This window comes from Peribacillus sp. P4_B1 (assembly GCF_056402395.1).
Window position 1 is genome coordinate 1 of sequence record NZ_JBFUHM010000003.1, and the last position, 115343, is coordinate 115343.

At 41.7% G+C, this 115343-nt stretch carries 103 protein-coding genes, 1 tRNA gene, 1 other RNA gene, 3 pseudogenes and 1 riboswitch; of the genes and pseudogenes, 17 read left to right on the top strand and 91 right to left on the bottom strand.

The genetic code is table 11. The features are described 5' to 3' along the window. The 11 genes and pseudogenes from AC1DVK_RS02375 to AC1DVK_RS02425 form a co-directional block, all read right to left on the bottom strand. A pseudogene (locus tag AC1DVK_RS02375) lies at positions 1–781 on the bottom strand (transposase); the annotation flags it as partial. 299 nt (positions 782–1080) lie between these two features. Further along, positions 1081–1785, bottom strand: coding sequence for a response regulator (locus tag AC1DVK_RS02380; protein WP_089361924.1), 705 nt, complete (start codon positions 1783–1785; stop codon positions 1081–1083). Continuing rightward, positions 1782–3374: an ATP-binding protein gene (locus tag AC1DVK_RS02385; RefSeq protein WP_477625751.1), complete on the bottom strand. Its 1593-nt coding sequence runs from the start codon at positions 3372–3374 to the stop codon at positions 1782–1784. The genes AC1DVK_RS02380 and AC1DVK_RS02385 overlap by 4 nt, the downstream gene beginning before the upstream one ends. 77 nt (positions 3375–3451) lie before the next feature. After that, positions 3452–4978, bottom strand: coding sequence for a tripartite tricarboxylate transporter permease (locus AC1DVK_RS02390; protein ID WP_477625752.1), 1527 nt, complete (start codon positions 4976–4978; stop codon positions 3452–3454). Positions 4979–4996: 18 nt separating this feature from the next. Beyond that, on the bottom strand, positions 4997–5452 hold the full coding sequence (locus AC1DVK_RS02395) for a tripartite tricarboxylate transporter TctB family protein (protein WP_410860530.1): 456 nt from the start codon (positions 5450–5452) through the stop codon (positions 4997–4999). Positions 5453–5509: 57 nt separating this feature from the next. Continuing rightward, positions 5510–6532: a tripartite tricarboxylate transporter substrate binding protein gene (locus tag AC1DVK_RS02400; protein WP_410860531.1), complete on the bottom strand. Its 1023-nt coding sequence runs from the start codon at positions 6530–6532 to the stop codon at positions 5510–5512. Positions 6533–6691: 159 nt separating this feature from the next. After that, complete coding sequence (locus tag AC1DVK_RS02405; RefSeq protein WP_089361927.1) at positions 6692–7618, bottom strand: AEC family transporter; 927 nt, start codon at positions 7616–7618, stop codon at positions 6692–6694. Between the two features lie 154 nt (positions 7619–7772). After that, positions 7773–8645 (bottom strand): LysR family transcriptional regulator, encoded by an 873-nt coding sequence (locus tag AC1DVK_RS02410; RefSeq protein WP_410860533.1) that lies wholly within the window; start codon positions 8643–8645, stop codon positions 7773–7775. Positions 8646–8757: 112 nt separating this feature from the next. After that, positions 8758–8916 (bottom strand): hypothetical protein, encoded by a 159-nt coding sequence (locus AC1DVK_RS02415; RefSeq protein WP_477625753.1) that lies wholly within the window; start codon positions 8914–8916, stop codon positions 8758–8760. A gap of 95 nt (positions 8917–9011) precedes the next feature. Further along, on the bottom strand, positions 9012–9809 hold the full coding sequence (gene fdhD / locus AC1DVK_RS02420) for a formate dehydrogenase accessory sulfurtransferase FdhD (protein WP_089361929.1): 798 nt from the start codon (positions 9807–9809) through the stop codon (positions 9012–9014). A 55-nt stretch (positions 9810–9864) separates the two neighbouring features. Further along, the gene (locus AC1DVK_RS02425) at positions 9865–10227 is read right to left on the bottom strand and encodes a Na-translocating system protein MpsC family protein (protein ID WP_477625754.1); all 363 of its coding nucleotides are present in this window, start codon (positions 10225–10227) and stop codon (positions 9865–9867) included. Between the two features lie 335 nt (positions 10228–10562). On the opposite strand from AC1DVK_RS02425, the gene fdhF reads away from it, so the two are divergent. Continuing rightward, positions 10563–13502 carry a formate dehydrogenase subunit alpha gene (fdhF, locus tag AC1DVK_RS02430; protein ID WP_089361931.1) on the top strand — a complete coding sequence of 980 codons (2940 nt, stop codon included), beginning with the start codon at positions 10563–10565 and terminating at the stop codon, positions 13500–13502. Positions 13503–13521: 19 nt separating this feature from the next. After that, entirely contained in the window at positions 13522–13998 is a 477-nt protein-coding gene (locus AC1DVK_RS02435) for a helical membrane plugin domain-containing protein (protein WP_477625755.1), read from the top strand. Between the two features lie 125 nt (positions 13999–14123). Here AC1DVK_RS02435 and AC1DVK_RS02440 read toward each other — a convergent pair whose 3' ends face one another. From AC1DVK_RS02440 to secG, 6 genes are all read right to left on the bottom strand, one after another. Next, positions 14124–14996 (bottom strand): nuclease-related domain-containing protein, encoded by an 873-nt coding sequence (locus AC1DVK_RS02440; protein ID WP_477625756.1) that lies wholly within the window; start codon positions 14994–14996, stop codon positions 14124–14126. Between the two features lie 322 nt (positions 14997–15318). Then, positions 15319–15680: a transfer-messenger RNA gene (gene ssrA / locus AC1DVK_RS02445) on the bottom strand. 123 nt (positions 15681–15803) lie between these two features. Further along, positions 15804–16271: an SsrA-binding protein SmpB gene (gene smpB / locus AC1DVK_RS02450; RefSeq protein ID WP_057912049.1), complete on the bottom strand. Its 468-nt coding sequence runs from the start codon at positions 16269–16271 to the stop codon at positions 15804–15806. A gap of 67 nt (positions 16272–16338) precedes the next feature. Beyond that, positions 16339–18708: a ribonuclease R gene (gene rnr, locus AC1DVK_RS02455; protein WP_061465543.1), complete on the bottom strand. Its 2370-nt coding sequence runs from the start codon at positions 18706–18708 to the stop codon at positions 16339–16341. A gap of 33 nt (positions 18709–18741) precedes the next feature. Continuing rightward, positions 18742–19488, bottom strand: a complete 747-nt coding sequence (locus AC1DVK_RS02460) for an alpha/beta hydrolase (protein WP_089361933.1) — start codon at positions 19486–19488, stop codon at positions 18742–18744. A gap of 132 nt (positions 19489–19620) precedes the next feature. Continuing rightward, positions 19621–19854 carry a preprotein translocase subunit SecG gene (gene secG, locus AC1DVK_RS02465; protein ID WP_061465545.1) on the bottom strand — a complete coding sequence of 78 codons (234 nt, stop codon included), beginning with the start codon at positions 19852–19854 and terminating at the stop codon, positions 19621–19623. 173 nt (positions 19855–20027) lie between these two features. On the opposite strand from secG, the gene AC1DVK_RS02470 reads away from it, so the two are divergent. Further along, the gene (locus tag AC1DVK_RS02470) at positions 20028–20570 is read left to right on the top strand and encodes a hypothetical protein (RefSeq protein ID WP_089361934.1); all 543 of its coding nucleotides are present in this window, start codon (positions 20028–20030) and stop codon (positions 20568–20570) included. A gap of 55 nt (positions 20571–20625) precedes the next feature. Beyond that, positions 20626–21450, top strand: a complete 825-nt coding sequence (locus tag AC1DVK_RS02475; protein ID WP_061465547.1) for a M15 family metallopeptidase — start codon at positions 20626–20628, stop codon at positions 21448–21450. A 60-nt stretch (positions 21451–21510) separates the two neighbouring features. On the opposite strand, the gene AC1DVK_RS02480 is transcribed toward AC1DVK_RS02475, so the two are convergent. The 10 genes from AC1DVK_RS02480 to AC1DVK_RS02525 all read right to left on the bottom strand — a co-directional run bounded on the left by AC1DVK_RS02480 (position 21511) and on the right by AC1DVK_RS02525 (position 31129). Continuing rightward, entirely contained in the window at positions 21511–21717 is a 207-nt protein-coding gene (locus tag AC1DVK_RS02480) for a hypothetical protein (protein WP_477625757.1), read from the bottom strand. Between the two features lie 105 nt (positions 21718–21822). Continuing rightward, positions 21823–23118 (bottom strand): phosphopyruvate hydratase, encoded by a 1296-nt coding sequence (gene eno / locus AC1DVK_RS02485; RefSeq protein WP_089361936.1) that lies wholly within the window; start codon positions 23116–23118, stop codon positions 21823–21825. A 31-nt stretch (positions 23119–23149) separates the two neighbouring features. Beyond that, complete coding sequence (gpmI, locus tag AC1DVK_RS02490) at positions 23150–24685, bottom strand: 2,3-bisphosphoglycerate-independent phosphoglycerate mutase (protein ID WP_061465549.1); 1536 nt, start codon at positions 24683–24685, stop codon at positions 23150–23152. Continuing rightward, complete coding sequence (gene tpiA, locus AC1DVK_RS02495; RefSeq protein WP_061465550.1) at positions 24678–25439, bottom strand: triose-phosphate isomerase; 762 nt, start codon at positions 25437–25439, stop codon at positions 24678–24680. The genes gpmI and tpiA overlap by 8 nt, the downstream gene beginning before the upstream one ends. A gap of 45 nt (positions 25440–25484) precedes the next feature. After that, entirely contained in the window at positions 25485–26669 is a 1185-nt protein-coding gene (locus tag AC1DVK_RS02500) for a phosphoglycerate kinase (protein WP_477625758.1), read from the bottom strand. A 248-nt stretch (positions 26670–26917) separates the two neighbouring features. Then, positions 26918–27925 (bottom strand): type I glyceraldehyde-3-phosphate dehydrogenase, encoded by a 1008-nt coding sequence (gap, locus tag AC1DVK_RS02505; protein ID WP_061465552.1) that lies wholly within the window; start codon positions 27923–27925, stop codon positions 26918–26920. 32 nt (positions 27926–27957) lie between these two features. Then, entirely contained in the window at positions 27958–28992 is a 1035-nt protein-coding gene (locus AC1DVK_RS02510; protein WP_477625759.1) for a sugar-binding transcriptional regulator, read from the bottom strand. A 140-nt stretch (positions 28993–29132) separates the two neighbouring features. Then, positions 29133–29384, bottom strand: coding sequence for a glutaredoxin family protein (locus AC1DVK_RS02515; protein ID WP_477625760.1), 252 nt, complete (start codon positions 29382–29384; stop codon positions 29133–29135). 5 nt (positions 29385–29389) lie between these two features. Next, positions 29390–30727, bottom strand: coding sequence for an RNA polymerase factor sigma-54 (gene rpoN / locus AC1DVK_RS02520; RefSeq protein ID WP_250211725.1), 1338 nt, complete (start codon positions 30725–30727; stop codon positions 29390–29392). A 330-nt stretch (positions 30728–31057) separates the two neighbouring features. Then, positions 31058–31129 (bottom strand) — tRNA-Arg (locus tag AC1DVK_RS02525). 289 nt (positions 31130–31418) lie between these two features. On the opposite strand from AC1DVK_RS02525, the gene clpP reads away from it, so the two are divergent. Next, the gene (clpP, locus tag AC1DVK_RS02530; protein ID WP_089361941.1) at positions 31419–32027 is read left to right on the top strand and encodes an ATP-dependent Clp endopeptidase proteolytic subunit ClpP; all 609 of its coding nucleotides are present in this window, start codon (positions 31419–31421) and stop codon (positions 32025–32027) included. Positions 32028–32138: 111 nt separating this feature from the next. Here clpP and AC1DVK_RS02535 read toward each other — a convergent pair whose 3' ends face one another. The 15 genes from AC1DVK_RS02535 to AC1DVK_RS02605 all read right to left on the bottom strand — a co-directional run bounded on the left by AC1DVK_RS02535 (position 32139) and on the right by AC1DVK_RS02605 (position 46017). Further along, on the bottom strand, positions 32139–32396 hold the full coding sequence (locus AC1DVK_RS02535) for an HPr family phosphocarrier protein (RefSeq protein WP_061465555.1): 258 nt from the start codon (positions 32394–32396) through the stop codon (positions 32139–32141). Positions 32397–32416: 20 nt separating this feature from the next. Next, positions 32417–33370, bottom strand: coding sequence for a DNA-binding protein WhiA (whiA, locus tag AC1DVK_RS02540; protein WP_061465556.1), 954 nt, complete (start codon positions 33368–33370; stop codon positions 32417–32419). A gap of 66 nt (positions 33371–33436) precedes the next feature. Beyond that, positions 33437–34423, bottom strand: coding sequence for a gluconeogenesis factor YvcK family protein (locus tag AC1DVK_RS02545; protein WP_061465557.1), 987 nt, complete (start codon positions 34421–34423; stop codon positions 33437–33439). Then, positions 34413–35312, bottom strand: coding sequence for an RNase adapter RapZ (gene rapZ, locus AC1DVK_RS02550; RefSeq protein ID WP_061465558.1), 900 nt, complete (start codon positions 35310–35312; stop codon positions 34413–34415). Before rapZ ends, AC1DVK_RS02545 begins: the two co-directional genes overlap by 11 nt. Before the next feature lie 43 nt (positions 35313–35355). Next, complete coding sequence (locus AC1DVK_RS02555; RefSeq protein WP_061465559.1) at positions 35356–35814, bottom strand: NUDIX hydrolase; 459 nt, start codon at positions 35812–35814, stop codon at positions 35356–35358. Between the two features lie 555 nt (positions 35815–36369). Next, positions 36370–37317 (bottom strand): thioredoxin-disulfide reductase, encoded by a 948-nt coding sequence (trxB, locus tag AC1DVK_RS02560; RefSeq protein WP_089361942.1) that lies wholly within the window; start codon positions 37315–37317, stop codon positions 36370–36372. A 102-nt stretch (positions 37318–37419) separates the two neighbouring features. Continuing rightward, the gene (locus tag AC1DVK_RS02565; RefSeq protein WP_061465561.1) at positions 37420–38922 is read right to left on the bottom strand and encodes a tetratricopeptide repeat protein; all 1503 of its coding nucleotides are present in this window, start codon (positions 38920–38922) and stop codon (positions 37420–37422) included. Positions 38923–39446: 524 nt separating this feature from the next. Continuing rightward, on the bottom strand, positions 39447–40103 hold the full coding sequence (hisIE, locus tag AC1DVK_RS02570; protein WP_284469275.1) for a bifunctional phosphoribosyl-AMP cyclohydrolase/phosphoribosyl-ATP diphosphatase HisIE: 657 nt from the start codon (positions 40101–40103) through the stop codon (positions 39447–39449). After that, a complete protein-coding gene (gene hisF, locus AC1DVK_RS02575; protein WP_410860543.1) occupies positions 40100–40858 on the bottom strand; it encodes an imidazole glycerol phosphate synthase subunit HisF in 759 nt (252 codons plus the stop codon). Before hisF ends, hisIE begins: the two co-directional genes overlap by 4 nt. Next, entirely contained in the window at positions 40859–41593 is a 735-nt protein-coding gene (gene hisA, locus AC1DVK_RS02580; RefSeq protein ID WP_089361944.1) for a 1-(5-phosphoribosyl)-5-[(5-phosphoribosylamino)methylideneamino]imidazole-4-carboxamide isomerase, read from the bottom strand. Further along, positions 41590–42222 (bottom strand): imidazole glycerol phosphate synthase subunit HisH, encoded by a 633-nt coding sequence (hisH, locus tag AC1DVK_RS02585; protein ID WP_089361945.1) that lies wholly within the window; start codon positions 42220–42222, stop codon positions 41590–41592. The genes hisA and hisH overlap by 4 nt, the downstream gene beginning before the upstream one ends. Further along, on the bottom strand, positions 42223–42810 hold the full coding sequence (gene hisB / locus AC1DVK_RS02590; RefSeq protein ID WP_089361946.1) for an imidazoleglycerol-phosphate dehydratase HisB: 588 nt from the start codon (positions 42808–42810) through the stop codon (positions 42223–42225). Positions 42811–42913: 103 nt separating this feature from the next. Further along, a complete protein-coding gene (hisD, locus tag AC1DVK_RS02595; RefSeq protein WP_410860545.1) occupies positions 42914–44194 on the bottom strand; it encodes a histidinol dehydrogenase in 1281 nt (426 codons plus the stop codon). Positions 44195–44210: 16 nt separating this feature from the next. Continuing rightward, positions 44211–44840 carry an ATP phosphoribosyltransferase gene (gene hisG, locus AC1DVK_RS02600; RefSeq protein ID WP_061466290.1) on the bottom strand — a complete coding sequence of 210 codons (630 nt, stop codon included), beginning with the start codon at positions 44838–44840 and terminating at the stop codon, positions 44211–44213. Continuing rightward, positions 44830–46017 (bottom strand): ATP phosphoribosyltransferase regulatory subunit, encoded by a 1188-nt coding sequence (locus tag AC1DVK_RS02605; RefSeq protein WP_477625761.1) that lies wholly within the window; start codon positions 46015–46017, stop codon positions 44830–44832. Before AC1DVK_RS02605 ends, hisG begins: the two co-directional genes overlap by 11 nt. 487 nt (positions 46018–46504) lie before the next feature. Here AC1DVK_RS02605 and AC1DVK_RS02610 point away from each other — a divergent pair, with 487 nt between their 5' ends. From AC1DVK_RS02610 to AC1DVK_RS02620, 3 genes are all read left to right on the top strand, one after another. After that, complete coding sequence (locus tag AC1DVK_RS02610; protein ID WP_477625762.1) at positions 46505–47575, top strand: processed acidic surface protein; 1071 nt, start codon at positions 46505–46507, stop codon at positions 47573–47575. Position 47576: 1 nt separating this feature from the next. After that, positions 47577–48236, top strand: a complete 660-nt coding sequence (locus AC1DVK_RS02615) for a class D sortase (RefSeq protein ID WP_477625763.1) — start codon at positions 47577–47579, stop codon at positions 48234–48236. 71 nt (positions 48237–48307) lie between these two features. After that, on the top strand, positions 48308–48451 hold the full coding sequence (locus AC1DVK_RS02620) for a YwzD family small protein (protein ID WP_155727474.1): 144 nt from the start codon (positions 48308–48310) through the stop codon (positions 48449–48451). A gap of 33 nt (positions 48452–48484) precedes the next feature. On the opposite strand, the gene AC1DVK_RS02625 is transcribed toward AC1DVK_RS02620, so the two are convergent. The 10 genes from AC1DVK_RS02625 to AC1DVK_RS02670 form a co-directional block, all read right to left on the bottom strand. Then, on the bottom strand, positions 48485–49003 hold the full coding sequence (locus tag AC1DVK_RS02625) for an acyltransferase (RefSeq protein WP_089361951.1): 519 nt from the start codon (positions 49001–49003) through the stop codon (positions 48485–48487). Further along, a complete protein-coding gene (gene ppaX, locus AC1DVK_RS02630; RefSeq protein WP_089361952.1) occupies positions 49000–49668 on the bottom strand; it encodes a pyrophosphatase PpaX in 669 nt (222 codons plus the stop codon). Before ppaX ends, AC1DVK_RS02625 begins: the two co-directional genes overlap by 4 nt. Beyond that, positions 49658–50602 (bottom strand): nucleoside recognition domain-containing protein, encoded by a 945-nt coding sequence (locus AC1DVK_RS02635; protein ID WP_410860554.1) that lies wholly within the window; start codon positions 50600–50602, stop codon positions 49658–49660. Before AC1DVK_RS02635 ends, ppaX begins: the two co-directional genes overlap by 11 nt. A gap of 27 nt (positions 50603–50629) precedes the next feature. Beyond that, the gene (gene lgt / locus AC1DVK_RS02640; RefSeq protein ID WP_410860556.1) at positions 50630–51442 is read right to left on the bottom strand and encodes a prolipoprotein diacylglyceryl transferase; all 813 of its coding nucleotides are present in this window, start codon (positions 51440–51442) and stop codon (positions 50630–50632) included. 26 nt (positions 51443–51468) lie between these two features. Then, positions 51469–52404 (bottom strand): HPr(Ser) kinase/phosphatase, encoded by a 936-nt coding sequence (gene hprK / locus AC1DVK_RS02645; protein WP_061465574.1) that lies wholly within the window; start codon positions 52402–52404, stop codon positions 51469–51471. Positions 52405–52963: 559 nt separating this feature from the next. After that, a complete protein-coding gene (locus tag AC1DVK_RS02650) occupies positions 52964–54070 on the bottom strand; it encodes a DUF4097 family beta strand repeat-containing protein (protein WP_286140755.1) in 1107 nt (368 codons plus the stop codon). Positions 54071–54295: 225 nt separating this feature from the next. Then, positions 54296–57175: an excinuclease ABC subunit UvrA gene (gene uvrA / locus AC1DVK_RS02655; protein ID WP_477625764.1), complete on the bottom strand. Its 2880-nt coding sequence runs from the start codon at positions 57173–57175 to the stop codon at positions 54296–54298. 6 nt (positions 57176–57181) lie between these two features. Beyond that, positions 57182–59167, bottom strand: a complete 1986-nt coding sequence (gene uvrB / locus AC1DVK_RS02660) for an excinuclease ABC subunit UvrB (protein ID WP_061466296.1) — start codon at positions 59165–59167, stop codon at positions 57182–57184. A 220-nt stretch (positions 59168–59387) separates the two neighbouring features. Next, positions 59388–59618 carry a CsbA family protein gene (locus AC1DVK_RS02665; RefSeq protein WP_061465576.1) on the bottom strand — a complete coding sequence of 77 codons (231 nt, stop codon included), beginning with the start codon at positions 59616–59618 and terminating at the stop codon, positions 59388–59390. Positions 59619–59813: 195 nt separating this feature from the next. Beyond that, entirely contained in the window at positions 59814–61397 is a 1584-nt protein-coding gene (locus tag AC1DVK_RS02670) for a catalase (RefSeq protein ID WP_410860686.1), read from the bottom strand. A gap of 470 nt (positions 61398–61867) precedes the next feature. On the opposite strand from AC1DVK_RS02670, the gene AC1DVK_RS02675 reads away from it, so the two are divergent. After that, positions 61868–64063 (top strand): MMPL family transporter, encoded by a 2196-nt coding sequence (locus tag AC1DVK_RS02675; RefSeq protein ID WP_477625814.1) that lies wholly within the window; start codon positions 61868–61870, stop codon positions 64061–64063. Between the two features lie 188 nt (positions 64064–64251). Beyond that, on the top strand, positions 64252–64785 hold the full coding sequence (locus AC1DVK_RS02680) for a YceI family protein (protein ID WP_477625765.1): 534 nt from the start codon (positions 64252–64254) through the stop codon (positions 64783–64785). 56 nt (positions 64786–64841) lie between these two features. On the opposite strand, the gene AC1DVK_RS02685 is transcribed toward AC1DVK_RS02680, so the two are convergent. Both AC1DVK_RS02685 and AC1DVK_RS02690 read right to left on the bottom strand, forming a co-directional pair. Further along, a complete protein-coding gene (locus AC1DVK_RS02685; RefSeq protein WP_477625766.1) occupies positions 64842–65897 on the bottom strand; it encodes a FecCD family ABC transporter permease in 1056 nt (351 codons plus the stop codon). Then, a complete protein-coding gene (locus tag AC1DVK_RS02690) occupies positions 65894–66898 on the bottom strand; it encodes a FecCD family ABC transporter permease (RefSeq protein WP_061465580.1) in 1005 nt (334 codons plus the stop codon). The genes AC1DVK_RS02685 and AC1DVK_RS02690 overlap by 4 nt, the downstream gene beginning before the upstream one ends. A gap of 190 nt (positions 66899–67088) precedes the next feature. Between AC1DVK_RS02690 and AC1DVK_RS02695 the strand changes: the two genes are divergently transcribed. Further along, on the top strand, positions 67089–68078 hold the full coding sequence (locus AC1DVK_RS02695; protein WP_061465581.1) for an ABC transporter substrate-binding protein: 990 nt from the start codon (positions 67089–67091) through the stop codon (positions 68076–68078). Positions 68079–68174: 96 nt separating this feature from the next. Here the strand turns inward: AC1DVK_RS02695 and AC1DVK_RS02700 are convergent, their stop codons facing one another. The 9 genes and pseudogenes from AC1DVK_RS02700 to secA form a co-directional block, all read right to left on the bottom strand. Then, a complete protein-coding gene (locus AC1DVK_RS02700) occupies positions 68175–69368 on the bottom strand; it encodes a PDZ domain-containing protein (RefSeq protein ID WP_477625767.1) in 1194 nt (397 codons plus the stop codon). Between the two features lie 215 nt (positions 69369–69583). After that, the gene (locus tag AC1DVK_RS02705; RefSeq protein ID WP_061465583.1) at positions 69584–71008 is read right to left on the bottom strand and encodes a S41 family peptidase; all 1425 of its coding nucleotides are present in this window, start codon (positions 71006–71008) and stop codon (positions 69584–69586) included. Positions 71009–71147: 139 nt separating this feature from the next. Further along, a complete protein-coding gene (locus AC1DVK_RS02710; protein ID WP_477625768.1) occupies positions 71148–72533 on the bottom strand; it encodes a murein hydrolase activator EnvC family protein in 1386 nt (461 codons plus the stop codon). A gap of 97 nt (positions 72534–72630) precedes the next feature. Beyond that, entirely contained in the window at positions 72631–73524 is an 894-nt protein-coding gene (ftsX, locus tag AC1DVK_RS02715; protein ID WP_061465585.1) for a permease-like cell division protein FtsX, read from the bottom strand. Then, entirely contained in the window at positions 73514–74200 is a 687-nt protein-coding gene (gene ftsE / locus AC1DVK_RS02720) for a cell division ATP-binding protein FtsE (protein ID WP_089361962.1), read from the bottom strand. Before ftsE ends, ftsX begins: the two co-directional genes overlap by 11 nt. Before the next feature lie 297 nt (positions 74201–74497). Then, a complete protein-coding gene (cccB, locus tag AC1DVK_RS02725; protein ID WP_477625769.1) occupies positions 74498–74836 on the bottom strand; it encodes a cytochrome c551 in 339 nt (112 codons plus the stop codon). Between the two features lie 49 nt (positions 74837–74885). After that, positions 74886–75070, bottom strand: a pseudogene (locus tag AC1DVK_RS02730) (YitT family protein); the annotation flags it as partial. A gap of 235 nt (positions 75071–75305) precedes the next feature. Beyond that, positions 75306–76404, bottom strand: a protein-coding gene (gene prfB, locus AC1DVK_RS02735; RefSeq protein ID WP_477625770.1) for a peptide chain release factor 2 whose coding sequence is annotated in 2 segments (ribosomal slippage) — positions 75306–76340 and positions 76342–76404 — 1098 coding nt in all. Because the reading frame shifts where the segments join, the coding sequence is not laid out codon by codon here. A 170-nt stretch (positions 76405–76574) separates the two neighbouring features. Further along, positions 76575–79088 carry a preprotein translocase subunit SecA gene (gene secA, locus AC1DVK_RS02740; RefSeq protein ID WP_317777121.1) on the bottom strand — a complete coding sequence of 838 codons (2514 nt, stop codon included), beginning with the start codon at positions 79086–79088 and terminating at the stop codon, positions 76575–76577. A gap of 419 nt (positions 79089–79507) precedes the next feature. On the opposite strand from secA, the gene AC1DVK_RS02745 reads away from it, so the two are divergent. After that, a complete protein-coding gene (locus tag AC1DVK_RS02745) occupies positions 79508–79831 on the top strand; it encodes a helix-turn-helix domain-containing protein (RefSeq protein WP_061465590.1) in 324 nt (107 codons plus the stop codon). A 143-nt stretch (positions 79832–79974) separates the two neighbouring features. Here the strand turns inward: AC1DVK_RS02745 and AC1DVK_RS02750 are convergent, their stop codons facing one another. From AC1DVK_RS02750 to AC1DVK_RS02845, 20 genes are all read right to left on the bottom strand, one after another. Further along, positions 79975–80115, bottom strand: coding sequence for an anti-repressor SinI family protein (locus tag AC1DVK_RS02750; protein ID WP_081108949.1), 141 nt, complete (start codon positions 80113–80115; stop codon positions 79975–79977). 31 nt (positions 80116–80146) lie between these two features. Continuing rightward, positions 80147–80231, bottom strand: a riboswitch (cyclic di-GMP riboswitch). 670 nt (positions 80232–80901) lie between these two features. Then, positions 80902–81459 (bottom strand): ribosome hibernation-promoting factor, HPF/YfiA family, encoded by a 558-nt coding sequence (hpf, locus tag AC1DVK_RS02755; RefSeq protein ID WP_061465591.1) that lies wholly within the window; start codon positions 81457–81459, stop codon positions 80902–80904. 253 nt (positions 81460–81712) lie between these two features. Beyond that, entirely contained in the window at positions 81713–82057 is a 345-nt protein-coding gene (gene fliT, locus AC1DVK_RS02760; RefSeq protein ID WP_477625771.1) for a flagellar protein FliT, read from the bottom strand. Next, entirely contained in the window at positions 82057–82458 is a 402-nt protein-coding gene (gene fliS, locus AC1DVK_RS02765) for a flagellar export chaperone FliS (RefSeq protein ID WP_410860562.1), read from the bottom strand. The genes fliT and fliS overlap by 1 nt, the downstream gene beginning before the upstream one ends. Positions 82459–82482: 24 nt before the next feature. Next, positions 82483–83994 carry a flagellar hook-associated protein 2 gene (locus AC1DVK_RS02770; RefSeq protein ID WP_477625772.1) on the bottom strand — a complete coding sequence of 504 codons (1512 nt, stop codon included), beginning with the start codon at positions 83992–83994 and terminating at the stop codon, positions 82483–82485. Between the two features lie 14 nt (positions 83995–84008). Continuing rightward, positions 84009–84371, bottom strand: a complete 363-nt coding sequence (flaG, locus tag AC1DVK_RS02775; protein ID WP_410860564.1) for a flagellar protein FlaG — start codon at positions 84369–84371, stop codon at positions 84009–84011. Between the two features lie 355 nt (positions 84372–84726). Further along, the gene (locus tag AC1DVK_RS02780) at positions 84727–84876 is read right to left on the bottom strand and encodes a hypothetical protein (RefSeq protein WP_477625773.1); all 150 of its coding nucleotides are present in this window, start codon (positions 84874–84876) and stop codon (positions 84727–84729) included. A gap of 158 nt (positions 84877–85034) precedes the next feature. Beyond that, positions 85035–86282 (bottom strand): flagellin N-terminal helical domain-containing protein, encoded by a 1248-nt coding sequence (locus AC1DVK_RS02785; protein ID WP_477625774.1) that lies wholly within the window; start codon positions 86280–86282, stop codon positions 85035–85037. A gap of 132 nt (positions 86283–86414) precedes the next feature. Next, positions 86415–86648 carry a carbon storage regulator CsrA gene (gene csrA, locus AC1DVK_RS02790; RefSeq protein ID WP_410860565.1) on the bottom strand — a complete coding sequence of 78 codons (234 nt, stop codon included), beginning with the start codon at positions 86646–86648 and terminating at the stop codon, positions 86415–86417. Further along, a complete protein-coding gene (gene fliW, locus AC1DVK_RS02795; protein WP_089362103.1) occupies positions 86648–87091 on the bottom strand; it encodes a flagellar assembly protein FliW in 444 nt (147 codons plus the stop codon). Before fliW ends, csrA begins: the two co-directional genes overlap by 1 nt. A gap of 7 nt (positions 87092–87098) precedes the next feature. Continuing rightward, positions 87099–87677: a DUF6470 family protein gene (locus AC1DVK_RS02800; RefSeq protein WP_410860567.1), complete on the bottom strand. Its 579-nt coding sequence runs from the start codon at positions 87675–87677 to the stop codon at positions 87099–87101. A gap of 45 nt (positions 87678–87722) precedes the next feature. Continuing rightward, complete coding sequence (gene flgL, locus AC1DVK_RS02805) at positions 87723–88601, bottom strand: flagellar hook-associated protein FlgL (protein WP_477625775.1); 879 nt, start codon at positions 88599–88601, stop codon at positions 87723–87725. A gap of 15 nt (positions 88602–88616) precedes the next feature. Next, the gene (gene flgK / locus AC1DVK_RS02810) at positions 88617–90176 is read right to left on the bottom strand and encodes a flagellar hook-associated protein FlgK (RefSeq protein WP_377380896.1); all 1560 of its coding nucleotides are present in this window, start codon (positions 90174–90176) and stop codon (positions 88617–88619) included. 30 nt (positions 90177–90206) lie between these two features. Then, positions 90207–90695, bottom strand: a complete 489-nt coding sequence (locus AC1DVK_RS02815; RefSeq protein WP_410860569.1) for a flagellar protein FlgN — start codon at positions 90693–90695, stop codon at positions 90207–90209. 68 nt (positions 90696–90763) lie between these two features. Next, positions 90764–91027, bottom strand: coding sequence for a flagellar biosynthesis anti-sigma factor FlgM (flgM, locus tag AC1DVK_RS02820; RefSeq protein WP_477625776.1), 264 nt, complete (start codon positions 91025–91027; stop codon positions 90764–90766). 389 nt (positions 91028–91416) lie between these two features. Further along, a complete protein-coding gene (locus AC1DVK_RS02825) occupies positions 91417–92109 on the bottom strand; it encodes a ComF family protein (RefSeq protein ID WP_410860572.1) in 693 nt (230 codons plus the stop codon). Then, a complete protein-coding gene (locus AC1DVK_RS02830) occupies positions 92087–93157 on the bottom strand; it encodes an ATP-dependent helicase ComFA (RefSeq protein WP_477625777.1) in 1071 nt (356 codons plus the stop codon). The genes AC1DVK_RS02825 and AC1DVK_RS02830 overlap by 23 nt, the downstream gene beginning before the upstream one ends. Before the next feature lie 464 nt (positions 93158–93621). Continuing rightward, positions 93622–94464, bottom strand: coding sequence for a DegV family protein (locus AC1DVK_RS02835; RefSeq protein ID WP_477625778.1), 843 nt, complete (start codon positions 94462–94464; stop codon positions 93622–93624). A gap of 194 nt (positions 94465–94658) precedes the next feature. Beyond that, positions 94659–95342, bottom strand: a complete 684-nt coding sequence (locus AC1DVK_RS02840) for a response regulator (protein WP_061465606.1) — start codon at positions 95340–95342, stop codon at positions 94659–94661. Between the two features lie 32 nt (positions 95343–95374). Further along, complete coding sequence (locus tag AC1DVK_RS02845; protein WP_410860575.1) at positions 95375–96517, bottom strand: sensor histidine kinase; 1143 nt, start codon at positions 96515–96517, stop codon at positions 95375–95377. Between the two features lie 629 nt (positions 96518–97146). On the opposite strand from AC1DVK_RS02845, the gene AC1DVK_RS02850 reads away from it, so the two are divergent. Beyond that, complete coding sequence (locus tag AC1DVK_RS02850) at positions 97147–97782, top strand: YigZ family protein (protein WP_061465608.1); 636 nt, start codon at positions 97147–97149, stop codon at positions 97780–97782. A gap of 176 nt (positions 97783–97958) precedes the next feature. Beyond that, the gene (locus AC1DVK_RS02855) at positions 97959–98981 is read left to right on the top strand and encodes an LCP family protein (RefSeq protein ID WP_318684146.1); all 1023 of its coding nucleotides are present in this window, start codon (positions 97959–97961) and stop codon (positions 98979–98981) included. Between the two features lie 185 nt (positions 98982–99166). Here the strand turns inward: AC1DVK_RS02855 and AC1DVK_RS02860 are convergent, their stop codons facing one another. The 3 genes from AC1DVK_RS02860 to AC1DVK_RS02870 all read right to left on the bottom strand — a co-directional run bounded on the left by AC1DVK_RS02860 (position 99167) and on the right by AC1DVK_RS02870 (position 102158). Continuing rightward, positions 99167–100216: a glycosyltransferase family 4 protein gene (locus tag AC1DVK_RS02860; RefSeq protein ID WP_089361979.1), complete on the bottom strand. Its 1050-nt coding sequence runs from the start codon at positions 100214–100216 to the stop codon at positions 99167–99169. 76 nt (positions 100217–100292) lie between these two features. Continuing rightward, positions 100293–101396 carry a glycosyltransferase family 4 protein gene (locus AC1DVK_RS02865; RefSeq protein ID WP_410860576.1) on the bottom strand — a complete coding sequence of 368 codons (1104 nt, stop codon included), beginning with the start codon at positions 101394–101396 and terminating at the stop codon, positions 100293–100295. Between the two features lie 18 nt (positions 101397–101414). Next, positions 101415–102158, bottom strand: a complete 744-nt coding sequence (locus tag AC1DVK_RS02870) for a WecB/TagA/CpsF family glycosyltransferase (RefSeq protein ID WP_477625779.1) — start codon at positions 102156–102158, stop codon at positions 101415–101417. 111 nt (positions 102159–102269) lie between these two features. On the opposite strand from AC1DVK_RS02870, the gene AC1DVK_RS02875 reads away from it, so the two are divergent. From AC1DVK_RS02875 to AC1DVK_RS02885, 3 genes are read left to right on the top strand one after another with little or no spacing between them, the layout of a single operon-like run. Further along, positions 102270–103700, top strand: a complete 1431-nt coding sequence (locus tag AC1DVK_RS02875) for an O-antigen ligase family protein (RefSeq protein WP_477625780.1) — start codon at positions 102270–102272, stop codon at positions 103698–103700. A 4-nt stretch (positions 103701–103704) separates the two neighbouring features. Next, the gene (gene murJ, locus AC1DVK_RS02880) at positions 103705–105228 is read left to right on the top strand and encodes a murein biosynthesis integral membrane protein MurJ (RefSeq protein WP_477625781.1); all 1524 of its coding nucleotides are present in this window, start codon (positions 103705–103707) and stop codon (positions 105226–105228) included. 24 nt (positions 105229–105252) lie between these two features. Continuing rightward, complete coding sequence (locus tag AC1DVK_RS02885; RefSeq protein WP_089361984.1) at positions 105253–106419, top strand: glycosyltransferase family 4 protein; 1167 nt, start codon at positions 105253–105255, stop codon at positions 106417–106419. A 37-nt stretch (positions 106420–106456) separates the two neighbouring features. On the opposite strand, the gene tagH is transcribed toward AC1DVK_RS02885, so the two are convergent. The 5 genes and pseudogenes from tagH to AC1DVK_RS02910 form a co-directional block, all read right to left on the bottom strand. Then, the gene (gene tagH, locus AC1DVK_RS02890) at positions 106457–107254 is read right to left on the bottom strand and encodes a teichoic acids export ABC transporter ATP-binding subunit TagH (RefSeq protein ID WP_061465616.1); all 798 of its coding nucleotides are present in this window, start codon (positions 107252–107254) and stop codon (positions 106457–106459) included. A 17-nt stretch (positions 107255–107271) separates the two neighbouring features. Beyond that, on the bottom strand, positions 107272–108069 hold the full coding sequence (locus AC1DVK_RS02895; RefSeq protein ID WP_061465617.1) for an ABC transporter permease: 798 nt from the start codon (positions 108067–108069) through the stop codon (positions 107272–107274). A gap of 3 nt (positions 108070–108072) precedes the next feature. Beyond that, positions 108073–109278 (bottom strand): annotated as a pseudogene (locus AC1DVK_RS02900) (CDP-glycerol glycerophosphotransferase family protein); the annotation flags it as partial. 237 nt (positions 109279–109515) lie between these two features. Beyond that, on the bottom strand, positions 109516–111054 hold the full coding sequence (locus AC1DVK_RS02905) for a glycosyltransferase family 2 protein (protein ID WP_477625782.1): 1539 nt from the start codon (positions 111052–111054) through the stop codon (positions 109516–109518). 90 nt (positions 111055–111144) lie between these two features. Beyond that, positions 111145–114474, bottom strand: coding sequence for a CDP-glycerol glycerophosphotransferase family protein (locus AC1DVK_RS02910; protein ID WP_477625783.1), 3330 nt, complete (start codon positions 114472–114474; stop codon positions 111145–111147). Between the last annotated feature and the right edge of the window lie 869 nt (positions 114475–115343).

The window sequence follows — 115343 nt, forward strand, 5'->3', positions numbered from 1 at the left end:
TGTTCAACTAGTGGCTCTAAGATCTGACTGTCATGTATATTTCCAGGTGTTACAATCGTTCCCAATACAAAACCGTTGCGGTCTGCGGCCGCGTGGAATGAATAGGCAAACTGTTTTGTTCGTTCATCTTTCACATAGTAGCCACTCTCAGAATCCGTTGTACTTTCTTTAATCTCTTTGGTCTCTTCTTTATCAAATTTTATCTGATGGAAAAGGCTTCTTTCCATGGTTTTCACAATCTTGATTGATTTCTTCTTGAAGACGCCCTTGATACGCTCGTGTTTCTTTACGAACGATTTTCTTTTCAAATTTCCTTTTATTCGCACTGGCTTTCACATGTGTGGAATCCACGAAAACGTGTTCAGCACTTATTAACTTTTTATTAGCAGCTGTCATTAAAATGCGATAGAAAATCTGTTCAAACAGGTCTGTATCTTAAAGCGTCGCTCATAATTTTTCCCGAACGTGGAGTAGGAGGTACTTTATCATGGAAACCATAGCCTAAGAACCAACGGTAAGCCATATTGGTTTCAACTTCTTCAATCGTTTTACGCATGGAACGAATACCGAAGGTATATTGAATGAATGTCAGTTTAACTAAAATAACTGGATCAATACTTGGGCGTCCTACCTCTGAATACATCTCTTTCACCAAGTCATAAATGAAAGTGAAGTCAATGGCAGCCTCCATTTTACGAACCAAATGGTTCRGTGGCACCAGTTGATCTAACGTAATCATTTCAAGTTGATCTCGCTGAATAGAMTCATGTTTAGAAAGCATCCTCATCACCTCAAGTTTTAATMCTTCTATTTTAAAACAAAAATGACTCCWGGCAAAAGTGTTTATCTAAAAGGTAAGACAAAGTTGATTGGAGCGGGTGTACGAGACTCCTGCGGGAAAAGCGCGTCTAGGGGAGACCCCGCAGGCGAAAGCCGAGGAGGCTCCCCTACCGCCCGCGGAAAGCGAGTGCCCTACGTTCCAATCAACGGCCAAATTGTACAACTCATAAAAAATAGACAAACTCGATTTTCATCGAGTTTGTCTACAGTCTGAGATCCGCCATCTGGCGAATCCATTTATTACTTTATTGCATAAACCCGTTCAGGCCGGCCTACCGTGCCATATGTTAGATCGGCTTCGATTTTTTCCTCGGACATCAAGTGTTCAAGATAGCGCCTTGCCGTTGTCCTGCTCACCCCGATTTCCTTTGCCACTATTTCGGCAGTTAACCCCGGGGAGGCTTTCCCCAAAACAACCATCACCTTCTCCAAAGTCATCCTATCGATTCCTTTTGGCAGTGAAGTCTGGGCCCTATCCTTGTCATTCATTTCCTTTCGCAATAGCTTATCCACCTGTTGCTGCGTCACGGGAAAATTGCCCTTTTCCAATTCAGACAATTTAATGTAATACTCTTTATATCTGCGTAAGGACTGCTTGAAACGCTCAAATGCGACAGGCTTGATAATATAATCAAATATGCCGATCTTGATGGCCTCCTGGACCTTTTCGATCTCTTTTGCCGCCGTTATCATAATGACATCCATTTGTTTGCTTTGCTGCTTAATATCTTTCAAGATATCGAGCCCATTCATATCCGGAAAATACATATCGAGCAATAATAAATCCGGCTGCATGATTTCAATGAAGCTTTTAGCCTCGACATAACTTGATGCGATCCCGATTGCTTTAAACCCCTCAATCTTTTCGATGAATAGCCTCTGTATCTCGGCAATCCGTAAGTCATCTTCTACGATTAAAACTTCTATATCGCGAATGGCTTTCATTTAATCACCCCTCTGTTTTTTGGTATGGCTATAGTAAAGATCGTATATTCCCCTTCTCTCGTCGAAAAAGTGATATATCCCCCTAATCCATCAATCGCTTCCTGAACAAGGCCCAAACCTATACCTGAATTGGTTTGATGGCTTTTCGTCGTAAAACCGTCCTGGAAAATACGTTCGGTAACCTCTGAATTCATTCCTTTCCCATTATCTTCAACTTCAATGATCAACTCTTTACCCAGATCCGTCACGAACAACGATACCCTTTTTTCCTCCCTTTGATTTTCCCGTACAGCTTCGAAGGCGTTATTGATAAGGTTGCCGATGATCGTCACTAATAAATCCCGATCTATTTCGGGCGGAATATCTTTAAAACTGCTTTCTCTATCAATAGTAAAATCAATTTTCAGCTCGCTGGCTAAACTTACTTTCCCTAAAATGAACCCGGCAATAATCGGATCAGGCACTTCCTTCATCAGAAAGTGAATGAAGCCTTGAGTGACATCCACTTCCTTCGATATGAAATCAATCGCTTCTTTATAGGATCCCAGTTGGATCAGGCCTAATAGAGTATAGAGCCGATTGGAATATTCATGTGTCTGGGCCCTGAGCCCTTCTGCATACGCCTTTACATGTGATAGTTCTTGAAGGAGATTGGATAGTTCCGACTTATTCCGCAAACTTGCAACAGCGCCGATGACTTCACCCTGTCCATTCAAAATGGGAATCCGGCTTGCCAAAAAAATTTCACCGTCAATCATGAATTCCTGGTCATACTCGGCCTGTGCCGTGCTGACCACATCCAGCAAATGTGTATGCCTGATGACTTCTTCAATTTTTTCCCCGCGAAGCATGACGTCTTTAGGGATATCCAGGATTTTATGTGCCGTTTCATTGACGACGGTGATTTTCCCATGAACATCAATGGCGATGATGCCTTCATGAATCGTTTCCAAAATGGCATGCTTTTCTTGAAACATCCAGGCAATCTCTTTCGGCTCAAGACCCAATATCGCCTTTTTTATATTTAATGAAATTAAAAAGGCTATTAATAAACCGCCGATTAAGATAATAGAGATGGTCCATACTATCTTTCGTTGTATTCTGGACACTTCTTTTTCAATATCATCCTGTAGGTAGCCAACAGAGACTACACCAATGACTTTTCCATTTGCCATTATCGGGGATTTCCCCCTTATGGAAGGACCCAATGTCCCAGTCGACTCCGTGATGATGGATTTCCCATTCCAAACCTCGCCGTTATCCCCCCCTACCATTTTCTTCCCGATCAAGTTTGGATCCGGATGGGACAGCCGTGTTTCATTCTCATCTCCTATTACTATGAATTCCGCATCGATCTGCCTGCGAATCTTTTCCGCGATGGGCTGAATGATTACAGAAGGATTTTCCGTCCGAAAAGCTTGTTTAATCTCAGGCAGCAAAGAAATGGTCTGGGCAACCGACAATGCTTTTTCCCCTGTTTCCTGTTTCAGGTTATTTTCTAAGATATTTATAAAAATAACTTCAAAGATTCCCCCCATTAAGATGATTAACGTACAGATGCCCAGCATCAACTTGGTGTGTAAACGCATTCAATCACCTCTTCATACATCATATAAAAAAAAACCCCTTTAAAAAAGGGGTTTTCATAACATTCAGAAAATATCAGTTAACCTTCAATATTAATGACAACATCCTTCCCCCTCTTCTTAAGTAAAACCGGAATGAGCAGCCATAATGCCGTTACAATCAGGAAGGTTAGGGAAAGCGGCCGAGTGAAAAACAAACTGTAATCCCCATCGGATATCGTCAAGGCCCTGCGCATATTATTTTCTATCATCGGTCCTAAGACCAGCCCTAATACCAATGGGGCGATAGGATAATCATTTTTACTTAAGAAATATCCCAAGACCCCGCATCCTAATAATAGCAATAAATCATAAGTCGATACTTGTACCGCATAAACGCCAAAAATGGAAATGGCGATAATGATCGGAATCAAATATTGCTTTGGCGTTTCAATGATTTTCGCAAAAACCTTAACGAGCGGTAGATTAAGGATGAGGAGCATCAGATTCCCTATGAACATGCTTGCGATAAGTCCCCAAGCCACCTGAGGATGATCTTCGAATAATAATGGACCAGGCTGGACATTGTACATCATGAGTGCACCCATTAAAATGGCCGTTGTACCAGAACCTGGAATTCCCAGCGTCAATAATGGAATCATCGCTCCCCCAGACGCGGCGTTATTGGCCGTTTCAGGTCCAGCCACTCCAGCAATCGCCCCCGTGCCAAATTTCTCGGGTTTTTTTGAAATCCGTTTTTCCATAAGGTATGAGAAGAACGAAGCAAGAGTGGCCCCTGCACCCGGCAGGATTCCTACAAAGAAACCCAAGAGCGATCCCCGGGCAATGGGACCCGCAGATTCCTTGAACTCTTCTCTGGAAGGAATCAAATTACTAATCTTCGCGATTTCCCCGTCATCCTCTTCTTTTTCTAAGATCGTCTTGAACACTTCTCCAAGGGCGAATAATCCTACTGCAATTGTCAGGAATTCAATCCCCTGATATAACCAGGGAACATCGAAAGTAAAACGGGCTATTCCTGATACATTATCAATGCCTATCGTCCCAATCAGCAAGCCGCAAACAGTCATAATTAACGCCTTTGTTACGGATTTTCCCGCGAGACCACTGACAGCCGCCAAACCTAGAATCATAAGCGAAAAATACTCAGCCGGACCGAATTTAATGGCAATCGTCGATAATGGCTGAGCTAAGGCAATCATGGCAATAAGTGTGACTATCCCTCCAACGAAGGAACCGATGGCCGAAATGGATAACGCACTCCCGGCTCTGCCCTTCTTCGCCATTTGGTAGCCATCCAATGTCGTGACGACAGAGGAAGATTCGCCCGGTGTATTCAATAGGATGGAGGTCGTCGACCCTCCATACATCGCTCCATAATAAACACCTGCAAGTAAAATGATGGCACTTGTCGCCGCCTGCTCTGGTGGAAGTCCACCTGTAATCGAGGCGGTTACCGGAATTAAAAGAGCCACACCGCTCATCGGTCCAATCCCAGGCAAAACGCCGACAGCGGTTCCGATCAATACCCCGACAAATGCAAAAAGTATGTTATACCAAATAAGTGCCGTTTCAAATCCCTGCAATAAATAAACAAAAGTGTCCACTTCCCATCCTCCTTTCTTTTATGAAAACCAGATTGGCCAACCCGGCAATGTTCCCTTTAAAACGTTCACGAATAAAAAATAGACGATTCCGGAAAATCCTGCGGAAATGATGAGCGATGTCACCCACTTATTCCGTTCCATCGTTTGAAAGCAAACAAATAAAAAGAGAAAGGTCGTAATGACATATCCTATCGTTTCCAGTGTCAAAATATAAATCAAGGTTGAAATAAAAATGATGATAAAGGGCTTATACTCCAGCTTTTCCTTACTCGACTCTTGTCTCCTGCTACGATACGCCTCATAGAACAGGCGAATGCTTAAAGCGGCAAGGACCAATCCCAATACAAAAGGAAAAATGTCCGGTCCTACCGAACTTCCATAAGAAGAACTGGATAGCTTCCTGCTAGCTATCATAAACAGCACTCCGACAGCCAGAAAAGCTACGGATGCAAAGCGATCGAATTTCACGTCCATCCTTATCCCTCCATTTCAGAAAATAAGAAGAAGGTGAAAGCACCTCCTTCTTCTCCATTATTTTTCCATGCCTAAAGCTTCTAATAATTTCTGCACCTGTTTCTCCTGCTCTTCTAAAAACTTACTGAATTCTTCACTATTTTTATATTCTTGTTCCCATCCTTGAACTTCCACTTCCTTTTTCCATTCAGAGGTTTCAACTAACTTTGCAATGGATCCGTCCCAAAAGGTTTTCGCTTCCTCAGACATATTCTGAGGTCCAAAAACGCCTCTCCAAATCGTGAATTCCGCATCGACACCCTGTTCCTTTGCCGTCGGTATGTCTTTAAGATCTCCACCCAAGCGTTCAGTCGAGGTTACGGCCAACACTCTAATCTTTCCTGCTTTTAAAAATTCCCTGACACTGGATGCATCCGTTCCGATCACATCCGCATTTCCACCAAGCAACGCCGTAATCGCTTCCCCGCCACCGTCGTACGAGACGTATTTAAGTTCAGTTGGATTCAAGCCATATTCATAGGCTGGAAGAATGGAAATCAAATGATCCATGGATCCCGGAGCCGATCCTCCCGCAAAGGTTAACTTACGAGGATCTTTCTTCACCACTTCCAGCATTGATTTCAAATCCTTGAATTCAGAATCCGCCTTTACCACTATCGCTCCATAATCTTTTGTCAGCTGCGCCAATGGAGTCGTATTTTTATATCCATAAGGACTGTTTCCCTCTTTTTTAAGGTTATTGATGATGACAGGCGGTGAATTCACGAAAAGCATGTCATTATTATCTGCTTGCTGTGTCGCATAATCCGCCATGAAGACAGCACCCCCGCCACCGGGTTTGTTTTCGACGGTTAATGGCTGGTTCACCAGTTTTGTCTCCCCCAAGACCTTTGTAAATGAACGGGCCGTCAAATCCCATCCCCCACCTGCACCCGAAGGAGCAACGATCGTAATGGCCTTTTTCGGATAACCTGTACTTTCTTTCTTCTCTCCTGATGTATCCGAACTGCTGCATGCACCTAAACTTAAAGCTAGAGAACTTGCCAATATGACCGCATAAATCTTTTTACGAGAAAACATATGAATCCCCCTTTTGAAAGCGTTTTCTTAATTCTACAAAATTATCTACCTTTTCTTTAATTATTCACCTAAAATACATAAATTTCATAATATCCATATTGTTCATAAAGTTTTATGGGTGGACATGTGGAAAAAGACTGCCCATTGCGAGCAGCCCTGCTAGAATAGTATTTTTGATAGATATACGACCATTGTTACCGTTATACTGCTGAATAAAGTCGACATCAAGACCGCCTGTGCCGCATACTCCGGATGGTTGTCATATTCCAAAGCGAATAATGCGCTGTTTCTAGATGTTGGAAATGAACTTGCGATAAATAACCCCTGAGCGACAGTCCCTTCCAAGCCCAGCATGAGAATGATCAGGAATGCGATGGATGGCGAGAGTATTAAACGTCCAATCAAGCTAAGGATAAGCGGAAGAGGGAAATGCGTCATTTTCAAGTAGGCACTCTGTGCACCCAATGTAATCAAGGCTATGGCTATGAAAGCACTCGCGATATTATTAATCGGGGTCCATAGGAACAGAGGAATTTCAAAAGAAGTGGCCTGTAATAGTAGACCGAGTAAAAGAGCATAAATGACGGGGTTCTTCAGGAACTCGCGAATGGCACCCTTGGCACTTTTTGTATGGACGGAAACGGAATTCATCAATCCATAGGTATAGGTCAACAGGTTTTGAAAAATGATCACGATGACTTGGATCGACAGGCCAAGAGGATTGGCATGAAAAACCATCTGACTGACGGGTAACCCGAAATTGGCTGAGTTATTCAAGACCACACTATTTTTAAACGTGGCAGAGAGACTTTGATCGAACCTGGCAAGTTTAGCAATCACTGAGCTCACGATGATGAGGCTTACTGCTTGAAGAGCAAGGAAGCTGAATATCTGGACAATCATCCCCCCGCCCATATTGCTTTGATATATATTGACAAAACTAATGGCCGGCATGAGCAGGAAGTTATTCAATTTAGACAGCGTATTCAGATCCAGCTTGAATTTACGATGCATAATGGCCCCCGCCCCTATAAGGAAAAAGACCGGCACAATGACATTCAATACGATTAGAAACAGGACACTCACTTGACTTCCTCTCCATTCCTTAGGCTAATTCCTGTTGATTTACATCTCCCATCTATCATAATGCCGTGAAAGCCATAATTAAAATACCAATAAATTATCGTTAACCATTCAAAAACGGAATGGCAAAAAAGCACAGAGGTTTCTGCGCTTCTATTTAAATATCACTCATGAAATCGACATCTTTGACAAATTCGACAAACGCTTTGACCAGTTTTAATTCCAGCGACTTTTCATGATATAACATCCATGTATTCCTGATAAGAGGATTTCCTTGCTTATCCTTAAGGTCCATTTGCCGGAGGCTTTGGTCTTTCTCCAATAAAACACTAGGAAGGATCCCATATCCCAGTCCATTCCTGACCATTTCTTTGCATGTATCGCCTTTATCCACTTCCATACCCACCAAAGGAGGTCCTGAAAAATTGTCCCTCCACCAATTTTCGATCATTGTTTTTAAAAGGGCGTCGGTCCTATAATCGATCCTCGGCAATGAGGGCAGGTCCCGAACTTCGATTTTTTCCTTAGAAGCAATACAAATCGTTTCCTCAAAAAGATGATGCCTTGATCCTGACCATTGATAGTCCCCCCGTACAATCCCGACATGCACTTCTTCCTTGTAAATGAGATTCAGTACTTCTTTACTCCATCCAGTAGTCACATGGAAATCCACTTTAGGATATCGTTCACGAAATAATCTCAACAGGCCAGGCAATTTATGCAGCGTAATATAGTTGGAAACACCCAGCCGTAATGTTCCACTGATCTCCTGACCCATATTGAATGCTGTCTCTTTTATCTGCCGGAGCCTGATCAGCATCTCATCTGCACAGATGGCCAAATATTCCCCTTGAGGGGTGAACTGCACTCCTCTTGTTCCCCGCTCCACAATCTTTAGATTGAATTCCTTCTCTATTTGTTGAATCCGTTTCGTTAAAGAAGGTTGTGAAATATATAAACTTTGCGCCGCTTTAGTAATATTCTTATGTTCATGCAACACCTTTAAAATATGCCAATCCCTTTCGTTCATAACCCTTCCTCCGATACGCTTTTCCTTGAATGTTTTATTAAAAATGTACCATAAATGGCCTTTTGGAGATATCATTTAACAAGGCTGTTTTCACAAACTTTGTTGCTATTTACTAGGTAGTGAGTTGTGGTTGATTTCCCTCCAGATGCTCGCTTTCCTTGGTGCGGGCGGTGAGCCTCCTCGGCGTAAACGCCTCACCTGTCCCGCTGCTCCCGCAGGAGTCTCGCACTTCCGCTCCAATCAACCTTAAATAGTTTCGTTTTAAAAACAACAATCTTTACGAAAAGAGCCTTTGACAAAGACAAAAAAAAGCCCAAGCCATGCCGGCAAGGACTTTCCCGTAAGCATCTTTCAAGCGGAAGATGCTCAGTCATTCAATTGAATTCTTTCAGGGCATGTATAGATATTCAGTGAATCATTACGAATGAACCCGACCGTGGTGATTCCCAATCCTTCAGCAAGCTCCAAAGCCAATTCGGTTGGAGCGGATTTCGAGAGGATCAGTTCACAGCCGATTTTCGCCACTTTCAAGAGAATTTCCGATGAAATCCGGCCGCTGAACACGATGGCTTTCCCTTCTATCGAAATACCATTTTTCAAGCAATGGCCGTATATTTTGTCCAAGGCATTATGCCGGCCGATGTCCATCCTGCTTAATACGAGGCCATCGACATCACATAAAGCCGCATTGTGGACTCCGCCTGTGTTCTGGAAGGTGACAGCGGAATTTTGTAAATCCTTCATCAAGCGGAAGCAGTCACCGGGAGTCAGTCTCACCGAAACATTATCCATTTTCTTGGCAGTCAATGCATCATTCACAAAGACGAACCCTTGTCTGCTCATTCCGCAGCATGATGTAATATACCGCTTATTTTGAAAGTCCTGGAAGTAGGGATTCACTTTATCTATCTTCACATGAACAAAGCCTTCTTTTTCCTGGACCCAAATTTCTTTTATCTCATCATATTTTTTGATGATGCCTTCCGAAGCCAAATAACCAATCACCATATCCTCGATGTATTCAGGAGTACAAACCATCGTGACGAATTCCTGGCCATTTATTTTGACAGTAACGGGATACTCCGTTACGATCGTATCTTCCGTCCGCTCGATGTTGCCTTTGGTTATCCGGATGATCTTCCTCTTCATTTCAATCGCCTTCATGTTCCCACTCCTTTTACTATCCAGGAGCCAATTGACCAATATGTAAGGAACATGGTCAATGCCCGTTGTGTTTGGCCGCTATATCCTTATCAAATACGAATACGGAAATCGCTATGTTCTCTTTAATTTTGATGTCTGAAAACAAATGGACCAGTTTAGCTCCAACCAGATCTTCCATTCCATCTGGAGGACTCTCCGAATACACATCCTGAACCATTTTGGTTCGTGCTGAATGGACCATTTCCCTTCCTTCCTCCGATCTTGATATGAACATTTCCGTAGGAGTCAAATTCCCATATAACGTAGAAACGGCCATATTTTCCACGAAAACCGTGTGTATCCGTTCTGGTCCTTTACCGAATAGTTCCTTGCGCAGCTTACGAATCATATCATTGAATTCATGGATAACTTTTGACACCGTTACGTCACTCCAATTTTAAGAAAATTAAGTTCTCAATTTTCTTATCATAAATCAACGCGACAAAAAACGAAAGGAATTTGGGAATGATACCCTCTTTACAGGATTGTTTCTTTTTATAATTAAAGGTATAATATCAATGATGAAAGTTGGGAGCATAATAGTGTACTGTTGTGTCCCTATCTTTTTTAAAATTATCCATTATGGTATGGATTGGTATATTGGCAAGCTTTGCTATTAAACTATTCCACCATGACCTACACCACCGTTTTAGAGCCGAAGGTGTAATCATGGTGGTTTTTTGCGTCTTTTTGGCTATAAAAGGGGGAAATATAATGAGCGATTCAAACATTTCTATCAAAATCAATGGGAAGGATTATACAGCAAATGAAGGAACGACAATACTGGAGGTCATCAATCAAAATGAGATAGCTCATCCACAGATTTGTTATGTTCCCGAAGTGGATCCGATCCAAACATGCGACACATGCATCGTCGAGGTCAATGGGAAACTCGTCAGATCATGTTCGACAAAAGCAATGAGAGGCATGGATATAGCCTTGGACTCAAGCAAGGCAAAAGAAGCCCAAACCGAGGCCATGGACCGGATCCTGGAAAACCATTCTTTATACTGTACTGTATGTGATAATAATAACGGAAATTGCAAACTACATAACACAGCAGAATTAATGGAAATTGAACACCAAAAATATCCTTACACACCGAAAGTGGAATTGGGTGCCGTCGATATGTCCCATCCATTTTACCGTTATGATGCCAATCAATGCATCGCATGCGGGCAATGTGTCGAAGTTTGCCAAAACCTTCAGGTCAATGAGACGCTCTCCATCGACTGGGAAGCAGAACGCCCTCGGGTAATTTGGGATGAAGGAACGGAAATCAATAACTCATCTTGTGTAGGTTGCGGACAGTGTGTAACCATTTGTCCATGTAATGCATTAATGGAAAAATCGATGCTGGGTGAGGCGGGTTTCATGTCTGGTTTAAAAAGCGATATGCTTGAACCAATGATTGACCTTGTCAAAGAAGTGGAACCTGGATACAGCGGGATTTTTGCCATTTCGGAGATTGAAGCGGCAATGCGTGATACACGGACGAAGAAGACAAAAACAGTCTGTACGTTCTGTGGGGTAGGATGCACTTTCGAAGTCTGGACAAAAGGCCGTAAAATCCTTAAAGTCCAACCTACTCATGAAGCACCCGTCAATGCGATATCCACATGTGTCAAAGGGAAATTCGGCTGGGACTTCGTAAACTCGGAAAAACGTTTGACAAAGCCCCTGATTCGGAAAAATGGAAGATTCGTTGAATCAAGCTGGGATGAAGCACTTGATTTGGTTGCATCCAGACTGGGTTCGATCAAACAGCAATACGGCGAAAATTCTGTAGGCTTCATTTCCTCATCCAAGATCACGAATGAAGAAAACTATGTGATTCAAAAACTGGCACGGCAAATGTTCGAAACGAACAATGTCGACAATTGCTCTCGTTACTGTCAATCCCCAGCAACTGACGGACTGTTCCGTACAGTCGGCATGGGCGGTGATGCTGGTACGATTAAAGATATCGCCGCAGCAGGTCTTGTCATCATCGTTGGGGCTAACCCGGCAGAAGGCCATCCCGTACTGGCGACACGCGTTAAACGGGCACACAAGCTTCACGGACAAAAACTGATCGTAGCTGACATCCGCAAAAATGAAATGGCCGAGCGTTCCGACATCCATATCAGTCCAAAACAAGGAACAGACCAGGTTTGGTTGATGGCGGTTACAAAATATATGATCGATCAAGGCTGGCATGATCAAGAATTCATCAATGAAAATGTTAACTTCTTCGACGATTATAAAGAAGTACTTGAAAAATACACCTTGGAATACGCAGAAACACACACAGGTATTTCAAAAGAAACATTGATCCAAATAGCCGAGACAATTCGCGATGCAGACGGAACATGCATTCTCTGGGGAATGGGCGTTACACAAAACACTGGTGCTTCCGACACTTCGGCTGCAATTTCCAACCTGCTATTAGCTACAGGCAACTACCGTCGCCCAGGAGCGGGAGCTTATCCGCTTCGCGGCCATAACAATGTACAGGGAGCTTGCGATATGGGCACTCTTCCAACATGGCTTCCAGGATATCAGCATGTTACCGATGACGTGGCACGTGCTAAATTCGAAAAAGCTTATGGAGTGAAAATTGATGGCAAACCAGGCATGAACAATATTGAAATGCTTAAAGCGATAGAAAAAGGCGATATGAAGGCCATGTATCTTGTAGGTGAAGATATGGCACTTGTCGATGCGGATGCAAACCATGTTGATAAAGTGTTATCCGGGTTGGATTTCTTTGTTGTCCAGGATATTTTCCTTTCAAGGACAGCCCAATATGCTGACGTGGTATTACCCGGAGCTCCATCTCTTGAAAAAGACGGAACATTCACCAATACAGAGCGCCGTGTACAGCGTTTATATAAAGCCCTTCCCACTATGGGTGATTCTAAAGCGGACTGGGAGATCACTCAAGAGATCGCCAACCGCTTAGGTGCGAATTGGAACTACACCCATCCTAGTGAAATTTATGATGAAATGGCCAGCCTGTCACCGATATTCAGCCAAGCGAATTACGATGTGCTGGAAGGCTGGAACAGCTTCCTATGGGGAAGCCATGATGGATCAAACACGCCGCTTCTTTATGTGGATGGCTTCAACTTCCCTGATAAGAAAGCACGCTTTGCACTGGCTGACTGGGTAGAACCTCATAAATTCCCAGCAGAATATGACCTTCATATCAATAATGGACGCATCCTGGAGCATTTCCATGAAGGCAATATGACGAACAAATCCAACGGAATCCAATCAAAGGTACCTGATATTTTCGTTGAGGTTTCACCAGAACTTGCAAAAGAACGTAAAGTCAGTGATGGCGGACTCGTTCGCTTAGTGTCACCATTCGGGGCCGTTAAATTAAAAGTCCTGATCACAGACCGAGTAAAAAATAATGAGCTATTTTTACCGATGAACTCAGTCGATAAAGATTCAGCCATTAACTTCCTGACTGGTCCTATCTATGATCAACGCACAAGCACACCCGCATACAAACAGACGATGGTCCGCATGGAAGTATTAAGCGCAAGCGGTGACATCCCATTACCGGGCACCAATCCACGGAACAAAAAACGCCATCCTCAAAATGGTGTCGAGGTTGAACGTAAGTGGGCCCGTCCAGGGTATGTTCACTTAACGGATAAATAAAACAAGGAGGGTGAAGATCATGGCAGCTCCTATAACGGAAATCCATAATCCCATTACTGAGGAAGAAATAAAGCTACAAAAACTGGAAGAACTGAAAACGCTGATTACCGATAATGAAGATGCCTTGAACAATATGTTTAAAATCGTCAATGAACTGAATGACTCGGGCGTATTCGAAGCCGCGACCTCCATGCTTCAAGGAAAAGAACAAATTGCTAAAATCGCACTTCAACAAGTCACAAGACAACCTGTCACTAACCTGATCAATACCCTTATGGGGGCAACTGGAGCCTTGATGAACGCCGATGCCGCACAATCCACGAAACTGCTGAATAGTGCACTTTCAGGAATTGATGAAGGAAACAAATTCCTTCAGGCCGAAAAGAAGATCGGCGTTCTGAAATTAATGAAAACATTGAATGATCCAGACATAAACAGGGCGATCGGCTTTGGCGTCCACTTCCTCAAGGGAATGGGCAAGGAATTAAAAGAATAGAAACGGAACAAAGACTCAAGAGAAGCTTCTTTTGAGTCTTTTTTTATCATGTAGGACGATATGAATAACGCAAAATCAAGTATAGTTTAGACAATCAGCCTCCTGAGGGACTGATCACCTAGATATCACTCATCAAAAAAAAGGCTGTATACCCTCCCCTTATTCGCACCGCGGCTTGTCAGATTCAATGATTGCAAAATCCGTGTTGCACTGGATGAAGAGGAAATATTTAAAAAGTCCCTCAACTGCCGATTCGTTATCGTCGAGCCTACTAGATAAAAATAATCTCGTAAAGCCGGAATATGTGCTTTTTTACTGGATAATTGGCATTGAGGGCAAATCCACATGCCATGCCTTCTTAATACCTGATTGCCCTTGCAACTCTCACATATCACTCCTTTTATTAGGTCCTTTTCGGTAAGGTTGTATCGTTCCAGAATGGAAAAGTCCACATCGATATGGTGTTTATTCATTACGCGAACTGCTTTTTTCAAATCTTTTTCACTAAAACGGGAGTCTGTTATGGAATGGTCCATTCGATTTATTTTAGCGGGAAGCGCATCGCGATGGATAACTTTATAGTGGAGTTTATGGTTTCCAGGAGCTGTACGGATGATTGTTTTGGGATTACTGATGACAATTAAAGAAAGGATGGGAAGTGAGGGAAAACCATTTTTCAAGAACCAATTGGTTAACTGTGATTCTTGACGGCTGACTTGTATGATGGGATCTGGAAATGCCGTCTCTTTGCCTTCTATCGTTCGAATGAGCTGGTTGAAATGCGGATCAAAATAGATTGCCCCTGAAATGTTCTTCACTTCAATAATAAGCGCATATTTCTTGGAGATTAATAAGGTATCAAGTTGAAAAAATCGGGATTGATCCTGCAGCCTTAAATCGTGGAAGATGTAATAGCTTTTCGGTTCAAGAAAGCCTAATGGAAAATCAATGGAACATTCTCCTTTATGGCCGGCTTCCCTTTTTTTGAGATCGTTCATTATTATAGGGAGTTTAGGGTGATTCGGAGGAAGCCTGTACACTAATGCACGTAATTTGCGGATGGCAAGAGGAACTTTTCGCTTTTTTACAATCAATTTCATCACTCCAATCTTGGTTTCTCCCAAAGGATTCTATAACAGTAGGAAATATTCCTTTAAATGATAGCGATTGTACAATTTATCTGCGAAATCGGGAATATATCTGCGAAAATGGAGATATATCTGCGAAAACTCCTGATTTATCTGCGAATTATACGATTTATCGATTTTTCGACAAAAACAACTAAAAAGAAGACAAATAAAAAACCACCAATATATGTATTGGTGGAGACGGTGGGAGTCGAACCCACGTCCAGACATAACGGCACTTAAGCTTCTACGAGTGTAGTCGATATATTCGCATTTCGCGAACTCATTAGCCTATCGACAGGCGGCAGAGCAGCTAGTCTGATTGGTCTCTTCCTTCATCCTCAGACGGTGGATTCCGGCGTATCCCACTTAGAGTGAGTCCCTTACCCTACCACGTGGGCCATGGAGGGAGGAACAGCTATCGACTGTTATTAAGCAGCGAAAGCTAGGTTGTTGTTTTGTTTGCCAGTTATAGGCGTTGACGTTTTAACGAGGCCGATCCCCTCGACTCGCAACTTAAGCTCGAACTATCCCTGTCGAATCCGTAACGTCCCCATGATAGAAATGGAGCGTACGAGAGAAGAATAGTCAGCAAGTTGGCTGATATTCAATTGTCATCGGTACAGGATTAATTATAACAGATTGGTTCAAAAAAGCAATTGTAAGGTCTTGGCAGTTCTACATCTTCTGCCGATCACGGAAAGCACGTTCAATATCGCGTTTCGCTTCCTTCTTCTTCAGGTCATCACGCTTGTCATATTGCTTCTTCCCTTTTCCAAGTCCGATTAAAACTTTGGCAAAGCCATTCTTTAAATACATTTTCAACGGGACGATTGTGTAACCTGTTTCCTTTGTTTCACCGATCAATTTACTGATTTCTTTCTTATGCAAAAGAAGCTTTCGTGTCCGCAACGGGTCATGGTTAAACTGGTTTCCCTGCTCATATGGACTGACATGCATATTATGAAGATAGATTTCACCATTTTCTATTTTAGCAAAGGCATCCTTCAAATTCACTCGGGCCGCACGGATTGCCTTGATTTCCGTCCCTTTCAAAACGATACCTGCTTCAAACGTTTGTTCAATAAAGAAATCATGATAAGCTTTTTTATTTTGTGCTAGTTGTTTACCTGAGCCTTTTGGCATCTAACTCTCCCCTTTTTTACATCCAATCGCGGCGAGAGGATGAAATGATCATCCCCCCCCTCAATCTTTATCTCTTTTTTGGTTTTCTCTTGCGCTTGGCAGCTGGCGCATTTTCAAAGAATTTTTTCTTCTTTTTCGGTTTTCTCTCGGAAGAAGGCGAATCTCCATTACGGCTGCCTCCGCGGCCGCCGCCTTTACCTTCGTTACGTCCCCCATTGCCACCGCGGCCCCGTTTGCGTTCACCTGAATTGGCTTTGAATATTTTCTTCTCGCCAGATGGACGCGGGCGGCTTACCTTCATGCCGATAATTTCAAAATCGATGGCGCGTTCCTCTTTATTGACGTTGGAAACACGTACGTCGATCTCATCGCCAATCCGGAACACATTACCGGTACGTTCCCCGATCATTGCAAGCTGACGCTCATCGAAGCGGTAATAATCATCCGTCATAAAGCTGACATGGACAAGTCCTTCAATGGTGTTCGGCAACTCGACGAACATCCCGAAATTCGTAACCGAACCAATGATACCGGTATATTCTTCGCCGATTTTATCAAGCATATATTCTGCTTTCTTCAAATCATCCGTTTCCCGTTCAGCATCGACTGAGCGACGTTCACGTTTCGATGTATGATCGGCAATTTCAGGTAAAATGGCATTCCATTTCTCCTTCGTAGCTTCATCGAGTTTACCTTCCACCAAGTAGGTCCTGATCAACCTGTGCACGATCAAATCCGGGTAACGGCGAATCGGTGATGTGAAATGTGTATAAAACTCAGCTGATAAACCAAAGTGACCTAAGCTCTCCGGGTCATATTTGGCTTGTTGCATGGAACGAAGCATGACGGTGGATATGACCGTTTCTTCCGGTTTACCTGCAACCGCCTCAATGATTTCCTGTAACGCTTTAGGATGAACGTCATTGGCTGACCCCCGTACAATATATCCGAAGTTCGTAATGAATTCAAAGAAACGCTGCAGTTTTTCCGGCTTGGGATCTTCATGAATACGGTAAATGAACGGAACGTCAAGACGGTTGAAATGCTCAGCAACGGTTTCGTTGGCCGCAAGCATGAACTCTTCAATCAGCTTTTCCGCAACCGACCTTTCACGTAAAACCACATCAGTCGGATGTCCCTCTTCATCAACGATAACTCTCGCTTCATTGAAATCAAAGTCGATTGCACCGCGGTTCATCCGATTTTTACGAAGGATGGCCGCCAACTTCTCCATGTCCTGGAACATCGGAACCAAAGCCTCATAGCGTTCGAGTTGTTCTTCATCCTTATCCACAAGGATTTTGTTCACATTGCCATATGTCATACGTTCAGTCGTCTTAATGACACTTTCGAAAATCTCATGGTTGACAACTTCACCATTTGGCGTGATTTCCATTTCACAAGAAAGTGTAAAACGGTCGACTTGTGGGTTCAAGGAACAAATGCCATTCGATAAACGATGCGGGATCATCGGAATGACCCTGTCAACTAAATAAACGCTTGTCCCCCTTTCTAAGGCTTCCTTATCGATTGGCGAACCTTCCGTCACATAATGGCTGACATCCGCAATATGGACACCAAGCTTATAATTGCCATTTTCAAGTTTAGAAACAGTGACGGCATCATCCAGGTCCTTTGCATCCGCTCCATCAATCGTGACCAAAACATCATTCCGCAAATCCCTGCGACTGCCAATTTCACTTTCTTGAATGGTATCCGAAACGGCATTGGCTTGCTCCATGACGTCATCCGGGAACTCCATCGGCAAACCATATTTATGGATCACGGAAAGAATATCCACACCAGGGTCATTCTTATGCCCAAGAATCTCAATGACTTCGCCTTCTGCACTTACACGTCCTTCAGGATAAGAAGTCAGCTTGACGACAACCTTATGTCCCTCTACCGCTCCATGGGAAGCATGCTGTGGAATGAAGATATCGTTTGCAATCTTTTTATCATCAGGGATGACGAAACCAAAACTTTTACTTTCCGAGTATGTACCGACCACTTGTGTAATTCCGCGTTCAAGTATTCTGATGACCGTGCCTTCTTGTCTTGAGCCGGATGTTTCCGAAGATACTCGTACCATGACGACATCTCCATGCATCGCTGTACCCGTTTCATTTGGCGGAATGAAAATATCATCCATACCTGGGTTATCTTCAGGTGTAACAAAAGCGAATCCCTTTGCATGTCCCGTTAATTTACCGCGGAACAAATTCATTTTTTGCGGCAGGCCGTAACGATTGCTTCTCGTTCTGACCACCAATCCCTTTTCTTCCATCTTAACTAAAGCCTTAACGAAATTCTTGAAATCTGCCGAGTCTTCGATTTTCAAAGCCTCTTCCAGTTCTTGTACGGTTAACGGCTTATATGCTTCATCCGTCATGTACGTCAGCAGCTTATTAATATGTTCTTGAATGTTATCTTCCATAAAAACCCTCCTATTCAGGGTATGATAATTTTGTTATTCGGACCAATCCAGGCTTTCTAAAAATTCAAATACATCTTCATGCAATTGGTTTCGTTCTTTATCAAGAGTTATGACATGACCGGATTCTTCATACCACTTGATTTGTTTGACAGGTGATTCAATGGCATCAATAATAATATCGGCACTTTTGGGATTGATAACATCATCATGCCGGCCCTGCACGACAAATGTCGGCGCGTAAATAAGGTCGACGTGCTCTCGTACATCCGTTATCAATTCCTGAAGGGCTTTCAATGTATTCATGGGCTTTTCGGCAAGAAGGTCCATTTCAAGCTCTATTTGCTCTTGAGTTTTCCCTTCGTACTTCTTAAATTCTCTAGCGTACTCCAATACTCCTTTATACATCATTTCTTCACTTTTGATATACATAGGCGCACACATTGTTACGATACCCTTTATAGGTACAGTGTAACCTAATTTCAGAGAAAATACGCCTCCTAATGAGAGTCCGGCAACAGCAATTTCTTCATGGCCTTCGCTTTTAAGAAAATCGTAGGCCATCATGACATCTTTCCACCAATCTGTTGGACCCGTTTTCACTAACTCCTCTGGCGGAACGCCATGTCCTTTATAATGCGGGGCATGGCAGGTGTATCCCTGTTTCTCCAAGTAACGGCCAAGCATCCGCACATCTGCGGAATTCCCCGTAAATCCATGTAAAAGTAAAACAGCTCTTTTTCCGCCTTTAAAAGTAAAGGGCTGCTGCAGCTTGATTTTCATGATTTTAAACTCCTTTATCGGTAAATAGAATTCCCTATCCTATAATTAAGTACTAAAATCACTATATCTATTCATGCGACTATTGTGCAAAGAAAAAAGCCTAGCTATTTAGCTAGACTCATTTTTGATCCATTACACATCAAAGAATGCAACAAGTAAAGTTAAAGCAAAGAATAAAATGGCCAATACTACCGTTGCCCGATGTAAAACTAGGTCCAAACCGCGTGCCTTTTGCTTTCCGAATAGCTGCTCGGCACCGCCGGCAATCGCACCTGATAAACCTGCACTTTTACCTGATTGAAGCAATACCGTCACAATGAGGGCGATACTGACAATCACTAAAAGCGTTATGAGAAATGCATGCATGCAATTACACCTCCTGAAGAACCAATAAACAATTACTTTAACTTTACCACACCCACTAAATATCCACAATCTTTGTTATACTATAATGGTAAGAATTCCTAAATCCATAGTCGTTTATTTTMTTTTTGAAACAAAGTTTGAGATAATTTGCATAAAGAGAAAGAGGTGTCACCATGTTTAAGTCCATACTTCGGATTCTTGATCTCCTGACCATCCTATTCTCGGCGTTTGCCGGTTATTCTTTATGGACAGGCGGAAGCAATCTTATAAGTGTCCTATTAATCATCCTATCACCGCTTCTATTGCTGCTGGCAAAGTATCATGGAAATCGATACTTATTATTTGCTGCATATATCACGACAACCGTTTATTTTACTGCTATTATTTATAATGGACTTTCCAATAGCGGTATCGACTTTTTCCAATCAAGCTTCCATGTCCTCCTGATTGGGGCAGCAGCCGTCTTGCTGAGCATCATAGCAGCGGTGATCGGGTTTGGGACCAATACCCTTACGATTCTTTGGTTATCGCTGCACGCCCTTGTCACATTTGAGACAATCAGGATGTCATCTGGTTTCCTTTCGCACTTTTGGTCTGATCCTGTCTTGGAAACCGCAATCCGTAATGATTATCCTTTTTTGTTGATGGTGGTCTGGATTGGCTTATTTCTTGATAAATATCAAAGTGAATTAACAAGGGATTACTTATCACGATAATCTTTCAAAACTATTTCTATTGGAAATCTTATATTAAAAGCAAGGGGCCTTTCATATGTTAAAACCTATATTTGCAGCAACCGCTCTATCATCTTTCATTCTGATGGCTGGCTGTTCATTCGACCTGACCAGCGATGATAAAAAAGAGCCAAAAGAAGAACAACCGAGCTCCCAGGATAAGGAGACAGAAACTGATAAGAATAATGATTCAAATGAATCGGCCCAACGCCAGGTGGAAGTTGATGAAACGGTTAAACCCGCACAGGCTGGCCTTCAGACATTAGCCAACCCGGAAAGCATACCTGTACTTGTCAATAAACAATACAGCCTGCCGGAAGATTACAAACCTGAGGACCTTATCTACCCAAAAGTGGATTTCATCTTTCAAGATAAAATTGAAAAAAGAATGATGCGCAAAGAAGCGGGAAAGGCTCTTGAAAAATTGTTCCAGGCTGCCGAAAAAGAAAACATGCACTTTGCCGGTGTTTCCGCATACCGTTCACATCAAACACAAATCGCGGTCTTTAATAACTATGTGGCTAAGGACGGGGAAGAAAAAGCGAGAACCTACAGTGCAATGCCTGGGACAAGCGAGCATGAAACGGGTCTCGCGATTGATGTTACGACCCACGACGGCGCATGTGCTGCCCAAGACTGCTTCGGTGACACGAATGAAGCAACCTGGCTTGCCGAGCATGCCCATGAATACGGATTTATCATCCGCTATCCAGAAGGCAAGGAAAACATCACAGGCTATAAATACGAACCATGGCACATCCGCTATGTTGGTGTCGAAGCCGCAACTGAAATTTCCGAAACGAAGAGTACATTGGAAGAATACTATAATGCCGTGCCAGTGAAAGCTGTATCGAATAAATAAGAAAAGGTGCCCATATGCGGCACCTTTTTTTGTCTTGGATTTTATTAATCAAACGTTTGATTAAATGGGCTTGAATCCACCTGGAATCATGTCTAAGCTGTAACAAGCCCATCTTAATGAAGCATTGACTTTAAGGTTTGAGATAACCGTTCGAAATGAACCGGAAGCGACTGTACTTTCATAGTCACTTTCGCTGACTTCATAAGGTTCTGGTAACAAATAGGACTGTCCCATATTGAATGCACACTTCCCCCCCCTCATAAACATAAAAAACCTCCTATTCAAATGTGGATTGCCACATTGAATAGGAGGTTAAAAGAAATTATTATAATGAATCCATCCGCTTCTCGTCAGAAACGGAATTCAAGATAATTACTTCTTCAAGTTATAGAAAGATTTCAAGCCGCCATATACAGCCAAGTCACCAAGCTGGTCTTCGATGCGAAGAAGTTGGTTGTATTTAGCGATACGGTCTGTACGGGACATGGAACCCGTTTTGATTTGGCCTGCGTTTGTTGCAACGGCGATGTCAGCGATTGTTGCATCTTCCGTTTCACCTGAACGGTGGGAAACGACTGCAGTGTAGCCTGCGCGCTTCGCCATTTCGATTGCATCAAACGTTTCAGTAAGTGTACCAATTTGGTTCACTTTGATCAGGATCGAGTTGCCGATGCCTTTTTCGATGCCTTCAGCCAATTTTTTCGTGTTCGTTACGAATAAATCGTCACCCACTAATTGAACTTTAGAACCAATGCGTTCAGTTAGAAGTTTGTGGCCATCCCAGTCATTTTCATCCAAGCCGTCTTCGATGGAAAGAATCGGGAACTCATTCACTAGCTCTTCATAGAAAGCGACCATTTCTTCGGATGTAACGCCATTGCGGCCTTCGCCTGCAAGATCATATTTGCCTGTTTCTTTGTTATAGAATTCAGATGAAGCTACGTCCATACCAAGGTAGATATCTTCGCCTGCTTTATAGCCTGCTTTTTCAATTGCCTCGATGATGACTTGTAGCGCTTCACGGTTTGATCCAAGGTTTGGAGCAAAGCCGCCTTCATCGCCAACAGCCGTATTCAAGCCTTTAGCAGAAAGGACTGACTTCAATGCATGGAATACTTCAGCACCCATACGAACGGCTTCTTTGAAGCTAGGGGCACCTACAGGAAGGATCATGAATTCCTGGAAGTCAACATTGTTATCGGCATGTGATCCGCCGTTAATGATGTTCATCATTGGAGTCGGAAGTTGTTTCGCATTGAATCCTCCAAGATAACGATACAATGGTAAACCTGAAAATTCAGCAGCGGCATGGGCAGCAGCCATTGATACACCAAGAATTGCATTAGCTCCCAAGTTTCCTTTGTTTTCAGTACCATCCAATTCAATCATAGTAAGGTCAAGGCCTGCTTGGTTCGTTACATCCAAACCAATGACAGCGTCAGCAATGATTTCATTTACATTATCAACTGCTTTTTGTACCCCTTTACCCAGGTAACGAGATTTATCTCCGTCACGAAGCTCAACCGCTTCGTGTTCTCCTGTGGAAGCACCTGATGGTACGATTGCACGTCCGAAATATCCAGACTCTGTTTGGATTTCTACTTCTACTGTTGGATTACCACGGGAATCAAGCACTTCGCGTGCATATACATGTTCGATGTACGGCATTATAAATCTCTCCTTTTCCAATTCACAATTTTTATTTAGATAATAGGGATTTCCCTGTCATTTCAACAGGTTTTTCGACTCCAAGCAAATCAAGCATCGTTGGAGCTAAATCGCCTAGGATACCACCTGTTCTTAATGTTACCTGATTTTTAGTGATAATGACAGGCACGGGATTCGTTGTATGGGCTGTCATGGGGTCGCCTTCAAGCGTTACGACTTCATCAGCATTGCCATGATCAGCTGTAATGATTGCTGTACCGCCTTTTGAGACGATTAAATCGACGATCCTGCCTAGGCATTCATCCACGGTTTCAATCGCTTTAATGGTAGGCTCAAGCATCCCTGAATGACCAACCATGTCCGGGTTGGCGAAATTCAGAAGGATCGCATCGAAACGGTCAGCCTCAATTTGTTCCACTAATGCATCCGTCACTTCATAAGCACTCATTTCCGGTTGTAAATCATATGTAGCGACTTTCGGAGAATTAATTAAAATCCTCTCTTCACCAGGAAACTTCTCTTCACGTCCGCCGCTCATGAAAAACGTCACATGCGGGTATTTTTCAGTTTCAGCGATACGAAGCTGGGTAAGCTGGTTTTGGGAAAGTACTTCCCCTAATGTATTATCAAGATTTGTCGGCTTAAAAGCAACATATCCGTCAACTGTTTCTGAAAAATGTGTCAAGCATACAAAATGGAGGTGCAACGGATGTCCAGGACCGCGGTCAAATGAGCGAAAGTCCTCATTCGTGAACGTATTGGAAATCTGGATCGCCCGGTCTGGACGGAAGTTATAAAAGATAACGGCATCATCATCTTTAATCGTTGCCACCGGTTTACCGTCTTCCGCCGTTATGACTGAAGGTATCACGAACTCGTCAAAAATGCCATGTTCGTAGGAGTCCTCGACACATTCCATAGCTGAAGAGTAAGCAGGTCCATCACCATACACCATCGAACGGTAGGATTTCTCCACACGTTCCCACCGTTTATCACGGTCCATCGAATAATATCTTCCGGAAATGGTCGCAAACTGACCGACACCGATTTCCTTCATTTTCGCTTCCGCTTCCTTAATATAACCTTGCGCCGTTTTCGGTCCGACATCACGTCCATCTAAAAATGCATGTACATATACATTTTTAACTCCTTCTTTTGCGGCCAATTTCAGCAGGGCATACATATGTTCAATATGACTGTGTACGCCGCCATCTGAAAGAAGGCCAAAAAGGTGAAGGTCCGTGCCTTTTTTCTTGGTATGGCTCATGGCATCGACCAAAGTTGGATTTTCTGCAAACTCACCTTCACGGATTGCCAGGTTCACACGGGTAAGACTTTGATAAACGATCCGTCCTGCCCCAATATTCAAATGCCCCACTTCGGAGTTCCCCATTTGACCGGCAGGCAAGCCGACAGCTTCCCCGCTTGCAGTTAAATGGGAATGCGGATACTGTTCCCAATAACGGTCAAAGTTCGGTTTTTTCGCATGAAAAACAGCATTTCCTTTTTCTTCGCTACGGCAGCCAAAACCGTCTAAGATGATAAGTGCCACAGGCGACTTACTCATAGTGACCAGCCTCCAGCAATTGTAAAAAGGAATCGGTTTTCAAGCTTGCCCCGCCTACCAACGCACCGTCAATATCAGGCTGTGCCATGTACTCTTTAATATTCTCAGGTTTTACACTGCCACCGTACTGAATGCGGATGGCTGCAGCCGCTTCATTTGAAAACTTGTCAGCCACAACTGAGCGAATATGTGCACAAACTTCATTTGCATCTTGAGCAGAAGACGATTTCCCTGTTCCAATCGCCCAAATAGGCTCATAGGCAATGACGGTTTGTTTTAATTGATCTTCAGATAATCCCGCCAAGCCATTTTCAATCTGGCTTCCAACGAAATCATTCGTTTCGCCCGCTTCCCTTTGCTCAAGTGTTTCACCGCAACAAACGATAGGGGTTAACTGATGTGCAAAAGCGGCATGCGCTTTTTTATTAACGCCTTCATCCGTTTCGTTGAACATTTCCCGGCGTTCGGAATGGCCAAGAATTACATAGGATACACCCAGATCAGCTAAAGCGATTGGACTGATTTCTCCTGTGAAAGCACCACTTTCTTCAAAGTGCATGTTCTGCGCCCCGATTTTCACATCGGTTCCTTTTGCTGCTTTAACCAGTTGATCCAGAAACAAAGCTGGAGCACATACAACCGTATCGATTAAATCTTGCTTCGGAATCAGATTGCTCACTTCTTCTAAAAAGGCAGTCGCTTCAGATAGTGTTTTATTCATTTTCCAGTTTCCTGCAATAATCGGTTTACGCATTTGTTTCTCATCCCTTCTAAAGTTGAATTATGTAACGGTTAACGCTTATTTATCGTTCAAGGCCATAACGCCAGGCAATTCTTTGCCTTCCATGAACTCAAGAGATGCACCGCCGCCAGTTGAAATATGGGACATCTTTTCTGCTAAACCAAACTTTTCAGCAGCTGCGGCTGAATCGCCTCCGCCTACAATACTGTACGTACCTTTTGCTTCCGCCAATGCTTCAGCAACCGTTCTCGTTCCATTCGCAAACTTATCGAACTCGAATACACCCATCGGTCCATTCCATATGACAAGCTTGGAACCTTTAATTACATCCGCAAATAATTCACTAGTTTTTGGACCGATATCCAAAGCCATTTTATCATTTGGAATAGCATCGATATCAACATTTTCTGATTCTGCATCAGGTGAGAATTCAGCTGCTACAACTGCATCAATAGGCAAATGCAATTTTACGCCTTTTTCCTTTGCACTTTCGATGAAAGATTTGGCCAATTCTATTTTGTCTTCTTCCAATAAAGAATTACCGATTTCATGACCTTGTGCTTTAATAAATGTATAACCTAGTCCACCACCAATAATCAAGTGATCGACATTTTCCAAAAGGTTTTCGATGACGCCTATCTTATCCTTTACTTTTGCTCCGCCAATTATAGCTGTAAAAGGGCGTTCTGGGTTGGATAGGGCTTTTCCCAGCACAGAAAGTTCCTTTTCCATCAGTAATCCGGCAACAGCTGGAAGATGGTGTGCTATCCCTTCAGTTGACGCATGTGCACGGTGTGCAGCTCCGAATGCATCATTTACATAAACATCCGCCAGTGCAGCAAATGACTTCGCCAATTCTTGATCGTTCTTCTCTTCCCCCGGGTAGAAACGAACGTTCTCCAACAACAAGATCTCACCATTTTCCATGTTATCAATGATTGATTGAACGGACTCACCATAAGCTTCTTGAGCATTTCGCACATCTTTGCCACTAAGTTCACTTAGTCTTTCCGCAACAGGAGCTAAACGTAATTCTTCAACGACTTGTCCTTTAGGACGGCCAAGGTGGCTGGCTAAAATGACTTTAGCGCCTTGTTCCGTCAGATAGGAAATCGTCGGCAGTGCAGCTTTGATTCTCGTATCATCCGAAATCTTTCCGTCCTGCATCGGCACGTTGAAATCAACACGGCAAAATACGCGTTTCCCCTTTAACTCAATATCTCTAATCGACTTTTTATTCATAATCCAAGAACCTCCTTAGATATTGTTTTCATATTTTTGATTCTTTTAATCAAAAAGGGAGAGGGTAAATATCCCAACTCCCCTTTTCTCTTTTTCATTATAGTCGGTTTAAAGGAAATTATCCAAAAACAAGAAATGTAAACGCTTGACTGATTAATGACTAACTTATAATATCATCTTCTGCCAAGTTTTTTTAGAGGTGTGATAAAAAAAACCTCACTTTGGTGAGGTTTTTTTTATTATTCTAATTACAATCCTTTTTTAGCCAAATAGTTGATTAAATCAACAACACGGCTAGAATATCCTGTTTCATTATCATACCAAGATAATACTTTAACCATGTTTCCTTCCATTACCATTGTGGAAAGGGCATCAATTGTAGATGATGCTGGGTTACCGTTATAGTCACCTGATACTAGCGGAAGTTCGCTGTACTCAAGAATTCCTTTTAGTTCGCCTTCTGAAGCCTTTTTAAATGCTGCATTCACTTCTTCAGCCGTTACGTCTTTTTCAAGCTCTGCAACAAGGTCGACAACAGATACGTTTGGAGTAGGTACACGCATTGCCATACCATTCAATTTCCCTTTAAGTTCAGGAAGGACAAGTGCAACAGCTTTTGCTGCCCCAGTAGTTGTAGGAATGATATTCTCAGCCGCTGCCCGAGCACGGCGATAATCTTTATGAGGCAAATCAAGGATTTGCTGATCATTTGTATATGAGTGAACAGTCGTCATCATACCGCGTTTAATTCCGAATTGTTCTTGAAGCACTTTAGCAAATGGTGCTAAGCAGTTCGTTGTACAAGAAGCATTAGAGATTACATGGTGGTTTGCTGCATCATATTTTTCTTCATTTACACCCATGACGATTGTGATGTCTTCATCTGATGCAGGAGCCGAAATGATTACTTTTTTCGCGCCAGCTTCTAAATGTTTAGCAGCATCCGCACGTTTTGTGAAACGTCCTGTAGATTCAACTACTACTTCTACTCCCAGTTCACCCCATGCTAATTGTGCAGGATCACGTTCAGCCAATACTTTGACTTTATGACCATCAACAACAAGGTAATCCCCATCAACCGTTACTTTTTCATTAAGAGATCCATGAATTGAATCATATTGAAGAAGGTGTGCTAACATATTAGCATCCGTTAAGTCGTTAATAGCTACAATCTCTACCTCAGGATTACTCAATGCTGCACGAAATACATTACGTCCAATACGTCCAAAACCATTAATTCCAACTTTTACTGCCATGAAAAATTCCTCCTTTTAAGTTCGCAAATATATTAAGGGGTGTAATTCCCCTGAATTAACTCTTGGGCTGCCGCTTCATCCGTTATCAAAACGGTCGATGAAGGCGCGCCTTTCATGTAAGAACGGATAGCCTTAGCTTTAGTTTTTCCACCTGCCACAGTTATCACTCGCTTTTCAGGGCTAAGATCATCTAACTGGATTCCGACTGTCAAAACCTTGTGAACAACTTTTCCGTTTTCATCGTAGTAATAACCGAATGCTTCTCCTACAGCATTTCCATCTAACAGCTTCTTTAACATTTCTGGCGAAGAATTTCTTCTCTCTGCCATCGCCATGGCATCACCAATTCCATGAATGATCATATCGGCAGATTTGATTTGGGAAATCACTTCTTTAATTGCAGGTTCCTTCATGAAGGAAGCATAAACCTCACCGCTTAATTGATCGGGTACATATAACACTCTGTAAGAGGCATGCGCCTTCTGTGCCATTCTTTCGACAATCGTATTAGCCTGGTTCTGCACTGCTTCACCAATTCCCCCGCGGGCTGGGACAAATGTCAATTTCTTGGAAGCCTCATCAGGTGACAACGAATTAGCCACTTCGGCCATTGTCGATCCACCAGTAACCGCAATGATATTTTTTGAGTTCCATTCTCGTTTCATACGGTTTGCACAAGCTTTACCCAATTCTTTTTTCACCCATGGGGTTTCGTCACAATTTCCTGAGACAATAATGACCTCATCCACTTGTAACAAATCCTGCAATTGCCGCTCCATTATGTCTATACCCATTACTTCACGCATTATTCCTTCTAACTTATCCAGGATTTCAACCCCTTCATCAGTCAGCGTCATACCAGAACTGAATATGTTAATCAGGTTCTGACTTTTCAGAAAATCAACCTCGCTTCTAAGCGTCCGCTCAGTCAAATTAAGGCTCACGGCCAGACTTCGCCTTCCAACTGGCTGCATCATTTTGATATAACGCAGGATATCATATCTTTTTTGCATAGCCATAAGGAAATCAGGTAATAATTTTCTTTGTACCTCGAGTAATGTACGCATATTTAAAACTCCTAAATAGTTAAGTTGGACACATAATGTCCCGCGTAGTCGTTTTCTGTCCCACTTACACCAAAAAAAATATTCCTGCTACATATTTTATTCTAGCAGGAACGGAATGTTTCTTCAAATGATTTGAAAAATTATTTTTCGAAAAGCCTATTTAGAGCTAATTTATCAACATTTCCAAATTGAACGATATCATCTTTCCATTCTACAACAGGGATCATCAATCCGAATTTCTCAACCAAATCATCATCGGTATGGATATCAATTTCCTTATACCCTATGCCTGACTCGAATTTCACTTCTTCAAGTACCTGCTTGGCTTTATCACATAATGGACATTTTTCCCTACTATATAAAACAAATGCATTTGATTCCAAACCACTCATCCTTTTCAATCATATCTTTTTCGTTTAGATGAAGAAGGGATCCCTAATTGTTCCCGGTATTTGGCGACCGTTCGGCGCGCCAGTATAATTCCATGCTCCACTTTCAATCGTTCTGCCAAATCTTGATCCGAAAGCGGCTTTTGTTTATTTTCACCATTGATGGCTGCCTGCAGGCCCTTTTTTGCTTGCATGCCCGACATATCCTCATCAAGGCCGACTGACTGTAAAGAAGTAGTGAAAAATATCCGCATCTCTATTGTGCCAAATGGTGTCTGTACGTATTTTCCTTTAACGGCCCGGCTAACTGTGGATTCATGAATACCAATCTCGTCGGCGACTTCTTTCATCGTCATCGGCTTCAAATGGTTAAGGCCATGACGAAAGCACGCCGGCTGTTTTTCGACGATGCACTGAATAACCTTCAATATCGTTTCTTTTCTCTGTTGTATCCCTCTAGAGATCCATTGATATTCCTGCCACTTATCCTGGATGAACTTTTGCACTCCCTGGTCCTTATGGCTCTTCATTCGGTTCAAATACCCTTTATCCACATTAAGATTTGGTGAGTTGCCATCATAATTCCCCACAAGCAGTACCCCATCACGAACTTCCACGACGACATCCGGCACTATATAAGAAGGTTTTTCCTGAAAAAAGAGTGAAGCTGGACGCGGGTTCAACGTCTGGACATAATCAAAGACTTCTTGAATCTCCTTCATTGTAACACCGATTTTCTTACTTAAGTCCTTCCAACGCTTTTCAGCAAAATCGAGGAAATGATTTTCTATGATCGATTCTGCCAGCAAATTCACCCCTTCTGCTTTTACCTGAAGTAAAAGGCACTCTTGAAGATTCCTAGCTGCAATTCCATGCGGCTCAAGCTGCTGTAAAATCGAAAGGCTCTCTTCCAAAACGACTGAAGATATGCCTGGAACACATATATCCTCCAGCTGAGTCCTTAAGTAACCGTTTTCATCAAGATTATGAATTAATAGTAGCATCGCCTTCTGCTGCTCACCGGAAAGTTGCTGGTGATTCACCTGGGACATGACATGCTGTTCAAGCGATAGTGTATCTTCACTGATCTGTTCAATCCAATAGTTGGCATCATACGTATTTTTAAGAGTCCGTTTTCCCTTTTTTCGGTCAAAGGTTGGCTGAAATAAAGAAGATGTTGGCTGATCTAGGGACAGTAATGGATTTTCCACCATTTTATCTTCTAAGAATGCCGATAGCTCCTGTGAGGAGTATTGCAGCAATGTAATTGCTTGCATAAGCTCCTGGGTCATTGCCATCTTTAATGTTTGCTGTTGAAAAAGTCCTGCTTTCATATTCATACTCATCGATTCATCCCTCCCCCACTCCATTTTACATTATCAGGAGAAAATTCTACACAAAAACCCATGAAAACGCTTACGTTTTTTTCTGAATAGTGTATTTGTTTTAAATACTATATGTCAGAAATGCGATTTTCACAACTACTTTTACTGGAAAATCACCATTTTTCAATGGTAGGGGCGAATATTCTGAGGCAAGGGAGTGAAATACCATGATTCGACGGAATTTTACGGAAATCGAGTAAATCCATCAAAAATCGCAAGGAACCATTTGATGCCTTCTAATTGAATTGACCAATAAAAAATCCCCCACTTTATTAAGCAGGAGATTGGTAATGCCCTCGGCAGGAATCGAACCTGCATTTCAAGCTTCGGAGGCTTGCGTTCTATCCGTTGCACTACGAGGGCGAAATAGAAAAATCTTTTTTCGACAGACTTCATTATATGATAGAATCCCATCCTTTGCAAGGGTTATCAGGTTTAAAACTTCACCTTTTGGGTATTATGGGTAATGTGGAAATTCATCCCTGTGCGGCATAATTATAAATAAATCTATTCGGGAAGGGGACTTGCCAGAAAATTGTCGAACAAATTATCCATTATAGGGTTTGTTTTGTTTGACCTAAATTGACCAAAAAGTGTATCATACATACATAAAGAATTTAAATGATTCTCTTAATCGAAGGAGGAAATGAACATGAATTTAATTCCTACAGTTATCGAACAAACAAGTCGTGGGGAGCGTGCCTACGATATTTACTCCCGTTTATTAAAAGACCGGATCATTATGCTAGGAAGTGGAATTGACGATAATGTTTCCAACTCAATTGTTGCTCAATTACTATTTTTAGAAGCGGAAAATCCTGAAAAAGATATCACTTTATACATCAACAGCCCTGGTGGAAGCATCACTTCCGGTATGGCCATTTACGATACTATGCAGTATATCAAACCTGATGTATCCACTGTATGCATCGGTATGGCCGCTTCCATGGGTGCATTCCTATTGGCCGCTGGTGAAAAGGGCAAACGTTATGCGTTGCCAAACAGTGAAGTCATGATTCACCAACCACTTGGAGGAGCCCAAGGTCAAGCAACGGAAATTGAAATTGCTGCCCGCCGTATCCTTCACTTGAAAGATAAGCTGAACCAAATCTTGGCAGAACGTACTGGTCAACCTATTGAAGTCCTTCAAAGAGATACGGAACGTGATAACTTCATGACTTCCGAAAGAGCTCTTGAATATGGCTTGATTGACAAAGTCATCACGCGCAGCATTCTTGATGCCAAAAAAGACTCTAAATAAAAAAATGATACAAAAGGCTCCGAAAGTCGTCTTAAGCGACTTTCGGAGCCTTTTTTCACATAATGTGAAAAATCATAAAAAAAAAGGATGCACTTTTGGCATCCTCTTATTTTACCCCTCTTGCTGAATGAACTCTTCCAATGCCTCTATTGCTTCCTTTTCATCGCGTCCTTCGACGATTAACTTAACGGACACGCCAGAACTGATGGCAAGGCTCATTAATCCCATGATACTTTTTGCATTCACTTTTTTTCCTTCTTTTTCAAGGAAAACATCCGAATGAAAGCGGTTAGCTTCTTGTACAAAAAGAGCGGCCGGCCGGGCTTGCAAACCTGTTTTCAGTTTTACTTCAACTTGTTTTTCCACCATCTTGATCTCCCCTGTTAGCTTTATTTTTTCGCAGCAATAGCCTCTCCCCCACGGAGCCTGTCAGCTATTTCATCAATCTTGCGTAATCGGTGATTAATCCCTGACTTACTGATGTTTCCTCCTGATACCATTTCTCCAAGTTCCTTTAAGGTTATATCCTGAAATGCTATCCTAAGCTCCGCAATTTCCCGAAGCTTATCCGGTAAAATGCTTAGTCCTACCGTATCCTCAATGTAATGGATATTTTCAACCTGGCGCAATGAGGCACCAATCGTTTTGTTCAAATTGGCTGTTTCACAATTCACAAGTCGATTTACTGAATTACGCATATCACGGACAATCCGTACATCCTCGAATCTTAATAACGCTGAATGGGCACCGACTATGCTTAAAAACTCAGCGATCTTTTCGGCTTCTTTCAAATAAATGATGTACCCTTTTTTGCGTTCAAGCGTCTTGGCCTTCAAGCCAAACTTATTCATTAGCTCACAAAGGGCATCATTGTGCTCTTTATAAAGTGAGAAAATCTCAAGGTGATAGGAAGACGTTTCCGGATTATTCACCGATCCCCCCGCAAGGAATGCACCTCTTAGGTATGAACGCTTACAGCATTTCTTCCCAACAATAGTGTCGGATATAGCATGGAGAATTTCAAAGCCGTCTCCTAAAATTTCCAAATCGGTTAAAACCCGCTGCCCTCCAGATGACATCCTGACAATATAAACATTATTTTTTTTAAGCTTCATCTTTTTACGGACCAAAAGCTCGACCTGGACCTCATAACTTTTTTTCAGCAGCGTATAAATCCTTCTGGCAATCGCAGCATTCTCAGTTTGAATATCCACGACAAGCTTCCGATTAGAAAATGAAAGGGATCCGTTCATCCGGATAAGCGCACACAATTCCGCTTTTCCGCAGCAATCCTTTCCCTCTAATGTAGTAAGCTCTTTTTTCGTTTCTGAAGCAAAAGACATCCATTTCACCCCCAATCGAACGCAGGTAATCTATTTTATCAATCAAAAAACCGTCCCCGCTTATATCTACGGAACAATGTGGCTTTTTGTTTCATTTACAAGCATATTATAAAGCAAATCCGCCACTTTTTTCGTGTCATGGCGTATTACATTCCCTTCATAGCTGAAAATGCGTTCTTGTATGATTTCAAGACCCATCCGTTTTAAACTTTCCACATCATACATGACCGGTTTGGCATATTCAGCTTGATAACGTTGCTGAATCTCAGTCGGTATTTCCTCATTATTAACCAGTATCCTGTCAATATATGCATTTCCCATATGGTCATATATAGCTTTTATATGATCGCTCGCGCTATAATCCAACGTCTCGCCGGCTTGTGTCATTAAATTGCAAATGTACACCTTCTTAGCCTTGGAGCGGCCAACTTCTTCCCCTAGGCCCGGGACAAGTAAGTTAGGCAGAATGCTAGTATATAAGCTTCCTGGACCAATGACAATAAGATCTGCATGCTTAATTTCCTGAAGAGTTTCACTGAGCGGCCTTATATGCTGAGGAGACAGGAATACTTTTTTTATTTTCTTTCCTGAAAAGGGGATCTTGGATTCTCCTGTAACAATCGTTCCGTCATCCATCTCCGCATGGAGAACCACACTTTGGTTGGCAGCCGGAAGCACTTTACCACGGACATTAAGGAATTTACTCATTTCCTGGATAGCATGGACAAAATCTCCGGTCAACGAGGTCATTGCCGCCAGGATCAAATTCCCCAGCGAATGCCCGGATAGCTCATTTTTACTCTGAAAGCGATGTTGAAACATTTGTTCAACAAGAGGCTCTACATCCGATAACGCTGCTAGAACGTTACGAATATCACCTGGCGCGGGGATATCCATGTCCTCGCGAAGGCGACCCGAACTTCCGCCATCATCTGCTACAGTGACGATCGCCGTTATATCCACTGGATGCTTCTTTAAACCTCTTAACAAAACGGGAAGGCCGGTTCCCCCTCCGATGATCACAACCTTAGGTTGTTTCTTATTATCTAACATCTGCTTTCCCCTTACTTTTTTCGATATCGCGATGAGATATTTGAACGCTGTAATCCTTTTTGAAGTGGTTTGAAATATACTCCGTCAATGCTACAGAACGATGCTGACCGCCTGTACACCCAATCGCAACTACAAGCTGTGCTTTCCCTTCACGTTTATAATGTGGAAGCATGAAGGCAAGCAGATCGGTCACCTTTTCCAAGAACTTTTGAGTCTCACTCCATTTTAAAACGTAACTCGACACTTCCTGTTCCAAACCAGTCTTTGGCCTCATATGGTCAATATAATATGGATTTGGCAGGAAACGTACATCAAACACAAGGTCGGCATCTATTGGCAGACCATGCTTGAACCCGAAGGACATGACATTGACTGTGAAACCTACACATTTATCCGCAGAAAATTCCGAAGCGATTTTCTCCCTCAATTCGCGCGGTTTCAGTTGTGAAGTATTAAAGATCAGCTGAGCTCTTCCCTTTAGTTCGTCCAATAGTTCCCGTTCCATTTTAATGCCTTCCAATGGCCTGCCTAATGGAGCAAGGGGATGGGTCCTTCTCGTTTCCTTATACCTGCGTACCAAGGAATCATCATCAGCTTCAAGAAAAAGGATTCTTGGTGATACTGCCGCTGATTCCGTTAATTTATCCAGTGCAAGAAATAAGGAATCAAAAAACTCCCTCCCCCTCAAGTCCATGACAAGAGCCACTTTATTCATCTTATTCCCGGAGTCCTTCATTAACTCCAAAAACTTTGGCAATAGCGTGGGCGGCAAATTATCGACGCAAAAAAAGCCGAGGTCTTCAAAACTTTGAACCGCCACTGTCTTACCTGCTCCTGACATTCCGGTTATGATGACCAATTGCGTTTCATTAATCTCCCCTGTACTCATAGTTCTCCGCCCCCATATATAGCAATCTTTTTTATATTGAATATTAACCTGGATCCAATCGATAAGAGAGTAACTTAAACTCAGGCGTATAGGTAAACGTTCCATAAATGATTCCACTTCCATGGACCATATAGTCCAGAATATGAAAATCACCCTCAGCCATTTTCAGCTTTTTAACATCATCAACCGGATGCCAGCTAAGTTCCCCTTCTTCACAAACATCCACATTGACACCATCTGAATCCGTCGCAAAGAAAGTGAACATCATCCACTCTGACAAAACTTTATCCCCGTCCTTCATAATGAAGGTAAAAATACCTTTTATGGAAGGGTTTTTCAAATAAACTCCTGTTTCTTCTCGATATTCTCTAATACAAGCATCACGTACAGACTCCCCAGGCTCCATCTTGCCGCCTGGAGCTACCCACCATCCGCGTCTAGGTTTTTTCAATAAGAGGATTTGATCATCCTTAATCAATACACAGTTTGTGACACGTTGCACGTTCTTCACCTCAATTGGCCTCTGCTCGACTATAGAAACCTTCCCCCTTCTGCTTGAAGAGATTCAGTTTATATCATTAAACCGCCGTTAGATATCCATTTGGCGATTCTCAAATGCTAATAGTTCAAACAAGTTGTATTTTACATCTTATTACCTTTTGACAGATATGTTTAGTATATCTTATCATTATACTATTTTTGAAATGAGCTAACAATAAAGGAAACTTCCTGCATTGGGGGAATATTCATTCTCAAGGAATCACTGAGTAAGTCTTTATCTCCTGCTTAACCCCTATTCTTCTCCACTTTCCCTGCCTAAATTCAAAGAGATGCCTAACTTCACATTCCAAGCAATTAAAATTTACCTAAAAATCGGCACTAAAGATATAGTCTTAAAGCAGGACACACAAAAAAAGGACACAGATACTTAATCTGTGTCCTCAAACGTTTATAATTAAAGGGGGTCAACTTTCTACCCATACTATACACAATCATTATTTCACACGTGTTACAACATCGTTAAAACCGAATTACGAAGTGTGAAACTTTTGTGCACTCAAGCCTTTGGTTGCAATTTTTCTTGAAGTTCCTCAATATAATGCTGAGCGGATTGAGCGGCAATGCTTCCATCACCTGTAGCTGTAACGATTTGGCGCAATGTTTTTTCACGAACGTCACCAGCTGCAAAAATACCCGGGACGTGTGTCTCCATCCGATCATTCGTTTCAACATAGCCTGCAGCATTCAAGATGCCCAAGTTCTCAAATGGTTTAGTTAGAGGAAGCATTCCGATATAAATGAATACACCGTCTGCATCCATCACTGTCTCTTCTCCATTTACAGTGGAAACTAAAGTGACACCGCCGACTTTACCGCCTTTTTCATTGATTTCCTTCAAAGTATGATTCCAGATGAAGTTAATTTTCTCATTGGCAAATGCACGATCTTGAAGTATCTTTTGAGCACGAAGTTCTTCACGTCTGTGGACGATCGTCACTTTTGAGGCAAAACGGGTCAAGTACACTCCCTCTTCAACAGCAGAGTCTCCGCCGCCGATAACGAACAGTTCCTTTTGCTTGAAAAATGCACCATCACAAACAGCACAATACGATACACCGCGGCCGCCCAATTCCTTTTCGCCAGGAACACCGATTTTCTTGTATTCGGCACCCGATGAAATAATGATTGAACGTGCTTTAAATTCCTTGGAACCGGCTTTGATCGTTTTATACTCTTCACCGTCAATGATTTCCTTAACGTCCCCATAAGCATATTCCGCACCGAATTTCTTTGCATGGTCAAACATTTTCGTTGAAAGTTCAGGTCCGAGAATTGTGTCAAAACCAGGATAATTTTCAACTTCCTCTGTATTGGCCATTTGCCCGCCAGGTACTCCGCGTTCTAACATCAATGTTGAAAGGTTCGCACGTGATGTATAGACAGCCGCCGTCATCCCTGCAGGACCAGCACCAATAATAACAACGTCATAAATTTTTTCAGACATGTTCTCACTCCTCCATATTCCATTACAATGGAACCTTCACTACGGTTAGTGTTCCCTACCCATTATCCTATATAACAAATAATTTTTCGTCCAAATATATGCTCACCCCAGAAGGGTTTGAACCAATTTTACGTACTTCGATAAGGTGGACACAGATATGAAATGTTTGTCCGCGATTGCCTGTTTGCTTGCCTTCTCATTTTTAAGCTGATTCCACACGTACTCCACCGCAGATGCCCAGCCTGCTGGATTGTTTAGCTTCTGCTCGGATTTCACCGCCTCGATAAAGACGGAAAACCACATTAAATAGAGTCCGGCTTCATCTAATTGTATCGGTTGGAAATGCTGATATAATAACTCAGCTGTGCGATCGGCAAAATCAATCGGTGTTAATTGGCGATCTTTAGCAGGAGCTTGCACAAGATCTGCATAATCACGTTCCAAATCAGTGAAATTCTGATTTAGGTTTAGGACCTGGTTTTTCAGTAGCTTCTGTTTATGGACGGAATGCTTCAGAAGGAAAATGGCAAACAGCCTTTCCTCAATGAATTCGCTTTCCAGCCTTTTTAAAATAGAAGGAAAATGATGTTCAAAACCATCTGAAGTCGCATTCATATCTCCCCATGGCTCCATGCCTTCCTTTTCAGGGTTCATTTCCACGACCTTTTTCCATGCCTTTCTGGCAGCCTGTTCATGACCCAAGTGGAAAGCGGAAATAGTAAGCCAATAATAGAAGGTCCCATCTCCCTCGAATCCCTGCTTTTGCAATACTTTCAGCCATTTATATGCAGATGCGTAATTTCCGATCAATGCGAAGGTCGCTCCAAGCTTGAAACGATGTTCGGATAGCATCGGCCGAATTTTCTCCAGCATCTGTATGAGCTCTTCAACCTTCTCTTCATCCTGTTGATAATGATGAAAAACAACAAGGTTACAAAGCGCATGCAGGTTTCCCGGACTTTTTTCCAGTACCCCATCCAGTGTTTCAAAGGCTTCATTTACTTGGCCGAGATAGAAATAGGCAAGTGCCAGGTTATTATAAGCGGACCAGTAATCCTCGTATTCGGCAATCGTTTCTTTCAGTACTTCGATAGCCTTCGGGAAATTCCCTGACTCCAGATACTCGCGGGCTTTTTCCTGTTTGGTAATGAGCCCATCATGCTTAAAGGGATTTTCTTCTGACTCATCCGACTCAAAAGTTATCAGTTCAAGCAGATCTTCTGCGTCATCGCTGAACTCCCCGTCTTCTTCTTTATCAAGATAAGCACTGGCGTGACGGTATGCCTCCTTGAACATGCCTAAGTGGGCATAATTATTTGCCAGGAAGTAATGACATTCCGACATATAGGGATCCATCACATCCAAGATGTTTTCCAAGAGGTTATTTGAATAATTATATTCACCGATTTCCGAGCATGTAATTGCCAATTGACAGGCTATCATCGGTTCTGCAGGTTCAAGTTCCAGCGCACGTTCCAGGTATTTTTTTGATTTAGGTAGTTCACGTCTATGATAAGCTTTTAAACCCTTGGTGAAATAATACTCACCTGTTGGGTGAAAAGTTAGAATTTTTGCCTGTTGTCCAAATTTAGAGTCTTTACTCATGTAATCCTCCATCTACAAGTTGATTAACCATAGTATTATAACATATTGGACTAAATTTGCCGAACAATTCAAGAAAATGGAAAACAGAAATTCCCATGCTTTCTTTAAGAAAAAATTTAAGTATCTTCCTAGTCAAATGGGGAGTCAAGATTAGTCGTTAATACAAATAAAGCCCTCCTATTGACGGAGGGCACAGTTAGTAGACAAAAGGGGTTGGAAAATATCTCTTTCATCAATTATGTTCCCGAACAAAGCAACACCTTCAAATCTCAGATATGGTTCCTACCAAAGTTATGTAGAAAAAGTTAATTGGAGAGGAAGGTGCGACACTCCTGCGGGGAAAGCACCGTCTAGGGGAGACCCTGCAGGCGCAATGGCGCCGAGGGCGGACCGCCCGCGGAAAGCGAGTTTCTTGAGCGGAAATCAACGTCCAAATAACAAGCAAAAAAAACTGAAGACAAAGTTGATTTTCATCGAGTTTGTCTTCAGTCTGAGCCCTCCTAATGACGGAGGGCCATCACCATTCATTCGGTTTCTTTTGGTTCGTCCTTATCGGAATGTCTAGCCTTCAATACATCAAGCACCGCTTGGAAAGGCAGTTCTTGTTCCTGAAGAAGAACGAATAAGTGATAAAGGAGATCGGCACTTTCCATGGAAAGTTCCTCTGCATCGCGGTTTTTGGCAGCAATGATGACTTCCGCGGCTTCTTCACCGACTTTTTTCAGGATTTTATCAACGCCTTTTTCGAATAAGTAAGTTGTATATGAACCTTCAGGCATTTCCGATTTTCTTTTTTTAATCAATGTTTCCAATTCCGCCAAGAAAGTCACATTCGCCTGCATGGCTTGTCCAGCTTCATTGTTTTGGTAAATCGATTCGCTAAAACAGCTTGTTGCCCCTGTATGGCACGCTGGACCTGCAGGAACGACTCGAACCACCAATGCATCTTGATCGCAATCATACTTCATTTCGATGATTTTCTGTATATTACCGCTGGTTGCTCCTTTATGCCACAATTCATTGCGCGAACGGCTGAAGAAAATCGTTTCGCCTTTTTCGATGGACAATTTTAGAGATTCTTCATTCATGTAAGCAAGTGTCAGCACTTCACCGGTTCCGGCATCTTGAATGATTGCCGGTATTAGACCTTTATCGTCGTATTTAATAGTTTCAAGATTCATCGTACAACCACTCCTTGTTGTTTGAGAAACGCTTTGACTTCTTTGACGGATGTTTCTTTATAATGAAAAATCGATGCGGCTAATGCTGCATCCGCTTTACCTTCTTCAAAAGCTTCCTGGAAATGCCCCGCGTTACCTGCCCCGCCCGAGGCGATGACCGGCACCGAAACAGCTTCAGATACCGCTTTTGTTAAAGCGATATTAAACCCTTGTTTCTCCCCATCACAATCCATGCTAGTCAATAAAATTTCACCTGCACCGCGGCTGACGGCTTCCTTCGCCCACGCGATCACTTCCCATTCAGTCGGTTTTCGACCGCCGTGGGTGTATACGCGCCATGATCCAAGCTCTTCGTCATATCTGGCGTCTATAGCGACAACGATACATTGTTCCCCAAAATAATCAGAACCCTCATTAATTAAATCAGGCCGCAGAATGGCTGCTGTATTTAAGGAAACCTTATCTGCGCCAGCGCGTAAGATTTTCTTCATATCCGCTAGAGAATTAATACCGCCTCCCACTGTAAACGGAATTGCCAAGCTGCCAGCTACCGCTTGAACGACGTCGACAATCGTTTCCCTGCCTTCATGTGAAGCGGAAATATCAAGGAAGACAAGCTCATCGGCACCTTCCTGATCATAAAAGGCTGCAAGCTCGACCGGATCTCCAGCATCCCTAAGGGATACAAATTGTATGCCTTTAACTACGCGTCCATCTTTTACATCGAGACAAGGAATTATTCGTTTTGTGAGCATTTAACCACGCACCTTTTCTAGTGCTTCTTCCACAGTAAAGCGATTCGTATAAAGCGCCTTGCCAATGATTGCCCCTGCAATTCCTTGAGCTTCATATTCTTTGAGGGTGATAAGGTCTTCCAGGGAACTAATGCCCCCCGAAGCAATCACCTTTTTCCCAGTTTCCTCCGCCATCGCCAATATACCTTTCACATTCGGACCCGAAAGCATACCATCTGTCGCGATATCAGTCACGATAAAGATCTCTGCACCAGCATCGGCCAGTAATTTGCCAAGATCTATTGCAAGGGTTCCAGACGTTTGAAGCCAACCATGAGTGGCAACCCTGCCATCCTTCGCATCGATCCCTATTGCGATATGGCTTCCATATTTCCTAATCATATCTTTAGTGAAATCAGGGTCTGAAACGGCCGTGCTGCCTAGAATGACACGTTCCACTCCATTATCCAGGTAATGGGCTATATCCCGTTCAGTACGGATGCCTCCGCCGATTTGAATGCGGGCCCCTAACTCACTTGCAGCTTTAATTACGTACGAATCATTGATGCGCACTCCCTCTTTAGCTCCGTCAAGGTCGACCATATGTATCCAATCGGCTCCTTGGTCCGCAAAGCTTTTAGCCATATCGAAGGGGGAATCGCCATAAACGGTTTCCTGATTGTAATCTCCCTGGATTAAGCGGACGCATTTGCCTCCGCGCATATCAATCGCCGGGTAAATAGTAAAGTTGCTCATGCTTCTTCCTTCCCTTCTACTAATGACAGATAATTTCTCAAGAGTGACATGCCCATCTTCCCGCTTTTTTCCGGATGAAACTGCATTCCGAATACATTCCCTTTACCGACGATCGCCGGCACTTCCACATCATACGTCGCCGAAGCGGTAACGAATGATTCATCCGTATCGGCGTAATAAGAATGGACGAAATAAACATGTTCCTCTTCCAGCCCCTCATTCACTGGTGATGCGTGTTTAAATTCAAGACGATTCCAGCCCATGTGCGGCACTTTATAAACCTGGTCATTCGCATCCACTCCCTTAAAACGAACCACTTTACCCGGGATGAGCGATAATCCTTTTGCCGGTCCATTTTCCTCACTTTCATCAAAGAGAAGCTGCATACCAAGGCAGATGCCTAATAGGTACCCTCCACCTGCTACATATTCCTTCAGGAATTCATCTAGCTTTTGTTTTTCCAAAAGACCCATGGCATCCCTGAAAGAGCCAACGCCAGGGAGAATGATCCCTTTCGACTTTGAAAGTTCTTCAGGGTCATCGGAAATGAATGAATCGGCACCAAGACGCTCCAGCCCTTTACTTACAGAAAATAAATTCCCCATGCCGTAATCGACGATCCCGATCATTTACAACATTCCTTTCGTTGAAGGGATGCCTTTGACCCGTGGATCGATGGTAGTAGCTTCATCCAATGCCCGTCCTAGCGCTTTGAATATTGCTTCGATCATATGATGTGTGTTGTGACCGTAATGAACGATTACATGCAGGTTCATCCTGGCTTCAAGAGCGAGTTTCCAAAGAAACTCGTGCACCAGTTCAGTATCGAAAGTACCAACCTTTTGTGAAGGAAACTCAGCCCGGAACTCTAGATGCGGACGATTACTTAAATCGATGACAACCTGGGCGAGTGCTTCATCCATAGGTACGAAAGCATTTCCGTAACGTTTTATCCCGCGCTTGTCTCCAAGGGCCTCCACTAACGTTTGACCCAAGCAAATGCCAATATCTTCAGTTGTATGGTGATCATCCACGTCTGTATCTCCGTTTGCATCTACAGTCAAATCAAACTTCCCATGTTTCGTGAACAAATCCAGCATATGCGTCATAAACGGAACGCCCGTTTTAATGGAGGAATTACCTTCACCATCCACACCAAACTTCAAACTGATTTCCGTTTCATTCGTCTTTCGCTCCACACTAGCAAAACGTTCCATTACAAGTCCTCCTATCGGGGTAAGACCCCTTTTCCCAAGATGTCAAAAGCATATCAAAAGTCGTTATTTCAGTTTTTTTATTTATTTCGTAAGGATTCAGGCACTATTTCCCGGATTTTTTCACACCCCGTGATTCGATGGCACGGGCGTGGGCCTCAAGTCCTTCCATGCGGGCAAATGCAGCAATTTTTTCTGCATTTTTGCGGAAGGCCGTTTCACTATACATGATGATGCTCGATTTCTTTTGGAAATCATCCACATTCAGCGGGCTGGAAAAACGGGCGGTTCCGTTAGTAGGCAACACATGATTGGGACCTGCAAAGTAATCCCCTACAGGCTCCGAGCTAAAGCGGCCAATGAAGATTGCCCCGGCATGCCGGATTTTAGCCATAACTTCAAGTGCATCATCGGTCACAATTTCCAAATGTTCAGGTGCAAGTTCATTTATGGCATCAATAGCGTCTGCCATATTCCCGCATACAACAATTCTTCCATAGTCCCTTATGGCTGCTGCAGCAATATCATGGCGCGGTAGTAACGCTACCTGCTTGGTCACTTCTGCGGCCACTTCTTCTGCAAGGGACGTGGACGTCGTCACCAAAACACTGCAAGCACGGGGATCGTGCTCTGCCTGTGATAGCAAGTCAGCCGCAACTTCTGCGGCGATGGCGGATTCGTCCGCCAATACCGCTATTTCACTTGGTCCTGCAATCATATCAATGGCGACATCTCCGAATACTTCCCGCTTCGCTAGTGCCACATAAATATTTCCCGGACCCACTATTTTATCCACTTTTTTTATTGTTTCCGTCCCATAAGCGAGAGCCGCTATTGCCTGAGCCCCGCCAACTTTATAGATTTCCGTAACTCCGGCAATTTTGGCAGCTGCCAACACCGCCGGCGATAATTTCCCATCTTTCCCTGGAGGAGATACCATGACGATCCGTTCCACCCCCGCTGCTTTAGCTGGCATCGTATTCATCAGTACAGACGAAGGATACGCCGCTGTGCCTCCAGGTACATAAACACCCACAGCATCAAGAGGTGTTAATTTTTGTCCTAGCATCGTTCCCGTATCATCAGTCATAAACCATGAATTTCGAATTTGTTTCTCGTGAAACAATTGAATATTATTTGCCGCTTCTTGAATAATATCAAGCTGCTCCGGAGTCATGGCCGCTGCCGCTTCTTCCATTTCCTGTTCCGATACAAGTAATTCCCCTAGACTGACACCATCGAAACTTTCGGTATAGCTATTTAAAGCGGCGTTTCCGCTTCTCCTGACTTCATAAATAATATCCTGAACCGCTTTTCTTTGATCGGCAGTACCTGCATCAACTGAACGTTTCAGTGAAATCCCTTCCGCAAACCGTTCTATTTTCATACGTTCACCTCATTTACTATTCAATAATTCCTGCTAGCCGATCGACAATTTCAGTAATCCTTGCTTCTTTAATTCGATAGCTGACAGGGTTTGCCACCAGCCTAGAAGTCACATCGGCAATTTTTGCATATTCTACGAGACCGTTTTCCTTCAATGTCCGTCCCGTTGAAACGATATCCACGATTCGTTCAGCTAAACCAATTAACGGTGCTAACTCAATAGACCCATTCAACTTAATGATCTCAACTTGCTCTCCCTGCTCGCGAAAGTAGCTGGAGGCAACATTCGGATATTTACTGGCTATTTTGGGGGCGATGTCACTTATTTTCGTACCAGGCAGACCAGCCACGGCTAAGTAGCAGGCACTGATTTTCAAATCAAGTAACTCATATACATCACGTTCTTCCTCCAACATGACATCCTTCCCTGCAATTCCAATGTCAGCAACGCCGTGTTCCACATAGGTTACGACATCCATCGGTTTAGCTAAAATGAAACGGAGATTCTCCTCTTCCACTTCAAGGATCAATTTCCGGGAATCATCAAACTCAGGAGGGAGACGAAAACCGGCCCTTCTTAATAGCTCTGCCGCTTCTTCAAATATTCTCCCTTTTGGCATCGCAATCGTTAAAAAGCTACTTTTCATCTTTTCCATTCCCTCCATTCCCTACAAATAAATGCACTTCAGAAAATGTTCTTGTAAAAGCATCGACATTTTGAACAACTGTAATATCTTGAATCGTTACCAATTTCCCTTCGGATCGTTTTGTTCTTGCAAATTCAATTGCTTCCAATCTCCGTTCGGGACTGAATAAAATACATTCCGGTGCGACAGGCTGCATCGGCTCCCCAAGAGCTTCGGCAAGGCGATCCACCCGGATTGCAAAACCTGTGGCAGGAGCATTCCAGCCGAACTTTCCAAGCAGATTATCATACCGGCCGCCATTGCCGATTGGCGAACCCACATGTCCCGCATACACTTCAAATAAAGTTCCCGTGTAATAACTCATATGACTGACCAATGTTAAGTCGAAGCTAACATATTGATCGACGCCAAATTCTTTCAACTGCTCAGACAATTCCTTCAGTTCAGCCAAAGAATCTTGCCCTTTATTATTTTCAACCAACCCTTGCGCCATTTTAAGGGTGCCTTCACTGCCTCTTAAGGAGGTAAATTCGATAAGCCGCTGTTTATCAATGGATGAAAGCGGCAGCGATTTTACATGCTCCCGAAAACCAACATAATTCTTTTCATATAAAAACTTCCTTAATATAGAGGCTCTTTCCTCCGTACCTAGAATGCTCAAGAAAAGTTCTTGTAAAAATCCGATATGTCCAATGGAAATCTTAAATTCCTGAAGACCGGCAGCCTTTAGAACATCCGCAAGCAGGGCAATCATTTCAGCATCTGCACTAATGGACTTATTTCCGATACACTCAATACCAATCTGTTCGAATTCTGCCGGCCGGCCTCCTTCACGCTGCTGTGCCCGATATACATTCGCAGAATAGGCCAGGCGAAGCGGAATTTGCTGTTTTAATAATTTGGATGCTGCGACTCGTGCAATGGGGGCTGTCATCTCGGGACGAAGTACGAGCGTATGTCCCTGGGAATCAAGAAGTTTAAACAATTGTTGATCTAAAATTGCCGAAGCCTCACCAATTGTTTCATAATATTCCAAAGCAGGCGTTTCAATAAATTGATAACCCCACTTCTTGATTTCATCACTCATTTTATTTCTGGCCGATACTTTCGTTTCATACAGCACCGGCAATGTATCTCTCATGCCTAATGGTTTCTCAAACATAAATGGCTTCGTCACGACTGCACTTCCTTATGAAATATTGATTGCTATATATATCCAATCAGTCCGCCTAAAGGCAAAAACCAATGTCATTGCCATAATTCCTTTTTGTTTATCTTTCCAAAATTGCAGGCTTAAATCCAAATTTCAGATAACATATAAAAATATTATCAAATAAAATGACATAATCATATAAATACTCACAATAATCTATCAAATCGCTTTAGTTCACTAATATGGTAGCAAGGTGAAGCTACTAATAGTTTACCCCTGCCCCAACCTAACGTCAAGAAAAAGGTGAGTAATCCCATGACTCCAATCCCATGACGGTCTTTGATATTTCTTCATGACCTTTTTAAGGTCAATTGGAAGGAGCCATGCCCTTTTCCCCGGATAAATATTCCTATCTTTAGCCATTCATTGTTATAAATGTATACCTTTTGGTTTAGCTGCTTTATAATATTAGGAGTTTGGTATTATTATAAATTTTTAGGGGGAAATGGAATTGAAGAAATATTTTTCTTTTTTTGTGGCGCTTATCGTACTTTTTTCGCTCGGTTTTAGCGGAACAAAGAGTTTCGCCGCCACTAAGATCGACCAGGATGAGCTTAATGCATACCTATCTGAAATCAGAATGACTCAAGAAGAATTGGAAGAGTATTTAGGCTTTTACGACTTAACATTGAATGAATTGGAATCTGTAGAAGAGTTGCGTGATACATTAGGACCGGCCGTCACTCCTAAGACTTTACAGGATCTACTGAAAGAATATGAAATGACCGAAGCTGAACTTACGGAATTATTAATAGATTACGGTGAATTGGAAGAAGGAGATTCAATCATCGATACCTTCCACTTCATTTACGACATAGAAGATATCATCGATTTGGAAATGGGTTATGATGATGAAGAGACGGAATATGATGATGAAGAGATCCTCGATTTAATGGATGGGCTCTTTTCTGAGATCGATCTTACAGACGAAGAGCTGGATAGATTCATGAACCACCTTTTACCTATCGTCGAGGATCCTTCTTTTGAAGATCGTTTAATGGCAATTTCCGATAGGATGAACCAACTCGATTATTTTGAAACAATTGATGAATTGTCTGCAGAGCAAGTGGCGGAATTGCTTTCTATATATAATGATCTGCAAAACTTGCTGCAAATTCAATTCAAATTCGCCTTAATTCAGGATGGCGTCACTACAAACCTATCCCTTGAGGCTTTATTCCAGCTTAAGGAATTGACGAATGCTAGTTTACTAGTTTCCATTTATGATTTAAACGGCAATCTATTGCTCGATTTTAAATTGACAGGTGAAATGATTGGTTCCGATTTAGTGAAAGAAACCGGGAATGACATCAAACAGTCCACTGAGGTCATTTCGAAAGTGGTTGAAGTAAAAAAAGAAAAGAAGAAGAAACCCGAGAAACACGCAAAACCCGTACATAAAACGGAAAAAGGCGGAGTGCTTCCTAAAACTGCTGGTAATTACCTATTCGGTGCTTTAATCGGTTTAGTGATGATGGGCATTGCTTTCGGATTAATTAGAAAAGCGAGACTTGCAAATTAAGATGAGCAAAAATAGGCAATCCAGGCATAAGAGAAAATGGTTACTCATCACGGCTGTTTGCTTTTTAAGCCTTGGTTTTTATTTTACAACGACAAACGCCTATACACTATTAAAAGGCTATGCCATATATAAATGGAATAAATCTGAAACACCCGAGACGACGGAGCTGGTCGAGGCGACGGCTAAGCTCCCAGGACCGAAGACGAAAGCAGATATTCCCGATGGGCCTGAACTATATGATGAACGGCCAAAGACAGGTGATTTGATGGGTGAGCTTTATATTCCAAAAATCGAGGCAACACTCCCAATTTACCATGGAACGGATGAAGATGAACTCGAAAAGGGTGTCGGCCATTATGCAGGGTCTGTCCTCCCCGGTGAAAAGGATAATTCCGTTTTATCCGGGCATCGAGATACCATTTTTAGAGATCTGGGTGAAGTCGGTAAAGGTGACTTGCTGATAGCCAAGACAATAGCTGGTACGTTTACATATAAAGTGAGGAAGGTTCGTATCGTCGATGCAGATGACCGTACCGTGATCGTTCCCAAGCCTAAAGCAACACTTACAGTAACAACCTGCTATCCTTTTTCATATATTGGTAGTGCACCGGAACGATACGTATTGGTTGCCGATTTATTGAAAACGGAAATAGATAAATGAGATATGGGGGCTGAAGTTGTTCAGCCCTCTCTTCATAAATCCTAAAAAGATTGTAGGTGGACAAGCTGAGTATGGATAAACAAGCGCAGGAAAAGTTTTTTCGAATCTTGAAAGACACTTATGAAACGACAGTGAACAAGGAAAATATATCGATTAACGAAGTCATAGATCATCTAAAGAATGAACTGACTCCGCTATACCCAAAATGCCATTAAAAAGACCTGCCGCATATTTGGGCAAGTCTTTTTTCATAAAGAAGTTTGCTGATCCCTCTCAAGCATTTCCTCTTTCGTATATATGATTTTCATTGGATTTCCCCCGACGAAAGCTCCCTCTGGAACATCCTTATGGACTAGCGTCCCTGCAGAAACAATCGCTCCATTACCAATTGAAAGCCCTGGAAGAATGGTCGAATTGGCTCCAATCAATACCTCATCCCCAATGACTACATCTCCTAAACGATATTCATGAATCAAATATTCATGAGCGAGAATCGTCGTATTATAGCCAATGACTGTATTAATTCCCACGGATATTTTTTCAGGAAACATCACATCCGGCATGACCATCAAAGCAAACGAAGTATGCTTTCCGACTTTCATATGTAAAAAATTCCTGTAAAGCCAATTCTTCATACCCAGAAAAGGCGTATAACGCGCTAGCTGTATCACCACAAAATTCTTTACGACTTTCCAGAATGGAACGGTCTTATACACATGCCATAGTGAATTTGCCCCTTCAACTGGATAGCGGAACGTGCGTCTCATTTTCTATCCTCCATGAGCTTTTCAACCTCAACGATATTCAATAAATCTGCCATCTGCTCAAGCATATAGTCAGGATGGTAACTTTCCAAAAATTCACGGCCTTTAATGGACCATGAGACCCCTGCCGTTTTTGTCCCTGTGTTTTTCCCGCCCAAAATATCATGATAACTGTCACCAATCATGATCGCTTCCTCAGGAACCGAACCGAGTTGATTTAAAGCTTTTTCCAAAGGCTCTGGGTCCGGCTTTGCTTTTTCAACCTCATCCAGCGTGACCACCACTTCAAAGAACTGATCCAGTTTGCTTAATCTCAGGCCCTTTTCGACGACATCACGTTTCTTTGTCGTAACGACCGCCAATTTATAGCCGCTCTGCTTCAATGTTTGAACGGTTTCGAATACCCCGTCAAATTGTGTGACAAGCAAATCATGGTTCTTCCAATTATGCTCCCGATAGAAAGCGATCATTTCATCCACTCGTTTTGGATCAATGGACGAAAAAGTATCAACCAAAGTCGGGCCGATGAATGTAATGATATCTTCCCGATTGAACTTTCCAGGACAAAAATGATTTAAAGTTTCTGTAAAAGAGGCGATGATCAATTCATTTGTATTGATCAACGTCCCATCAAGATCGAATAATAATGTAGTTATTTTACCGTTCATATACAGCTCCCTTTCTCTGTACTCTGTCAGTCCGATTCCAAATATACGCAACGGCCATCGTTAGAACAATAGCCGTGAGTAAGCGAATAAATAACAACGGCAAGACCGGAATCCCCAGTGGAATGAAAATCAGTGTGTCTTCTACAACTGCATGACAGGCAACTAAAAAGATGAATGCAATCGTCATATCCTTCTTCGAGACATTATCTTCTTTCGCTGCTTGAATCATTACGCCTGCCCCATATGCCAAACCAAGAGTCAAACCTGTCACGAAAGGCATCGAAGCATTCGGCTTCATCCCCAAAACCTTCATAAATGGAGCAAGGGCTTTTGAGAAGGCTTCCAGCCATTTCAAATCTTTCATGATTTGAACCACTACCATTAGCGGAATAACGATGACCGCCAGCTGGGCGATTCCGGAAAGGGCCTTGATGACCCCATGTAAAAGGATTGCACCCGCTCCGGTAATCTCAACAGTCTCCCCGATAGCCACTCCATGGGCCATTTCAGATCCGCCCTGCCAAACAAAATTGATGACGATTGCTGACAACAGCGCGAGCCCGATCCTTACTGTTAATATAATCCACAGCTTGACACCGGTTTTCATCGCCACACCTGACTCGATCAATAAATTATGTGAAAAAGATAGCATCATAGCGATAATGAAAACTTCTTTAACAGTCAAATCAAGCGTTAATATGCCCGCTATCGCTGCATACAAATTCAGGAAGTTCCCTAACACGAGCGGAATGGCCGCTTCCCCTGGAAGACCGATGAGATTCATTAAAGGAGCTATCAAGTTGATGATAAATGGTAATACAGGCGTATATTGAAGCACAGTGACGATCAGAGTAACTGGAAATATGACTTTTCCTAAAGACCAAGTTGTATTCAAGCCAGATAGAAGTCCCTTTTTAACCGAATCCACTATCACTATGCCCTCTCCCTTTACACATATTCCCTATTCATCTAAATATCTTTTGACTGCTTGCCCACTGACCCTTCTATAGACCACTAAAACAATGGCAACAACTACTAACACAATCGAGATAACTTGTGCGATCCGCAGTGATTCCGTCAGCATCAAACTATCCGTCCGGAATCCTTCAATGTAACAACGGCCGATGGAATACCATATCACATAGGTTAAAAATAGTTCACCCCTGCGCAGGTTCACTTTCCGTAAACTTAAGAGAATGATTACACCGACGATATTCCAAATCGATTCGTACAAAAAGGTTGGGTGATAGTACGTACCGTTTATGTACATTTGATTTATGATAAATTCAGGCAAATGCATATTTTCAAGGAATGACCTTGTTACTTCTCCCCCATGTGCTTCCTGATTCATGAAATTACCCCAACGGCCAATCGCCTGCCCCAACAATAAGCTCGGTGCAGCAATATCCACCAGCTTCCAAAATGAGACCTTCTTGACCTTGGCAAAAATTATGGCAGTTAACACCGCTCCAATCAATGCACCGTGTATGGCGATTCCGCCATTCCATATTTTTATGATATCCCCTGGGTTTTGTGAATAGTACTCCCATTGGAAGATGACATAATATATACGGGCACAAATGATCGCGATTGGGACGGCAAACAAAATTAAATCAGTAAATATCTCTTTATCAAGACCTCTTCGCTCCGACTCCCTTAATGCGATAATAAGACCCAATAACACACCGAAACCGATGATTAGCCCATACCAATGTACCTGAATGGGACCTAGATCAATCGCTATCGGATTCAGCGGCTGTATTCCTTGTTCCATTTTGTCTCCTCTTTTCCTATAACCTTTTAAAATTCATCATGTTCCGGATCTGCAATTGCATGGTTCAAGCGATCTGAAAACTGTTCTGCAGCATTTACTCCCATTCGTTTCAGGCGGTAATTCATGGCTGCCACTTCAATGATAACAGATAAATTTCGGCCTGGACGTACAGGTACGGTTATTTTCGTCACTTCTGTATCGATGATTTTCATTTTTTCTTCATCTAGACCAACCCGGTCATACTGCTTGTTTTTTTCCCATAGTTCCAGATTGATGACGATTGAGATCTTTTTATTGCTCCGGACTGCACCAGCTCCAAAAAGTGTCATTACATTAATGATTCCCAACCCTCTTATTTCAAGAAGATGTTCGATTAAATCCGGCGCATTCCCGACTAGCGTATCCTGGTCTTCCTGTCGGATTTCTACACAATCATCCGCTACGAGACGATGACCCCGTTTCACTAATTCCAAGGCTGTCTCACTTTTACCGACGCCGCTTTTACCGGTGATCAGCACACCTAGCCCATAGATATCCACCAATACACCATGAACAGCAGTAGTTGGTGCCAATCTACTTTCAAGGAAATTGGTCAAACGGCTGTATAATCGTGTTGTCTTCATACTAGACCTCATCACAGGAACGGATTCCCGCTCAGAAGCTTCAATTAACTCTATCGGCACTTCCTGACCACGCGTAATGATGATGCCTGGAGTAAAGTCCCTGCATAACTCTTCCATCCTTTGTATTCGCTCCGGTTCATTCAACCGATTAAAAAAGGACATCTCCGTCATACCTAAAAGCTGTACTCTATCCGCGGGATAGTAATCAAAAAAACCGGCTATTTCAAGTCCTGGACGAGATAGATCACTCGTCACAATTGGTCGGTTAATTCCTTCTTCCCCACTGATAAGTTCTAGGCCAAACGCTTCAACTATATCCTTTGTACGGACTTTTGCCATATATCTTTCCTCCTTTTGGAGCGATGCTATTTCTAGAGATACTTTTACTATTTTAGCATTTTTCTGTTAATAACCAAACAAAGCATTATCGATTTATTGATTTTTTATTCACTTCCTTCGGCTGATGGCAGCGGGAAGGTCCCTGTGAATAGGAAAAAGATGAGCTGAACATACATGAATCCTTACACTCGTTTCATGCCAATATAAGAAAGCCCGCCAGTTTATATCGGCGGGCTCACTTTGTAGACAAAAGTAGTCGGAAAACGTATCTTTCAACAAATGATGTTCCCGAACCAACTCCAAAGCATTCAACTACTTAGGTATGGTTTCTATCTAAATTCAATAAAAAAGTTGATTGGAGAGGAGCGTGCGGGACTCCTGCAGGAAAAGTGCGTCCAGGGGAGAACCCCGCAGGCGCAAGCCAGGAAAAGCGATTGTCTGGAGCGGAAATCAACATCCAAATTGTACAAGCCATAAAAAAAATGTAGGCAAACTCGATTTTCATCGGATTTGCCTACATTCTGAGCCCGCCAGTTATATCAGCGTGCTTTATTTTTCTTCAGGAAACCGTTATCGCAGCAGTCTTGGTTTCTGCAAAAACATGAAGAACAGGGACCTCTTCTTTAACCGTTTTAAACTTAAGGACCTTTTGAACGACATCACTTTTCTCTTCGATGATGGTCATTCCTTCCAAGCTTACATTAAAGCTTCCTAAGTTGGATTTTAACTCTCCTTCAATCGCCTTACCTTGTGGCAGGATCAGCTGGACTTTTCCTGTAACTGACTTAGCATGTATTGAATCGCAATCCATCCCTGAATTTGTACAGACGATTTCCCCATTGAAAGTTTGAACATCCACTTTCTTGAAGTACCCATCGGCATTAATCGCTCCATTCAGGGTCTCAGCTTCCAAGTAATTAAAGTTGGTATCTGAAATGGTGATCATTCCATTACCCGTTTCAAGCTCACACGAATCACCTGTACCCTGCATGATATGAATGGCACCATTCGCTGTTTTTGCTTTAAGGTTCTCTGATTTCAATGACTCTGTCGTGATTGCACCATTGAACATCCTCACATGAATGTCATCATATTCCTTCCTTGGAATGTACATGATCGTATCGACCTTTATGGATTTTTCACGAACCTTGAACTTCATCTTTCCATCCTCGATCGAAAAATCGACTTCCTCCAAAAGGTTTTTCCTAGCTTCTTCCATGTCCTCCACCCGGTATACCTTAGCTTGGCATTCAACCCGGACATCATTCTGATTCCATGTAGCGATTCTTATTTTCCCATTTGCTATATCTACATCAACTTCATTTAGAAAATCATAATCATGCTGAAAAATATGACTGACCTCCACAGATTTCCCGAAATTGAAATCAAGGTCTGTTTCTTTGATTTTCTTAAAAGCAGTTTCAACGAAATCAATAATCTTTTCCTTCGATGACTGGATATTCTTCTTAAACGTATCCTGAGTGCTTCCTTCGCTTTGCTTATCCACGACAACCGTCGATAATTCATTTTGTAATTTCTGCTCTTTTGCTTCACTTTCCTGACTAGCTTTTTCTAATTCTTCTAAAAGGCCCATAGCTTCTTCCGCTGATAGCTTGCCATCTTGAATCATTTCTAAAATTTTCTTTCTTTCCTCCTGCATGAACATTCCTCGCTTTCTCCTATCATTTTATTTATACATACGCCCAGATATCTAAAAAGTTTCATAAATACCATTTTTCCCATCATTCGACAAAGGAAAATGACAATTTCCGAAAAGGGAAATGTACGATTTCCCCGGAAATATCATGTTTACCTATTGTTTAATCAAATGATTGATTAAATGCACATTGTCATTTTTCTACAAAAAGAACAAGCCGGCCGGCTTGTTCTTTTAAGCATGTTCATGCTCTTGTTCTTTTTCTTCAATCCAATTTTCCATGCGAATTTGATCACGAGTCAGTACTGGTTTTAAGTATTTCCCCGTATATGATTCGGACACTTCACATATTTTTTCAGGTGTACCATAAGTGACGATCGTTCCGCCCTTGTCTCCGCCTTCCGGACCTAGATCAATAATATGGTCCGCCGTCTTGATGACATCCAGATTATGCTCAATCACCAAAACTGTATCCCCATTGTCAACCAGCCGCTGCAAGACCTCAAGCAACCTCGCTATATCGTGGACATGAAGTCCTGTAGTTGGTTCATCCAAGATATAAAAGGAGCGCCCAGTGGAACGGCGATGCAATTCAGAAGCAAGTTTCACCCTTTGCGCTTCTCCCCCTGATAAAGTGGTCGCAGGCTGTCCAAGCTTGATATAACCCAAGCCAACGTCAAAAATCGTTTGTAGCTTACGTTTGATTTTCGGGATATTTTCAAAGAAACTAACGCCTTCCTCAACTGTCATATCGAGAATGTCAGAGATGTTTTTCCCTTTATATTTCACTTCAAGCGTTTCCCTGTTATAACGTTTCCCATGACAGATTTCACATGGGACATAGACATCAGGGAGAAAATGCATTTCGATCTTGATAATGCCATCACCACGGCAAGCTTCACAGCGGCCGCCCTTCACATTGAAACTGAACCGTCCTTTTTTATAACCGCGGATCTTCGCTTCATTAGTCGAGGCAAAAACGTCACGAACATCATCAAATACACCTGTATAGGTAGCTGGATTTGATCGTGGCGTTCTACCGATCGGTGATTGGTCAATATCAATGACTTTGTCTAAATGCTCAATGCCCTTGATCTCACGGAAATCTCCTGGTCTAGCTTTGGCCCGATTCAGCTTTTGAGCCAAAGACTTATGGAGGATCTCATTCACCAATGTACTTTTCCCTGATCCCGAGACTCCTGTAACGGCTGTAAAGACTCCAAGGGGGAATTTTACATTAACGTTTTTCAAATTATTTTCCTTGGCACCCTTTATTTCAATGACACGGCCATCATTCTTCCGGCGTTCCAATGGCAAAGGAATGAATTTCTTCCCTGCTAAATATTGGCCCGTTAACGATTTAGGATTATTCATGACCTCTTCCGGAGTCCCAGCGGCCACTATTTCTCCCCCATGGGCTCCAGCTCCAGGACCAACATCGATCAAATAATCCGCTGCAAGCATCGTATCTTCATCGTGCTCAACAACAATCAGGGTGTTCCCGATTTCGCGCATATTCTTTAACGTTTCAATTAATCGATCATTATCCCTCTGATGCAGCCCTATTGAAGGTTCATCTAAGATGTACAGGACTCCTGTCAATCGGGAACCGATCTGCGTCGCCAATCGTATACGTTGCGCTTCGCCGCCTGATAATGTTCCTGCCGCCCTGCTCAACGTCAGATATTCCAAACCTACATTGGCTAGAAAACCGAGCCGCTCATGAATTTCACGTAAAATCAATCTCGCAATTGCCGCTTCCTTTTCAGTCAGATCAAGCTTATCGAAAAATACTAACGCATCTTCCACTGATAAAGCTGTTGTTTCACTTATATGGGCCCCTTGTATGAGCACAGAAAGACTCTCTTTTTTCAATCGGTGACCCTTACAGGTTGGACAGTGGTGTTCTGACATATATTTCTGCATTTGCTCACGAATAAAGTCTGAACTCGTCTCCTTGAAGCGCCTTTCAATGTTTCTTAAAACTCCTTCAAAAGGAATATATCCTTCTTGCACTCTTCCAAAATCATTTTTATAACGGAAATAAATCTTATCTTTACCTGAACCAAGCAAGACCTTCTCCAATTTATCTTCCGGTAAATCTTTAACGGGCATATCCATATCTATCGCATAATGGCTGGCTACCGCTTCAAGAAGCTGGGGATAATATTGAGAACTCGTCGGCTCCCATGGCGCAATAGCATGCTGACGGAGGCTTAATTCCTTATTCGGGATGACCAGATCACGGTCCACCTCAAGCCTCGCCCCCAAACCATCACAATCCGGGCAGGCTCCAAAAGGGCTATTGAAGGAGAACATCCTCGGCTCTAACTCTTCAATCGAAAATCCGCAGTATGGACAAGCATGATGTTCACTGAACAGCAGCTCTTCTTCACCCATAACGTCAATGATGACCTTGCCTTCACCAAGCTTCAAAGCACTTTCCAGTGAATCTGCCAGCCGCGCCATGACACCCTCTTTAATGACGATCCGGTCTATTATGACTTCAATCGAATGTTTTTTATTTTTTTCGAGAGTGATCTCATCACTAAGATCATGCATTTCCCCGTTCACACGAACTCGGACATATCCTTGTTTCTTAACTTCCTCCAAAACCTTTGCATGTGTCCCTTTTCTGCCTGAGACAAGCGGTGCCAATACCTGGAGCTTGGTTCGCTCAGGGTAATCAAGGATGCGGTCCACCATTTGCTCAATCGTTTGTGAGGTGATTTCAATATTATGGATCGGACAGGTCGGCCTGCCCACCCGTGCATATAACAGCCTTAAATAATCATAGATTTCCGTAACAGTCCCCACGGTTGAACGAGGATTTCGACTGGTCGTTTTCTGGTCTATGGAAATGGCTGGTGACAAACCTTCAATCGCATCGACATCCGGTTTATCCACTTGGCCCAAAAATTGACGCGCATAAGCGGACAGTGATTCCACATAACGCCTTTGCCCTTCTGCATAAATCGTGTCAAAGGCCAAGGAAGACTTTCCAGATCCGGATAATCCGGTTAGCACAACAAGTTTGTCTCTCGGTATCGTGATATCAATATTCTTTAAATTGTTGGCCCTGGCGCCTTTTATCACAATTTTATCCATTGCCATGTTTCGTCACCCTTCCGCTTTTAGCTCTAGTAATAAATCACGTAGCTCGGCAGCTCGCTCGAAGTCCAGTGCCTTAGCAGCTTCCTTCATTTCTTTTTCCATGCTTGCCATCACTTTAACACGCTCTTTTTTAGGGAGCTTCGCGAGGCTTGGTGCAAGATCTTCTTTATACGCTTCTCCTTCTTCGGCTACATGTGTGGCCCTGATGGAGTCTCGGATATCCTTTTGAATGGTTTGAGGCATTATTCCATGCTCTTTATTATAATTTTCCTGTATTTCACGGCGCCGCCTCGTTTCATTGATGGCAAGTTCCATCGAATTCGTGATGCGGTCTGCATACATGATAACGTGGCCGTTTGCATTACGGGCTGCACGGCCCATCGTTTGAATAAGCGAACGTTCCGAGCGAAGGAACCCTTCTTTATCGGCATCCAGAATGGTCACTAATGACACTTCCGGAATATCCAGGCCTTCCCTTAATAGATTGATTCCGACAAGTACATCATATTTGCCCATTCGCAGTTCCCGGATGATTTCTATCCTGTCTAAGGTCTTCACTTCCGAATGAAGGTATTGGACCTTGATGCCAATTTCCTTTAAATAATCAGTTAAATCTTCAGACATCTTTTTCGTTAAGGTCGTAATGAGGACACGTTCGTTCTTTTTGACCCGCTCCTGTATTTCACCGATCAAGTCATCTATCTGTCCTTCAATTGGCCGCACTTCAATCGTTGGATCCAGCAATCCGGTTGGACGGATGATCTGCTGAACCATTTCTGGCGTATGTTCGAGTTCATATGGTCCCGGAGTTGCCGAAACGAATATGGATTGATGGACCTTTTTTTCGAATTCTTCAAATCTTAGAGGGCGGTTATCTTTTGCAGACGGCAGACGGAAGCCATGATCGACAAGCACTTGCTTTCGTGCCTGATCTCCATTGAACATGCCCCGGATTTGCGAAAGGGTAACGTGTGATTCATCCACGACCAATAGGAAGTCCTCTGGAAAATAATCCATTAAAGTGTAAGGTGTCGCACCTGATGGGCGAAGCGTTAGATGGCGGGAATAGTTCTCTATCCCTGAACAAAAGCCCATTTCCCGCATCATTTCCAAATCATAACGGGTCCGCTGCTCCAAGCGCTGTGCTTCAAGAAGTTTTTCATCTTCCCTTAATTCCTTTAATCTCTCTTCCAGTTCCATGTCGATATTCTGAATGGCTATCCTCATTTTCTCTTCTCGGGTTACGAAATGGGAAGCTGGGAAAATAGCGATATGTTCGCGTTCGCCTGTGATTTCACCAGTCAGGGCATCGACTTCACGGATACGGTCTATCTCATCTCCGAAAAACTCGACCCGTACACAATGTTCATCGCGTGATGCCGGGAAAATTTCAACCACGTCACCGCGAACGCGGAAAGTTCCCCGTTGAAAAGCAATATCATTCCGCTCATATTGAATATCCACGAGCCTGTGGAGCAAGGCATTTCGGTCTATTTCCATGCCTGTACGGAGGGAAACAACCATCTCCCTGTACTCTTCCGGAGAACCCAGCCCATATATGCACGAAACACTGGCAATGATGATGACATCTTTCCTTTCGAACAATGACGAGGTTGCCGAGTGACGCAGTTTATCGATTTCATCATTGATGCTTGCATCTTTTTCGATGAATGTATCAGTTGAGGGAACATAAGCTTCTGGCTGGTAGTAATCATAATAGCTGACGAAGTATTCAACGGCATTATTAGGGAAAAACTCTTTGAACTCACTGTAAAGCTGCCCTGCCAACGTTTTATTGTGGGCAATGACAAGTGTCGGTTTATTGATTTGTTGAATAACATTCGAAACGGTAAACGTTTTCCCTGTCCCCGTTGCCCCCAATAATGTCTGCATTTCCTTTCCCTCTTTAATGCCTTCGACAAGCATTTCAATTGCTGCAGGTTGATCTCCTTGAGGAGAGTATTTTGAGACTAACTCAAACTTATCCTTCACCAAGCATAGCCTCCTATTGAAATATTTTTATATGAAAACGGGACATGAGCATATCCCTTCTATTTATTCCGGTTTAAGAAAGTATATATACTCATTCTACCACAATAGCCTCAAAACAAACCAGCAATAAGCGAACATCCATTCTACTTTTTTAGTTTTATGGACTCATGGTTTGTTGAGGGAAATGGAAAGTTTTTAGAAAAAAAAAGCACCTTTGATGTCAGGCGCTCTTGGATGTTCGTTTCATCATTCTTTTTGATAACCAAAATCCCACTGTAAGGGATAAGGCATCAACGATGATCAATAAGTTTGTATGCGTATAACCTTTATATGCAGAAGCTGTAATCAAGGCAACAGTTAAAACAAGGCCCACGACATTGTTATAGGTGACTCTTGAAAATAGCATGACAAGTAGACAAGGAAAGAAAAGGGCAGAAAGAATTTTAATCATTTTTTCATCTCCTTTATAAGAGAAAAATAGAGTAGTTTCAGTTTAAATGATTATGAAGTTTTTTGCCAATTAATTTCCCACTAGTTTTCAAAAGCATCCTTAGAAGATAAGTTCCACCCACCCATCCATCAATTATGCCCATAAAAAAAAGAGGCAAACCCCTTTTAAAGGGATGTTTGCTTCTTTTCAGACCAATCAATATGGATCGGCTTCATGTCCTTTTCTAACTGCGGCCTCCGGGTTATCCGTTCCACCCAGAGGTTTTGAAGATTCCGTATGTTTAGAAGCCGAGGCTAATCCCTCTTTCAATCTGCGGCCATACTCTTCATCAGCCTCTTCAGCGAGGGCAATCATTTTTACCTGAATGCGCTTGTCGGCAGGAGCCAATGCCGACACTAAATTGGAGATTAAATCATCTTTTTCCCAATCTTCGAATTCACGGAATGTTTCACCGGCCTGCTTCGTATTGCTTTGGCGATCGATTGTCTCACGGACAAGTTTCCCTTCTACCATAGGTGTATACTCCTTGCCCGTCTGTTCAGCTTCTTTCAAACCGCCAACTGTTGATGGTTCGTAGTTGATGTGGGGGCTTTGGTTCCCCCTGCCAACTTCATATTGCATCTGTCCGCCAGTCTGATTCGTGGCTGTCCGTTTCTTTGGAGCATTAATCGGCAATTGCAGGTAATTCGCGCCAACACGGTGACGCTGTGTATCGGAATAAGAAAAAGTACGTCCCTGTAACATCTTGTCATCCGAGAAGTCCAATCCATCCACTAGGACACCCGTGCCGAATGCAGCCTGTTCCACTTCAGTGAAATAGTCTTCCGGATTCTTATCCAATACCATCGTACCGACATGCAGCCATGGGAATTCATCTTTCGGCCAGATCTTTGTATCGTCCAGCGGGTCAAAATCCAATTCAGGATGATCGTCATCACTCATGATCTGTACGTTTAGATCCCATTCCGGGTAGTCCCCACGTTCGATCGCTTCATATAAATCCTGTGTGGCATGATTGAAATTCGTGGCTTGTATTTCATTAGCCTCTTTCTGTGTCAGGTTCTTGATCCCTTGTTTCGGTTCCCAGTGATACTTGACAAGTACGGCTTTGCCTTCCTCATTCACCCATTTATAAGTATTGACCCCTGACCCTTGCATCATGCGGTAATTGGCAGGAATGCCCCAAGGGGAAAAAACAAACGTAATCATATGAAATGTTTCTGGGGAGCTGGAGCAAAAATCGAAAATCCTTCTTCCGTCCTGGATATTCGTAACCGGATCAGGTTTGAATGCATGGATCAGATCAGGGAATTTCATGGCATCTCGGATAAAGAATATCTTCAGATTATTCCCTACAAGATCCCAGTTCCCATCTTCCGTATAAAATTTTACGGCAAACCCCCTGGGATCACGTAGCGTTTCCGGTGACGTCCCTCCATGAATAACAGATGAAAATCTCACGAATACCGGTGTTTTTTTACCTTTTTCCTGAAAAACCTTCGCTCTCGTATATTTTGAAATCGGCTCTTCCCCTGCTTTACCAGTCGGAACAAAATAACCATGTGCACCTGCACCACGGGCATGCACGACACGTTCAGGAATCCGCTCCCTATCGAAGTGGCTGATCTTTTCCAGGAAATCGTAGTTCTCAAGTGTACTTGGACCTCTGTTCCCTACAGTTCTAAGACTCTGGTTATTCGTTACGGGGTGCCCTTGCCTGTTCGTTAATGTTTCTTGCGCTTCATCATTGGTTTTTTTGGATTTATCAGACAAAAAAATCCCTCCTTTGTTAATAAAAGCCAACACACTATACTTTCCCCTATTCCCTTTATTTCACTCTTCAATCTTCAAATTTAATAGAAATCAGATAAATAATTGCTTTTCTCCTATATGTGAATAAGTATATTTTCACTCCATTAATAACGCCGCTTCATAAAATCGAAAAAACATATAAGGAATCGAGGTACAAAAACGCGTAATTTGCAGGATATTAGAGCTAATAAACAATTGCCATTTTAGTTGGATCAGGATTTATCCCCAATCCTACGGAAGAAAAACTGTTAGCACCCAGTAACTATCAAGATACGCTGCAAACGGGATTCATGATGGATTGAAGCTTTAGAAACATGAAGGGAGCATACCCATTTTTGTATAAGCTAGCAAAACCCAAATATAATGAATTAAGGACAAAACATTCAAAAAGCGGGGTGCCTTCATTGGACGAATCAATATTAGGAAGACTTGGCAGGATGATGACTGGAAAAACCGGTCGTTGGATTGTCATTGCTGTATGGATAATTACAGCAATTCTATTAACCTTCACATTGCCTGCAGTAAATGATCGAACAGCGAATAATGCCGCTGACTTGCCTGCAGACTCTGCTTCAGTCGTGGCCGATGAACTTATTAACGAAGAGTTTCCGAATTCTTCAGGATTACCGGCCCTGCTGACATGGCATCGGGAAGGCGGACTGACAGCAGCCGACTTGGCCGAAATCCAGTACATCTCCAAAGAACTTACAGATAACCCACTTACACAGCAATCTTTTTTACCACCGCTTCATGACATCCCATTGCCTGCTCTGCAAGAATCAGTTTCAGAGGATGGAACGACTTTCGTACAGCCGCTTTTCTTTAAGGAAAAGACCGGGACTGCCATTCTGGAAAAAAATCTTGGAACCATTAATGAAATAGTATCGGAACGCATTGGATCGGACCCATTCAAGGTCCCGACGGATTCAGATGAATTATCCCTTCGAGTGACGGGCCCTGTAGGGATATCCGTCGATGCAACGGGATTATTTTCAGGTGCTGATTTCCAATTGCTTTTAGCGACTGTAATACTTGTACTTGTTGTCTTATTGCTCATTTACCGTTCCCCGCTTTTAGCCATCATCCCGCTAATCGGAGTAGGCTTCGCCTATCTTGTCACAAGTCCGATCCTTGGATTCATGGCAGACCATGGTTGGATTACAGTCGATTCACAGGCCATTTCAATCATGACCGTATTATTATTCGGTGCCGGAACGGATTATTGTCTATTTTTAATCTCTCACTATAGAAGTGAATTAAGGACTCATGAAAGTAAACGGGATGCCATGATCGCGGCATTCAAAGATTCATCAGGCGCCATTGCGATGAGCGGCCTTACGATCGTCATTTCCCTACTAACATTGCTTGTAGCCAAATACGGAGCCTATCACCGTTTTGCTGTACCATTCAGCTTGTCCATTTTAATCATGATGGTAGCGGCTTTAACACTTGTACCGGCATTGCTTTCTGTATTCGGTAGGGCTTCCTTCTTCCCAATCGTTCCTCGCACACCAGAAATGGAAGAAGCACGTGCTAAGAAAAAGGGAAAAGCCGTCAAAAAACTTAAAGAATCAGGCCGAATCGGTAATTGGATTGGTAATATCGTCACAACCAAACCATGGACCGTCATTCTTACATGCCTGATCATCTTCAGTGTTTTAGCTGGATATTCTTCGCAAATAAAATATTCATATGATATTCTCTCTTCTTTCCCTAAAGATATGAACTCCCGGGAAGGCTATACTGTCATATCCAACTCTTACTCACCAGGCGAACTGGCACCAGCCACAGTGGTTGTCGATACGGATGGTAAGGATATCGATTTGTCGGATGCATTAAAAGGGATGAGCATCGTTGAAAGTGTTGCTGATCCAGTTACAAGTAAATCAAATAAAAATCTGCAATCCTATGAAGTCACATTCAACATAAACCCATATGATATCGAGGCCATTGATTCAATTCCAGAAATCCGCAACATGGCGGAGAAAGAATTGAAGGCGGCCAATGTCTCTTCAGGTGATGAAAAAGTTTGGGTTGGCGGGCAAACTGCGACACAATTTGATAAAAGGGATATCGTAAAAGCCGATGAATTCATGATCATCCCGATTATCATCGTCCTGATTTCCTTGCTCCTTTTAGCCTACTTGCGATCTATGACAGCCATGGTGTATTTAATGGGAACAGTCATACTCTCCTTCTTTGCGGCTATGGGCTTAGGCTGGATAATCTTGCACCATTTCATGGGTGTGGATGCCATAGAGGGGACAATTCCACTTTATTCATTCGTATTCCTGGTCGCACTTGGAGAAGATTATAACATTTTCATGGTTTCAAGCATTTGGCGCAAGAAAAAAACGAGGCCAATCAAGCAGTCCATAAGAGAAGGCGTTACAGAAACTAGCGGTGTGATCACTTCCGCCGGAATAATCTTGGCAGCCACTTTTTCCGTTCTTGCCACACTTCCCATTCAAGTATTGGTTCAATTCGGGCTCATTACCGCCCTGGGTGTGTTAATGGACACATTCATCGTACGCCCTTTCCTGGTTCCTGCGATAACCGCCCTACTTGGCCGACGTGCCTTTTGGCCGAGTAAAGTGACTAATCAACAAGTGAAACAACATGACAATTTATAAAGAAAGGTAATCACACCTCTTCTTAAAAGGCCCTGTGCCCCTTAAATGCACAGGGTTTTTACACGTTTTCTAAATAAAGGAAAACTTTCAGTTGACACTATTACTTTCACCTCTTATAATTACATTAAGTTCAAGTATCTCAAATTAAAGATATATAAGTTCAAGATTAATATTCAGGAGGAATAACCATGACCAATACAAAATGGACAGTCGACCCGACTCACAGTTCTATTGAATTTTCTGTAAAACATATGATGATCGCTAAAGTAAAAGGAAGTTTTAGCAAATTCGACGCAATCATTTCAGCAAATCCATCGGATCTAACAACTGCGGATATCGAGTTTACCGTTGATGTGGCCAGTATTGACACACGCAATGCAGATCGGGATAATCACTTGCGTTCTGCTGACTTTTTTGATGTAGAAAAAAATCCTACATTATCATTCAAATCAAAAAAAATAGTAAACACTGATGATGATGAATACGATGTAACAGGTAATGTAACCCTTAACGGAATCACACAAGAAGAAACTTTCGCCATCACCTTCGAAGGCCAAGGAAAGGATCCATGGGGTAATGAAAAAGCAGGCTTTAGCGGAAAAGGGAAAATTAAACGCAGTGATTATGGTTTAACCTATAACGCAGCATTAGAAACAGGCGGCGTACTAATCGGGGATCAAATCACTCTAACCATCGAAATCGAAGCAGCTAAAGAAGCTTAATGAAATAAAGAAGCAGCCATCGCTAGGATGACTGCTTCTTTCTACATTTACCGGATTTACGAATTCCTCGTTTTATACAGTAAATAAATGAAGTATGGAGCCCCGATGCTCGCTGTAAAGACACCAGCCGGTATTTCCAAAGGTGAGAATAAGGTCCGTCCAACCAAATCCGCCACCATAACCAGGATGCCACCTAGCAAAGCTGAAGTCGGCAATAACACTCCAAAACTCGAACCAACCAGCCTTCTAGCCATGTGGGGTGCCATTAATCCCACAAAGCCTATTCCTCCAGCAAAAGCTGTAGAACCACCAATCAATGCTGTACTGATCATCAATAATGTAAATCGCTGTTTTTGGATATGCCCCCCAAGCCCCGTTGCAAGGTCATCGCCTAGCTCCTGTAAATTAATATTTCTAGCATACAGAAAGGCAAGTAAAAGGAATAGAATCGTCCACGGAGCAAGCACAGCAATATTACTCCAGCTGGAGTTTGACACTGATCCCGTGATCCAAAGGTTTGCCTGGCTCGCTAGAAAGACTGGGCCAAGAATCATCATCATTGTTGTGAGTGCCTTCATTAAAGCCATCACCCCAATCCCGATCAACACAAGCCTTATCGGGGGAACCCCATTTTTCCAGGCTAAGGAATAAACAAGTAAAGCTACGACTGTCGCCCCAATGAATGCAGCTATCGGCAGCCAATTGATGCTCACCGTTAACGAATGATTCTTGTCGCTAAAAATGGCCATGAAGCCAACGACCGCTACAGTCGCTCCTCCTGTTATCCCCAAGATGTCAGGGGAGGCAAGTGGATTTCGAATCATCCCTTGCAGGATTCCTCCAGCTACAGCAAGACCCATCCCTACCAAGAGAGCAACGATTATTCTAGGCAGCCGGAAAGATTGGATGATAAGCCGATCGCCCTCAGTTCCCCCTCCGATAAAGACCTGGAGGACACTCAAAGGATGTATATTCATTTCACCCACTCCAGTACTGATCACAAATACTAATGAAGTGACCAAAAATAATATAAAGATCACGATCATGGCTTTTTTATCCATTAAGAATGATATTTTTTCATTAAAAAAACGAAAGCTCTTAAACGATTTCATCGACCGCTGAACCCCTTTCTAGCTATATAAATAAAGAATGGGGTTCCGATTATGGCTGTCATGACTCCAACCGGAACTTCTCGAGGCATCAGGATATACCTGGATATGATATCTGCTGTGATCAAAAGCACCGCTCCGAAAAGTCCAGAGAACGGAATCAACCAGCGATGATCAATGCCTACTATTGAACGGGTAAGATGCGGAACGACAATTCCTATAAAACCAATCGGGCCTGCAACCGCCACTGATCCTCCAGCGAGCAGAATGATTGCCAGTCCCAGAACAATTTTAAGGAAAACTATATTCAGTCCAAGACCTTTTGCAACATCTTCACCCATGGATAACACATTCATTTTACCGGAGACGACCAAGGCAATGCCCCAGCCAACAGTAAGATAAGGGAGGACGGCTATTAAATTGTCTAAACTTCTTCCGGAAACTGATCCAGCAAGCCAGAATAGGACTTGCTCTAAAAGGGCCTCGTTGGAAACGAGAAGACCTTGTGTCAGTGAAGATACCATGGCAGTCATGGCTGCACCGGCCAATGTCAGCTTCATCGGTGTCAAGCCGCCCCGCCCCATGCTTCCTATCATATATATGCTTATCGCGGCTATGGCTGCCCCTATAAAAGACAACCAAGTGAATACTTGAAGATTGCTTATCCCAAAAACGGTGACCCCAGTGACAACCGCCAATCCCGCGCCTGCGTTGACCCCGAATATATCTGGAGATGCGAGGGGATTTTTAGTCAGCGTTTGCATCAAAACCCCCGAGATGGCTAAACTTGCACCAATTGCCGATGCGATCAGGGCCCGTGGAAGTCTGACTGATTGAATGACAATGTGTTCATTCGTCCCATTGAAATGGGTAAAAGCATCAATGGCCATTTGCCATGTTGTATTTGTATATCCGTATACAATGCTTGAGCATAGTAAAAAAAGCAACAAAAGAATGGTAATGAATAGCCCCATCCATTTCTGCCATGAATTTTTTAATAACATAACCAGTTACCTTTCCAATCACGTTTGTAAATCCTTATTTTATTCAATTGTACTGGCGTTAACAGGATTATGTCAATGATTTTGAGAATCATTTTCAATTATATATTGACAGAAAAGTATATTCATTTTATGATGATGCTGGTAAGTGCGAATGATTATCATTTGCTTTAAAATTGGGAGGGATACATAGATGTTTAGATTAAAGTCACTTTTAACGATTTTTACAATATTTGCAGTCTTCCTTTTAGCAGCTTGCGGGAATTCGAAGGATCAAGCCGAAGGAAATAAAGCTGAAGACAAGAAAAAAGACACAAGCTACACAATAGAGCATGCCATGGGCACTACCGAATTGAAAAAAACGCCTAAAAGAGTGGTCGTTCTAACAAATGAAGGCACTGAAGCATTACTTGCTTTAGGAATCAAACCTGTTGGTGCCGTTAAATCATGGCTTGGTGACCCTTGGTACGACCATATTAAAGATGATATGGATGGGGTCGAAGTTGTTGGTGTTGAACATGAAGTTAACTTAGAGAAAATCGCATCACTGAAGCCTGATTTGATTATCGGAAGCAAGATACGCCAAGAAGCTGTTTATGATAAGTTAAATGCAATCGCCCCTACCGTTTTTTCTGAAACGCTAAGAGGAGATTGGAAAGAAAACTTTAAACTATATGCGAAAGCCTTGAACCTTGAAGAAAAAGGAAACGACGTAATTGCTAAATTCGATAAACGCACAGAAGATCTTAAAGCTAAATTGGGTGATAAGGTAAATCAAAAAGTTTCCATTGTTCGTTTCATGGCTGGAACAACTCGTATTTATTATACAGATTCATTCTCTGGAGTGATTTTCGATCAATTAGGATTTAAACGTCCAGAACAACAGAAGGAACTGTTCACTCCAAATAATAAATTAGGCAACCTTGCCATCGAGGTTGGGAAAGAAGCCATCCCTAAAATGGATGGAGATATTCTCTTTTACTTCACCTACGCTCCTGAAGGCGACAAACAAGCACTAAGCTCTGCAAAAGAATGGACTAATGATCCACTTTGGAAAAACCTTGATGCAGTCAAAAAAGGAAATGCTTATGAGGTTAGTGACGCAACATGGAATACGGCCGGCGGAGTAATAGCAGCTAATAAAATGCTGGACGATATAGAAAAAATCATGCTTAAAAAGTAAAAATACGGATCGCGATCCTACTGAAAACGGCCTTTCTCGATATAAGATTCGAGAAAGGCCGTTTTACTTTACATTCATGCGCTTCGCTTAAATGACTTACCCCGCTTGTCCACTTTCCTTTAATTGATCGTCAACGAACAAGATGCCCAATTCGTAATGCTCCCCGTCAAATAGGGCTCTTTGCACAAAACGAATCTGTTCATTATTATCGATGACCTCAAGCTTGCAATGCGCCCGGTTTATTTGTAGCGCCCTGTATAACTCTTCTTCTTCCCTGACGACGACACCATTTATTTTCGAAATGACCTCCCCTTTAAGCAACCCCATCTTATCTGCCGGAGATTGAGGGATTATGCCTAAGATCTGGACACCAAGCTTACTTTTTGAAAAATAAAAAGGGAGCTTTTCATCCATTGCCTTTTGGGAATAATGCAGGAATTCTCGACCCAGGATTGCTAAAATGGCCGTAATGATTGCCAATGGCGGGTACCAGTAACCAACTGCCGCTAATAGCGTAATCACAAATCCCAATGCTCCTATCTTTTTGCCTTGCGCCCTAATGGCCTGTTCCGGGAGCGTCCCATGAACTTTTTGCTTGAAGCCGATTAAAATGGGAAGCACGATTGGCGACAGATTTATGTCCCCGATTGAAAAAACCGGATACCATTCGAAAGGCGCTGGAAGCTGTCCTCCTGGAATCATAACGAACATTGGAATTAGCCAGATTCGCTGTGAAACATACACACCTATCGGCTGCCCCCTCTTGGATACCTCCAACTGTGGGGATACCCTTTTACTTCCATTGCCTACAATCAAAAACCCTTCAGCAATCAGCAATAACCCTATCAAAATAACAAGTGTCGGATATACGGACCGATCCAGCTGATTAAACGCATCCTGAAATACCGTCAGCTTGATATCTCTATCATATAAAAAGAAAAGGATAAAGAAAGTGAGTCCCACCGTATAAACGGGGGAAACGAACCTCCTTTTCATGGATAACATGGACAAGATCGTAACCCCTGCCATGATGAACAGCGCCGCCAAGGGAATGGTGAGTCCCAAAGCCAACGTGAGGACAGAAAGGATTAATCCCCATATCAACCCTTGAGGTAACATGGAACGCAGCTCCATGGAAATACTGTAGATCTTCGTATTAAAATCATGGCGTTCCCGTTTAACGCGAAGATAGCCGATGAATAAACAATATGCAATCGAAACATAAAGCAAAGGATGAAGGAAGAGTTTTCCTAATCCCATTAAGCATGCTATCAGCCAATCCGTTGTCAATTTCTATCCACCATCCTCAAAAGTAATCAAAATTTTGTTGAATTTCGTTCTGGTCATATACCTCCTATTCTATCAAAAATGTAACCTCCCTGCCTATTAAGATGCAGAAAAAGTAGCTTTATCTTTTGTTTCCCCTACACTGCCTTCATGTTTCCAAACGGAAGCTTGATCAAGCGCAAAAAAAGCACCGCTCCTTAAGCTGCGGTGCCTTCGCATTATTTCACTAAATAATTCAAAGCCGTGCGTAATTGAATATCATTATCTTCATCCTGGATCTTTTCCAGTATGGCGGATTCAAGATGTGCCGCGGTTTTAGCGTCCAGCTTGCCAGTCACTTTCAGTCCAAACTGTTTTTGGAATGCTTTTACAGCCACTTCCGTACCCCAATCAAAATAACCATCCTCACGACCCGGTTCAAATCCAATTCCTTTCAGAATGCTTTGTGCATACTGGATTTGTTCATCGTTCATATCCCGCTGCAGGACCTTCTCAACGGCCAGCTGATGGGCATTAAAGTAATCTGGCTGTTTTACTTTGATTGTCGGTTTGATCCCCTTTTTATGGATCCAGTTGCCTGAAGGCGTCAGCCACTTATATAATGTAAGTTTAATCTTACTGCCATCACCCATCGGTACAGCTTGCTGTACTGTGCCTTTCCCGAAGGTCTTCTCGCCGACCAATGGATAGCCTCCCGCCTCCTGCATGGCGCCAGCCAGGATTTCCGAGGCTGATGCGCTGCCTTTATCCGTCAAAACGGCAATGGGATAATCTTTCGCTTTCTTAAGGCTTGTAAAAAACGATTGGGTTTCTCCCGTTCTTTCTGCAATTTGCAAATAGGGCTTTTCTTTTGTGATGAACTCGCCAAGAATCGTTTCCACACTAGAAAGAAGGCCACCTGGATTGCCTCGTACATCTATGACCAAGCCTTCGATTCCCTTCTTTTCCAGCTCCTTCATCTGTTTTTTGAAATCAGTGGCAGTATTCTCCGAAAATGTAGTCAACTCGATGTAACCTATTTGTTCTCCGGCGACTTCCTTAATTGATGAAAATACGGTATCCAATGGAATTTCAGCACGAACCATATTGAATTCAAGTGGATTGGCAACCCCTGCCCGCTTTATTTCCATTTTTACGGGTGACCCTTTTTCGCCACGGATTTTCAGGCGTGTTTCATATAGATCTAAACTTTCTACACTTACACCATTCACCTTAAGGATTTGATCTTTCGGCTTTAATCCAGCTTTTTCGGCAGGCGAGTCTTTGTAAGGAGATACAATTATAACCTTACCATCTTCCATGCCAATTTCAGTCCCTATCCCTTCAAAAGAGGAGTCCAAGGTTTCATTGAATTGCTTAGCGGTCTCCTTGTCCATATATACGGAATAAGGATCTTTCAACGCTGACAGCATCCCTTGGATGGCACCTTCCACCAGATTAGAACCGTCCACCTGTTCTACATACTGGCTTACGATCAAACCGTAAGCTTGTTCCACTTTTGCCCATTCCTTATCCTTCGGGATTGTTTGACTTTCTTCCTTTGCTTCATTCTTATCCGGGAAGCTTGTCCAATATATGCCCCCCACTGCTCCAATGGCTAGTGACATGATGATTGCTAGAGGAAGTACCCATTTTTTGACCATATTTATCCCCATTTCTGACCCTGATATGTATTTCACTATATGTGGGGATTGGAATGAATATGCTTGAAGAAAATGATACACCACAAAAAAACAGATTAGGAATTTATCCTAATCTGTTTTTTCGATGATATATTGGGTATTAAATATTTATATAGTTTAATGGATTAACAGCATTTGACTTGCTATAATTCCATGGCCCTTTATGTAACTCAAAGTGTAAATGCTGACCGGTTGAATGTCCTGTACTACCCATGATTCCAATTTGTTCGCCTTTAGCAACAACAGAACCTTCGCTTACTTGTCTAGATCTTAAATGTGCATACACAGTAGTCCATTGCTGACCGCCGATTGAATGGGTAACAAAGATGACGTTACCGTATGTACTTGATAAGTAAGAACGGCTTACGACTCCGTCGGCTGCCGCTACAACTGGAACCGTTCCGCTAGCAGCAATATCAATGCCGGCATGCTGTTTATTCCAGCGTTCACCCATTCTTGATGATACATATCCTGCACTTGGTCTAGTGAAAGTACCCGATGATACAGCTGGCACTTGACTTACATTAGACGAAGAGAGTGAAGGTGATGGTGATGAACTGTTGCTTTTTGCACTGGATTCTGAAGAAGTAGATTGTTTTTTAGATTCGGATGCTCGAGATGCTGCTTGTGCTGCCGCTTGAGCCGCTTCTTGCTCTGCACGTTTTTTCGCTTCGGCTGCTGCTTTTTTACGAGCTGCTTCCAATTCGGCAAGACGTTGATGCTCTAAGTTGATGGCTGACTTGATAGCCTTTTCTTGAGCAGCAAGATTCTCTTTTTCTTCCTCTAAGCCCATCTTCACATCTTCATGTTCTTTAGTTTGTTGCCTTAATTTCTTAACCAATGCATCCTTTTCTTGCTTCTGCTGCTTTTGTTGCATTTGAATTTCCAATAGTTCAGCTTTTGCCACTTGTAAACTGGCAAGCTTCGTTTCAACGGCATTTTGCTTTTCTTCCAGATCCTTTTTATCCAGCTCATGCTGTTTTAAAATATCCCTGTCGGCTTCAGCAATTGTCGCTACAGCTCCGACACGGTCAACTAAATCCCCAAAACTGGATGATCCGAATAATACTTCAAGATAGTTCACGTCCCCACCAGTCTCCTGGAAAGAAAGTGCCCTTTCCTTCAATACTTCATTACGTTTTGCGATCCGCTCTTTTAATACTTTAATCTCTTCTTTCAATGCCTCTATTTCTTTTTTCGTTTCTGTAATTTCAGCATTTTTAGCATCGATTTTTTTTGAGGACTCTGCAATTTTCGCTTCAATGGCCTCGATTTGTTCTTCTGCAGTCATTTGCTTATCTTGCAGGTTATCGATTTTCTTCTCCGTGTCAGAAATATTCGATTCAACGCCCGAACGTTTTTCCTGAATGGATTGTTTCTGTTTTTGCAGATCCGAAATCGACTCAGCATGAACCGAAGGTGCCGCTAAAATGCTTCCCAACCCAATCATAATGGAGGCATTCATGGCAATGATATTTTTTTTCACGTTTCATTTCCCCTTTCAATCCCGTTACATCCAGTGCCTTGTAACGTCTCTCTATCTGTATCTGGCTTCTTTTAATATTCGAGTGTAAAGTTGTTTTTTATACTTTCAAGAACTTCCTAACGGACATCAAGCTACCCCATATCCCGATAACGGCGCCAATTACAATGAGGATGGCCGAAACTTGATAAATAAATGGGTTTGCAGGTAGAAAATCTATGAATTTGAACGTAATCTGTGGTGCAGCATATTTATAAATATTGTAGTAGAGTGCAGCAATCAGACCGATTGGAATGATGGAACCGAGGATTCCCAACCATAGTCCTTCCAAGAAGAATGGCCAACGGATGAATGTATTCGTTGCTCCCACTAATCTCATGATCTCAATTTCTTTTCTTCTAGCTACAATGGTAATTTTAATCGTATTCGAAATCAGGAACATTGCAGTAAATAGTAATCCTACAATAAGAACGATCCCTATGTTTCTCGCGATATTCACGAATTTGAATAGTTTCTCGACGTAGCCTTGTCCATATTTAACACTTTGGATATAATCAAGACCTTCGATTTCCTTTGCCACCTTGATGACATCTTGCGGAGATTTCGTCTTGATGATATAAACGTCCCTTAATGGGTTGTCCTGTTCAAATGGTTTAAATGCATCACCATTATCGCCTAAATCATCTATTAAATTCGTAAGCTCTTCATCTTTTGGAGAGAAGATGACTGATTCAATGCCCTTCATCTTCGTAATCTTCCTACCAATATCTTTTATATCGTCATCATTCGCCGCATTATCAATATGTGCACGAACTTCGACATCTTTCTCCACATTTCCCGCGATATGATTTAAATTCATCATGAGCACTAAAAAGACGCCAACCAATGTTAGTGTGACCGTTACTGCACTGACTGAAGCAAACGTCATCCATCCATTACGGCCAATATTTTTAAAACTTTCACGGAAGTGACGGAGCAATGTTCTAAATTTCATATCCGTAATCACCTCGATGTTCATCGCGAACTATTTTTCCACTTTCAATGGCAATGACACGTCGTTTGATATTGTTGACGATGTCCCTATTATGTGTGGCCATGACAAGAGTAGTTCCGCGTTTATTAATTTCTTCAAATATGTTCATGATTTCCCACGATGTTTCAGGATCAAGATTCCCTGTAGGCTCGTCGGCTATGACTACCTTAGGATCATTGACGATCGAACGGGCTATCGCAACCCTTTGCTGTTCCCCACCAGATAACTCGGAAGGCAGCATCCTTGCTTTATGTTTAATGCCAACCAGATCAAGAACTTCCATGACTCTCTTTTTGATTTCTTCTGGTTCCTTTTCGATAACTTCCATGGCAAATGCTACATTTTCATATGCAGTGAATGTTTGAAGGAGTTTAAAATCTTGGAATACCATACCGATATTACGGCGGAATAGAGGAACTTTCGAATTGCGGATACTTGGCAGGCTAATGCCATTGACCAAGATATTACCGCTTGTCGGCTTTTCTTCCCTATACATCATTTTGATGAAGGTCGATTTTCCGGCACCACTGGGACCTACTACATAAACGAACTCGCCTGGCTTTATTTTCACATTGATACCATTAATGGCAATTACGCCATTTGGATATGTCTTTTTCACATCTATCATTTCTATCATTCTAAAACCACCTAATTTGCTTGTATTATCACTATGTATCTACAGCTTTTTCGACAATTTTCACTGAAATCTGACAGGAATCTCTCTTACTTGAGCACAGAAACATTATAACATCAAATTTTGTCAAATTAAGCATAAAAAATATTACAGTTTCATTTCAGTTAGACATATATCAACATCTATGTAATATTCCTAGGATTTGATTGCTTGATAAGGGATTAAATGTGGTTATTCGAGGATTTTAAAGGAGACTATACGAAATGAAACGTCCTGCTAAGCAGAACGTTTCATTGATCATTACTTATGGTCGGCAAGCCATTCCGCGACCATACTCGCTTCCTTGCCTTGGATTATAGCTTTTGGCATTGCACCTTGGCCATTCGCAATGACCTTTTCGATGTCCGCTTTTGATAGCCTCGAGCCGACCTTCGTTAAATTCGGTCCCACACCGCCTTCGAGATTTACTGCATGGCAGCTTGAACATTTGTTTTCGTAAATTTTCGCGGCATCACCAGCACCAGCCGTTGTCGTTTCGCTATTTTTAGCAGGCTCTTTATCTGCAGCATCATCATTTCCACCGCATGCTGCCAAGGCCAAAGAAGTACCCAGAACTAAGGCTAACCATTTCATTTTCATTGAATTTACCCCCTCTGATTTATACCAGTACAAGAACATTATACCAATTTCATTCCAGTTTAAAACCCTCCACAAGTACCTCCGGTGCGTCGATTACAATTACAATTGCTTTAGGGTCAACTTGTTTCACCATTTGTTTCAATTTGGTGAATTCCGACTGATCTGTTACGCACATCAATATATAGGACGAGTATCATCCGTATAGCCGCCATATCCCGATATCCCTGTAACACCACCCCCATCATGGCAATTATGGCCGAACCAACAATCACCCATCAATACTCCATTAGGATGCTTCGCCTCCCGGTTTCTTTTCCTCTATATATAGTATTGGCCGAAAGAAGCAGAACATCCCTTTTCATATCCTGTTAATGTCAGCCAGAGGACGTGTTTAATAGGTCATTCAAGGATCTTTCATTCATAAGAAACCATAAAAAAGCCGGACCGCGAAACGGTCCGACTTAATATCTTATAATTTTGAACGTAAGTACGCATCAATGAACATATCAATATCCCCATCCATGACAGCTCCCAAGTTTCCGGTCTCCGCACTAGTACGGTGATCTTTAACCATGGAATACGGGTGGAAAACATAAGAACGAATTTGGCTTCCCCAGCCAATTTCCTTTTGCTCACCGCGGATTTCATCCAAATCCGCTTGTTGCTGTTCGATTTCACGTTGATACAATTTGGCTTTCAGCATATTCATGGCTTGGGCCTTGTTTTTGATTTGCGATCTCTCGTTTTGGCACGTTACCACAGTATTGGTAGGTAAATGGGTGATCCGGACTGCCGAGTCAGTTGTATTGATATGCTGACCACCTGCACCACTTGCCCGGTACGTGTCGACTTTCAAATCTTCCGTGCGTATTTCTATATTGATCGTCTCATCGAATTCCGGCATAACTTCACACGAAACGAATGAAGTATGGCGCCGTCCCGATGAATCGAAAGGAGAAATACGGACTAGACGGTGCACGCCCTTTTCCGCTTTCAAATAGCCATAGGCGTTATGGCCTTTGAAAATTAAAGTGACACTCTTGATTCCAGCTTCATCACCTGGAAGGTAATCAAGGGTTTCCACTTTAAAGCCTCTTTTTTCACCCCATCTTGTATACATACGAAGTAGCATGGAACCCCAATCCTGGGACTCCGTTCCGCCTGCACCTGGATGAAGTTCAAGAATGGCATTTTTCGAATCATATTCTTCACTTAGTAAAAGTTGAAGTTCAAAGTCATTCATCTTTTGTGAAAGAATCGTGATTTCTTCTTCCAGCTCAGCCAAAAGTTCTTCATCATTCTCTTCTTTCACTAGTTCATATGTCAAATCCAGATTTTCATATGATTCATTAAGGTCGGACAATTGATTCACTTGTTCTTTCAAAGCATTCGTTTCATTGATGACAGTCTGTGCTTTTTGCTGATCATTCCAAAAATCAGGATGTGTCATCTCATTTTCAAGCTGTGCGATTCGTGCCTCTTTTTCACCTAAGTCAAAGAGACCCCCTAAAGTCCGTTAATCGTTGCGCTGTCCGTTCGAGTTCGTTTCTAATTTCTGCCAATTCCATTTCTCTTCACCTCATTAAGTATGTTAAAAAAAATCCCTGTAGAGGGATTCGCTTCATTACAAATTAACCTCTTCAAACTATATGCAAATATATTGCTTTATGCAAACTAAACATGAAAAGAGGCGGCAAGCGTTAAACTTTACCGTCTCATAATCATTATACACCTAACTTTAGCCTAAATTACCATGGCAATTCTTATATTTTTTACCGCTGCCGCATGGACATAACGCATTCCGGCCAACGTCTTCCTTTTTACGGGCAGGGGCCTTTTTCACTTTTCCCCCGTCTTCTTCCTTCGGGTTGACCGCTTGTCCTTTTATGACTTCCTTCCGCTCTAAATTGTTGCGGATTTCAGCCTTCATGATATATTTAGCGACTTCATCTTCCATAGAAGCAATCATGGCTTCAAACATTGCGAAACCTTCAGATTGATATTCACGTAACGGATCGATCTGGCCATAAGCACGAAGGTGGATCCCTTGGCGCAATTGCTCCATTGCATCAATATGGTCCATCCACTTACTATCGACTGCACGAAGAACGATTACTTTTTCGAACTCACGCATTTGTTCTTCGGATAGCTCTTCTTCTTTTTGGTCATAGCCTTCTTTCACTTTTGCTAAAATGAATTCAACCAATTCCAATTCATCTTTTCCATCTAAATCATTTACAGTGATTGAGCCTTCATTGAATAGGTTACCATTCAGGTAATCGACTAGACCTTGTAAATTCCAGCCTTCCTCATCGCCCATTGGTGCAAATGCGGCAACATTGCGCTGGATGGATGCAGTAATCATCTTTTCGACGATTTCACGTAGGTTCTCACTTTCCATTACATCGAAACGCTGCTTATAAATAATTTCCCGTTGTTGACGGAGAACATCATCATATTGCAGTAACTGCTTACGTGAATCGAAGTTATTGCCTTCGACCCGTTTCTGTGCGGATTCAACGGCCCTGGTCACCATTTTACTTTGAATTGGCTGGGAATCATCCATACCAAGACGTGCCATCATGCTTTTCATGTTATCCGAACCGAAGCGGCGCATCAATTCATCTTCCATTGATAAATAGAATTGAGTGACCCCTGGGTCTCCTTGACGGCCGGAACGACCACGCAACTGGTTATCTATACGCCTGCTCTCATGGCGCTCCGTACCGATGACAGCAAGTCCACCAAGCTCCTTGACACCTTCACCAAGCTTGATATCCGTACCACGTCCTGCCATGTTGGTAGCGATTGTGACTGAGCCTTGATTACCTGCATTCGCAATGATTTCCGCTTCACGTTCATGGTTCTTTGCATTCAAAACATCGTGAGGGATCCCTTTTTTAGATAAATAGGCAGAAATGACTTCAGATGTTTCGATGGCAACCGTACCGACAAGCACAGGCTGACCCTTTGTATAACGTTCGGCGATGTCTTCCACGACAGCCTTGAATTTTCCATCAGTTGACGCGTATATAAGATCTGCCCGGTCATCCCTAACGATATTCCTGTTTGTCGGGATCGCGATGACATTCATATTATAGATATTGCGGAATTCCTCTTCTTCCGTTTTGGCTGTACCAGTCATACCAGAAAGTTTTTCGTACATCCTGAAATAGTTCTGGAACGTAATCGTCGCAAGAGTCATGCTTTCATTTTGAATCTCAAGGCCTTCTTTCGCTTCAATCGCCTGGTGGAGACCTTCACTATAACGGCGGCCCTTCATCAAACGGCCAGTGAATTGGTCAACGATGACAATCTCGCCTTCCTGGACCACATAATCCACATCCAAATGCATGGAAACATGCGCCTTCAACGCCTGATTAATATGATGATTCAAAGTAACGTGACTAATATCGAACAAATTATCGATGTTAAACGCTTTTTCAGCTCGGTTCATCCCATCTTCGGTCAGCTGAACACCTTTTGTCTTTTCATCATACGTGTAATCCGTATCTTTTTGTAACGTTCTGACAAACGCATTGGCTTGAATATAAAGCTGGGCCGATTTTTGTGCGGAACCGGAAATGATCAAAGGCGTTCTCGCCTCATCGATCAATATCGAATCGACTTCATCAATGACAGCAAAGTGCAATGGGCGCTGTACCATTTGTTCTTTATATAACACCATATTGTCACGTAGGTAATCAAAACCTAGCTCATTATTCGTGCTATACGTAATGTCAGCATTGTACGCCTCTTGTTTTTCTTCTTTAGAATGACTGTTCAAATTCAATCCGACGGTCAAGCCAAGGAAATCATACAATACACCCATCTCAGTAGCATCACGGTGTGCCAGATATTCGTTGACAGTAACGACATGTACACCTTTACCAGTAAGCGCGTTTAAATAAACCGGCATGGTGGAGGTTAATGTTTTACCTTCCCCCGTTTTCATCTCGGAGATATTTCCATCATGAAGCGATGCCCCACCCATGATTTGAACACGGTAAGGATATAAGCCCAGAGCACGCTTTGCCCCTTCACGCGCAACCGCAAAAGCCTCAACTAGCAGATCATCCACTGTTTCCCCGTTTTGATAACGCTCTTTAAACTCACCCGTTTTGGCACGCAGCTGTTCATCCGATAACGCAGCCGTCTTATCAGCCAGCGCTTCGACCTGATCAGCGATTTTTTCCAAACGCTTTATTTCCCGCTTATTCGGATCAAAAACTTTATTTAATATATTAAGCATTCAATAACGCTCCTCTATTATGGTAATGATCGTTCAATAACAAAATTCATATAAGTAAGAAGAAACACACCTTCTATTATTACAATCCACGCTTAATTTTACCACTTCTACCCTAGAGGTACAACTTCATGTCACTTACCTGGTATAGACCTGAATACAATTCTTGCGAAAAACAATGGATAAATGAAGAGTAAAACTGTTAAAATAAAAGGAAGTATAAAAAATATATTGCAAACTCCCCACTATTCCAAATGAACTGAGAACTATCCATAACCTTCCATCACTAGATCTGTGTCCTTCTCTAGCGATAGCATGTCAAGGTAATCAAACCTTACAGGCTCCATGCTTTGAATGATTTAATGTGGGCTACTCAAACTTATAAGCAGAAGATAAATAGAACATGTTTCGAGGTGGTATTGATGATTGGTAAACGTGTAAAAAAACTGCGAGAAGAAAAGAAAATGTCCATGACTGAACTCGCCGATAAAGCGGGGGTGGCAAAGTCTTACTTAAGTTCGCTCGAGCGAAACTTACAAACGAATCCTTCTATTCAATTTCTTGAAAAAATCTCCGCCGTGCTTAACATTCCTGTTGATGCCCTTCTTTACGATGCACCAAATAAGGAAAACTTGGACACTGACTGGATGAAAATCGTTGAGGAGGCTATGAATTCGGGTGTATCAAAACAACAATTCAGGGAATTCATCGAGTTTAATAAATGGAGGAAAGATAAAGAAGAATAGTAGTTTAATAATCTACCTACATAATCCGGAAGAATACAGCTTGAATGAACCAGACTTGCTAGAATCTCATGGAAGAACAACCCTATAAACAGCTAATGAATTGAACCACTGTTTATAGGGATGTTCTCGCTCCTTTTCAGTACTCAACTTCCATCGTTCTCCTCTAATGTAACCTCAAGGCTTTCCCGTTCAAAAAAAGCACTAATTTCCTCTTTTTTGAAACCCAAGCTCCTTGCTTCTGAAATCAACTTTACCCATTCTTGATCTATTTCCACATTAGCCACCTCTTCTACCTCCTAAAATACTCTTTGTATTTCAGGCAGACCAGCCATCGTAGTCGCTAAACCTTAGACCTGTGCCTTTGCGCCCTAATCTTCCAATAAGTTTGCCTTTGTCGTGTTACTATTACCGAATACATTACTTTTAAACATATTATAACGGATGCACACTCCATATATTGCTATTTTATGTCGGTAATCCATCTAAAAGCAAACCTTTTATCCGACAAAATATTACAATATTAGGAATATTTAATATTAATTCAATCATTATCAAAGTCCTATTCATATTCGCTTTTTTATAAAATGGGGGATACTGCCTTCATTAACCATCGATGGGGCGTATTAATTCTCTCTTTAGGTGCAACCAATTTTTTGCACAGTTAAGTCCTCACCGCAAATCGGGCAAAGCCACTTTCCATATTCGGCACTGCTAAAGGAAGCCCTATAGTATTTATGGCAATTGTTTTGATATAAAAAACGCCCCCTCTGCACCTTGATCAAATGTTTTTTATTAAGAAACCACTCGTTCTCTTTAAAGAATTAACAACTTGAGCATAGTACAAAAGTTGGAGGTATTTGAATAAGGTAAAAAAACGTCTATCTCGTTAAAGAACAAGAATTTTTCGTTAATTACAGTCATTTTTTATACCTTTTGATTATATCCATTTAACTTTAGTAAAATAGTAATGAAATAATCATCGGCTATTAATGTAATGGGAAACTACCAAAATGTATAAAAAAAGCACAACCCAGAGGCTGGGTTGTGCTTTCGATCTAAGATTAATATATTTAACTAGGTTCAATTAATCCGTAGCGTCCATCTTTACGTCGGTACACCACGTTCGTTGTATTAGTATCCGCATTCGTATATACGAAGAAACTGTGACCAAGCATATTCATTTGTAAAATGGCTTCTTCACTGTCCATCGGCTTCAAATCAAAGCGCTTATTGCGGACCACTTCAATATCAGTATCCTCTTCAAATTCATCCACCACTTCGTCAACTTCCGTATTGAAGGCGAATGCCTCAGGAGTCGTAGATAGGTTGTTCCGGAACTTACGATTGACCTTCGTTTTATGTTTACGAATTTGGCGTTCAAGCTTATCATTGATCAAGTCAATGGCAGCGTACATATCCGCATTTTCCTCTTCAGCGCGAAGAACCAAATTCTGCATAGGGATCGTCACTTCGACTTTGGATGTATTATTGTTCACTTTCAAATTCACTAACACATTTGCATCTGGTGTATTGTTAAAATATCGTTCTAACTTGCCAATTTTCTTTTCGACGTATTCTCGAATTGCTGGAGTTACCTCAATGTTTTCACCGCGTACGTTGTAATTCATAAAGTGAGTCCTCCTTAAATTAAGACTATACAGTTAGATTCTACAATACCCCTCCGGTTCCCTTTAGAAACACATCATGAAATATGTCGAAATTATGAAGCAATTGTCGGAAGGTTTTGGAAAGGGTTGATGTCTGCCCTAGCTTCATTATAACAAATGCCTAGCAATAAAGAAAAAATTAAGCCCGAATTATTTACAGAAAATTTAAAAATATTTAACATAAAAACCGTTTGGAATCCAAACGGCTGGGTAATCAATTTCTTTTATCGTAGAACATGCCATCGATTGATAGACTTTCATAGGGGTTCGTGTATTTATTAGATGATTTTTTCTTCTTATTTATTTCCTGGATGTCCCCCTTTATCTCCAGCTTTTGGAGATAAAGCATGCGATCGACCTGTTCGTTAAGTAACATTGTTGCACGGCCAAGCTGTTGCTCTTCACCAGTAAAAGGCGGTTTGATTTGAGAAAGAAGTTCATCCCGCTGGTCAATCAGCTGTGTGAACCTTTCTATTTTATCTTCACGTTCTGCAATCGTCCGATCTTCCAAAACGGCAAGTAATTCAACAGTCAAATCATGAAACGTTTGAATGGTCATTACACTTGACCGCTTTGTGTAAACTGTTTTTTCCGGTTCATCTGAATAACTTCCTTCCAGGTATTACGGAAGTCAGTAACGAGTCCCTCGACCTCTTCCAAGGCTGCAACATCATTTTTCATATTCGCCTCTATCAGACGTCGGTTCATGAAATCATACAGACTCATCATTTCCTTGGACACTTCGACATCCATATTCAGCGTCACCATCAATTCATGGACAATGTTTTGCGCCTTTATGATGTTGGTATTTTTCACTTCGATATTTCCTTCTTCAATTGCTTTTTTCCCAAGCATGATGAACTTTATGCAGCCATTATAGAGCATTAATGTAAGCTCTCCCGGGGATGCTGTATTGACTGAACTTTGTTGATATGATTGATATGGATTATTTATCGCCATATTTATCTTCCTTTCCGACTTGCCTTAACTAAAATAAGAAGCTAACGATGAACTTTGGCTGTTTGCCTTTTGAATCACTTTTTCCATGGCCGTGAACTGATTGTAGTAGCGCGATTCCAATTTCATTAACTTTGCTTCAAATGTTGATATCCTCTTATCCAACCCATCAACCAATTTTCCAATTGTAAAATTGTTATTAACATATCCGGCCTTTCCGGCCTTTTCAGTAATCACTTTCATGGATGATTCTATATCATCCCGTAACCGGCGCGCGAGGCCTTTATCGCTTTTCTCCGTTCCATTGGCCATGAACATATCATAAATCGCATTGGGATCTTCACTAATGGCTGCCCGGAGCTTGTCCTCATCAATCGTTAATTTACCGCCCTCCAAATAATTCTTGGTCGTAGTGATACCCAAACTGCTGAGATTGTTTTTTCCTGTGATTCCATCCACCGAGGTGTATAGGGACGTTCTCATCGTAGTTAGGAGACTTTTTAGTGTTGAGTCACTTTTTAACGTTCCGCTCTTCGCTTTCTCATCCCACATCTTCACTTCATCTTCTGTCATTGCCTTCTTTTGCTCAGTAGTAAGCGGGGTAAAGGAGCGATATTTCGCTTCACCTGTTTTATCCTGAACCTTTTTAATGATTTCATTGTATTTATTCACAAACTGAGTGATTGTGTCCAAGATGGAATCCACATCAGCCGTTGATGAGAATGTGATGGTATCCGTCGTTTTCTGCTTAACCGTCATTTCCACTCCATTGATTTGAAACGTATTCGAAGGCCGGGAAATGTCCAGTCCATTATAAGTAATCGATGCATTTTCCCCTTTTGCGCCGCCAGCCCCTTCATTATTACTGCTCATTTTTAACACTGCAAAAAAATCTCCGCTACCCCCTAATTCAATTTCAGGACGATCATTTACATCACCGGTATTTTTAGCAGTGATGGAAAACTTCTGGGAGGTTTCATCAAAAAATAGAGTCACTCCCGAGTTAGCATTAATTTTATTAATAACACTCTCTAGCGTATCGTTTTCATTAAGAGTAAGCGTATACGGTTTGTCCATTGTTACTCCATCTTTTACTTCCGTATCAAAACCGCCATCTTTATTGATAGCCAGTATCGTAATATCTTGAGGAGTCGTGATACCCAATTCCGATAGTTTCTTTTTGGAATCAGTAACTGCTGATTTATCTGTACTGGTCATGGTTGCTGCTTTGGCAAGCCCATTCACCTTGATATTTCCAGTAAAATCACTGGTCGATCCCACATTTCTCACCGATACTGCATCTGGATTCGATACCGATATTTTCTTTTTAATAAAGGAAGACTGCTTCCCAACCCCATCACGAATGAGTCTATCCAATTCTGATAAAGATGTATTTATCGAGCGGTAATCATCCCGCTGCCACTCGGAATACTGCTTTTTCTGTGTTAATTTATCCAAAGGCACCCGTTCCGCCTGCATCATACTCTTAACTAATTCATCAATGTCCATTCCACTCGCAAAACCACTGATTCTTACCACAATCAATCACCCGCCTATATTTTTTCATCCACCATAATCCCGACAAACTCTGTCATTGCCGCATAGAAATCCAGTAACTTCTTAGGAGGGATCTCCCTGATCGTCCCATCCGTAACGTCATCCACAACCTTGACATAATACTCATTCAGCTCCTCATGATACTCAAAATGGATGGCCGTTTGTGTTGGATCCAGGAAGGTGTTCAAACTTTCCACTACTTCATTCACCTTTTCTTTAGCAGGCTCATTAATAGATTCCACACTTTGTTCTGAATAGGCAAGCGTATTCATTTCACGTTGATAATATGAACTAATTCCGTCTGAGATTGCTGTTCTAAGCTGTGAGGAAAGAATATTCGTGGACAAACTCTCCAGCATCTAAATAGCCCCCAATTTGATCTGTTTACTTTTTATATCGGTAATTAAGGTTTTATTTTTAGTCACTCATAGATTTTGGTTGCACCTGCAAATACTCATTAATGATCCTTTGCTATAAAAGAGATTCTACTAAAAAAACTCCAGAAAAATATTTGGGGTCTAGTTGATTTCCACTCCAGGCACTCGCTTTCCGCGGGCGGTCCGGGAGACTCCTCGGCGCTTTTTCGCCTGCGGGGTCTCCCTTTGACACGTATCTCCCGCAGGAGTCTCGTACCTTCCGTTCCAATCAACTTTGTTCTAATATTTAGATAGAAAGCCCTTTACCTACAATCTTGTTTAGGACTTCCCTTTTTATTCAAATAATCAGCGAACATACTAAAAATTGATATATCCCATCCAGCTTGTGATTGATAGCTGTGTTCACAGTCATTTCACCATACACATTACTGACATCTTCAGCTGTGTATTTTGCAGTGCCATCATACTCTATTAGGATTATAGCCATAAGGTTCCTTGGTGACATGAACGAATGGTCCCTTCCTTTTTAAGGGGCAGTAATCTCTTTTTTTCTACATCACAGTGTTCCTTACACCCTTCAATCAGTACAAATAAAAGAGCCTGACACAAAGTGTCAGACCCTTTATTGTTAAGCTAACTATTCAATTACCGAAGTAACTGAAGAACGCCTTGCGGTTGCTGGTTAGCTTGAGCTAGCATTGCTTGTGATGCTTGCGCCAAGATAGAGTTTTTAGTTTGCTCCATCATTGTTTTTGCCATATCTGTATCACGTATACGTGATTCAGCAGCAGTCAGGTTTTCAGAAGAAGTACCTAAATTGTTGATAGTGTGCTCTAAACGGTTTTGGTTTGCACCTAGTTTAGAACGCTCTGCTGATACCGTATTAATTGCGTCATTAATTTTTGTAATCGCTGCAGCAGCACTAGCATGGGTCCCTACATTTAATGCTTGTTCAGTTGTTTCGTTATTAGTTCCGTCTGTTACTGCTAATCCTGCATTATCTGCTCCTTTAGTAGAAATGCCTAAAGCTTCTGCACTCATATTTCCAATATCAAGAGTCAAACTTTGTTTTTCATTAGCCCCAATTTGGAATTTAAGGCTCTTATCCGGGTCAGCAGGAACTGCGTCGACCTTTTCTGCACCCTTAGTAATTTCTGTTACAGTTCCAACGCCGTTACCAATCAAGGCAGCAGAAGATTCTTTGTCAGCTTTTTGAGTTAAAGTAATTTTTCCTGTTCCAGCATCAACAGCTACAGAATAGTTATCTTTAAGTGCGGCATTACCTTCGATGGCAGCTTTTAATGTATCTGCATCACTGAATTTACCTGTAGCTGGATCCTCATCCCCGGCAGCTACAACTGTGAATGTTTGACCACCAATTTCAATTGTATCGTCTACAGTGGTGGAAATTGATCCAAAATCAAATGAATATTCTCCTGCAACTGCTGGTTTCCCTGCCACTGCTGCTCCATCTTTGTCGCCGTTTAATAGTTTTTGATTATTGAACTCAGTTGTGTTAGCGATACGGTTAATTTCAGATGTTAGGGAATTGATTTCTTTTTGGATTTCATTACGGTCTGTACCAGTATTGGTGTCTGTTGCTGCTTGTGTAGCAAGCTCACGCATACGTTGCAGAATATCAGTCGTTTCGTTTAATGCACCTTCTGCAGTTTGAATCAAAGAGATAGCATCTTGTGAGTTACGGGAAGCTTGGTCCAAACCGCGGATTTGTCCACGCATTTTTTCAGAGATTGCAAGACCGGCAGCGTCATCGCCTGCACGGTTGATACGCATACCTGATGCAAGTTTCTCCATTGATTTAGATTGAGCATTCGTTGCACTTGATAATTGACGGTGCGTGTTTAAAGCTGAGATATTGTGATTGATAATCATTTTATGTTTCCTCCTTGAGTTTTAAGTTCCCACGTCCATGTGGTTGTTTACGAAAGCAATGGTTAAGTCTATTTCACTGCTCATCGTTGTATATTTAATATCGGCCTGCTTGGAAACATATTTAGCGGGTTTTCAAGGTTTTTTCTTGAAATACTCATTTATATTTTCCAGAAGATTGGTTTTTATTTCAGAAGCTTCGCTATTTTCTTGCTGGATGGACAGGTAGATTTCCTTCCTATGGATATCGACGCTTTTAGGAGCATTGATACCCAGTTTAATTTGTTCTCCCTCAACAGCCAAAATCGTAATTTCGATATCATCGCCAATCATGATCGCTTCGTTTAGCTTTCTGGTCAATACGAGCATCATTCCTCCCCCTGTTCTGCTGGAGGTTCAATCAATCTGTGCTTTGTACGGTATTCACTGCCGTTCATGATAAATTGCTTTCCCGTTTTTTTAGAGGCATTTATGATGATGGGAGCCTGAAGATTCGCCGTCGTTTCACTGAAAGGGTCTTGAATCGTTAATATGACGAAAGTAATGACTTCCAGTTCCGTTTCTATTTGTAAAGAAGATAATACCTCATCCGGAAGCTCCACTTCGTAATCACGAAACACTTCAAAAGGATTTGTCACAATGAAGGCAACCTCTTTTGTTTTTACAGATTGCAGGACGAAAAAGGGCGTGTCATCCAGAGTTAGCAAACAAAACTGTTTTTCTTCTAGAAATCCTGGTATCCCGCTATCAAATCGATAAATCTCTTCTTCCACTAATTCGATTTCGCCATGAAATTTTGTTTGTAGAATCATCATTGTTTCACTCACCTATCTCATCCGGAAATAAATTGATGAAATCTATATCCAGCGCATTTTTTTGTAGAATTTCCACATCTGCACTCCCTGGTGTGTATGTATGGTTCGGTCTATTGATTCGAGCATCAATGATCGGTCTTTGAGCGGTTGCTTCAATCTCCACCTGGGCCGGCTGATAGTCAAGCTTCATGCTGAAATGAGAGGGAATCCACCCAAGATTGAATTGCTTCTCCGGCCCTTTGCTGTTTCGCCTGGCCTGTTCAGCGAGTGCATTACCGCCTTTTTCAATATGCCTTAGCTCCGTCCCCTGCTGAGCACGTCTTGCCATACCAGCCAGCCAATCTTGATATCCCTGCCGGGCAAATTCCTCCACTCGCTTTGAAAGGCTTTTTAAATCCATATCTCCCCTGGCTTGTGACTGGTCGATCGTCAGCTTGCCTGGGGCCGTTCGGATTTCCAGGATTGCTTGCGGCTGTTCGATAGATTGGTCCGCTGCCTTCTGTTCGATTTGCTGTACAGGCTGTTCTATATTCAATCCAATCTTCATTGAGGTGGATTGCAATCTAATTTGTGGAATCTGCATCATCAACACTCCTTAAGAGAAAAAAGCTATCCTTTTAAGAATAGCTTAGCGAAGAAAATCCAATAAACTCGGTTGCATGATTTTTGCACCGATACTTAATGCAGCACTATGGATACTTTCCTGGGTCGTCAAATCCATGATTGCTTTTTCGATATCGACATCCTCATTTTTCGAAAGGATTTCAGTAGCAAAGACCTCCTGCTGTTTGAGGCGGTCCGTCATCAGCTCAATCCGATTCTGCCTTGCGCCAACCTGTGCTTGCATGCCTAAGAAAGTATTTATGGTTGCGTCAAGTCCTGCCAGCGTGCCACTCACGTCACCACCGTTTTCAAGTGCGTCGATTGTTTGGTCAATGCTTCCCCCAGCGGCAAGCGCATCACCAAAAATCTTCGAACCGTCCGTATTGATTTTCAGGGAAATCCCGGAAAACACTTCAAGGTTTATGTCTCCTGTGCCATACACCGTATTCCCATTCCCATCTTTAACGGAAGACGGTCTCACATTTGTATCCTGGCCGTTGAAAATATACTTACCGCCTATCTGTGTGTCGCCAAGAGTTATGAGATGTTCTTTTAATTGCTTTATTTCCTCAGCAACATTTTTCAGTTGTTCGCCTTCATACGTACCATTGCTGGCCTGAACCGTCAGCTCACGTATCCGCTGCATGGCGGAAACAGCTTCAGAAATGGCATCATCCGTGCTGTCGATCCAATTTGTCGCCTCGGCGATGTTGCTCTGATACTGCCCTATTTGATTGAGGTTTGTCCGGTACCCCATTCCCATCATGGCAGCGACAGGGTTATCGGATGGTTTGGAGAATTTCTTTTGAGAGGAAACCTGCTCTTGCAGCTTGGCCATCTTCTCGTAATTGCTGCTTAAATTGCTTAACATATTATTGGTTAGCATCGATTGCGTTACCCGCATGTTCGTTCACTCCCATTATCGGCCTACAGTGCCCATTCCGTTTATGATTTTATCGAGCATTTCGTCCATCATCGTCATCATTCTTGCAGAAGCATTGTATGCTTGCTGGAATCTGATCATATCGGTCATCTCTTCATCCAAGGATACAGAACTGACAGAGTCTCTATTTTGGTTAACGGATGTAGCAAGCACGACAGAATTGGAAAGGTTCTTTTGGGCGCTTTGAGAATCCACACCCAGTTTTCCGATGATTCCGGAATAATATGTGTCGAAACTTCCCGTCAATTCCTTTGAATTTTGGTCTTTAGTCGAGTACTCACTAAACGCTTTCTTCTTCAGGTCAGCCAGGAGTTTGGCATTTTCATTATCCCCGGATGCCCCTCCGCTTTTAGCGCCTGCGGCAATTTTCGAGGGATCCTTTACGATTTCACTATTCACCTTGATGCTTTGGGCAGCGCTCTTACCTGGTTCTATTTCAAAGAAGTCCAATGTTGAAGCATCGCTATCACCTAGCGCATATCCTTGTTTGTGGATGGCATTAAACTCGTTCACAAAAGCCGTCGTCATATTATCCAGTTTTTTTAGCATATCAGGATACGCTCCCCCGATCGTACCATCATCCTTTTTATAACCAAAATTGTTGATCAAACCGGATAGTTCTCCCGAGAATTTGTAATCCGTCATTGTTTTTGAACCGAACTTCACTCCGTCTACCATACCTGTCGTTTTATCATAGCTAACTTCAACTTTCGAAGTTCCCACCATCCCAGTTTGGTTAACACTTACTAGATTGATAGGCGGCACATAAGACGAACCGTCTTCTTGCATCAATTCGATGTTGTATAGCCCTGCAGCTACATCGCTGGATCTTCCGTAATCCGTCGGAATGACGTTATTCACTTTTATGCTGACAAGCTGCGAAAGTTGGTCTACAAGTACATCACGTTTATCATAAAGGTCATTTGGAATATATCCATGCGGCTCCACTTTACTGATTTGTTGATTGAGTTGATCAATGCTGCTAATGAGCGTATTGATTTCGTTCGCTTTGACGTTTATCTGATTACCGATATCCGTTTGAACGCTCGTTAGCGATTTGTAGTAGTAGTTAAGGGTATCCGCGACCATGACGCCCGTTGAGGCAACGACTTCACGGGCCCCGGAGTTTTCCGTATTGGCCGTCAGCCCTTGCAGCGAATTCCAGAACTTCTCCATCGTGGCAGCTAATCCGCTGTCGGTTGGTTCATTCATGATCCCTTCCATTTTAGACAATGATTCGCTCATGGCCCCATAAAAGCCGATTTTATTACTTTGTGTCCTGAATTGTGCGTCCAGGAAACTATCCCGGATCCGCTGAACCGTTTCTGCCGCCACCCCTGTCCCGATTTGTCCAGCTACGCGCGGGCTGTTCAATCCGACAGTTGGAAAGCCAGACGTCTGTACCAGGTTGACCCGCTGCCTTGAATATCCTAATGTATTGGCATTGGCCACATTATTCCCTGTCGTGTACAAGGCTCCTTGAGAGGTGGATAATCCGCGCTTTGCCGTCTCAAGACCCATAAAGGTTGAAATCATTTGCTCAAACCTCCATCTTTTTTCTGTTTCTTAAGCTTTTGAATCAAACATTGCCATGACGCTTTTTACCGGCTTTTTAACCGAATCCCCATAATTCAAGTTCTGATTCTGCGGCCTCAGCATATCCAAAGAGACATTGATGAATTGAAGGGATTGATAGATTAATTGCTGATTTAAACCGTTCCGCTCTTTCAGCTTAGTCACTTCATCAATCAATTCCGCTTTTAGCCGCTCAATGATTTCCGTTTCAACTGGTCCTGTCAGTTCCGTTACGGCATGGATGGAGGCCCTCTTTCCCACGGTTCCATTTACTGCAAGAAATTCCTTCACTGCCCCCTCTCTCTCCATATCGGTTTGGCTGATTGCTTTAATATGCTTTTGTTCCTGAATCAGCAGGGCAGTAATTGCCTCGGTATCACTTGCTTTCAAAATGGCCGTTTTTCTTATCGCTAATTGATTGAAGCTTTTATGAAGCTTGTTCAATTTTTCAAGCGATTCGATGATGTTCCGTGCAGACATTTTGCTGCCTCCTCTGCTCATAAATGAAGGACGGAAACTGGTCCCGTCCACTTCATTCAAACTTTAGTTCATTTCCGGTAAAAATCGATGAGACCTTTAGCCGTTGCCTGCGCATTCAATTTATAATTTCCGTTTTCAACTTGGATTTTCAGTTCGTCCACCTTTGCTTGTCTAGCAGCAGGAATTGGAGATGATTGCTGCATTTCTTTTGCCGCTGAAGAAATTTCAACTTTATCCGAGGCATTGACCTTAGACCCTTTGATATTCCCCGTTTTATTGGCTTGAAGATTATACGGGTTAACACCTGTCATACCGATGTTATTGATTTTCATATTCCAGATCCTCTCCTTCGGACGATTTTTTTAATCCCATAACAATATGATCCTTCAGCAGACCATGAGAATGCTCTGGACTGTGTTATTCACCCTATTGTTATTATCGACAAAGAATCGATTTCTTTTATTATTTCCTGTAATCTTTCCTTCGACAACCATTGTCGAATATTGTTCTCAATATCGGATATTTTAACAAATCATACATGCTTTCGCCATGATATCTACCCTTTTTGTTCACCCTTCATGTAGTACGTATTTTTTTTATCATTTCCTTGAATTTCAGTTTGGCGCCTTTCCTCACCTCACCATCACAACGATTATTCTTATTACTGTATATATCGAATAATACCAGCGATACTTTAGGACGTTTATTAAAATTAGCTGTTTCACCTAGCCAGGGTGATGGATGATACCTCTCTGGCCCCAGCCGTTTTTAATGCCTTGGCTGCATGCCTGAGCGTTGTGCCTGTAGTGTAAATGTCATCGATGATCAAAATTGATTTATGCTCCAGCAAATCCGTTTGTATGACCTGAAAAACCTGGGGTAATGACATTCTCTCTTGACGTGACTTTTTTGACTGTTTTTCCGTATGGATCCTTGTTAAGATCTCGGCAGTGTGAAGTCCAAGAAGTACCGCCAAAGCCTGTCCTTGGTTGAATCCCCGCTCCCTAAGCCGTTCATCACTAAGCGGGATGGCCGTTACCAGGTCAAACTCCATGTCCTTTAACCTGTCTTTCAAAAAAGGGACGAATACCTCAGCTAATGCATAATCCCCTCGGTATTTATATTTAGCAATAATATCTTTTAAGTCTTCATTATAATGAAATAGCGATATGTTCTTCGACAAATAGCCGGACCATTCCCTATTCCTTTCCCATCTTAAACAATCAATACAGATGTCACCAGTACTGTAATTCCTGCCCAGCTCCCTTGAGCACATTGTACATGTTTCCCCGGTTATCCTATTAAGTTTCCCCTCACACTTTTCGCAAATTACCTTTGCCTCAGCCCTCACCAATAGGCTCCTCCATGTCAATGCTTCCTTCATTCCTTCATCACAAACTAGGCATCTCTTCATCCAGCAGCCCCCTTTTCATGGCATCCTTATTCATCATTTGTATATGGTGAACCGTCTCAACCATCGCTTTACTTTTACCGTAATGAAAAAAACTGATCGTCCCGGCAGGGTTAGCAAAGCTTCTCCCTACCCGGCCGGCAATCTGGACGAGGGCACTATCTGAAAACACTTTATGTTCAGCACCAATCACGGCTACTTCCAACCGTTCAATTGTCACGCCGCGTTCCAGGATGGTCGTGGTCAATAATCCAGGAACCATTCCATTCCTTAATGCCATTACTCTTTCTTTTCGGTCAGGGTGCCGTGAGTGGACAATCGATAATTTAGGGGACAGCATTTGAAACAGCGGAAGTGCCTGCTCCATCACTTGAATGCTTGGGAAAAACAATAGGAAGGGGATATTCTGCTCAAGTCGTTCACATACCCACCCTTTGATTGCGGGAGGAATCTTTTTTTGATGAAATTGTTTTTGCCAGTTACCGCTCCATTTCATTTCAGGGACAGGGATTGGCTGACGATGATAGCGGGCTGGGATTATAACGGCTTTCAATTTGCCGCTTCGATATAGTCGCTGCATTCGTTTCGAAGGTGTGGCGGTCAAGTAGATGGTTGCGGCAGAAAACTTTTTTGATTTATTAACTGCATAATGCAGCGAATCATCAATTGAGTAGGGAAACGCATCGACTTCATCAACAATGATGACATCGAAGGCTTCAATAAAACGGAATAGCTGATGGGTCGTAGAAACAGTTAGTGGCGAAAACGCATGTCGATTTGTACTGCCGGCGTAGAGCGCCGTGACTTCAATGGCAGGAAAGGCTTTTTTTAACCTTGGTGAGAGTTCGAGAACGACATCGGTCCGCGGTGTTGCCAAACAAATTCGTTTCCCAGCAAGCAAGGCTGCCTCAATCGCTGCAAATAGGACCTCCGTCTTACCGGCACCACATACAGCCCAAACAAGGAATTCACCTTTTCCGTTTACCGCCTCGACGACACAGTCAGAAGCATATTGTTGACCTGCAGATAAAGTGCCTTCCCAACTCAGCACATTGTCAGGTATCTCAAACTGAAAACCCGGACCGGTCCACCTATATAACTTTGTACATTCACTGACTCTTCCCATCATGATGCATGAGCGGCAGTAAGTACAATCCTGATTGCAAATCTTGCATGGGAACGTATAAAACAAAGCTTGATCTTTGTTACCGCAGCGCAAACAGTTAAACAGGCCATTGCTTGACTGCACTCCGTAAGTTTCCGAGACATACCCATTCTTGAGATGCCCTGCGATGAGTTCCTGGGAGAAGGGGATTTCGAAGGCCAAAAGGTGCCTTCCCGTGAGATGGTGCTGAAGTTCCGGAGAAAAAAAGGGGGGAATGACCATATTTTCCAAACTGTAACCTTCTTTCTTAATAAACTATACTCCTCCATATCATTCGCCTTTTACTCTCAGATCCCTTTTTGCTCATAAAAAAAACGCCTTCCTCCTTTTCGAAGGAAAGACGTCCCAGCTTATATTTTATACCAGCCCATCCCCATCGAGCCTTCGCCCAGATGCGTTCCGATTACTGGACCGAAGTAGCCGATATCGAACTCGACATTAGGGAATCGTGCTTCGAGTTCGGTTTTCCAGTCTTTAGCTTCACTTTCACGCTTTGCATGAATAATGACAGCTTTATACTTCTCTCCACTTGCCGCGTCTTCTCCAAGTAAATCGGCAATTCGTTTCATCGCTTTTTTTCTAGTACGGATTTTTTCAAATGGGACGATGATTTTATCAACAAAATGGAGGACCGGCTTTACTTGAAGCAGACTGCCAATCAATGCTTGGGCACTGCTTAAGCGTCCGCCGCGCTGTAGGTGGGATAGGTCATCTGCCATGAAGTATGCCCTGACCGATGGTTTCATTTCTTCGAGCCTGGCCATGATCTCTCCTGCAGCTTTACCATCAAGTGCCATCTTAGCCGCCTCGATCACGTAAAACCCCTGGACCATGCAGCTGACTTCCGAATCAAAGGCATGTACCCTAACCCCCTCGACCATTTCACCTGCCGATATCGCTCCTTGATACGTACCACTGATACCACTCGACAAATGAATCGAAATAACATCATCATATTCCCGTTGCAGCTCCTCGAACTTTTCGACAAACTGCCCGATTGGGGGCTGAGAAGTGGTCGGCAATTTCTCCTGCCTCTTTACTTCCTCATAAAACTCATCCGCAGCAATGTCCACTTCTTCCCGGTAAGCTTCATTGGAAAAAATGACATTAAGCGGCATCATATGTATATGTAAACGTTCACGAATTTCCTTAGGTATATATGCAGTGCTGTCTGTTACGACTGCGGTTTTCATAAATAATACCATCCTTATAAAAATTTGCTCTGTATCTTATTCACCATTCTATCTGAAATTGCCTTTATTTGCATTAAATAGCTTTCTTCATTACCGGAAATATGTAAAATTAGTCAAATCGAGCCATCAAAAAAAGCCCGGACCTTCAGCACGCATTGCGGAAACTGAAGAGCCGGACTTATCGAATACTTTAATTACTTCACTTCTACCCAGCCATTTTTAATGGCAAGGACAACCGCTTGTGTACGGTCATTCACATTCATCTTTTGAAGAATGTTACTCACATGGTTCTTGACTGTCTTTTCACTGATATATAGGGTTTCACCGATGGCACGGTTGCTTTTTCCGTCAGCTAGAAGTTGAAGTACTTCACATTCGCGTCGAGTCAATAGGTGCAGCGGCCTCCTGATTTCTATTGCATGTACGGAATCACGATCAGCACCCTCTTCGGCTGCCAAGCGGCGATATTCTTTAACTAAATTATGGGTAACCTTCGGATGAAGGTATGAGCCGCCTTCAGCGACTACACGAACAGCATCAATCAACGCATCTGCGTCCATTTCCTTCAACAGGTAACCTTGTGCTCCCGTTTTCAATGCGTGCTGTACGTAGTTTTCATCATCATGAATGGAAAGGATGATTACTTTTGTTTCAGGGTAACGGTTCACGAGCATTTTTGTTGCTTCGACCCCATTCATATTCGGCATGTTGATATCCATGATAACAACATCCGGTTTATGTGTTTCAACGAGATCCATAGCTTCGCTTCCGTCATCGCCCTCGGCAACAACATCAAAGGATGATTCAAAATCTAATATACGCTTTACGCCTTCGCGGAAAAGCTGATGGTCATCGATAATGATGATACTAGTCTTCAACGGCTTCTTCCTCCTAGTTTCTATTCTAAAATTTATAAATGATAGGGAATCTGTATAAACACCAAAGTGCCCGCCCCTGGTTGTGAATCGATCGTCATTTCACCTTCGAGCAGCTCGACTCTCTCCCTCATGCCTACCAAGCCAAATGAACCTTCCTTTTGGATCGAAGAGTCAAACCCTTTTCCATCATCCTTGACGACGACGGTCACCATCTCTTTGGAAATGGACAGTTTAACTTGAACCTGTTTTGGCTCCGCGTGCTTCAATGAATTTTGTACAGCCTCCTGAACCAGCCTGAATAAAGCGACCTCCATATCGGAAGGAAGCCTTTTGACCTGCCCAAGGTTGACGAAATTCAAATGCACGCCAGTATTATAGTCTTCGGTCGTTTGCAGGTACTTTCTGAGGGTAGGTACAAGGCCTAGATCATCAAGTGCCATAGGGCGAAGATCATAGATGATTCTGCGCACTTCATATAAAGCATTCCTTACCATGACCTTTAAACTGCGGATTTCAACCAGCGCTTCATCAGGACCTCTCTCGCGTTGCACTCGTTCTATCAGATCAGAACGCATCATGACGTTCGCCAGCATTTGAGCCGGACCATCATGAATTTCACGTGAGAGCTTTTTACGTTCCTGCTCCTGGGCTTCGATTATTTTCAAGCCGAAGTCCTGTTTGCGTTTCGCTTCTTGGAGGGCTTCCCCTACAAATTTAAGATCCTGCATCAAATAATTCTGTACAACCGATATTTGCGAGACGAGATGCACCGCTTTATCGATCGTCTGCTGTAAACCTCTTAACCTTAATTCAAGTTCATCCCGGCGATTACGGAGCTCTTTCTCCAATTGCCTGTTTATTTGCAAATCGACTTGCAGCTTATGTGCCCTTTCATAAGCATCGCGTACCTGTTCTTCAGAAAAATGGTTGAAGTGCATACTGACTTCGGAAAGCCTTTTTCGAGCAAACCTGGCCTTTGAGTCCAGTGCATCGCTGTCGGTTATCACAATGGCGACCCTAATTTTCACATCTTCGAGCTCTTTTGTTAATGATTCAAAGTCGTTTCGGCATTGTTCGCCGATATCAAAGACTTCATCCTTACTTTCACTAACAGTGCTCACCATTGTTTCTAAGATCTTGTCCAATGCTTTAGCATCAACCTTTTTTATGGACATTAAGATCCCCTCCACTTAAATCAAAAGACTTAAACAATTTCTTGTCTTAAAGACTATGTATATGGAAAAAAGTTCTTTTTCCTTTTTCATGAATGGCTAATTTTCAGGAAACTTTTGTATAAAGTAACCTTCATGAACATATTGTACCAAAAAAATAATAATAATACGTTATTTTCCTTATTTGATTTTCACAAAATGTGCAATAACTTTCCATCTCATATTATCGGCTATTAGGGATCATGCAATAGTCACCCATCAAAGGCAGAAAGCCATTTCTATTATCCCAATACAAATTATTCTTTTCTATCAAATGGGATATTCCGCTCCATTGATTATCATATGAAACAGATGCATTTAGTAAATGGCAAAATCCTTGAAATGAGAGGACATGTTAAGGACAAGGCAAGATAATGGCACAGAACTCATGTTTTTCCTACATTGTTATTCTTTTAAGCATATATGATCAGCTAATAATAATAGCAGGCAATAGAATTAATTATAACACGTACAGCTTTTTCTTATATTAAAGTTTCTTTACACATGACGGCATGAAATAGAATCGTCATTGCCACTTTTTCCGCAAAGCCTTATAATGAATCAACTAATAGGAAGTACGAAGGTGGAATAATATGCTCACTCAATATTTAACGGTGACAGGACGCGGCGAACATGAAATCGTCATTGAAAAATCCCGTTTTATTTCCCACATCGCCAGGGTCGAAACCGAAGAAGCCGCACAGGCCTTTATCCAGGAAATCAAGAAAAAGCATAAAGATGCAACACATAATTGTTCAGCCTATATGATAGGGGAACAAAATCAAATCCAAAAAGCCCTTGACGATGGAGAACCTAGCGGTACAGCAGGCGTCCCTATCCTTGAAGTTCTAAAGAAAAAAGAACTGAAAGACACCGCCGTTGTCGTCACACGGTATTTTGGTGGCATCAAACTTGGTGCAGGAGGTCTCATTCGCGCTTACAGTAAAGCGACTTCAGAAGGAATAAATGCCACTGGTGTAGTCATTAGAAACTTAATGCGGGTCATTTCGACAACCGTCGACTATACCTGGCTTGGAAAATTGGAAAATGAACTGCGATCTTCGATTTATCAAATAAAGGAAATCAAGTACCTTGAACAGGTCGATATCCAAGTATATGTTGAAGAAAAACAAAAAGAGGCATATACCGCCTGGATGACAGAGCTGACAAATGGTCAAGGCCAAATCACAGAAGGCGAAATGCTTTATTTGGAACAGGAATTCGCTTGATTTTCTCCTGCATATTTTTCCTTTTTTTTGCTGTAATATAATTGAAAAGAAATATATATTTTACGAAGTTATTAAATCATTGTAAAATTAAAATTAATATATGACGAAATATATTGTAGGATTCGAAAAATGGCGATTTATGTCTGATGTTCGCTATTTAAAAGGAGAAGAAAAAGATGTCTACTACTAGGCGTGTCTATAAAGTTAAAAAAACAAAGAAAAAAAGGCGGAAGAGGCTTTGGTTATTGCTTGTTCCCCTACTGGTACTTGGTCTAGGGGCCACTACGTATGCTGCAACTATATATTTGAAAGCCCAGGATGTTTTCAAGAATTCCTATGACCCGGTTGAAGCTTCAGCCAAGCGGAGTGAAGCGGTAGATCCCCTTAAAGATAATTTCTCGATTCTTTTCATAGGGATCGATGATAGTGATAAACGTGACTATAAAGGACACTCACGTTCTGATGCTTTAATCTTGGCCACATTCAATAAAGATCAGAAATCCATTAAACTTTTAAGCATCCCCCGTGATTCTTATGTGTACGTTCCAGCCAAAGGCGTAACCACGAAAATCAACGCGGCCCATGCTGCAGGTGGACCAAAAGCAACGATGGACACAGTTGAGGAGCTACTCGATATCCCTGTCGATTATTATGTCCGCATGAATTTCAATGCTTTCATCGATGTCGTAGATTCATTGGATGGAATCAAAGTCGACGTACCTTATGAAATAAATGAACTGGATTCACATGACAAGAAGAATGGCATCCATCTTGAAAAAGGATTACAGACCGTTGATGGTGAAGAGGCATTAGCCTTTGCAAGGACACGTAAAAAGGACAGTGATATCCAACGTGGTGAGCGTCAACAGGAAGTCCTTAAAGCCATCGTCGCTAAAGCAACTTCTGCTGGGTCCCTAACGAAATATACAGACGTAATGGAAGCTGTCGGTGACAATATGACGACGAACCTACAATTCTCACAAATTAAGGGTTTCATAAAATATGTGACTACCGATAAGGGTCTTAATCTTGAAACCATCAAACTTGAAGGTCAGGATTCTTACATTAACGGAACCTATTATTATCAACTAAACGATACATCAGTAGCGAACGCTAGGCAGACTCTTCGATCCCACCTGAACCTGGGGCCAAAAGAAGGCAATCAAACTGAGGCCGTTCAATCACAAACACAAGAATAAAGTGAAACCCCCACTCTTCATGTAGTGGGGGTTTCCTTTTTTCATGAATCATCCGGCTCACTTCTGAAATTCTTACCCCACTTCCAAGTCAGGGATAACCGATAGAAGAAAAAAGCCTCCAACCGTTTATAGTAACGTTTGGAGGCTTTTCATCTATTCAAATCTATTAATCTATTTGCAAAGCATTATGGCTTGTTTTTAAAGTTGAGCATCTTCAGCAATGGTTGATAGTTTGAATTGACCAAACCGATTTTCTCCACAAATATCTCTATGATCAGCAGGAGTCCGGTTACAAGGATCAAAGCTCCCCACATCGTTGCAAATGAAAAGATTATCGCCGCTAAGCCGAAGCAAGCAGCTAAAGCGTAAATGAGCAAAACAGTCTGCTTATGAGTGAATCCCAAGTTTATCAAACAGTGATGCAAATGGGATTTATCAGCAGCCGAAATCGGCTGTTTATTGACGACCCTGCGGATAATCGCGAAAAATGTATCCGAAATGGGAACACCCAAGATGATGATCGGTACGATCAAGGAAATCATCGTAACGTTTTTAAATCCTAGCAGGGACAGGACAGCAATGATGTAACCTAAGAATAAGGCACCTGTATCTCCCATGAAAATCTTTGCCGGATGAAAGTTATATTTCAAAAAGCCAAGAGTGCTTCCAATCACAATCAATGCGACCATGGCAACGAATAGATCCCCTTTAATAAGGGCCATTGTTGCAATTGTCACTAATGCAATTGTCGAGACACCGCCTGCTAGACCATCCAGTCCGTCTATCAGGTTGATTGCATTAATGATGCTGACAATCCACAAAATGGTGATCGGTATACTTAAAACACCAAATTCAAGTGTATCGGTAATGAACGGCAAATTGATGAATTCCACTTGAAGACCGCCCCATAATACGATAATGAGGGCAGCCAAAATCTGGCCAAGGAATTTGGGTGCAGCTCTTAATTCATATATATCATCAGCCATTCCAATTAATATGATGACAAGAGCACCTACCAGAAGAGGCAATTGCTCCCACAAGTCATTCGTAAAAATTAAGAATGTAATGGAAAAACTCAAAAATATAGCTAAACCGCCCATGCGCGGCATAATTTTACTATGCACTTTTCGCTCACTCGGTTTATCGGTAGCTCCTAATTTAAAGGCCAACTTTCCGACAAAAGGAGTCAAAAAAATGGATAATAAAAAGGCTACCAACAAGGCCCCTATTAACATCAAGAACCACCTCAATTCAACTAAAAATCTAATACCCGTAACGATCTATAAGAAAACCTATATATAAATGCTTATTTTAATTTTTCATCCTCAAATAAACATTATATACGTTTTTGGCTAAAATCTCTATAGAAAAGTTGTTTTTTGCAAATTTTTGTAAATCCGACCCTATCTTTGTCAGGTCCCCGGATTTTTTTAATTCTAAAGCATTGCAGATCGCCAAGTTCAGTTGATCGACATTTCCTATATCTGTAATCCAGCCCTTTCCCCCATCCGGAATCAATTCCTTTACACCGCCAACATCACTAGTGATAGCCGGAAGACCGGACCTTGCTCCTTCAAGTAAAACCAGTGGAAAGCTTTCGCTTAAGGAAGTCAATAACGTGACGTCCCCCATTGGGTAGATTCTTTCTAAATCTTCACGATACCCCAAAAAGAACACGTGATCGGATAATCCCTTTTCCGAGACCATCTCTTCCAAAGCAGTTCTCCTGCTCCCGTCCCCTAAAAGCAACAGTTTTACATGGGGGAATTTCGATACCACTTCACTTAATGCCGCTAAGGCAAATTCGTGACCTTTCACCGGTTCAAGCCTTGCAGGCATGATGATGATGAAATCATCTGCCCTAAACCCAAAATCATCTCTTTGGAAGGGGAAAGGCAATTCCTTTTCAAAGTCGATTCCATTTAGGATTTTTGTTATTTTGGACGAGTCGATTCCTTGGTCAATCAAGCCTTGCTTAAAGCGATCGGAAACTGCCAGTATATGATCTGCATATTTAAATGACCTTACATGAAGTCCCGTAAACAATTTTCCTTTTACACCCTGACCCAAAAAGTCATGATGAGGTGAACTGTGAACAGTAAGGAGCCAAGGGCGTTTAATGAAGCGCTTTAAAAAGGCACCATATATATTCGCCCGCGGTCCATGGGTATGGATGATGTCTATATTATTAAGACGGATAAAGTCCCGTAAAGGTTTCAAAATTGAAAGGTCAAATTTGGAATGTTGCTTGAAAAGTTCGGTTTGTATCCCGGAAGACATGGCCCGCCGGTAAAGTTCACCATCTTCAAATACACCAAGCAAGCACTCCTCTTTATTCAATTGGTTCAGTAAGGACATAATATGAAACATACCGCCGCCAGTTTCATTGCCAGCGTTTAAGTGCAAGACTCTCATCCATTCCACTCCTTATGTTCAGGAACGCTGGACCGTTTTCCTTAACCGTCTAACCTTGAAAACGAATCTTGGCAAAGCAAGCATCCGTTTCCACCGTGAAGGTTGCTGGATCAGTCGGTACAACCATTCAAGACGCATCTTCTGCCAGAAAACCGGGGCGCGGTTCACCTTTCCTGCAAGAACATCAAAGCTTCCCCCAACTCCCATGAAGATTCCTTTTTTAAATAACGGATAATGCCTGGAAACCCATTTTTCCTGTCTAGGAAACCCTAATGCAGTCAAAATGATGTCAGGTTCAAGTTCCGCTATGGACTTGGCCAGGCTATCGTCCTTAATATCGATATAACCATGGTTGTATCCCACCAACTCGAGGCCAGGGTATAGCTCTTTTGCTTTAAGGGCCGCTGATTCAATAACCTGTTCCTCCGCTCCGAGCAGATATACCTTCAGCGCTTTTTCATCAGCGACCCGAAATAATTCATTCATCAAGTCGAATCCTGTAATCCGCTCTTGTAAAGGTTGATTTAGCCATTTAGAGGCCATAATAATACCAATGCCATCCGGAGTGATGTAATCAGCCGATAGAATGATGTCCTTATAATCCTGATGTTCATTTGCATACTCAACTATTTCTGGATTTGCCGTAACGACAAACGTTTTTTCCTGATTCATTAATCTTGGATAGATCATTCCATTCATGAATTCATCCATATTGCTATCGATGAATGGTATGGATAGTATCTCAACAAACTTTTCTGTCATTTCACTTCAGCCTTTCATATGTACTATACATCTAAAGGGTGGGGTATTATTCAAGAAATTTTTTCATACACATCAAAGAACGTGATTTTCGATTCAAAGGTGGTTAATCAATTGAAATTTATAGAAAAACAATCGTTATTCATTCTAATCATGTGCCTGCTCGTCCCATTAGCAGTGCCTCACCCTATCACCGGTTACATGGCAACGGTGTTAATGCTCGTTTTTATCGGTATAAATAAAAAAAACCTGTTATTAATTCTATTCATTTACTTCCCTGCCCGTCCCTTATTGATGGAACTGAATAGCGGCTTAACCTATACAGGTGATCTGATCATCCTCACCTTATTCATTTCTTTGCTTATGGAAAATTTCAAGAAATACGAATGGCAAATTTCTAAATATCATTTTACTGTGCCATTTTGGTTGTTTTGTTTTGTGGGTGCAGTAGCTGGACTCCTAAACGGAGTGGGTATCTTCCCCATCCTATTCGAACTCCGGGCATTGCTTGTTACATTCTTACTTCTTTACATTATCGGTGAATTAAATCTAGAAAGAAAGGATATCTTTCGCTTTTTGAAGGTAATCCTAATATTTACAATTTTTCTTTGCCTGCATGGCATATTGGAGAAAATCTTTTCACGTACGATCTTGCTGCCCCATGAATGGGAAATGTGGAATCTTTCTCCAACTAACCGGATGAGGATTTATGGAGCACCTGCCAACCCTAATGTATTTGCCTTATTCTTAAGCATTCAGTTATTCCTTAGTTTCTTTCTATTTCAGTCACTGAAAAAATATAAACCCTTCGTCTTTCTAGCGTCCATCTTACTTTCTGGTACGTTACTGCTCACCTATTCACGGGGTACGATGATTGCATTCGGCTTCGCGGCGCTCGTGTTTATAATTTGGACTAGAAATAAATCATTTCTCAAATATGCTGTAGGCTCATTCGGTCTCGGCCTGCTTCTGATTTATTACCCTGTTCTATTCGCTTCAAGTAAAGTGGAGGTATCCGCATCGGTTCCCATGGAAAATATGGCAATTGGCAGCACTCCCACTTCAGAACACGAACATGCCCTTTCCAATCGATTTTCTGAAATGTTCTCTAATACGACTCTTCACCAAAGTACAGAATGGGGCCGATTATATGTCCTAATCAAGGGACTTGAAATTTTCAAAGATCATCCCATAATGGGCACAGGGCTAGCAACCTTCGGAGATTCTGCCACCCTTTCCTTTTCCTCACCAATCTATCAGGAATACAAAATTGGTGAAAGGATGTATACCGATAATCAATATATCCAAATTCTTGTTCAAACTGGGGTGCTGGGTTTTCTCGCGGTACTTGCATTCATTCTTTTTACCTACCGTAAAATCATTAAATCGAGAAATGGCACTTTAACGGTATTTACTATCTGCCTGATGTTAGCAGCATTGCTAGCAGGACTTTTTTACAATATTCTAGAAGATAAAACGTTTACACTATTTTTTTATAGTTGTTTAGGTTTCTGTTTACAAAAGGATATCACTTTAAAGGATTGAAAATATGCCTACTCTTTCACATGTAATTAAATCGGTCGGGCTAGTCACTATTATTGCAGCCATTGGAAAAGTCCTCGGATTCGGGCGGGAATCGATCATTGCCGCCTATTTCGGTGCATCGTCAATGGCAGATGTTTTTTTCGTGGCAAGCCTCATACCAACCATTTTATTTACGGCCCTCGGCAGCGGTCTTCAGGCAGGCGTCATTCCCATTTACTTGGAAAAGAAGGCGAATAACCCTTTGAAAGCTGATGAATTCATCAGTGTTTTAGGTTCCTTCTTTATGTTGATAGCCGGATTAATGACCATTGCCTGCATGATTTTCACAAAGCCGCTCGTCATAATGGTAGCCCCCGGTTTCTCTGATTCGGAACTTGCTCTGACGGAGTCCCTGACCCGGATCATGCTGCCAAGTTTACTATTTTTCACACTTTCATACATGGCGACGGGAGTCCTGAATGCGAATAAGCGTTTTATTCTTCCAGCACTCACTTCGACTGCACAAAACACGGTCATTATAGCAGCCACCGTTTTGTTCGCTGCTCCCTTTGGGGTTGAAGGGCTGGCTTGGGGATTTGTGTTCGGTGCGGCCAGTCAGTTCCTGATTCAATACCCATCATTAAAGAGATTCGGAATCCGGCCCATCGTCTCTTTCCTGCCTCATAAAAGGCAGATCGTTCAAACACTGTACACCTTTTACCCGATTATCATCGCCGCTTTGGCGATCCAATTGAATAGTGTCGTCGATCGGATCATTGCCACCTCGCTCGAAACCGGAAGCGTATCAGCTCTGAACTATGCGAATCGGCTGCTGTGGCTGCCATTAAGCATTGTCCTCACGCCGTTGATTACCGTATTGTATCCTACAATCGTCGAGCGGGCACTTATAGGCTATCAATCTTTCCTTAATTTGACCTTAAAAGGTCTGAAGTCACTTTTATTTTTAGCCATTCCTTTCATGATCGTCATGTTAATCAGCGGAAACAGCTTAATCACTCTGGCTTTCCAACGCGGGGCTTTCGATGCTTCAGCCACCGAAACGACCTATAATGCATTTACCTTTTATTCAGCTTCCCTCCCATTCTTTGCATTAAGGGATTATTTGATGAACGCCTTCTATGCCTTAAAGAAAACAAAAGTGGCCATGTATTCCTGCCTGTTCGCCGTATTGCTTAATGTCCTGCTCAGCTGGGTCCTATCACGTTATCTTGGTGTCGGCGGAATTGCTTTAGCCACAGGGATATCCATGCTCCTGCAATCTCTCTACCTATTCGGCTTCCTATGGTTAAAGACAGAAAGAACGGACAAGGCCGCTTTCAGGGATGTTTTTCAGGAAAGCGGCAAGCTGATCATCATCGGAACCATCATATTCGGACTTGCGCTCTGGGTCCATCCGCTTACCGAAACGTTCCCCATCATTATGGAATTAGTGATCATATCGCTTTTGGTATTCGKATTATATTTCGCATTAGCCATGCTTTTTAAAGTAAGCAGCCTGCAAGTAATGAAAAGGATAAGATCAAAGTAATAAATTAGAAGAAGGAGTGCCATTATGAACATATTAATCACGACGATTTTCAACTACCCTCATGAAGGAGGGCTATCAAGTCATATCACTACGTTAAAAAAGGGGTTAATGTCACGGGGCCATAATGTGGACATATTATCTTTCTCTCAATTGCCCCCTTTCAAGAGGAAGATGCTCGCCCAGGCTCCCGGTTTTTTATTGAATAAAGTAAAACAAGGGAGCGGTCAGCTTTTCAATGACAAACAGCGCCAAAAATTATTGGCTTCATCTATTAAAAGCTTGAAAAAAAACTATGATGTCATTAATGCCCAAGACATTTTCGCAACGCTTGCTTCCATTGAATCCGGGATTCCAACGGTACAAACTGTCCATGGGTATTATTCATTCGAAGCAGTCAGCAGGGGCGCCCTCCTTCCGGACAGTGAAGAAGATTTAATCATTCGGGAGCTTGAAAGAAAAGCCTATCAGTCTGCTGCAAAAGTTGTGACGGTCGATCAAAGGATCAAAGACTATATAAATCATTTGGCACATATAGAGGCGGAAACGATCAAGAACTTCATTGACGTGTCAGCTTTCAAACCGGAAACGGAAAAGCGGAAGCAAACCCGTCAGGATTTTCAAATCCCCCTACATAAAAAGATGCTTTTCGTCCCTAGAAGAATGACGGAAAAGAACGGTGTCATCTACCCGCTCCTTGCTCTGCCGGAGGTTCTGGAAAACCATCCTGAAACGGTATTGGTCTATGCGGGTACAGGAGAACAGCGAACCCGGCTTGAGGAAGCGGCAGCACGGCTCAAATTATCCGATTCCGTACTTTTCTTAGGTTCAGTGCCTTTCGAGAAAATGCATAGCCTCTATGAAGCATCGGATATCGTACTCATCCCAAGTGTTCATTCCCACGGGGTGGAAGAGGCGACTTCCATATCTGCATTAGAAGCGATGAGTTGCCGCTCACCCGTCATTGCAAGTGCAATCGGAGGTTTAAAGGAGATTCTCATTGATGGTGAAGATGGTCTGTTAGTTGAGGAAAAAAATATAGAAGCACTTGCACAAGCGATCTCTATTCTGCTTAATGACACTAAATATGCAACAATGTTAGCTACGAAAGCAAGATATAAAATGGAAAGCGAATACTCCCACCTTACAGCTGCCGAGCGGTTTGAGAAAACTTATGATGAAGTGCTTAACTAAAAAAAGCAGACCCGATGACCGGGTCTGCTTTTCACTATCATACCAGTGTAGAACTACGTCTTTTCATTTGTTCTTCACGGTACTTTTTCTGTTCTTTTTTAGACATGGCGTTATATTCTTTTAAGAATGCTTCATATTGCGGCATTACTTCGTTCATGGCACCGTATGCTTTTAACTCTCCATATTCAAGCCATAGAGCCTTTTGGCAAAACTTCTTCATCTGACCGATTGAATGGCTGACAAAGAACATCGTTTTGCCTTTTTCCTTAAATTCGTTCATTTTCTCCAAACACTTTTCAGCAAAGTTTTTATCCCCGACCGATAAGGCTTCATCAATAATCAGGATATCTGGATCAATATGCACGGAAATGGAAAAACCAAGCCTGGACTTCATACCGCTTGAGTAGGATTTCACCGGTTGGTCAATGAACTTGCCAAGCTCTGAAAACTCAATGATCTCAGGCTCAAGTTCTTTGATTTTATTTTTATCGAATCCGAGCATAAGCATTTTCAGCTCAATGTTTTCTCTGCCCGTCAACTGATTATTCAGGCCCGATGAAACGGCAATCAAAGCCGTTTTCCCGTTAGTTTGGACATTTCCATCCGTAGGCGGGATAATACCTGCAATAATATTGGACAATGTGGATTTCCCGGATCCGTTGACCCCGACAAATCCTATTACATCGCCCTTTTCCGCTTCAAAACTTACATTTCTCAGAGCAAAGTACTCTTCCCCATAGCTTTTAGGTAAAAGGAGATCCAATAATTTTTCCGAGTTTTTATTATATAATTTATACTTTTTCGTTATATCTTTGACAATTACCGATTTTTCCAATTTTTCTCACTTCCAGTTTACTTAAAGTCAACAAAGCGATCTCTAAACCTAACATGCAGCGAGGAACCTATCAAAAAGAAGACGATTACGACTGCCCAGAAATATAGCGTATATTCCCAATTCACTATTAGATACCATGATTCCCCCAATAACGAAGCTCGATACCCATCCACAATATAATATAGAGGATTCAGCTTCATGATATTAACGATTACTGGATGATCTTTAGCATCTAATACCCAAAGGATTGGTGTTAAATAAAACAAGACTTTCATTAATGACACGATCATATTGTGAAAATCACGAATAATGGTTGATAAGGTTGACGAGATTAAGCCAAATGAAAATAACAGCGCAACCGTCGCGACAACATAATATGGCAGTTGTATGATGTAAACTGTAGGGAGGTATCCAGTAAAACCTAATAGTATGATAATGACCCCCAGCAGCACAAGATGCTGATACAACTTAGCAAAAATGACATACGAAGGAATGACACTCATCGGAAAGCTCATCTTGGATACCATATTCAGTCGGGAAAAGACGGATTTGGACGTTTGGGTTATTGAAGGATTCACAAAAAACCAGACAACGATCCCTGCCATCAGCCATGGAAGGAAATGTTCACCGCGATTCAAGATTATAAATCCGAATACAAACCAATAAATCGCAATCTGTATCATCGGATTGATGATTTCCCATAGGATTCCCAGATAGTTATTACTGTTGGCACTTTTCACCTCATAAACAGATAAACGCCTTACCAAATAAAAATTATTGATTTGTTCTTTTAAAACGGTCAAAGCTGAACTCATATATTACACAGACCTTCCTAAAAACACCTTTTCTACGACACGGCGTGAAGCCTGGCCATCCTCGAGGGCACAAAACCGTTCGTGAAAGTGATTGAACTCATTGTTATTTTCAAATTTGATCGCACTGATACTATCAATGACCGCATCAGATGTTTTTACTAACATACCTGGCGCATTCTTTTCAAAATCAAAGTAAAACCCGCGAAGCTTGTCCCTGTAATTTTCAATATCATATACATAGAAAAGCATCGGACGCTTTAAATTTGCGTAATCAAAGAATACGGATGAATAGTCGGTTATTAATAAATCCGAAATAAGATACAAATGACTAATATCTTCGTAATTGGATAAATTGTAGGCGAATCCTTGATAAGCTGTTAAATCCAAGTTCTCAGAAACCAAATAATGAAGACGGAGCAAAATGACATACTCCTCCCCCAGCTCCTGTTTCATTCGATTCAAATCCAGTTTTATTTCAAATTTATATTTTCCCTTGCTATAAAACTCATCATCCCTCCAAGTAGGGGCGTATAAAATGATCTTTTTCTCTATTGGTATACCCAACTTCTGTTTCAATGAGTCGATTGTATCACGATTATTCCCATTGTAAAGTATATCATTGCGCGGATAACCAGTTTCGAGAATTTTAGAAGTATCGACATTGAAGGCACGGGCAAAAATTTCACTTGAATAAGCATTCGGTGAAATTAAATAATCCCACTTACTTGATTCGGCATGGAAATTTTCTTTATATTTATCCGTCGTTGTTCCAGGCATGTGTACTTCATTCATATCTGCAGCAAGTTTCTTTAATGGCGTCCCATGCCACGTTTGCAAATAGATTGTGTGCTTCGGCTTCGGAATCCAAAGCGGGAGCCTGCTGTTCGTTACCCAATAACGGGCCCTGGTCATTTTAAGCAGCCAATTGAATGAAAAACGATTGAGATACGGAATGCCTGCCTCTTTGAAATGAGCACTATATCTTTTATCTACGCTCCAATACATTTTATATTCAGGATGGTGACTCTGCAAGTATTCATAAATCGCTCGTGGATTACAGCTATACTGCTTTCCTAAAAAACTCTCAAATATTACAAGCTTATGATCCACTGGCAATACTTGCCCTACCATTGCAAAAGCCATTTTATATCCTCTTAAAATAATTGCTTTAGCCCCATTTTTTAATAGCGATAGAAAGGAAGGTCTCTTTGAGGTTTGTATTGTTTCATTTGACATATCTGATCTCCCTTTTTATTAATTAGTAATAATTGAATAATGATTATAATTAATCGTGGAGCACTGTCTTTCTTTGTGTTATCAGCCTATTAACACAATCCCCATAACCCACTACATACAATCATCATCAAACTTCTTCTCAAATATATCAAATTAAAAATAAGCTCGCCCAATAAAGGGGAGAGCTTATTTTTGGTGTACCTCTAACAGCTACTCCAAAGACTTTATAGCTAGTCCCAAATTATTTGCCACTGTTGTATAAAACTCCACATTTTTGTTATTATACGCCATCTTATTTTTCAGGATTCTTTTAATATTCACCAATTGATAATCATTGTATCGAATGAACACTGTAAATAATGACTTTTCCATTCGGTCAATTTCATCTAATGAAACAGTAAAATGACCTCTATTACCTTCTATTCGAACTTCACAGTTGATTTCATTGTCCATTCTTTTTCTATCACGTATTAATACAGACTCTATGTTGTTTATATCATCACCATAAATCTCAAAACTCTGGTGGTAGACATTATCGATAACATAAGAATCTATTGCACGAGCAAGCATCGGTATCCTTACGAAGCGATAATCACCTTCCAGAAATGGAAGTTCATAATAAGGCAAACAATCTTTAATAAGATATTTTTTATTAGCATCTCGCTTTAACCATTCAAATAACCTTATGAAATCATCAATACGATCCGCCATGAATAATTCAATGGCAAATTTATAGATAGGGACTTTAAATTCATTCGTAAAGTCATATGACAAGTTTTTCGTTGTTTCGACAGCCTCCCTTAATACTTCTATAAAATCTTCTTTTTTCTTGGATTTCACAAAAGTTTGACTGTCGAACGTTTTTACAATATCGTACTCATAAATCCGGTTAAGGGCCACTCTTTTCAATTCAATGGCTATATCCTTGGATTGAATATACCTTATTATTTCGACATCCGCTTTTCTTTTATCTAACACATTCGTAACACGTGTTAAAGAATATGGATTTTCTGAAGTTCTGTTGACATAATAAATAGGTTTTTTAGTAGTTGAAACTGCTCTGACTTTAAAGAAAACATCTGTAAAAAACCATTTATCTTCACCGAATTTCATATTTGGAAAACCAATTTCATTTTCTTTAACCATAGACAAATTCATCATTCTGGCAGTTGGACCCATATGATAAAAAAAGTGCGGAACATCCAATGGGGTAATGCTTCTTCTTTCTTTAATAGAAGCAAACTCACCAATAACAGTCTCTGACTCAGATTCGACTTTTACCGTTTTGCCCACTACATAATCATCACCTGTTTCCTCCAGGATGTTATAGAGGCTTTCCAGTCCATCAGGAGCAAGCCAGTCATCTGCGTCCAAAAAAGTTATATATTTAGATGTTCCCAGTTCTATTCCAATGTTTCTGGGGGTCCCAGGTGACCCATTATTTTCCTGAAGGGAAACTAAACATATATTTTTATATTTAGCTGCATACTCCTGAATAATTTTAACGGTATCATCAGTCGAACAATCATCTATAATTATATATTCAATCTGATCTATACCCATGGATTGATTTATTACTGATTCAATCGTTTTTCTAATGAATTTTTCAGCATTAAAAGCAGCAGTAACTACAGTGACTTTTTTAACTTTTCCTAAAAATTTATTTCTTAAGCTTGAAGGATTATTTTTTATTTGAATATTGCCGCTCTTTAAAAGTTCCCTCGCTTTTTGACGCACCAAAAAATTCATACGGTTCCTCTCCTTTATGTGTAGAGGCACATGTTTCGATTAGGCAGCCAGTTTACCAGTTACTTAAAAGCAAAAATACCCTTTAAGGAATCAATCATCAAAAAATTTATCCACGATTCTCTGTGTAGCTTTACCATCTTCTATTCCACAATACTTCTCTCTAAATAAACTATATCTCTTTTTGTATAGCTTGTTTATTTCATCAATATCGCCAATAGTCTCGATAATCTCTTCAGTTGTTTTTAAAAACGGACCTGGTGCTTCTTTTTCAAAGTCCATATAGAATCCACGGATGTTATCTCTGTAATCTTCCATATCATAAGTGTAGTACAAAATCGGACGAGCAGTATTAGCAAAATCGAACATTACTGAAGAATAATCAGTAATCAATATATCAGAAATCAGGTAAAGTTCCTGTATATCTGAATAATTGGATACATTTATAACGAAATCCTCAAATTCACTCGGGATGCTGAGATTATTACTTATAACAACATGCATCCTTAACAATAGGACATATTCATTTCCAAGTGCTTCTTTCATTCTTTCTAAATCAAATTTCAACTCAAAAATAAATTTATTATTTTTAGATGTTTGATTATCCCGAAATGTAGGAGCATATAAGATGACTTTTTTTCCTGTTGGTATCTTCAGTTTTTCAATCACGGACTTGGCGGTCATTGAAGCATCTTCCCTATAAAATAAATCATTTCTTGGATAGCCCGTTTCTAATATTTCTCCTTCATATTTGAAAGCACTTCTGAAGGCCTTGGACGCATATGGACTTGGTGATATTAAATAATCCCAAGTTCTCGTTGCACCATGAACCCGATTTAAGTACCCATCGTCCCTTCCTTGTATATTTTCTATATCAAATAGCATTTTTTTCAAAGGGGTACCATGCCAAGTCTGAATATAAGTCGTTTCCTTCCTTTTGCTTAGATAGGTAGGGAAGTTTTGATTATTTATCCAATAGCCGGCTTTAGCTAAATAATAATAGTATTCCGGGCTTAAACGTTTTACCAGCTTCGTATTCTTTCCTTTTATCGGTAAATTACCATTATACACCCAAACTTTTTTATAATTATTGTCCCTTTTCACTAGCTCTTCATATATATACTTGGGGCTATCTGCGAATTGTTTTCCTATTCCACTTTCAAAAAGAATAAGATTCCTGTCAACCGGGATAAGCCTTGACATAATTTTATATACATTTTTCATAACAGGGAAATACTTTTTACTTTTCCTAAATCGATTAACAAAGAGTTTAACAACCGGATGGTTATATAATTTACTTAGTGAATTTGGATCTTTTTCAGCATGTTGAATCACTTCGAATATCCTTGAATTAGAATGAACATCGCGATATTTAATAAAACGGTCAGCCTTGTCCATATACTTTTTCTTCATGACAAAATCAGACTTGGCATACTCGGCTAAAACACCTAACAATTCATCCAATTCATCAACGATTTCACCCGGAAGATCGTTATCCAAATCCAAATGTGACGGTCTTTTCCCTATAAAACGGTTTCTATCAAATTGATAGTAAATCACCGGTTTATGCAGAAAACTGAAGTCAAAAGCTACACTTGAATAATCCGTAATCATAATCGCACTTTCCTTAATTAATCTTTGGACATCCACTTCACCCTGACTAATTACCCTAACTGGAGCATCTTTAAAATAAGACGTGAATTTCTGCATATTAGGGTGAAGGCAAAAAATGATTTCAAACCCATCATTTTTAGATAAATCATGTAAAACCGGGTGATTCACTAATTTCTGATACCTTTCAAAATACTCGCTTTCCAAAAATATTTCATCGGATGTAATCCAATCTCTCCATGTTGGAATGATCAATAATTGCCGCTTTATTAAAACATCATCCTTAAACAGCGAGTCGAACCTTGACAGTCCCGTTGTGAATACTTCTTTTTCGTTGTACCCAAAATCAGTTACGATCATATCCTTTTCGAAGTCTGAACTTACTAGAAAAACATCCGTACTAAAACCAGAGGTTGCCTTTTTCCCGTAGTTTGCCACCATATTCTTAGTACCCATAACACCATGCTGTAGAAACACCTTAACACCCTTAACACGATTTTTAAATTCAGATGTTCTTAAAGGATATAAATAATCCGGATGATGTGATGAAATAATACGTGTTGATTCCATTGTCTTTTTAATATGTTCCTTTGACTTGAAATAAAGTATATTTCCAAAGGGCTCGACGTTCTTAGCTTCCACAGAACTTTCTTCTATTACATAATACACTTCTTTTTCAGGGTGATTTTCTCTCATATATTTAAAAAAATGATATCCAGTATCCTGGGCTTTATAAGTTCTTTCTCCAATAATCCAGACATCCTTTTTCTTTTTAAATAAACCCAGAAATCGCCTCCACCCCATCATCCTTTTTAAGTATCGATATGTTTCCGTAGGGAAGGTAAACACTTCCAAAGATAAATTAGCTGCTTTAAAGGTATAGTATGGATTGACTATAGTAACTCCATTATCCGAGATAACATCGGTCTTTTTAGTGAATATTTTAGTTCTGGTGGTTGGTCTTCCGACGCGTATCATTTTCGGCTCTTCCTGATCATGCAAATATAATTTCATGTAAATATCATATACATCATCTTCCAAATCCACACTGACCAATTGTTCTAAATCCAAATTCATATCATATATATATCGATTCAGTCCATATTTCTTAATATTCATTTCCTTATTATGAATAAAAGATATATTTGCCTGATATTCTTTGTCACTTTGCCTGCCTTTTACTAGGCTCTCACCTTTTATTATCTTTGAATTCTTGGTGAAGATTTGACCACTAATGTGCATTGTCTTCGACTTGTTGGTGATTTTTTCGATTTGAGACTTAATCGAAATTTCAGGGGTCTTATTGATATAAAGAGATAAATTCCCTTTATTGGTTATAGAGAATATACTTTGTTTATCTTCATAGGTATAAAAACCTAAATTGTTCGTGTATGTTTCCTGAAAACGCCCTAGACGAATTGGATATTCAATATTAACCTGTTCGCATACTTCTACATATTCAGCTTTATGTTCAATATTAAGGATTGATTTTTTGCTTAGATTTTCAACTGGAACGGAAACTTTGATATAACAGTCATAAACAGAATGGGGTTCATCTTCTAATTTTCGGATTAAATCTATTAGATTTATTTCAAACTCAAATTTATGTGAAACCACCGATTCCGCTATTTTAAATTTTTGATTTTCATTTCCCCTAGAATATAGCCATAGTTCTTTCGCACAATAATGTTCTTTTGAAAATTGACCTTTTATAAAGAGCGTATTTTCCTCTTGCACAATGGACAGAACTTGTTTCAACTTAATTTTAGGGGTTTTTCTTGCTTTCCTTTTTCTAAGAAGCTTTTTTATCATTTTAGACCACCTATAACAAATTATTTAAATAAATGAATCTTTCATTGCACTTTAAAATCATAAACTTTTTTCGGTTTTTCCTCAATATCAGGTGAAATGTTCATATATTACCCAAATCGCCTTGAATATACAAAATGGGACATTATTGGTTAGCTTATCCTAATAGAACCTTTAAATGTGAGTCACTTGCAGCTTACATCGAATATTACATATCTTAATTTTTTGATATCGTTTGGGTTGAAAACAACACCTTTACTTCAATCGGCTAAAAGACCAAGTTCTACAAGCCAATGACTGTCACCTTGAGCACAATGTGTTCGTTGCCAAGGAAGGACTAACGTAAAAATCATTTGCATGTCCTTCCGTTGCCAGCCAGAATAGAAAGGGTATAGCAAAATCAAGATGCTTAATAGCATAGGAGCATTCTTAACATCATAGTTAACGCTTTCAATACAGGAATAGGCTAAATGGGTCTATAAAATGTTCTCCGGTAGGTTTAGAGTCTATACATGACTCATCCTCTGCCTTTATAGATCGAATTTAGATTTTTTAATGACACTTTCAACTTCTATATTATATAACATGGATTTTATGATGTTCTCACCTACATGTGGTTAATGTGAATGGCTTATTCTAATTACAGCAAGAATAATATTTTTTTTGTAATTTTGTTAAGCAATCACCTTTGACTTCAAGTAATAAGAGTGGTGTGTGTTTGAAATTATATTAAATACTATTCAATATAAACCATACAATATCTATTTCAATATAAAATATTTTGTATGGACACATTAATATTCCCTCCAGAATAATACAACTTAGTCAACATTTAATTATAGCTTAAAAATTAATATCTACAATTATCATTA

Excerpts from the sequence above, each read along its gene's own strand:
- fliT (WP_477625771.1), bottom strand. The coding sequence starts at position 82,057 with ATGACCATTCAAACGTTTCATGATTTGACTGTTGAATTACTTGCCGTT.
- AC1DVK_RS02385 (WP_477625751.1), bottom strand. The coding sequence starts at position 3,374 with ATGCGTTTACACACCAAGTTGATGCTGGGCATCTGTACGTTAATCATC.
- rnr (WP_061465543.1), bottom strand. The coding sequence starts at position 18,708 with ATGGAAGATAACATTCAAGAACATATTAATAAGCTGCTGACGTACATG.
- AC1DVK_RS02410 (WP_410860533.1), bottom strand. The coding sequence starts at position 8,645 with ATGAACGAAAGGGATTGGCATATTTTAAAGGTGTTGCATGAACATAAG.
- hisB (WP_089361946.1), bottom strand. The coding sequence starts at position 42,810 with ATGGAACGTTTTGCTAGTGTGGAGCGAAAGACGAATGAAACGGAAATC.
- whiA (WP_061465556.1), bottom strand. The coding sequence starts at position 33,370 with ATGTCTTTTGCTTCAGAAACGAAAAAAGAGCTTACTACATTAGAGGGA.
- hprK (WP_061465574.1), bottom strand. The coding sequence starts at position 52,404 with ATGGCAAAAGTCCGTACAAAGGATATAGTTGAAGCGTTTGGCCTAGAA.
- gap (WP_061465552.1), bottom strand. The coding sequence starts at position 27,925 with ATGGCAGTAAAAGTTGGAATTAATGGTTTTGGACGTATTGGACGTAAT.
- clpP (WP_089361941.1), top strand. The coding sequence starts at position 31,419 with ATGAATTTAATTCCTACAGTTATCGAACAAACAAGTCGTGGGGAGCGT.
- AC1DVK_RS02705 (WP_061465583.1), bottom strand. The coding sequence starts at position 71,008 with ATGGTCAAAAAATGGGTACTTCCTCTAGCAATCATCATGTCACTAGCC.
- AC1DVK_RS02835 (WP_477625778.1), bottom strand. The coding sequence starts at position 94,464 with ATGAAAACCGCAGTCGTAACAGACAGCACTGCATATATACCTAAGGAA.
- ftsX (WP_061465585.1), bottom strand. The coding sequence starts at position 73,524 with ATGAAATTTAGAACATTGCTCCGTCACTTCCGTGAAAGTTTTAAAAAT.
- AC1DVK_RS02870 (WP_477625779.1), bottom strand. The coding sequence starts at position 102,158 with ATGACAGAAAAGTTTGTTGAGATACTATCCATACCATTCATCGATAGC.
- hisH (WP_089361945.1), bottom strand. The coding sequence starts at position 42,222 with ATGATCGGGATCGTCGATTACGGCATGGGGAATTTATTTTCTGTAAGT.
- hisIE (WP_284469275.1), bottom strand. The coding sequence starts at position 40,103 with ATGAATCTTGAAACTATTAAATACGACGATAAAGGTCTAATACCGGCA.
- AC1DVK_RS02380 (WP_089361924.1), bottom strand. The coding sequence starts at position 1,785 with ATGAAAGCCATTCGCGATATAGAAGTTTTAATCGTAGAAGATGACTTA.
- AC1DVK_RS02780 (WP_477625773.1), bottom strand. The coding sequence starts at position 84,876 with ATGGCTATAATCCTAATAGAGTATGATGGCACTGCAAAATACACAGCT.
- hisF (WP_410860543.1), bottom strand. The coding sequence starts at position 40,858 with ATGCTCACAAAACGAATAATTCCTTGTCTCGATGTAAAAGATGGACGC.
- tpiA (WP_061465550.1), bottom strand. The coding sequence starts at position 25,439 with ATGCGTAAACCGATTATTGCAGGAAACTGGAAAATGAATAAAACACTA.
- csrA (WP_410860565.1), bottom strand. The coding sequence starts at position 86,648 with ATGCTCGTATTGACCAGAAAGCTAAACGAAGCGATCATGATTGGCGAT.
- AC1DVK_RS02470 (WP_089361934.1), top strand. The coding sequence starts at position 20,028 with ATGTTTAAGTCCATACTTCGGATTCTTGATCTCCTGACCATCCTATTC.
- AC1DVK_RS02480 (WP_477625757.1), bottom strand. The coding sequence starts at position 21,717 with ATGTTTATGAGGGGGGGGAAGTGTGCATTCAATATGGGACAGTCCTAT.
- AC1DVK_RS02500 (WP_477625758.1), bottom strand. The coding sequence starts at position 26,669 with ATGAATAAAAAGTCGATTAGAGATATTGAGTTAAAGGGGAAACGCGTA.
- AC1DVK_RS02620 (WP_155727474.1), top strand. The coding sequence starts at position 48,308 with ATGGATAAACAAGCGCAGGAAAAGTTTTTTCGAATCTTGAAAGACACT.
- AC1DVK_RS02800 (WP_410860567.1), bottom strand. The coding sequence starts at position 87,677 with ATGCAGATTCCACAAATTAGATTGCAATCCACCTCAATGAAGATTGGA.
- AC1DVK_RS02400 (WP_410860531.1), bottom strand. The coding sequence starts at position 6,532 with ATGTTTTCTCGTAAAAAGATTTATGCGGTCATATTGGCAAGTTCTCTA.
- AC1DVK_RS02435 (WP_477625755.1), top strand. The coding sequence starts at position 13,522 with ATGGCAGCTCCTATAACGGAAATCCATAATCCCATTACTGAGGAAGAA.
- AC1DVK_RS02910 (WP_477625783.1), bottom strand. The coding sequence starts at position 114,474 with ATGATAAAAAAGCTTCTTAGAAAAAGGAAAGCAAGAAAAACCCCTAAA.
- flgL (WP_477625775.1), bottom strand. The coding sequence starts at position 88,601 with ATGCGGGTAACGCAATCGATGCTAACCAATAATATGTTAAGCAATTTA.
- AC1DVK_RS02395 (WP_410860530.1), bottom strand. The coding sequence starts at position 5,452 with ATGGACGTGAAATTCGATCGCTTTGCATCCGTAGCTTTTCTGGCTGTC.
- AC1DVK_RS02565 (WP_061465561.1), bottom strand. The coding sequence starts at position 38,922 with ATGAGTAAAGACTCTAAATTTGGACAACAGGCAAAAATTCTAACTTTT.
- AC1DVK_RS02865 (WP_410860576.1), bottom strand. The coding sequence starts at position 101,396 with ATGAGAGTCTTGCACTTAAACGCTGGCAATGAAACTGGCGGCGGTATG.
- fdhF (WP_089361931.1), top strand. The coding sequence starts at position 10,563 with ATGAGCGATTCAAACATTTCTATCAAAATCAATGGGAAGGATTATACA.
- lgt (WP_410860556.1), bottom strand. The coding sequence starts at position 51,442 with ATGGAACAAGGAATACAGCCGCTGAATCCGATAGCGATTGATCTAGGT.
- AC1DVK_RS02680 (WP_477625765.1), top strand. The coding sequence starts at position 64,252 with ATGACCAATACAAAATGGACAGTCGACCCGACTCACAGTTCTATTGAA.
- secA (WP_317777121.1), bottom strand. The coding sequence starts at position 79,088 with ATGCTTAATATATTAAATAAAGTTTTTGATCCGAATAAGCGGGAAATA.
- AC1DVK_RS02475 (WP_061465547.1), top strand. The coding sequence starts at position 20,626 with ATGTTAAAACCTATATTTGCAGCAACCGCTCTATCATCTTTCATTCTG.
- AC1DVK_RS02625 (WP_089361951.1), bottom strand. The coding sequence starts at position 49,003 with ATGAGACGCACGTTCCGCTATCCAGTTGAAGGGGCAAATTCACTATGG.
- AC1DVK_RS02860 (WP_089361979.1), bottom strand. The coding sequence starts at position 100,216 with ATGTTAATAGGGGCCTTGTTGGTAGCCTTTTTATTATCCATTTTTTTG.
- ftsE (WP_089361962.1), bottom strand. The coding sequence starts at position 74,200 with ATGATAGAAATGATAGATGTGAAAAAGACATATCCAAATGGCGTAATT.
- AC1DVK_RS02855 (WP_318684146.1), top strand. The coding sequence starts at position 97,959 with ATGTCTACTACTAGGCGTGTCTATAAAGTTAAAAAAACAAAGAAAAAA.
- flgM (WP_477625776.1), bottom strand. The coding sequence starts at position 91,027 with ATGAAAATCAATAACATCGGTATGACAGGTGTTAACCCGTATAATCTT.
- hisD (WP_410860545.1), bottom strand. The coding sequence starts at position 44,194 with ATGAAAATAGAACGGTTTGCGGAAGGGATTTCACTGAAACGTTCAGTT.
- AC1DVK_RS02685 (WP_477625766.1), bottom strand. The coding sequence starts at position 65,897 with ATGAAATCGTTTAAGAGCTTTCGTTTTTTTAATGAAAAAATATCATTC.
- secG (WP_061465545.1), bottom strand. The coding sequence starts at position 19,854 with ATGCATGCATTTCTCATAACGCTTTTAGTGATTGTCAGTATCGCCCTC.
- hpf (WP_061465591.1), bottom strand. The coding sequence starts at position 81,459 with ATGAATTACAACGTACGCGGTGAAAACATTGAGGTAACTCCAGCAATT.
- trxB (WP_089361942.1), bottom strand. The coding sequence starts at position 37,317 with ATGTCTGAAAAAATTTATGACGTTGTTATTATTGGTGCTGGTCCTGCA.
- flgK (WP_377380896.1), bottom strand. The coding sequence starts at position 90,176 with ATGATTTCAACCTTTATGGGTCTTGAGACGGCAAAGCGCGGATTATCC.
- AC1DVK_RS02825 (WP_410860572.1), bottom strand. The coding sequence starts at position 92,109 with ATGAAGAGATGCCTAGTTTGTGATGAAGGAATGAAGGAAGCATTGACA.
- smpB (WP_057912049.1), bottom strand. The coding sequence starts at position 16,271 with ATGCCAAAAGGCTCAGGTAAACAACTAGCACAAAATAAAAAAGCTTAT.
- fdhD (WP_089361929.1), bottom strand. The coding sequence starts at position 9,809 with ATGAAGGCGATTGAAATGAAGAGGAAGATCATCCGGATAACCAAAGGC.
- AC1DVK_RS02515 (WP_477625760.1), bottom strand. The coding sequence starts at position 29,384 with ATGAGTGGTTTGGAATCAAATGCATTTGTTTTATATAGTAGGGAAAAA.
- rapZ (WP_061465558.1), bottom strand. The coding sequence starts at position 35,312 with ATGAGTACAGGGGAGATTAATGAAACGCAATTGGTCATCATAACCGGA.
- hisA (WP_089361944.1), bottom strand. The coding sequence starts at position 41,593 with ATGAGCAACTTTACTATTTACCCGGCGATTGATATGCGCGGAGGCAAA.
- hisG (WP_061466290.1), bottom strand. The coding sequence starts at position 44,840 with ATGAAAAGTAGCTTTTTAACGATTGCGATGCCAAAAGGGAGAATATTT.
- AC1DVK_RS02675 (WP_477625814.1), top strand. The coding sequence starts at position 61,868 with ATGATGACTGGAAAAACCGGTCGTTGGATTGTCATTGCTGTATGGATA.
- cccB (WP_477625769.1), bottom strand. The coding sequence starts at position 74,836 with ATGAAAATGAAATGGTTAGCCTTAGTTCTGGGTACTTCTTTGGCCTTG.
- ppaX (WP_089361952.1), bottom strand. The coding sequence starts at position 49,668 with ATGAACGGTAAAATAACTACATTATTATTCGATCTTGATGGGACGTTG.
- AC1DVK_RS02650 (WP_286140755.1), bottom strand. The coding sequence starts at position 54,070 with ATGTTCATGCAGGAGGAAAGAAAGAAAATTTTAGAAATGATTCAAGAT.
- fliS (WP_410860562.1), bottom strand. The coding sequence starts at position 82,458 with ATGGCGATAAATAATCCATATCAATCATATCAACAAAGTTCAGTCAAT.
- AC1DVK_RS02665 (WP_061465576.1), bottom strand. The coding sequence starts at position 59,618 with ATGATTAAAATTCTTTCTGCCCTTTTCTTTCCTTGTCTACTTGTCATG.
- AC1DVK_RS02535 (WP_061465555.1), bottom strand. The coding sequence starts at position 32,396 with ATGGTGGAAAAACAAGTTGAAGTAAAACTGAAAACAGGTTTGCAAGCC.
- AC1DVK_RS02545 (WP_061465557.1), bottom strand. The coding sequence starts at position 34,423 with ATGTTAGATAATAAGAAACAACCTAAGGTTGTGATCATCGGAGGGGGA.
- AC1DVK_RS02615 (WP_477625763.1), top strand. The coding sequence starts at position 47,577 with ATGAGCAAAAATAGGCAATCCAGGCATAAGAGAAAATGGTTACTCATC.
- AC1DVK_RS02695 (WP_061465581.1), top strand. The coding sequence starts at position 67,089 with ATGTTTAGATTAAAGTCACTTTTAACGATTTTTACAATATTTGCAGTC.
- AC1DVK_RS02440 (WP_477625756.1), bottom strand. The coding sequence starts at position 14,996 with ATGAACGATCTCAAAAAAAGGGAAGCCGGCCATAAAGGAGAATGTTCC.
- AC1DVK_RS02460 (WP_089361933.1), bottom strand. The coding sequence starts at position 19,488 with ATGAAAATCAAGCTGCAGCAGCCCTTTACTTTTAAAGGCGGAAAAAGA.
- AC1DVK_RS02905 (WP_477625782.1), bottom strand. The coding sequence starts at position 111,054 with ATGAATTTTTTGGTGCGTCAAAAAGCGAGGGAACTTTTAAAGAGCGGC.
- AC1DVK_RS02885 (WP_089361984.1), top strand. The coding sequence starts at position 105,253 with ATGAACATATTAATCACGACGATTTTCAACTACCCTCATGAAGGAGGG.
- AC1DVK_RS02850 (WP_061465608.1), top strand. The coding sequence starts at position 97,147 with ATGCTCACTCAATATTTAACGGTGACAGGACGCGGCGAACATGAAATC.
- gpmI (WP_061465549.1), bottom strand. The coding sequence starts at position 24,685 with ATGAGTAAGTCGCCTGTGGCACTTATCATCTTAGACGGTTTTGGCTGC.
- AC1DVK_RS02690 (WP_061465580.1), bottom strand. The coding sequence starts at position 66,898 with ATGTTATTAAAAAATTCATGGCAGAAATGGATGGGGCTATTCATTACC.
- rpoN (WP_250211725.1), bottom strand. The coding sequence starts at position 30,727 with ATGAGTATGAATATGAAAGCAGGACTTTTTCAACAGCAAACATTAAAG.
- flaG (WP_410860564.1), bottom strand. The coding sequence starts at position 84,371 with ATGCTGGAGAGTTTGTCCACGAATATTCTTTCCTCACAGCTTAGAACA.
- AC1DVK_RS02845 (WP_410860575.1), bottom strand. The coding sequence starts at position 96,517 with ATGTCCATAAAAAAGGTTGATGCTAAAGCATTGGACAAGATCTTAGAA.
- eno (WP_089361936.1), bottom strand. The coding sequence starts at position 23,118 with ATGCCGTACATCGAACATGTATATGCACGCGAAGTGCTTGATTCCCGT.
- fliW (WP_089362103.1), bottom strand. The coding sequence starts at position 87,091 with ATGATTCTACAAACAAAATTTCATGGCGAAATCGAATTAGTGGAAGAA.
- AC1DVK_RS02510 (WP_477625759.1), bottom strand. The coding sequence starts at position 28,992 with ATGCGTACATTACTCGAGGTACAAAGAAAATTATTACCTGATTTCCTT.
- AC1DVK_RS02745 (WP_061465590.1), top strand. The coding sequence starts at position 79,508 with ATGATTGGTAAACGTGTAAAAAAACTGCGAGAAGAAAAGAAAATGTCC.
- AC1DVK_RS02815 (WP_410860569.1), bottom strand. The coding sequence starts at position 90,695 with ATGTCTGCACGGAACATCATCGAATCGCTTGAAAAATTGAACAAGCTT.
- AC1DVK_RS02895 (WP_061465617.1), bottom strand. The coding sequence starts at position 108,069 with ATGAGTTCAGCTTTGACCGTTTTAAAAGAACAAATCAATAATTTTTAT.
- uvrA (WP_477625764.1), bottom strand. The coding sequence starts at position 57,175 with ATGGCAATGGATAAAATTGTGATAAAAGGCGCCAGGGCCAACAATTTA.
- AC1DVK_RS02785 (WP_477625774.1), bottom strand. The coding sequence starts at position 86,282 with ATGATTATCAATCACAATATCTCAGCTTTAAACACGCACCGTCAATTA.